The 115,343-nt window shown below is 42.1% G+C and carries 104 protein-coding genes (2 of these 104 running past the window's edge); 55 read left to right on the forward strand and 49 right to left on the reverse strand.

Annotation, left to right across the window (positions count from 1 at the left end; all coding sequences use genetic code 11):
* The 3 genes from H6614_01025 to H6614_01035 form a co-directional block, all read left to right on the forward strand.
* Window positions 1-56, forward strand: the 3' portion of a protein-coding gene (locus H6614_01025; GenBank protein MCB9242237.1) for an immune inhibitor A. 2,356 nt of this gene lie to the left of the window's left edge; only the last 56 of its 2,412 coding nucleotides appear in the window; its start codon lies beyond the left edge, outside the window; its stop codon occupies window positions 54-56.
* Window positions 57-150: 94 nt separating this feature from the next.
* A complete protein-coding gene (locus H6614_01030; protein MCB9242238.1) occupies window positions 151-1,767 on the forward strand; it encodes a T9SS type A sorting domain-containing protein in 1,617 nt (538 codons plus the stop codon).
* Window positions 1,768-2,115, forward strand: a complete 348-nt coding sequence (locus tag H6614_01035; GenBank protein ID MCB9242239.1) for a hypothetical protein — start codon at window positions 1,768-1,770, stop codon at window positions 2,113-2,115. It begins immediately after the preceding gene.
* A gap of 61 nt (window positions 2,116-2,176) precedes the next feature.
* On the opposite strand, the gene H6614_01040 is transcribed toward H6614_01035, so the two are convergent.
* Together H6614_01040 and H6614_01045 are read right to left on the reverse strand one after the other, a co-directional pair.
* Window positions 2,177-3,088 carry a VWA domain-containing protein gene (locus H6614_01040; protein MCB9242240.1) on the reverse strand — a complete coding sequence of 304 codons (912 nt, stop codon included), beginning with the start codon at window positions 3,086-3,088 and terminating at the stop codon, window positions 2,177-2,179.
* A gap of 290 nt (window positions 3,089-3,378) precedes the next feature.
* Window positions 3,379-4,365, reverse strand: a complete 987-nt coding sequence (locus H6614_01045) for a VWA domain-containing protein (protein ID MCB9242241.1) — start codon at window positions 4,363-4,365, stop codon at window positions 3,379-3,381.
* A gap of 436 nt (window positions 4,366-4,801) precedes the next feature.
* On the opposite strand from H6614_01045, the gene H6614_01050 reads away from it, so the two are divergent.
* From H6614_01050 to H6614_01065, 4 genes are read left to right on the forward strand one after another with little or no spacing between them, the layout of a single operon-like run.
* Window positions 4,802-5,251 carry a hypothetical protein gene (locus H6614_01050; protein MCB9242242.1) on the forward strand — a complete coding sequence of 150 codons (450 nt, stop codon included), beginning with the start codon at window positions 4,802-4,804 and terminating at the stop codon, window positions 5,249-5,251.
* A gap of 13 nt (window positions 5,252-5,264) precedes the next feature.
* On the forward strand, window positions 5,265-6,992 hold the full coding sequence (locus H6614_01055; protein MCB9242243.1) for a T9SS type A sorting domain-containing protein: 1,728 nt from the start codon (window positions 5,265-5,267) through the stop codon (window positions 6,990-6,992).
* 8 nt (window positions 6,993-7,000) lie between these two features.
* Window positions 7,001-7,438, forward strand: a complete 438-nt coding sequence (locus tag H6614_01060; GenBank protein ID MCB9242244.1) for a hypothetical protein — start codon at window positions 7,001-7,003, stop codon at window positions 7,436-7,438.
* 48 nt (window positions 7,439-7,486) lie between these two features.
* Window positions 7,487-8,632 (forward strand): hypothetical protein, encoded by a 1,146-nt coding sequence (locus tag H6614_01065; protein MCB9242245.1) that lies wholly within the window; start codon window positions 7,487-7,489, stop codon window positions 8,630-8,632.
* A gap of 82 nt (window positions 8,633-8,714) precedes the next feature.
* Here the strand turns inward: H6614_01065 and H6614_01070 are convergent, their stop codons facing one another.
* The 4 genes from H6614_01070 to H6614_01085 form a co-directional block, all read right to left on the reverse strand.
* The gene (locus H6614_01070; GenBank protein ID MCB9242246.1) at window positions 8,715-9,755 is read right to left on the reverse strand and encodes a hypothetical protein; all 1,041 of its coding nucleotides are present in this window, start codon (window positions 9,753-9,755) and stop codon (window positions 8,715-8,717) included.
* 282 nt (window positions 9,756-10,037) lie between these two features.
* Complete coding sequence (locus H6614_01075; GenBank protein ID MCB9242247.1) at window positions 10,038-11,072, reverse strand: hypothetical protein; 1,035 nt, start codon at window positions 11,070-11,072, stop codon at window positions 10,038-10,040.
* 103 nt (window positions 11,073-11,175) lie between these two features.
* Entirely contained in the window at window positions 11,176-11,430 is a 255-nt protein-coding gene (locus H6614_01080; GenBank protein MCB9242248.1) for a SemiSWEET transporter, read from the reverse strand.
* Window positions 11,430-12,818, reverse strand: a complete 1,389-nt coding sequence (locus H6614_01085) for a glycine--tRNA ligase (protein MCB9242249.1) — start codon at window positions 12,816-12,818, stop codon at window positions 11,430-11,432. The genes H6614_01080 and H6614_01085 overlap by 1 nt, the downstream gene beginning before the upstream one ends.
* 142 nt (window positions 12,819-12,960) lie before the next feature.
* Here H6614_01085 and H6614_01090 point away from each other — a divergent pair, with 142 nt between their 5' ends.
* The 3 genes from H6614_01090 to H6614_01100 are packed head-to-tail and all read left to right on the forward strand — an operon-like array spanning window position 12,961 to window position 14,785.
* On the forward strand, window positions 12,961-13,809 hold the full coding sequence (locus H6614_01090) for a nucleotidyltransferase domain-containing protein (protein ID MCB9242250.1): 849 nt from the start codon (window positions 12,961-12,963) through the stop codon (window positions 13,807-13,809).
* Between the two features lie 29 nt (window positions 13,810-13,838).
* Window positions 13,839-14,297, forward strand: a complete 459-nt coding sequence (locus H6614_01095; protein MCB9242251.1) for a DUF1311 domain-containing protein — start codon at window positions 13,839-13,841, stop codon at window positions 14,295-14,297.
* On the forward strand, window positions 14,297-14,785 hold the full coding sequence (locus H6614_01100) for an N-acetyltransferase (protein ID MCB9242252.1): 489 nt from the start codon (window positions 14,297-14,299) through the stop codon (window positions 14,783-14,785). Before H6614_01095 ends, H6614_01100 begins: the two co-directional genes overlap by 1 nt.
* Window positions 14,786-14,843: 58 nt before the next feature.
* Here H6614_01100 and H6614_01105 read toward each other — a convergent pair whose 3' ends face one another.
* Both H6614_01105 and H6614_01110 read right to left on the reverse strand, forming a co-directional pair.
* The gene (locus H6614_01105) at window positions 14,844-16,607 is read right to left on the reverse strand and encodes a T9SS type A sorting domain-containing protein (protein MCB9242253.1); all 1,764 of its coding nucleotides are present in this window, start codon (window positions 16,605-16,607) and stop codon (window positions 14,844-14,846) included.
* Between the two features lie 11 nt (window positions 16,608-16,618).
* Window positions 16,619-17,218 (reverse strand): hypothetical protein, encoded by a 600-nt coding sequence (locus H6614_01110; protein ID MCB9242254.1) that lies wholly within the window; start codon window positions 17,216-17,218, stop codon window positions 16,619-16,621.
* A 318-nt stretch (window positions 17,219-17,536) separates the two neighbouring features.
* On the opposite strand from H6614_01110, the gene H6614_01115 reads away from it, so the two are divergent.
* On the forward strand, window positions 17,537-19,093 hold the full coding sequence (locus tag H6614_01115; GenBank protein MCB9242255.1) for a hypothetical protein: 1,557 nt from the start codon (window positions 17,537-17,539) through the stop codon (window positions 19,091-19,093).
* On the opposite strand, the gene H6614_01120 is transcribed toward H6614_01115, so the two are convergent.
* The 3 genes from H6614_01120 to H6614_01130 form a co-directional block, all read right to left on the reverse strand.
* On the reverse strand, window positions 19,090-20,025 hold the full coding sequence (locus H6614_01120) for a GDP-L-fucose synthase (GenBank protein MCB9242256.1): 936 nt from the start codon (window positions 20,023-20,025) through the stop codon (window positions 19,090-19,092). The two genes, H6614_01115 and H6614_01120, sit on opposite strands and share 4 nt — an antisense overlap.
* Before the next feature lie 21 nt (window positions 20,026-20,046).
* Complete coding sequence (locus H6614_01125) at window positions 20,047-21,477, reverse strand: aldehyde dehydrogenase family protein (GenBank protein ID MCB9242257.1); 1,431 nt, start codon at window positions 21,475-21,477, stop codon at window positions 20,047-20,049.
* A gap of 159 nt (window positions 21,478-21,636) precedes the next feature.
* Window positions 21,637-21,795, reverse strand: coding sequence for a hypothetical protein (locus H6614_01130; protein ID MCB9242258.1), 159 nt, complete (start codon window positions 21,793-21,795; stop codon window positions 21,637-21,639).
* A gap of 221 nt (window positions 21,796-22,016) precedes the next feature.
* Here H6614_01130 and secG point away from each other — a divergent pair, with 221 nt between their 5' ends.
* Both secG and H6614_01140 read left to right on the forward strand, forming a co-directional pair.
* On the forward strand, window positions 22,017-22,412 hold the full coding sequence (gene secG / locus H6614_01135; protein ID MCB9242259.1) for a preprotein translocase subunit SecG: 396 nt from the start codon (window positions 22,017-22,019) through the stop codon (window positions 22,410-22,412).
* A 65-nt stretch (window positions 22,413-22,477) separates the two neighbouring features.
* The gene (locus H6614_01140; protein MCB9242260.1) at window positions 22,478-23,041 is read left to right on the forward strand and encodes a hypothetical protein; all 564 of its coding nucleotides are present in this window, start codon (window positions 22,478-22,480) and stop codon (window positions 23,039-23,041) included.
* 45 nt (window positions 23,042-23,086) lie between these two features.
* Here the strand turns inward: H6614_01140 and H6614_01145 are convergent, their stop codons facing one another.
* Window positions 23,087-26,008 (reverse strand): insulinase family protein, encoded by a 2,922-nt coding sequence (locus H6614_01145; GenBank protein MCB9242261.1) that lies wholly within the window; start codon window positions 26,006-26,008, stop codon window positions 23,087-23,089.
* Window positions 26,009-26,190: 182 nt separating this feature from the next.
* On the opposite strand from H6614_01145, the gene H6614_01150 reads away from it, so the two are divergent.
* The 3 genes from H6614_01150 to H6614_01160 all read left to right on the forward strand — a co-directional run bounded on the left by H6614_01150 (window position 26,191) and on the right by H6614_01160 (window position 29,157).
* The gene (locus H6614_01150; GenBank protein ID MCB9242262.1) at window positions 26,191-27,177 is read left to right on the forward strand and encodes a hypothetical protein; all 987 of its coding nucleotides are present in this window, start codon (window positions 26,191-26,193) and stop codon (window positions 27,175-27,177) included.
* Window positions 27,178-27,289: 112 nt separating this feature from the next.
* Window positions 27,290-27,841: a TRAP transporter small permease subunit gene (locus tag H6614_01155; protein MCB9242263.1), complete on the forward strand. Its 552-nt coding sequence runs from the start codon at window positions 27,290-27,292 to the stop codon at window positions 27,839-27,841.
* Window positions 27,838-29,157 (forward strand): TRAP transporter large permease subunit, encoded by a 1,320-nt coding sequence (locus H6614_01160; protein MCB9242264.1) that lies wholly within the window; start codon window positions 27,838-27,840, stop codon window positions 29,155-29,157. The genes H6614_01155 and H6614_01160 overlap by 4 nt, the downstream gene beginning before the upstream one ends.
* Here H6614_01160 and H6614_01165 read toward each other — a convergent pair whose 3' ends face one another.
* The 6 genes from H6614_01165 to H6614_01190 form a co-directional block, all read right to left on the reverse strand.
* A complete protein-coding gene (locus tag H6614_01165; GenBank protein ID MCB9242265.1) occupies window positions 29,158-30,318 on the reverse strand; it encodes a TRAP transporter substrate-binding protein in 1,161 nt (386 codons plus the stop codon).
* Between the two features lie 41 nt (window positions 30,319-30,359).
* Window positions 30,360-30,728 carry a GxxExxY protein gene (locus H6614_01170; GenBank protein ID MCB9242266.1) on the reverse strand — a complete coding sequence of 123 codons (369 nt, stop codon included), beginning with the start codon at window positions 30,726-30,728 and terminating at the stop codon, window positions 30,360-30,362.
* 147 nt (window positions 30,729-30,875) lie between these two features.
* Window positions 30,876-32,627: a FecR domain-containing protein gene (locus tag H6614_01175; protein MCB9242267.1), complete on the reverse strand. Its 1,752-nt coding sequence runs from the start codon at window positions 32,625-32,627 to the stop codon at window positions 30,876-30,878.
* On the reverse strand, window positions 32,624-33,205 hold the full coding sequence (locus tag H6614_01180) for a sigma-70 family RNA polymerase sigma factor (protein MCB9242268.1): 582 nt from the start codon (window positions 33,203-33,205) through the stop codon (window positions 32,624-32,626). The genes H6614_01175 and H6614_01180 overlap by 4 nt, the downstream gene beginning before the upstream one ends.
* Before the next feature lie 185 nt (window positions 33,206-33,390).
* A complete protein-coding gene (locus H6614_01185) occupies window positions 33,391-33,960 on the reverse strand; it encodes a hypothetical protein (protein MCB9242269.1) in 570 nt (189 codons plus the stop codon).
* A 141-nt stretch (window positions 33,961-34,101) separates the two neighbouring features.
* The gene (locus H6614_01190; protein ID MCB9242270.1) at window positions 34,102-35,853 is read right to left on the reverse strand and encodes a hypothetical protein; all 1,752 of its coding nucleotides are present in this window, start codon (window positions 35,851-35,853) and stop codon (window positions 34,102-34,104) included.
* A 180-nt stretch (window positions 35,854-36,033) separates the two neighbouring features.
* On the opposite strand from H6614_01190, the gene H6614_01195 reads away from it, so the two are divergent.
* The 10 genes from H6614_01195 to H6614_01240 all read left to right on the forward strand — a co-directional run bounded on the left by H6614_01195 (window position 36,034) and on the right by H6614_01240 (window position 44,184).
* The gene (locus H6614_01195) at window positions 36,034-36,423 is read left to right on the forward strand and encodes a VOC family protein (GenBank protein ID MCB9242271.1); all 390 of its coding nucleotides are present in this window, start codon (window positions 36,034-36,036) and stop codon (window positions 36,421-36,423) included.
* Between the two features lie 76 nt (window positions 36,424-36,499).
* The gene (gene asnS / locus H6614_01200) at window positions 36,500-37,837 is read left to right on the forward strand and encodes an asparagine--tRNA ligase (protein ID MCB9242272.1); all 1,338 of its coding nucleotides are present in this window, start codon (window positions 36,500-36,502) and stop codon (window positions 37,835-37,837) included.
* Window positions 37,838-37,852: 15 nt separating this feature from the next.
* Entirely contained in the window at window positions 37,853-38,290 is a 438-nt protein-coding gene (locus H6614_01205) for an NYN domain-containing protein (GenBank protein MCB9242273.1), read from the forward strand.
* Window positions 38,291-39,100: a sulfite exporter TauE/SafE family protein gene (locus H6614_01210; GenBank protein MCB9242274.1), complete on the forward strand. Its 810-nt coding sequence runs from the start codon at window positions 38,291-38,293 to the stop codon at window positions 39,098-39,100. It begins immediately after the preceding gene.
* Window positions 39,101-39,108: 8 nt separating this feature from the next.
* Window positions 39,109-39,429, forward strand: coding sequence for a rhodanese-like domain-containing protein (locus H6614_01215; protein MCB9242275.1), 321 nt, complete (start codon window positions 39,109-39,111; stop codon window positions 39,427-39,429).
* An 18-nt stretch (window positions 39,430-39,447) separates the two neighbouring features.
* Window positions 39,448-40,776 carry an MBL fold metallo-hydrolase gene (locus tag H6614_01220; protein ID MCB9242276.1) on the forward strand — a complete coding sequence of 443 codons (1,329 nt, stop codon included), beginning with the start codon at window positions 39,448-39,450 and terminating at the stop codon, window positions 40,774-40,776.
* 43 nt (window positions 40,777-40,819) lie between these two features.
* A complete protein-coding gene (locus tag H6614_01225) occupies window positions 40,820-41,356 on the forward strand; it encodes an HDIG domain-containing protein (GenBank protein ID MCB9242277.1) in 537 nt (178 codons plus the stop codon).
* 4 nt (window positions 41,357-41,360) lie between these two features.
* Window positions 41,361-42,296, forward strand: a complete 936-nt coding sequence (locus H6614_01230) for an ABC transporter ATP-binding protein (GenBank protein MCB9242278.1) — start codon at window positions 41,361-41,363, stop codon at window positions 42,294-42,296.
* A gap of 5 nt (window positions 42,297-42,301) precedes the next feature.
* The gene (locus tag H6614_01235) at window positions 42,302-43,096 is read left to right on the forward strand and encodes an ABC transporter permease subunit (GenBank protein MCB9242279.1); all 795 of its coding nucleotides are present in this window, start codon (window positions 42,302-42,304) and stop codon (window positions 43,094-43,096) included.
* Window positions 43,097-43,131: 35 nt separating this feature from the next.
* Window positions 43,132-44,184: a hypothetical protein gene (locus tag H6614_01240; GenBank protein MCB9242280.1), complete on the forward strand. Its 1,053-nt coding sequence runs from the start codon at window positions 43,132-43,134 to the stop codon at window positions 44,182-44,184.
* Here the strand turns inward: H6614_01240 and fbp are convergent.
* Complete coding sequence (gene fbp / locus H6614_01245) at window positions 44,181-45,215, reverse strand: class 1 fructose-bisphosphatase (protein MCB9242281.1); 1,035 nt, start codon at window positions 45,213-45,215, stop codon at window positions 44,181-44,183. The two genes, H6614_01240 and fbp, sit on opposite strands and share 4 nt — an antisense overlap.
* A 134-nt stretch (window positions 45,216-45,349) precedes the next feature.
* On the opposite strand from fbp, the gene H6614_01250 reads away from it, so the two are divergent.
* From H6614_01250 to H6614_01280, 7 genes are all read left to right on the forward strand, one after another.
* Window positions 45,350-46,252: a polysaccharide deacetylase family protein gene (locus H6614_01250; GenBank protein ID MCB9242282.1), complete on the forward strand. Its 903-nt coding sequence runs from the start codon at window positions 45,350-45,352 to the stop codon at window positions 46,250-46,252.
* On the forward strand, window positions 46,249-47,238 hold the full coding sequence (locus H6614_01255) for a phosphotransferase (GenBank protein ID MCB9242283.1): 990 nt from the start codon (window positions 46,249-46,251) through the stop codon (window positions 47,236-47,238). The genes H6614_01250 and H6614_01255 overlap by 4 nt, the downstream gene beginning before the upstream one ends.
* Before the next feature lie 2 nt (window positions 47,239-47,240).
* On the forward strand, window positions 47,241-47,708 hold the full coding sequence (locus tag H6614_01260; protein MCB9242284.1) for a hypothetical protein: 468 nt from the start codon (window positions 47,241-47,243) through the stop codon (window positions 47,706-47,708).
* A gap of 2 nt (window positions 47,709-47,710) precedes the next feature.
* On the forward strand, window positions 47,711-48,661 hold the full coding sequence (locus H6614_01265) for a threonylcarbamoyl-AMP synthase (GenBank protein ID MCB9242285.1): 951 nt from the start codon (window positions 47,711-47,713) through the stop codon (window positions 48,659-48,661).
* A gap of 4 nt (window positions 48,662-48,665) precedes the next feature.
* Complete coding sequence (locus tag H6614_01270; GenBank protein ID MCB9242286.1) at window positions 48,666-49,982, forward strand: hypothetical protein; 1,317 nt, start codon at window positions 48,666-48,668, stop codon at window positions 49,980-49,982.
* Window positions 49,982-51,619, forward strand: a complete 1,638-nt coding sequence (locus H6614_01275; GenBank protein MCB9242287.1) for a VWA domain-containing protein — start codon at window positions 49,982-49,984, stop codon at window positions 51,617-51,619. Before H6614_01270 ends, H6614_01275 begins: the two co-directional genes overlap by 1 nt.
* An 86-nt stretch (window positions 51,620-51,705) precedes the next feature.
* Window positions 51,706-55,251 carry a hypothetical protein gene (locus tag H6614_01280; protein ID MCB9242288.1) on the forward strand — a complete coding sequence of 1,182 codons (3,546 nt, stop codon included), beginning with the start codon at window positions 51,706-51,708 and terminating at the stop codon, window positions 55,249-55,251.
* On the opposite strand, the gene H6614_01285 is transcribed toward H6614_01280, so the two are convergent.
* Window positions 55,252-55,842 (reverse strand): redoxin domain-containing protein, encoded by a 591-nt coding sequence (locus H6614_01285; protein ID MCB9242289.1) that lies wholly within the window; start codon window positions 55,840-55,842, stop codon window positions 55,252-55,254.
* Window positions 55,843-56,146: 304 nt separating this feature from the next.
* On the opposite strand from H6614_01285, the gene H6614_01290 reads away from it, so the two are divergent.
* Complete coding sequence (locus H6614_01290; protein MCB9242290.1) at window positions 56,147-57,604, forward strand: hypothetical protein; 1,458 nt, start codon at window positions 56,147-56,149, stop codon at window positions 57,602-57,604.
* 56 nt (window positions 57,605-57,660) lie between these two features.
* Here the strand turns inward: H6614_01290 and ndk are convergent, their stop codons facing one another.
* The 7 genes from ndk to rpmG all read right to left on the reverse strand — a co-directional run bounded on the left by ndk (window position 57,661) and on the right by rpmG (window position 63,282).
* A complete protein-coding gene (gene ndk / locus H6614_01295) occupies window positions 57,661-58,065 on the reverse strand; it encodes a nucleoside-diphosphate kinase (protein ID MCB9242291.1) in 405 nt (134 codons plus the stop codon).
* A 51-nt stretch (window positions 58,066-58,116) separates the two neighbouring features.
* The gene (locus tag H6614_01300) at window positions 58,117-60,399 is read right to left on the reverse strand and encodes a PBP1A family penicillin-binding protein (GenBank protein ID MCB9242292.1); all 2,283 of its coding nucleotides are present in this window, start codon (window positions 60,397-60,399) and stop codon (window positions 58,117-58,119) included.
* On the reverse strand, window positions 60,321-61,166 hold the full coding sequence (locus H6614_01305; protein ID MCB9242293.1) for a UDP-2,3-diacylglucosamine diphosphatase: 846 nt from the start codon (window positions 61,164-61,166) through the stop codon (window positions 60,321-60,323). The genes H6614_01300 and H6614_01305 overlap by 79 nt, the downstream gene beginning before the upstream one ends.
* Window positions 61,167-61,183: 17 nt before the next feature.
* Entirely contained in the window at window positions 61,184-61,618 is a 435-nt protein-coding gene (locus H6614_01310) for a hypothetical protein (GenBank protein MCB9242294.1), read from the reverse strand.
* A gap of 146 nt (window positions 61,619-61,764) precedes the next feature.
* Entirely contained in the window at window positions 61,765-62,571 is an 807-nt protein-coding gene (locus tag H6614_01315) for a GTP cyclohydrolase I FolE2 (GenBank protein MCB9242295.1), read from the reverse strand.
* Between the two features lie 23 nt (window positions 62,572-62,594).
* Window positions 62,595-63,068, reverse strand: a complete 474-nt coding sequence (locus H6614_01320; GenBank protein MCB9242296.1) for an NUDIX domain-containing protein — start codon at window positions 63,066-63,068, stop codon at window positions 62,595-62,597.
* Between the two features lie 40 nt (window positions 63,069-63,108).
* On the reverse strand, window positions 63,109-63,282 hold the full coding sequence (rpmG, locus tag H6614_01325; protein MCB9242297.1) for a 50S ribosomal protein L33: 174 nt from the start codon (window positions 63,280-63,282) through the stop codon (window positions 63,109-63,111).
* Window positions 63,283-63,455: 173 nt separating this feature from the next.
* Here rpmG and thyX point away from each other — a divergent pair, with 173 nt between their 5' ends.
* Window positions 63,456-64,163 (forward strand): FAD-dependent thymidylate synthase, encoded by a 708-nt coding sequence (gene thyX / locus H6614_01330; protein ID MCB9242298.1) that lies wholly within the window; start codon window positions 63,456-63,458, stop codon window positions 64,161-64,163.
* Here thyX and H6614_01335 read toward each other — a convergent pair whose 3' ends face one another.
* The 14 genes from H6614_01335 to H6614_01400 form a co-directional block, all read right to left on the reverse strand.
* Window positions 64,164-65,066, reverse strand: a complete 903-nt coding sequence (locus H6614_01335; protein MCB9242299.1) for a proline dehydrogenase family protein — start codon at window positions 65,064-65,066, stop codon at window positions 64,164-64,166.
* A 140-nt stretch (window positions 65,067-65,206) separates the two neighbouring features.
* Window positions 65,207-66,898: a T9SS type A sorting domain-containing protein gene (locus H6614_01340; GenBank protein ID MCB9242300.1), complete on the reverse strand. Its 1,692-nt coding sequence runs from the start codon at window positions 66,896-66,898 to the stop codon at window positions 65,207-65,209.
* Between the two features lie 39 nt (window positions 66,899-66,937).
* A complete protein-coding gene (locus tag H6614_01345) occupies window positions 66,938-69,184 on the reverse strand; it encodes a T9SS type A sorting domain-containing protein (protein MCB9242301.1) in 2,247 nt (748 codons plus the stop codon).
* The gene (locus H6614_01350; GenBank protein MCB9242302.1) at window positions 69,171-70,037 is read right to left on the reverse strand and encodes a TrmB family transcriptional regulator; all 867 of its coding nucleotides are present in this window, start codon (window positions 70,035-70,037) and stop codon (window positions 69,171-69,173) included. The genes H6614_01345 and H6614_01350 overlap by 14 nt, the downstream gene beginning before the upstream one ends.
* A 227-nt stretch (window positions 70,038-70,264) precedes the next feature.
* Window positions 70,265-71,308 carry a PorV/PorQ family protein gene (locus tag H6614_01355; GenBank protein MCB9242303.1) on the reverse strand — a complete coding sequence of 348 codons (1,044 nt, stop codon included), beginning with the start codon at window positions 71,306-71,308 and terminating at the stop codon, window positions 70,265-70,267.
* A 60-nt stretch (window positions 71,309-71,368) separates the two neighbouring features.
* The gene (locus H6614_01360; GenBank protein ID MCB9242304.1) at window positions 71,369-74,830 is read right to left on the reverse strand and encodes a hypothetical protein; all 3,462 of its coding nucleotides are present in this window, start codon (window positions 74,828-74,830) and stop codon (window positions 71,369-71,371) included.
* Between the two features lie 20 nt (window positions 74,831-74,850).
* On the reverse strand, window positions 74,851-77,715 hold the full coding sequence (locus H6614_01365; protein ID MCB9242305.1) for a TonB-dependent receptor: 2,865 nt from the start codon (window positions 77,713-77,715) through the stop codon (window positions 74,851-74,853).
* A 159-nt stretch (window positions 77,716-77,874) separates the two neighbouring features.
* Window positions 77,875-78,591: a T9SS type A sorting domain-containing protein gene (locus H6614_01370; protein ID MCB9242306.1), complete on the reverse strand. Its 717-nt coding sequence runs from the start codon at window positions 78,589-78,591 to the stop codon at window positions 77,875-77,877.
* A 5-nt stretch (window positions 78,592-78,596) separates the two neighbouring features.
* Complete coding sequence (locus tag H6614_01375; GenBank protein MCB9242307.1) at window positions 78,597-79,490, reverse strand: TrmB family transcriptional regulator; 894 nt, start codon at window positions 79,488-79,490, stop codon at window positions 78,597-78,599.
* Window positions 79,491-79,623: 133 nt separating this feature from the next.
* Window positions 79,624-81,246 carry a T9SS type A sorting domain-containing protein gene (locus tag H6614_01380; GenBank protein MCB9242308.1) on the reverse strand — a complete coding sequence of 541 codons (1,623 nt, stop codon included), beginning with the start codon at window positions 81,244-81,246 and terminating at the stop codon, window positions 79,624-79,626.
* A gap of 44 nt (window positions 81,247-81,290) precedes the next feature.
* The gene (locus H6614_01385) at window positions 81,291-83,018 is read right to left on the reverse strand and encodes a T9SS type A sorting domain-containing protein (protein MCB9242309.1); all 1,728 of its coding nucleotides are present in this window, start codon (window positions 83,016-83,018) and stop codon (window positions 81,291-81,293) included.
* Between the two features lie 18 nt (window positions 83,019-83,036).
* A complete protein-coding gene (locus tag H6614_01390; protein MCB9242310.1) occupies window positions 83,037-84,725 on the reverse strand; it encodes a T9SS type A sorting domain-containing protein in 1,689 nt (562 codons plus the stop codon).
* Window positions 84,726-84,836: 111 nt separating this feature from the next.
* On the reverse strand, window positions 84,837-87,503 hold the full coding sequence (locus tag H6614_01395; protein MCB9242311.1) for a leucine--tRNA ligase: 2,667 nt from the start codon (window positions 87,501-87,503) through the stop codon (window positions 84,837-84,839).
* 68 nt (window positions 87,504-87,571) lie between these two features.
* A complete protein-coding gene (locus H6614_01400; protein ID MCB9242312.1) occupies window positions 87,572-88,024 on the reverse strand; it encodes an HIT family protein in 453 nt (150 codons plus the stop codon).
* A 314-nt stretch (window positions 88,025-88,338) separates the two neighbouring features.
* Here H6614_01400 and H6614_01405 point away from each other — a divergent pair, with 314 nt between their 5' ends.
* The 9 genes from H6614_01405 to H6614_01445 all read left to right on the forward strand — a co-directional run bounded on the left by H6614_01405 (window position 88,339) and on the right by H6614_01445 (window position 96,083).
* The gene (locus tag H6614_01405; GenBank protein MCB9242313.1) at window positions 88,339-90,486 is read left to right on the forward strand and encodes a T9SS type A sorting domain-containing protein; all 2,148 of its coding nucleotides are present in this window, start codon (window positions 88,339-88,341) and stop codon (window positions 90,484-90,486) included.
* Between the two features lie 65 nt (window positions 90,487-90,551).
* Window positions 90,552-91,703, forward strand: a complete 1,152-nt coding sequence (locus tag H6614_01410) for a T9SS type A sorting domain-containing protein (GenBank protein ID MCB9242314.1) — start codon at window positions 90,552-90,554, stop codon at window positions 91,701-91,703.
* 135 nt (window positions 91,704-91,838) lie between these two features.
* Window positions 91,839-92,555, forward strand: coding sequence for a bacillithiol biosynthesis deacetylase BshB1 (gene bshB1, locus H6614_01415; protein ID MCB9242315.1), 717 nt, complete (start codon window positions 91,839-91,841; stop codon window positions 92,553-92,555).
* Window positions 92,555-93,271 (forward strand): ribonuclease H-like domain-containing protein, encoded by a 717-nt coding sequence (locus tag H6614_01420; GenBank protein MCB9242316.1) that lies wholly within the window; start codon window positions 92,555-92,557, stop codon window positions 93,269-93,271. The genes bshB1 and H6614_01420 overlap by 1 nt, the downstream gene beginning before the upstream one ends.
* A 19-nt stretch (window positions 93,272-93,290) precedes the next feature.
* Window positions 93,291-93,623, forward strand: coding sequence for a YbaB/EbfC family nucleoid-associated protein (locus H6614_01425; protein ID MCB9242317.1), 333 nt, complete (start codon window positions 93,291-93,293; stop codon window positions 93,621-93,623).
* Between the two features lie 5 nt (window positions 93,624-93,628).
* Entirely contained in the window at window positions 93,629-94,237 is a 609-nt protein-coding gene (gene recR / locus H6614_01430; GenBank protein MCB9242318.1) for a recombination protein RecR, read from the forward strand.
* A 19-nt stretch (window positions 94,238-94,256) separates the two neighbouring features.
* Window positions 94,257-94,997: a class I SAM-dependent methyltransferase gene (locus H6614_01435; GenBank protein ID MCB9242319.1), complete on the forward strand. Its 741-nt coding sequence runs from the start codon at window positions 94,257-94,259 to the stop codon at window positions 94,995-94,997.
* Window positions 94,981-95,568, forward strand: a complete 588-nt coding sequence (locus H6614_01440; GenBank protein MCB9242320.1) for a hypothetical protein — start codon at window positions 94,981-94,983, stop codon at window positions 95,566-95,568. Before H6614_01435 ends, H6614_01440 begins: the two co-directional genes overlap by 17 nt.
* 44 nt (window positions 95,569-95,612) lie before the next feature.
* Entirely contained in the window at window positions 95,613-96,083 is a 471-nt protein-coding gene (locus tag H6614_01445; GenBank protein MCB9242321.1) for a hypothetical protein, read from the forward strand.
* Between the two features lie 3 nt (window positions 96,084-96,086).
* Here H6614_01445 and H6614_01450 read toward each other — a convergent pair whose 3' ends face one another.
* The 5 genes from H6614_01450 to H6614_01470 form a co-directional block, all read right to left on the reverse strand.
* Window positions 96,087-97,220 (reverse strand): L,D-transpeptidase family protein, encoded by a 1,134-nt coding sequence (locus H6614_01450; protein ID MCB9242322.1) that lies wholly within the window; start codon window positions 97,218-97,220, stop codon window positions 96,087-96,089.
* A 136-nt stretch (window positions 97,221-97,356) separates the two neighbouring features.
* On the reverse strand, window positions 97,357-98,199 hold the full coding sequence (locus H6614_01455) for a purine-nucleoside phosphorylase (protein ID MCB9242323.1): 843 nt from the start codon (window positions 98,197-98,199) through the stop codon (window positions 97,357-97,359).
* The gene (locus tag H6614_01460) at window positions 98,199-99,050 is read right to left on the reverse strand and encodes a purine-nucleoside phosphorylase (GenBank protein MCB9242324.1); all 852 of its coding nucleotides are present in this window, start codon (window positions 99,048-99,050) and stop codon (window positions 98,199-98,201) included. The genes H6614_01455 and H6614_01460 overlap by 1 nt, the downstream gene beginning before the upstream one ends.
* The gene (locus tag H6614_01465; protein ID MCB9242325.1) at window positions 99,050-99,667 is read right to left on the reverse strand and encodes a DivIVA domain-containing protein; all 618 of its coding nucleotides are present in this window, start codon (window positions 99,665-99,667) and stop codon (window positions 99,050-99,052) included. The genes H6614_01460 and H6614_01465 overlap by 1 nt, the downstream gene beginning before the upstream one ends.
* A gap of 7 nt (window positions 99,668-99,674) precedes the next feature.
* Window positions 99,675-100,376, reverse strand: a complete 702-nt coding sequence (locus tag H6614_01470; GenBank protein MCB9242326.1) for a YggS family pyridoxal phosphate-dependent enzyme — start codon at window positions 100,374-100,376, stop codon at window positions 99,675-99,677.
* Between the two features lie 193 nt (window positions 100,377-100,569).
* Here H6614_01470 and H6614_01475 point away from each other — a divergent pair, with 193 nt between their 5' ends.
* Both H6614_01475 and ligA read left to right on the forward strand, forming a co-directional pair.
* On the forward strand, window positions 100,570-101,703 hold the full coding sequence (locus H6614_01475) for a helix-turn-helix domain-containing protein (GenBank protein MCB9242327.1): 1,134 nt from the start codon (window positions 100,570-100,572) through the stop codon (window positions 101,701-101,703).
* Window positions 101,704-101,712: 9 nt separating this feature from the next.
* The gene (ligA, locus tag H6614_01480) at window positions 101,713-103,725 is read left to right on the forward strand and encodes an NAD-dependent DNA ligase LigA (protein ID MCB9242328.1); all 2,013 of its coding nucleotides are present in this window, start codon (window positions 101,713-101,715) and stop codon (window positions 103,723-103,725) included.
* Window position 103,726: 1 nt separating this feature from the next.
* Here the strand turns inward: ligA and H6614_01485 are convergent, their stop codons facing one another.
* Together H6614_01485 and H6614_01490 are read right to left on the reverse strand one after the other, a co-directional pair.
* Window positions 103,727-104,275 (reverse strand): NAD(P)H-dependent oxidoreductase, encoded by a 549-nt coding sequence (locus H6614_01485; GenBank protein MCB9242329.1) that lies wholly within the window; start codon window positions 104,273-104,275, stop codon window positions 103,727-103,729.
* 14 nt (window positions 104,276-104,289) lie between these two features.
* Window positions 104,290-104,976 carry a hypothetical protein gene (locus H6614_01490; protein MCB9242330.1) on the reverse strand — a complete coding sequence of 229 codons (687 nt, stop codon included), beginning with the start codon at window positions 104,974-104,976 and terminating at the stop codon, window positions 104,290-104,292.
* Between the two features lie 83 nt (window positions 104,977-105,059).
* Between H6614_01490 and H6614_01495 the strand changes: the two genes are divergently transcribed.
* From H6614_01495 to H6614_01520, 6 genes are all read left to right on the forward strand, one after another.
* Window positions 105,060-105,644 carry an RNA methyltransferase gene (locus H6614_01495; GenBank protein ID MCB9242331.1) on the forward strand — a complete coding sequence of 195 codons (585 nt, stop codon included), beginning with the start codon at window positions 105,060-105,062 and terminating at the stop codon, window positions 105,642-105,644.
* A 2-nt stretch (window positions 105,645-105,646) separates the two neighbouring features.
* Complete coding sequence (gene kdsA / locus H6614_01500) at window positions 105,647-106,468, forward strand: 3-deoxy-8-phosphooctulonate synthase (protein MCB9242332.1); 822 nt, start codon at window positions 105,647-105,649, stop codon at window positions 106,466-106,468.
* A gap of 6 nt (window positions 106,469-106,474) precedes the next feature.
* The gene (locus tag H6614_01505) at window positions 106,475-108,904 is read left to right on the forward strand and encodes a hypothetical protein (GenBank protein MCB9242333.1); all 2,430 of its coding nucleotides are present in this window, start codon (window positions 106,475-106,477) and stop codon (window positions 108,902-108,904) included.
* Window positions 108,901-109,935, forward strand: a complete 1,035-nt coding sequence (locus H6614_01510) for a 6-phosphofructokinase (GenBank protein MCB9242334.1) — start codon at window positions 108,901-108,903, stop codon at window positions 109,933-109,935. The genes H6614_01505 and H6614_01510 overlap by 4 nt, the downstream gene beginning before the upstream one ends.
* An 11-nt stretch (window positions 109,936-109,946) precedes the next feature.
* Window positions 109,947-111,386: an amino acid permease gene (locus tag H6614_01515; GenBank protein ID MCB9242335.1), complete on the forward strand. Its 1,440-nt coding sequence runs from the start codon at window positions 109,947-109,949 to the stop codon at window positions 111,384-111,386.
* A gap of 75 nt (window positions 111,387-111,461) precedes the next feature.
* Entirely contained in the window at window positions 111,462-112,352 is an 891-nt protein-coding gene (locus H6614_01520) for a cation transporter (protein MCB9242336.1), read from the forward strand.
* Here the strand turns inward: H6614_01520 and H6614_01525 are convergent.
* On the reverse strand, window positions 112,349-112,549 hold the full coding sequence (locus H6614_01525; protein MCB9242337.1) for a hypothetical protein: 201 nt from the start codon (window positions 112,547-112,549) through the stop codon (window positions 112,349-112,351). The genes H6614_01520 and H6614_01525 overlap by 4 nt on opposite strands.
* Before the next feature lie 143 nt (window positions 112,550-112,692).
* Between H6614_01525 and H6614_01530 the strand changes: the two genes are divergently transcribed.
* The 3 genes from H6614_01530 to H6614_01540 all read left to right on the forward strand — a co-directional run.
* Complete coding sequence (locus H6614_01530; GenBank protein MCB9242338.1) at window positions 112,693-113,214, forward strand: hypothetical protein; 522 nt, start codon at window positions 112,693-112,695, stop codon at window positions 113,212-113,214.
* Between the two features lie 76 nt (window positions 113,215-113,290).
* The gene (locus H6614_01535) at window positions 113,291-113,998 is read left to right on the forward strand and encodes a hypothetical protein (protein MCB9242339.1); all 708 of its coding nucleotides are present in this window, start codon (window positions 113,291-113,293) and stop codon (window positions 113,996-113,998) included.
* Between the two features lie 106 nt (window positions 113,999-114,104).
* A protein-coding gene (locus H6614_01540) for a S9 family peptidase (protein MCB9242340.1) crosses the window boundary here: on the forward strand, window positions 114,105-115,343 show its 5' portion. Its footprint extends 696 nt past the window's final position; 1,239 of the gene's 1,935 nt are visible here — the first part of the coding sequence; the start codon lies at window positions 114,105-114,107; its stop codon lies off the right edge, out of view.

Here is a 115,343-nt window from a genome sequence, read left to right on the forward strand (position 1 = left end):
ACAGGATAGACGCAGGTCAATTCAGCGAAGTAAGAAAATTGACGCTGGTAAAATAGTTTTTAAGATTTCTTCGACTTCAAAGCAATCCCAATCTTTGGGATTGCTTTTTTTATTCTATGATGAAATATTTAGGTATAATAAACTACTCTTATGATTAAAACATTTCTGATATTATTGGCATTTGGTGTTATTACACACCCTTTATATTCGCAGTATGAAGATAATTCGAACGAACCGCACGCAATATTTTTAAAGCCATTCCATTTTTCAGGCCAAAGCCTGCTGGACGCGTCGGTATTTACCAACCAGGACCTGTCGGGAAATTCGTTTCCGCAGAATGAGCCTTCGGTAAGAATCAGCACAAAGAACACTAATATAATAGTAGCGGCATGGAGAGATTTCAGGCTAGGTGTGAGCCCGGCAGAGAGAAGGATAGGGTACACCCGGTCCACGGACGGCGGTCTTACATGGGCAGTATCCCAGCTTTTGCCGGACCCTAACCCGGATCATGATTCTCAGAGCGACCCGGTAATAGCGTGCGACTCGGCAGGTGATTTTTATATTTCGAGTACGTCCCGCCAGCCGGTCTCGGGATTTAACCGCGAGATGCTGATATATAAATCTACCAATGACGGGCAGACGTTTTCTTATTTTTCTACGGCTGTGCCGGGAAGCGGAGGGGCAGGTGAGGATAAGGAATGGATATTCTGCGATCCAGTGCAAACAAATACGACATACAATAATATTTTTATTTCGTGGACGAGCTTTGGGCCGTCGAGGGGAATAAAGTTCAGGAAGTCGTCTAATGCGGGATTGAACTGGACATCGACAGTGAGTGTCTCGACGAGCACTTCAGCGCAGGGGTCCAATGTATGTTCGGGGACGAATGGTGAAATATACATAGTATGGTGGCAGAGCGGTATACGGTTTGACAAGTCCACGAACGGGGGGACTTCGTTTGGGACAGACCAGACGATAAGCTCGGTCAGCTCCAGCAGTAACGGATCATTTCCGTTTATATGTGTGGACTACAGCAACGGTGCGAGGAGAGGGGATGTGTATGTGGTCTTTGCGGATGAGCGGGGCGGTAACGAGGACGTGTGGTTTCAGAGGTCGACGGATGCTGGCGCTACATGGCTGGCTAGCCCGATCAGGGTGAACGACGTGACCACGGGAGACCAGTTTTGGCCGGTGGTGAGGTGCGACGTAAACGGGGATCTATATGTGGTGTACTACGATCAAAGGAGCGGATTTAATTCATATATAGCGCGGTCCACGGATGGCGGGAATACATGGCTGAATGACAGGCTGAGTGACGTGTCATTTTTTGGGAATGCGCCCAACTCAGACGTGCGGTATGGGGACTATATAAATATGGACGTATATAACGGGCGTGTAGTGCCAGTGTGGACAGACGACAGAGCAGGGGGTGACAACCAGGAGATATATTCCGCAATCGTGGATTTCCCTGTGGGCATAACCCATAATCCCAATGTAACTCCGGGAAGCTACAGGCTGTATCAAAATTATCCAAACCCGTTCAACCCGTCAACATTGATAAAGTTCGATATCCCGGAAAGGGCATTTGTCAGTCTTACGATCTATGACGCGGTAGGCAGGGAGATCGGATCACCAATAAGGAGCGTCCTATCGGCAGGCGGATATTCCATAGAGTGGAACGCAGGAGCCCTATCCAGTGGGGTATATTTTTACCGTATAAATGCTGGAAATTTTAGCGAAATTAAGAAAATGCTTCTTATAAAGTAGATGAAAAGATATCTTTTAGTTTTTTTGCTGGCTGTATTAATTTACGCGTGTGAGGATCCTGTCCAGGTGCAGGTTCAGGATGATATACTAGGTCTCTGGGCACTAAGGGAACAATCGGGAACAGCGACAGACGTATGCGATGGCGAGCTGGCACAATTTAACAATGACGGGACGGCGCTATTTCAATGTCCGGGATTTGATCCGGTAAGCACGACATACACTGCGTCGAATAACATTCTTACCTTTACGGAGACGGACGTGCAATATACCATCAGCAAGCCAGCCGATACGACGCTCGTGCTAACGGGTATAAATATAGATAAGACCTTAACGTATGGGAGCCAGTAAACAATCCGAAAAACAGTTTATAAAAAAGGCAGGTTTATACCTGCCTTTTTTGTTTTCATCTTTACGGCAATCTGAAAGTTTTTTCGAAGGAACTTATCAGACCTTTGTAATTAACCGAGATCGTAACCGTAACGGTCGTTCCCGACGGGGGCATTTCACTTATGGGCCATGTGATAGTATATGAATACGCGTTATTAACCTGCGTATTAATCTGTTCATATACGTTTTCAATAATCTCACAGCTGTCGGGTTCGACGGTGAACGCAAACCCACCGGTGGTATCCGAGATACCCTGCATGTCCTGAGGATCGGCTCCGCTATTGAGCAGAGTGACGGTGAAAATAGGAATGCCGTGTGTCAATGCTTCAGTGATCATGTCAGCCCGGCTAATCGTCGAATGGTTTTCCGCACCATCGGTAAAAGCTATAACGGTTCTCAGGCAGTTATTGCTTTGCCCAGAGACATCCATAGTGGCTTTGTAGATGGATTGGTAGAGAGCGGTTGTCCCTCCAGTAGGACTGTTTGAAGTGACTGCATTGAGCAGATCGGGCTTGCTGGTTGTAAAATTCTGGACAACAGCAACATCGGTTGAGAATTTAATTAGCTCCGCGAGATCACCGTGGTGCATACGGTTTATGTATGCAGTTACCCCGGTTTCCATACAAGGTATCAGCGTTGGGGGAGTGTGCATGCTTCCGCTATAGTCCATAGTGATAGCAGAAGCGATGTGCTGGTTTGAGGAGCTGGTGAGAGTCACAGTTCCATTAGAAGATGCGGAAGGATCATCCGATGCCCAGGTCATTACAGCGCTAACATCGCCGGTTGAAATGGTTACCGGATTTCCTTCCTGGTCCGTAACGAACAAACTCCCCTCGACGGAGGAATGCGAAGTCGGGGTGAGTGACCCGTTTGTTTCGATATTAGTAACATTACCCGGTGTTACTACTTCATCCGTCTGGTTACAGCCAGTCACAAAAAAAACTAATAAAACTACCAAAAAAGGCACAAATTTACTGCAAAAATAGGAACACAAATAATTGGAAGAGTGCATAATGTTTTCTCCTAATTAAATTAGTTATTTAATATTCCTATTTACCCTGACTTGAGAAAAAAATAGAGATGTAAAAAAATGTGGTGTTTGGTATCACTACCTGAACATTCTAATCATATAAAAATTTGTTCTAAATGTCCAGCTATATCAGAATGCCGTATAAACAAAAAAAGGCAGGATAGCCTGCCTTTTTTTAATTTTTAATCCAAGCTCTAAAGTAGTACATAGGATTTTGTGAACGACTTAGTAATACTACCATATGTAACTGAAACAGTTACTGTTACCAGAGTACCGGCAGCCGGCATTTCGAAATTTGGCCAGGTAATCGACATAGAGTAAGCATTATTAACCTGGTTATTAATCTGTGTGTAAATATTAGAAATATTATTACAGCTATCCGGTAAAACAGTAAACGCAAATCCCCCGGTAGTATCGGCAATATTTTTCATATCATCCGGACTTACACCGTTGAGCAGTGTTATTGTAAACACAGGGATCGCATAGTTAAGAGCCTGTGAGATCATTTGTGCTCTTGTAACAGATGACGCATTCTCACCCCCGTCTGTAAAAGCTATAACCGCACGAAGATAGTCAGCCGAATTCAACGCAGAGACATCGTTAGTAGCGTTGTATATCGATTCATAGAGCGCTGTGCTTCCAGCGGACGGATTATTAGCAGTAGATTGAACTGCAGTGAGAAGATCTGTTTTGTTATTTGTAAATGGTCTGACAAGAGACACACTTGTCGAGAATTTAATTATCTCCGCAAGGTCATTCGAACTCATTGCATTTATATACGCACTAACACCATCAACCATACATGGTATCAAGGTCGAGGGTGAGTACATACTTCCGCTATAATCCATAGTGATCGCGGCTGCAATATCCTGAGAGACTACACTATTTATAGTCACTGTACCGTTTGAAGTACCGGCAGGGTCATCCGACGTCCAGGTCATTACGGCTGAAACGTCATTGCTCGTAATGCTTAGCGGGTTTCCGTTTTGGTCGGTAACGAACAAATTGCCCTGGGCAGTTGTATGATTTGTGGGACTTAGCGATCCGTTGACGTTTACATCTGTAACATCGCCGGACACTATCATCTCATCGTCCTTGTTACAACCCGTAAGAACGTAAGAAGCGGTAAAGATCGAAATAAATAGAATAAGCGTGAGTGAACGGTAAAATGGAACTTTCATTAATTGTTTCCTCCATTATAATTAATGTAAATCCTTTTTAGGTAATACTTTTAAGATGAAACTTTTTTTAAAAAACAGAATACAACTTTCAGAAGGTCAAGTGTGCGGAATGATGAGTTTTGTATGTAAAGAATAAATATTTTCAGCTATAAAGTCTATATACAATGACTTTTCACAGTTTTGATTTTACAAGATTTGCAAAATTTTTGTTTGCAGTATTACCGCACATAACCATATATTTTCTGGGAAATCCTGCCATATACAAATTTACAGCGTTTTGGCAGAGATTTGCAATGATTTACATCACATTGCTGAAAAATAAGTATAAATTCCAGGTTCGAATAGAAAAATTTATAACCCAATATTAAAAAAAACTTAGTTTGTATCTGAGATGCAAATTAAGTATTTTTAAAAAACGTTTAAAAATTAACAATAAATGATGATTTCAAAGCTAAAAAGACGTCCTGCTCTGATAATCCTTTATATGTTCATTCTTTCGCTGGCATTTGTTGCAGGGGATTGTGAAGATATATTAAACTCCCTGGTACAGGGTGATGTAATAGGCACATGGTCTTTACAGAGGCAGGAAGGCTCGGGTCAGGATGTTTGCGAAGGCGAGGTGGTGGAGTTTCGTGACGACGGCACCGCGATACTGCAATGTCCGGGTCAAGGCTCGATAACGCGCGATTACACCGCCAACAATAACGTACTCACATATACGGCATCGAACGTACAGTACACGATACAAACAGCGAACGCGACCGAACTAGTGCTGGTCGGTATTAACGTCACAAGAACCCTCGAATATAGTAAAGTGTCGAGTGATAATAACAGGGTGAGCGGAGATAAGACCTCCGGTGACAACAGTAATTCATCAGAAAAATAAAAAGTATTATATCATGATAAAAATATTACGAACAGTATTTTTCATTACAGCGCCACTGAGTTTGCTTTTCCTGATCGGTTTTTCGGGAAAGGATACGCCTGTGACATTAACGCCGGAGAATACTCCCGTCAGAAAGCACGAAGTGGCAAATGAGATAAGTAAGATCAACAAGGCTGATCTTAGAGACATCAGCTTATTCACTTCATCGGGTGATGCGTCAAGTGACCCGAATCTCGCGAAGTTTTCCACAAACGTAACGACATTGACTATGGACCCTTCCGCGCTCTCTACACTTTACAGTGAAAAGCCGGATAATATTGTATTCAATATCCCGGTAGGAGACGGTAACGTCCAATTGGAATTAACAAAGGTGAACATATTCGATAAGGATTTTCGGTTTACATCAATAAACAACGGTGTCGTAAAGCGTGAAAATTACACCCCCGGTGTACATTACAGAGGAATTATAAAGGGTGACATAAACTCGCTTGCCTCTATCAGCATCTTCCCGGAATTTGTAATGGGAGTGGTATCGGATGATAACGGCAACTATAACCTGGGTTCAGTAAAGGATAATGACGGTAACAATACAGACCAGTATATATACTACAATGACAGGGACAGGGTAGAGAAGAGCGATTTTAAATGCGGAGTGGATGGTAAGGATAATAAGATGAGGATATTTAATCCAAATAATGAAAATATGCCACTCACTCCATCAGATGATCCAAACGGCTTCGATGATACAACAAGAGTTTACTTTTTGTGTGATTACCAGATGTACCAGGATAATGGCAGTAGTATAAATAACGTCGGGCAGTTCGTCGAGGGTATGTATAATAATGTTATAACTATTTACAGAAACGAAAGCATAAAGATCAATATTTCGGAAATAAGGGTGTATACCTCGATAGATCCTTATGCATTTAGCTCTAATTCCGAAACTATCCTAACGGATTTTGGACAGAACACTCAGGATAATTTTTATGGTGACCTTGCCCATTTGCTCTCTACGCGTAATGCGGGTCTCGGCGGAATTGCATGGATAAATGTATTATGCCTTCCATACCAGGCACAGTTTAGCGCGGGAAGATTTGCATTTAGCAATATCGAGGACAATTACTCCAGCTATCCGACCTGGTCGTGGACGGTAAATGTTGTAGCTCATGAGATGGGCCACAATTTTGGTTCTATGCATACTCATGCCTGCGCATGGCCAGTATTTGGAACCGGCGGACCTCTGGGAGCTATAGATTCCTGCTACAATGCAGAGGGAAATTGTTTCAGCACTATACGCCCGATCAATAACGGTACAATAATGAGCTACTGTCACCTTCAGGGAAGTGTAAATCTTGCCCTTGGATTTGGTCCATTACCGGGAGATACGATACGGCTGAGATACCAGCAGGCAGGATGTATCCAGAATACGACGAACTCATCGGAAGCACAGAACTTTACATTAGATCAGAATTTTCCTAATCCATTTAATCCGGGTACCACAATACGTTTTGAACTACCGGTCGATGCAAAGGTGAACCTATCTATTTACGATATATCCGGAAGGGAGATCGCGAGGCTTGTGGACGGGCAGTTTTACAATAAGGGAGCGTTTAGTTTTTATTTCGATGCGTCGTCGTTTAACCTGGCGAGCGGTGTATATTTTTACCGCTTTAATGCAGTTAGCGCAGAGGGCAACCAGGATTCGTATTCTTCCGTGAAAAAAATGATATTAATCAAATAGAAAAGAGCATGAGGGTAACAGTAGTAGTCATAGCCATTTTAGGTTTGTTCTATCTGACTTCATGTTCGAACACACCGGACCTCGAACAGCAGTATTTCGATAAGGGTGTTTACGCGTTTACGATCTATGATACCGGAGGTGATTCGATCGCTTCCGGTACATTCAATATACAGAATATCACAGGTAAAGATATAAGCGGGACATATATATTCGATAACGTATATCAGCCCAGCCAGATAATAAGCAAGGGTGAGACCAAAGAAATGAAGGGAAGTCTATCCGATGACAGGAAGCAGGTATTCATTAATGCTAATCCGCGTATGGCTGACGCGAATATTTTTCTTCGGATGACGGCGGGGCTATTGACCTATTCCGGTGAGTGGAGCTATTCCACGTTCGTCGGTGTGGTTTCCAAGGGTTCTATCAAGGCTACTAAAAGGGAATAAGTTTCAGGTTATGGGGTAAGGTTTTTTTTAATAAAAAAATTACCCCACATGAAGAAAAAAATTCTATTTAGGCTTTTTTCATTTGTTACTGCAGTATCGCTGTTCCTTTACCTTGTGGGTGAGCTGGAAAGCTATCCTCGTTTTTCGGCTTACACGGGTGAAAACTGCAACCTGTGCCATGTAAGTCCAACGGGAGGTTCCATGCGGAATCTTTACGGGACGAAATACGCACAGGATAATTTGCAGATGGAGGCTTTTAAAAAGCTGGTGAAGGATGCAAAGTTCTCACCGCGTATCAACGACTTCATAAACATCGGCGGTGACGTCCGTATAGCTCACATCGACAACCAGGTTCCCAACCAGGGAAATCAGAATACATTCCTTACTATGCAGGGTGATCTCTATGTGAACGCGGAGGTCAATAAGCTGCTCAGCGTGTTTGTTTCTTCGGGAATAGAGATCCCGAATTTTCCGACGAAATATGAGGCATACGGAATGATCTCCGGGCTACCAGCCGGATTTTATTTCAGGGCGGGGAGGTTTTCGCCGGATTACGGGATAAAGATCGTGGAGCACCGCGCATACCAGCGCCAGGATCTGCTCAATACACCATATTCACCCGATGCGGGGTTAGAAATGGGAATTCAGCCGGGAATCTTTACGCTGAATGCAGGGTTGTTTAACGGGTTAAACACGAATTTTTTCGATACGGATCAGAATAAGATGTTCGTAACAAAGGGAGACGCGACGATCAATTTCGCTGATTACAGGTATAATTTCAATTTCGGGATGTCGTTTTACAATAATCCATACCAGGCGTTTGTGTCGGGGAACACGTTAAACGCGAACCGCAAAGCATGGAACTGGTTCACAAAGATAGGTCTGGATAACAGGGTAGCTTTACTGGGTGAGGTGGATTTCGAAGAAAATACTATCGATAACTTTCTCAAAAGGAAGGCATTCACATACGGGGAATTGGATATACGCGTAATACAGGGGCTCGAGCTCAGGGGACAATATGAGTATTTCGATCCGGACAGGGATACAGACAATGACGAGATGAACAGGTACAGTTTTGGGGTGGCGGCATTTCCGGTTACCGGGATGGAGACTGAGCTAATGATAAGGATAGTGAGCGAAGAGGCTGATCTGGATAATGATGAATACCAGTTCAATTTTCACTTCTATTTTTAAAGGAGGATTTATCTATATATATGTAACAAGAAAGGGGCTTTTAGCCCCTTTCGTTTATATCTGCTCTTTGTAAAAAATTTTATTACTCGTACTTATAGTAGAATGTAAGTCTGGCTACCACATCGGTTGGTCTGTCGATGTTAGATGAGCTTTTATCTGTGTATGAATTTACCCATACGTTAGGCATAAAGTGAACATTTTTAACAGGCATGAAATCGAGCCCGCCGGTGATGAAATTCTGTTTGAACCCGGTATTACTGCTCTCGGTATCGGGATCATACATGTCGAACCTAGCGAATGCGTTTACGGTGAGATTCTTAGATGTAGCAAGAGGTGCCCACGCAAATACGGAAAACGCAAACGGCTTCATATCAGGACCTGATGAGAATGATTTAGTGAGCTGGTACACAACTGCACCAATATTGAACTGGGGTGAGTTGTAGCCGGCTGTTCCTTTAATAGTGCTTCCGTTTTGTCCTTCACCATTCGATTCATAATCACCGTAAGCGGCAATAACGAAGCCTTTCGCGGGGCGCGAGGTAAGCTGACCGTAAACTTTTTTATTCTTTGTGAAAATGGGCTTTTGACCTGTGCCGCCGCCGAACATCGCGAAATAGCTGAACATTCCTTTTTTGTCAAAATCTCCCTGTACGGAAACTCCCACATCGGAGGAGTTACCGAAATTTCTAAAATCACCGACTGTCTTTTCTATCGATCTATATGACCATATATCCTGCTCCAGATCATAAGTATTAGGAGAGATCAACCCGAGGTTTATCTGTCCCATCGGGATGAGATTTTTCCACGAGAGCTGTATTACCTTAAAGTACAATCCGTACTTTCCTCCAATTGTTGTACCCGAGTTACCTTCAAGTGTAACATTGGCAGAGAAATCCTTGCTGATGTTCTTCTTTAAAGTAACATAGATACGTCTGAAGTCAAATCCCTGGTAATCTTTTTTAAGGTTTGAATACTGGGTACCGGAGCCGGAGGAGTCTCCGTCAACTTTGTAAAAGTAATCGCCGAATGCATAACCGGATACTTTTACATCGTTGTCGTCCTGGCTGTAAACCGTAGAGGCGGTCAGCGCAAGAACAAAGACTAATGCGGTGAAAATTTTCATAATGTTGTTTGTTAATTAACAATTAAAAAATTTAAACTAATCTATTATATTATTGTTACCAAATTGTTAATAGAATATTACATAATTGTTACGAAACAGCATCAATTCCTATAAATATAGTAATTTATATATTTTATTGAAGTAAAGTAATTGTAAAGCTAAAAGGTTATTAAATTGGTAGTTACTTGTTTGAGAGATCGAAGGGAAGTAAAAGGGCAGTCATGATGACTGCCCCGGGGTTACTTATTTAAAGAATATGAGAGGGTTACTCTAATACTCTTTTTATTCATATTTATAATTAAATGTGAACCTGGCGACAACGTCCGTAGGTCTGTTTATATTTGAAGAGCTTTTGTCGGAGTACGAATCAATCCATACATTAGGCATGAGGTGGACGTTCTTTACCGGCATAAAATCAAGCCCGGCGGTAATGAAGTTCTGTTTAAATCCTGTGGTACTGCTCTCGGTGTCCGGGTCGTACATGTCAAATCTAGCAAAGGCATTTACGGAAAGATTCTTCAATACGGCAACCGGCGCCCATGCAAATACTGAAAACGCGAAAGGCTTCATATCCGGTCCCGAAGAGAATTTTTTAATCTGCTGGTTTATCGATCCGCCGATATTAAAATGAAGAGAATTATATCCTGCTACTCCGCGGAAGAGATTAGATTCCTGACCGTTGCCATCTGTCTGGTAATCTCCATACGCGGCAATAACGAATCCCTTTGCGGGGCGTGATGTAAGCATGCCATAAAACTTCTTATTTTTGCTAAAAACAGGCTTTTGCCCAGTGCCGCCGCCGAACATCCCGAAGTAGCTGAGGATGCCCTTTTTATCGAAGTTACCCTCGAATGAAATACCAACATCAGTGAACTCGCTCAATCCTCTAAAGTCGCCAACCGTCTTTTCTATGGACCTGTAATTCCAAAGATTCTGCTCGAGGTCAAAACTTTGTGTGGAGGTTAAGCCTATATTAATTCTGCCCATTGGTATGAGGTTGCTCCATGTCAGCTGGATGACCTTAAAATACAAACCGTACTTTCCGCCGGTTGTTGTTCCGGAATTTCCCTCCAGAGTGACATTTGCAGAGAAGTCTTTGCTGATGTTCTTTTTAAATATGATGTATATACGCCTGAACTCGAATCCCTGGTAATCCTTTTTAATATTTGAATACTGAGTACCGGAACCGGTAGAGTCTCCGTCAACTTTGTAAAAGTAATCACCGAACGCATAGCCGGATACTTTTACATCATTGTCCTGCGCAGTACAGACGGATGCAAAGATGAAGAAAATTAAAAAGAGTGCTGAAATTTTCATGATGAAGTTTTTGATAATGGAATAATTGAATAAATATATCCATTATATGCCCCAATATTAATAATACTAAGGGGCTTTACAAAAACTTAACATTAGAAGGAGGCTACTTATATTTTATTTTGAGCCAGAGTGTAGTGGTAACAAAAAATATTGAAACGGTATTGGCGGCAATGATAGGTACGTCATTGTCTAAAACCCCGTAGATGAGCCAGAAAATAACCCCGGCTTCCATCATTATCAACATGGCTAAGGAGAGGTCTTTTGTGTGGCGTGACTTTATTACTTTAATGGATTGAGGGAGGAAGGCAAAAGTTGTGCCAGCGGCACCAAGGAAACCGATTAACTGTATAGGATCCATTATATGTTTAATTTTTCTTTGAGGTAGCTAGTTAGGTTATCTTTGTTAATTCTTTCCTGGAGCATGGAGTCCCTGTCACGCACTGTAACAGTACCGTCCTCGGTCGTCTGTGTATCGACCGTGATGCAATAAGGGGTACCGCATTCATCCTGGCGTCTGTACCTTCTGCCGACAGCGCCGGAATCATCATAAAACACTTTGAAGCTCTTACGAAGCGAATTCGTAATTTCATGAGCAATTTCGGGCATTCCGTCTTTATTTACCAGCGGGAAGACAGCGGCTTTAACCGGAGCGAGTTCCGGGTGAAAATGCAGTACAGTTCTTGTCTCGGATTTGCCGTCTTCTTTTGGAATTTCCTCTTCATCATACGCGTCAATAAGAAACGCGAGAAAGCTGCGGGTTGCACCGACAGCAGTCTCAATGACGTAAGGTATATATTTTTGCTTTTCCTGTTCGTCGAAGTATTCTATCTTCTTGCCGGAGTATTCCGAGTGGCGTCTCAGGTCGAAATCCGTTCTATTATGGATACCCTCCAGCTCACCCCATCCAAAAGGAAATTCATATTCGATGTCGAAGGCTTCTTTCGCGTAGTGGGCGAGTTTTTCGTGCTTAAAGAATTTCAGTTTGTCTTTATTCAGTCCGTATTGTTCGAACCATTTCATTCTCAGCTCTTTCCAGTACTCGAACCATTTTTCATCGTCACCGGGTTTTACGAAATACTGCATCTCCATCTGCTCGAACTCACGCACACGGAAGAGGAAGTTCTTCGTATTTATCTCATTACGGAATGATTTACCGATCTGTGCTATCCCGAATGGTATCTTTTGGCGTGATGATTCTTTTACGTTAAGAAAGTTAACATAAATGCCCTGCGCTGTCTCCGGACGCAGATAAACTACACTAGCGGAGTCTTCAGAAGCGCCGATATGTGTCTTAAACATCAGGTTGAACTGCTTAGCGTCGGTAAATGTCTCTCTATTACCACAGTTAGGGCAGGGGATTATGTCGAGATTTTCTTTGATGACCTCTTCTACGGAAACACCGTCCTGTTTTTTCTCGTCGATCTCTTTGCGAGTTTTTTTGGAGACCATTTCGTACAGCACATCGAGGCGGTAACGGGATTTACAATTTTTGCAATCAACCATAGGGTCGGTGAAATTTTCCACGTGACCGGACGCTTCCCACACACGCGGATGCATTAGTATAGATGCATCGATGCCCTCAATGTCTTCGCGGTATGTCATTGCCTTCCACCATGCTTCCTTTATATTTCTGAGAAGCTCCACACCGAGCGGACCGTAGTCATAGCACCCGTTTAATCCGCCGTAGATCTCTGATGATTGAAACACAAAACCCCGCCTTTTCGCGAGGGAAACGATCACTTCCATTAGGTCTTTATTGCCCAAAATTTCCGTAGATTTATTAATAATTAAGCAATTTACAAAACTATTAGTAAAGTATTAATGCCATAAATCGTAATAACAATAATACCAATATTACGTAGAATTGAAAGAATTTAAAACTTAAATTATGAATGAAATCAGTAAACAACGCATGGAACTGGCTAGGCAAAACGCGGGTGAGCTAATGGATGACCCCAACGTTATAGCCATGCTGGTAACGGGTTCTGTAGCCAAAGGAATAGCCGATGATAACTCCGATATAGATACGATAGTGCTGTATGAAAAACCTCTCGACCAAAATGACTTTGACCGGATAAAGGAGGATGCGGTTTCGAGCGGAGGGGGACTTTACGGCGAAGATATAAACAGCGGGATAACGGTGTATAAGTTTGTAGATGGTATAAGGTATGACTACGGGCATACATTTATAGAGCCGTGGGAGAAGGAGCTGAATGAATATCTTAGCGAGCCGGATATTAATAATGCGGAATTTCAGATAATGCTGTCGGGATTTGTCGATGGCGCGCCGATAAAAGGCGATGAGTGGGCGGAGGAAAAGCGCAGGCATTTTATCGAGAGCTACCCGGATAAATACGCGGAAGACCTTGTGAAGAAGAATCTTGCTTTTCATCCGAAGTGGGTGCTGGTGAAGATGGGGTTGGAACGTAATGATACACTGTTTTTGTATGAAACATTTCTCGATATAGAGAAGCGCATCTTTGGGATACTTTGCGGGATCAATAGACTGTATCATCCGGGGAAGTTTAAGTCGGCGGATTTTACGATCGATAAGATGAAGATAAAGCCGGAAAATCTATATAAGAGATTCACTGATGTATTCCATTCAGGGGAAGAGGAGGCTATAGAGATACTTTCCGGGCTGATAATGGAAACGCTGGACATAGTGGATAAGTACATGCCGGGTATTTCAACGAAGCGGAACCGCGAGATATTTTCAATGGTATTAAGAAGGTAAAAGTAATCCAAACATAAACCTTACAACTAATGGGAAAAAAACTACTTTTTTTATTCGCATTAATCATCCTGCCTGCGCTCGCATATTCACAGGATGACACACGGGAAAAGCATCCGATCGACTTGTGGTATGAAAACTGCATAGACTCAAACGGGTCCACTATGGGTATGATAATGTGTGCCGACAGCGCGGCTGTGCTCTGGGATATCGAGCTGAATAAGAATTACAAGCTGTTAATGGACGTGCTGGGAGATAAGGCTAAGGAGGATCTGAGGGAAGCACAACGTGAATGGATAACCTTCCGTGATAAGGAAATGCAGGCTATCAGCAGTTACTATGAGTATGTGTATGAGATAATGGGGGGCGGTACGATGTATCCGATGCTGGCATCGGGAGCAAGGATGGAAGTTATAAGGAAGCGGGCATTGGAGCTAAAGGGAATGTATGATGAGTTAAGCTGGTATAAGGGAGAAGACGACGGGCGCTGATGGAGATCGTAAAGCTTTTACCGGAGCACTGGGATGAAGTAAAGCAGATATATGAGCAGGGGATCATGACGGGGAATGCCACGTTTGAGACGGAAGCGCCGTCATGGGAAGAGTGGGATAAAAAGCATCTCGATACATGCAGGTTCGTTGCTGTAGAAGATGGCATGGTAACAGGATGGATAGCATTAATCCCTACATCGACACGGAAAGTATATCTAGGGATAATGGAGGTCAGTATCTACATACATGAGGATCACCGCGGTAAAGGTGTCGGTAAGAAGTTATTTGATGTGTTGATACCGGAATCGGAGAAGAATGGGATATGGAGTCTGCTTTCGGTTTTATTCCCGGAGAATACAGCGAGCATAAAGCTTCATGAAAAAGTCGGTTTCAAAGTAATAGGAATTCGTGAGAAAATGGGAAAGATGGGCGACGTATGGCGGGATAATGTAATGATGGAAAGAAGAAGTAAAGTTGCGGGAGTATAATAAAGAGAAAGCCCTCCATCAGATGAAGGGCTTTCCCGGAGGAATGAAGTAATGAAATTTACTTCAGAAGAATCATCCGCTTTGTTTCCGTGAACCCGTTTGTCTCAAGTTTGTAAAAATAAACTCCGCTCGGAAGCGATTGCGCTTCAAAAGTGTACTGGTACGTTCCGGGAGTCAGGTCACCATTGACAAGGGTTCCGACCTCCTTACCAAGCATGTCATATACTGCCAATTTTACATATCCACTGCTTTTAATATTAAATTCAATTTTTGTAGAGGGGTTAAATGGATTCGGATAGTTCTGTTTTAACGAAAATCCATCCGGAATCTGTGAACTAATATTCTGTATCCCTATAAGACAGTTCTGTGCTTGCATAAATCTAAGTCTGATAGTATCACCGGGGAGGGGACCAAATCCATTGCCGAGGTACGTTGTATTACAGAAGTGGCAATAACTCATGACGGTTCCATTTGCCGGTGAATAGCATCCCTGCACGGGCTGGATAGGTACACATGCCTCAGGGAATCCCGAGAAAGTAGAATTCTCAGCATTAATTATACAGGTGTCAATTGGACCTACACCTCCACCCGGACGGGGCCATACACATGCATGAGTGTGTCTCGATCCGGTATTGTGTCCCATTTCGTGTGCTACTACCGTTACTGTCCATGAGTAGTTAGGGTACGGCTGGTAATTGCCTTCGATCACACAAACACAGTAGCTTCCCGATGAGTCCGCCGGGTTGTAAGGCTGACAGAGGCTTCTGATGTAAGCAAGTCCCCCAGATACATCGGTCCTGATGGAGAGGAGATTTGCGATGTCACCGCCCTGCATGTTATTCTGGATCTGCGCGCCGAATATTTGTCTCATTTCATACGTGCCAGGCGCATTTGCCATTGGGTCCTGCTGTGTATATGCGGCGATATATGCTATCTGGAATGGGATGCTTTCATTCTGATAGATCGCTGAGACCGAATTAAAGAACCCGGTTATATAATCGGCTAGTGTCTGTAGATTTCCGTTCGCGGCAACATAGAGAGAGTAATCAGCAACGAAATAGACTTTTAATGGAACGGTCGAAGGATTGTCTAAGCCATTTCCCAGCTGAGTATTTTCGGGATTTTCTTTTACAGGAAATGTAGATTCTTCTTCGATGCCTTCAATTCCGCATTTAAATTCATTCTTTTTCAGCATATCCACATCGTTATAGTATATATATTCATTTGTATTCTTGTTGTTTTTGTCCTTAACCGGTCCGAGATTCCAGTTTCCTCTCTCGTCCGATATTATTCCCATTACATGATCTTTGAAAATGCTTATAGCGGCGAGTGTGAAGAGTTCCTTACCGCGGACTACACCTTTGTAGTATAAACCCGGGGTGTACGAATGTATAGTACCGCCGGTTATATCGCTAATATTAAAACCTTCCGCAAGGATATCATTTTTGGTAAGATCGACCTGTATAGTGCTTCCATCATTAAGTGGGATATTCAAAGTCAGGTCTTCGGGCTTTGTCAAGTTGATTTGATCAAGTACTTCAGTCTTGATATCAAGGAAGCTGGCATCCGTAACGAATTCGTCCGCGCTTCGTGAATCCCTCGTTGGGGAGGAATTGAATAAATTTATTTCAGTGAAATTAACGGATAACTTTCTTTCTTTAATTGTCTGGTTAACGTTTTTAACCGTGTTTTTCAGATAACTGATCTGTGTTGTTTGAAAATCCAGCTTATCGCTGAGTTCCTTATCATGGGAGGTAAAGCTATACAGGCTTACCAATACCACCAAGGCTAATGCAGTAAGTATCGATGTTCTTGATTTCATTTCTTTTTATTTTAGTTGTTTGATTTTAATTTTTTTGCTGTGAATTTCCCTTTACCCATATCACCGGCAATAGTCGTATGTGTCCAGTTCCCATTCAATTCGTTACCGGCGGAAGTGAGGGTGATAAAGATGTTATCATCAGTACTGGACGGGTTCATATTTATGAATAAAGTTTTCTCATTCTTATTGTAATGAGTATAGTTTTTAGCGGACTTCATATTTCCATAGCTGTAGAAATCCGCGTACTTATTACTGATGGTGATATCCGACACGTACGTTGTGTCAGTTTTTCTGAGGGTGATCATGCCGTCAAGCAGTCTGCTGTCAGATGAATCGTACATTACGAATTCATATTTGCCTGCAGGCGAAGAACTTGTAACACTCTGATTTCCTCCGGAACATGCCTGCAATACCGGCAGTGACATAAAGAGCGGGAGCAGAATTAATGCTTTTACAAACATAACCGATTTTCTCCGGGCGTAGACATCACCGAAAAACTGAGTAAAAATAAAACGGTTCTGCTGGTTACTGCTACGCTTTTCGGGTTTGTCGCGTTTTCGGAGAGGAAACTTCAAAAAATGAGATTTTGGGTTTTGGTTCATTTCCTTCATTCCTTTTTTGGTTTTAGAATTAGATATATCTCTTTTTTAATAAAAGTGTTCTATTAAGCGGTCCGTTATTGATCTCGATGATCTTCGGATTTCTTCCGCGCGGTCTTTTCCTTCTTCGGTTGAGGTCTTTGAGTTTGTCCATCTTGATTATTTGCCCCGGCTTTTTCATTCACGGTATAAAAATATTTTTGTAAATGAATTTTATAAAACCGAATTTTCTCATAAATTAGTGTTCATTGAATGCAGTCTCGTTCAAAAACCTCAATATTTAGCCAGAATCGGCATTTAATAGGATTTTAAAATTAGCGTTTACCGGGCATGAAAAAGATCTCAGAAGACCTTTACAACCTTATTAAGTCTCTCTCAAAAACCGAAAAAAGCTATTTCAGAAAGCATTCCAAAACGTTCGGGTCAAGTGAGCGGTCATATATAAAGCTCTTCGATGCGGTAGATGCGCAGGTAAAAAAGGGAAAAGGATATGATGAGGAAAAGCTAAAGGAGGCGCTAAAAGGTGAGAAGTTTTTGAACCAGCTCTCGGTTGCGAAAAATTTTCTTTACAATTCAATTCTAAGAAACCTCGTTCATTTCATTCTGGATGAAACCGATAATGCGCGTCTCCATGATATGGTACAGGGGATACAGGTGCTATTCGATAAATCATTATTCGATCAGAGCGAGAAACTTCTATTGCGCGCAAAGAAGCTGGCCTATTCTACCGAGAATTATCATAAGCTCTACGAGCTACTTCAGTGGGAAAAGAATCATCTGCTGGAAAAGGGAGATGAAAATATGATGGAAAAGATGGATAAGATATATAAAGAGGAAAAGATGGTAATAACTGTACTGAACGAATCTACCGAGCTGAGGATCATATACGGCAAGGCGGCATCACTACTAATGTCAGCCGGGCACGCAAGAGAGGAACAAACGGCAGCACAGTTTAAAGAACTCCTTGATGCACCGGTAATGCAGGAACCCGATTTGCTCCATACTTTTTATAATAAGACATTCTTTTATGATATTTACATCGGTTATTTCTCTTTTGTGAGGGATTTCAAAAGCTATTATGATTATATACTCGACCTGGAGAATCTCTATGAAAGTAATCCTGCGGAGAGGAAGAGACGACACACGAACTATGTTCTAATGATACACAACCAGTTATCCGGTTGTTTGTACGTAAAAGAGTACCGTAAGTATGATGAGGTTATGAAAAAGTATAAGTCGTATGTAAAAACGCGGGGAAGGATGACGGATTATGATAGGATGCTGGATGTATTGATTCGCAAGCACCAGCTTTTGTATTATAATGCTCTGGGTAGTTATAACGAGGGAGTGAAATTTGCCAAACCATACATATTTGAAGTGGAGGAAATGAAGGATACGTATGATCCACGGGAGCTGACATTCGCATATTATTTCACAGCATTAATATATTTCGGGGCAGGGAAATATAAGGAGGCGCTTGAGTATGCAAACAGGATAATCAATGAAGGTGAGCCGGAGCAGAGAAAGGAGCTATACCTCTCGGCAAAACTGATAAGTATTATAATGCATTACGAACTGGGAAATACCGAACATCTGGATTTTCTGATACGGTCAACATACAGGTATCTTGTATCCAGGAAACTCGAGTATAGATTCGAGAAATTCCTACTAGATTTTTTTAAGAGGGTGTTGAACAATATTACTCAAAAGGAGCTAATGGAGCTATTCGATGAGAGTAAGTATCATATTACGAAATTTATGGATGATCCGTATGAGGTGTCCGGCGCTTTGTACTTTGATTACGTCTCATGGCTGGAGAGTAAGCTGGAGAATAAGAACTACGGTGATATAGTTCGTAAAAAAGCAGAGAAATATATAAAGGGCTAGACTTCCACTCCAAAATCGATCTTTAATACTTCCTTTAATCCTTCCTCGAATGGTCTCGGATCGAACTCAGGCATAATTGATTTCAGGCGGGAAATGTCCGTGCGTTTTTCGTACATACCGTCGGGTTTCGTCGTGTCCCACTCTATCTCACCATCATATTCAAAAACCTTTTTAGCGATATCTATATATTCTTTTATCGAGTGATCGAAATCTGTTCCGATATTTACAATTTCGGGATCGTTATAGTTTTCCATGAGGTAGATACATGCGTCCGCACAATCATCCACATATAATGCTTCACGGCGTGGTTTGCCTGTACCCCAGAAGACAAGTTTATCGCCTTTGGTTTTGGCATTAATGAATTTTTGTGTCATAGCGGCGATGAAGTGAGAATTTTGCAGGTCATAATTATCGCCCGGTCCGTATAGATTTGTCGGCATGGCGGCGACAGCATTTATATTGTATTGATTGCGGTAAAGCTCGCACGCTACAATGCCCATTCCTTTCGCGACAGCATATCCTTTATTAGTTTCTTCGAGCGGTCCCATCATAAAGCGGTTCTCGTTGATCGGCTGTGGATTTTCCTTTGGGTAGATGCACGTGGATCCGGTATAGAGAAGTTTGCATTCCGGCGCGTATTCTTTTAATGCTTCAAGGACATTGAGTATCATTATTGCATTCTGATAAAGAAAATCAGCCTGCCGTGTGTTATTGGCGAGAATCCCACCTACAAGTCCTGCCGTCATAAAAACATATTCAGGCTTTTCTTCCTTAAAGTATCGATCAACATTTTCTTTTATCAGGAGGTCTATGCCGGTTTTGCGCGAAGGTGTCTTGATATTAGTATAGCCCTTGTCTTTGAGGCGACGCACTACAGCGCCCCCAAGCATCCCCGTTCCGCCAAAAACCGTTATTTTGCTGTCTTTATTCATTGTACAAATTAACAATAATATTTATTTACTTAAAACCAAAATCCTTCTCTCAGTCATTTCTTCGATGGCGTATTTTATGCCTTCGCGGGCATTACCGGAATCCTTGGAACCTCCGTACGGCATAGAATCCATTCGATATGTAGGGACGTCGTTTATGACGACACCGCCCACCTCGATATTATCATATGCGTATAAAGCATTATGGAGATCATTGGTAAATGCTCCTGCCTGCAGTCCGTATTCCGAATCACCTACCATTTTTACGGCTTCTTTGAAATCGCTGAATCCTGTTAACGTGAGGAGGGGAGCAAATACCTCGTCCGCATTTATTTTTAGATCAGGTGATGCTTTTTCCACGATAGTAGGCTCGAAAACTGCTCCGTTTCGATTGCCTCCGGCGGAAATATTTGCGCCCGAATCTTTGGCTTCGTTTACCCATTCCTGTATGCGTTCGGCTTCTTTTTGCTCTATCATAGGACCGGAGAGGGTATTTTCATCGAATGGATCGCCGAATTTTATCTTTGCCGTTTCTTCCAATAATTTAGAGCGGAAGCTGTCCATTATGTCATTATGGACAAAAACCCGCTGTACGGAGATACAGCTTTGTCCAGCCTGACCGAATGCGCCGGTGATTATTTTCGCGACGGCGGTAGGGATATCAGCATCCTTATCCACGATAACTCCGGCGTTACCGCCGAGTTCGAGTGATACTTTTTGTTTCACGGCTTTTTTCCGTATACCCCAGCCGACAGATGAGCTTCCCGTGAAGCTGATAAGTTTAACACGGCTGTCATCCAGAAATTCGTTTATTTCACCACCCGATGCCGTGACGACATTTACCGGGCAGTAATCCAGTCCGAGCTCAGCGGAGGCTTCTTTTATTATTTTGACCAGCTCTATACCGCATGTCATAGATGTCGATGCGGGTTTTAACAGGATGGTATTGCCCGATGCGAGGGCAGGCGAGAGTTTGTGCGCAACGAGGTTGATGGGAAAATTCCACGGCGTGATGGCGAGTATAACACCGAGCGGGAATCTCTTAACGATGCCCATTTTTCCTTCGGAGCCTTTTAGCAGGTCGAGATCCAATACCTCACCCTCTATGCGTTTAGATTCTTCGGAACCGAGTTTAAAGGTTAGGATAGCACGGTCGATCTCGATACGTGAGAACCTTATGGGTTTACCCGTTTCAAGCGTTATCAGCATAGCGAGGTCTTCTCTGCGTTCGGAGATCTTTTTAGAGATACCCTCCAGCAAGGAAGCCTTTATATATGTAGGTGTATCCCTGTAGCGCGGGAAAATCCCCGTAAGGTAGTCCAGCGCGCGGTTTATGTCCTGCTTAGAGCTTTTATAAACTTTTCGTACGACCTGGTTTGTATAGGGATTGATTATATCTTTTGTTTCGGGAGAGGAAACTAATTCATTTCCTATTATAAACTTTTCTGCATCCATTATTCACTGGTTTATTTGTAGAAACACATGTGCTATGGATTAAATTAGAAACTAATATGTCAAATTGAAATTCAAAAAGTCCGGGAGTGAGGGGTATAAAATAATAACGCAACCCTGGGGTTGCGTTATCAAATATAAAACCATAAAGCTTAAGCTGCCTTATTTCTTCTTTGCAGCTTTTTTCTTAGGAGCAGCTTTCTTTTTAGGAGCTGCTTTCTTCTTTGCAGCTTTCTTTTTAGGAGCAGCTTTCTTCTTTGGTGCTGCTTTCTTTTTAGGAGCTGCTTTTTTCTTAGCTGCTTTCTTTGTTGCTTTAGCCATTGTCTTCCTTTTAATGGTTTAACTAAAATAATACCAGCAAAATTAATTCATTTATTGCATTAAATCAACATCTAGTTTTATGTATAAAGTATTTGTTAAATTTTTGTTTTTAGTTCAGTCTCCAGATGAAAAAATCTGAGTAAGAAGATGAGAAATTCTATGACTAAAACCGTGAGATATATGACTTGTATATTTTTAATAATAGCGGTACTTTGAAGGCTATGGTTACATTATTAATAATAGTTCTCGTATTAGTCTGTGTAGTGCTTATGGGTGTAGTACTGATGCAGGCTTCAAAAGGCGGAGGATTGGCAGGACTGGCAGGAGCCGGATCCAGCATGACCACAATGTTTGGTGCCCGAAGGACCTCCGATTTCTTACAAAGATTTACGATCATCCTGGCAACAATATTTCTGCTCGGAAGCTTATTGCTAAACATCTATATCAGTAATTCCTCATCAGGTGTAGAGGAAAGTATCATTCAGCAAAAAGCCGGACAAAATCAGGTACCTCCGGGACCACAATCAACACCTCCCCAAAACCAGGTGCCTCCGACAAACCAGCAGCAACAGCAGAATCCACAGGATCAAAGCAATCCTGAGAATAACCAGAAATAGGTTATCCATAAATAGTAATTTTAAAAGCATTCCAATTTTTGGAATGCTTTTTTATTTTCATTCGGATGAAAGTCTTAAAGATAATATTGGCTGTAGTTATTATTGGCATATCCGGCAAAGCATTCCCGCAGAATTCATTCCCCAAGCTCGAGCTCATCAACGCGCAGTATGATTCATTAAAAAGCGACACTGTTTCACCTCCGAAGAAGAAGCAGCCGAAGTCATTTAAAATGAAAAAGAATCCATGGGTTGCGGTGGGATTATCCGCGCTCGTTCCGGGAGCCGGTCAGCTGTATAATACATCATACTGGAAAATACCGATAATCCTCGGAGTTGGCGGATACCTGGGTTATGAGATATACAGATACAATGACAAGTATAATCAATACGAAGATCTATATGTTCAATCTCAGGCAAGCGATCCAAATGGTAACTCTACATATAAGGAACAAAGAGATGATTTCAAAGATAAGCGAGATGAGTTTATAATCTACTTTGCCTTATTTTATGTAATTAATATGGTGGACGCATATGTAGATGCTCACTTGTATGATTTCGACGTGAGTGAGGATATAAAGGTACAGATGCTAAAGGGGAGTAAACTACTTAATGTGAACTTCAACTTCTAAACAAAAAAGCCCCTGCAAAGAGGGGCTTTTTTCGTTATATGAGTTTTAATATCCGAATATATCTTCCAGTGTAAGGAACTCCACATCACCATATTTTTTCAGCGTTTCGATATCCAGTTTATCTTTGGCTCCGAGTACCAGTATGGTATAATCGCTATTTGCGATATAGCTGTCATGGAAATTTTTCAGATCGCTCATGGTCATATTTTTCACCTGGGAATAAACGTCCTTGCGAATGTCATAATCCAGTCCGAGTTTCTGTGCCGCCTGGTAATTAAATAAAATATCGGCTTTGGTAATACGCTCTGTTTGTATCTGGTTTAGTATTCCGCTCTTAGATGCATTAAAGGAATTCTCCGCAAGAGGCATATCTTTGATGAGTTCTGTCATGCCTGCCATTGCTTCGGGAAGCTTGTCCGCCTGTGTACCGATGTAAGAGTAAAAGTATTTAGAGTCTTCCAGATTACGCGGTGACGTAAGGAAAGCAAAGGCTGAGTATGCGAGCGCTTTTGATTCCCTGATCTCGGTAAATGTAAGCGTACCGAAGTAATTATTGAAAAGCTCATTGGCCGCTTCGATATTTTTGTCATATTTACCTTTCTTTGACATCATTACTATCTCAGCCTGCACCATGTCATAATTTACCACATAAACTTTGCGGCGGCTGGTCGGCTGTTCGGTGAATTTTGTCTCCGGCGGGTATTCTTTAAATTCCGAAGGCACTTTATGGTTCTCATTTAATATGTTCTTTACCTGTGCCTCACTTTCCGGGCCGTAGTAGAATATCTTATGTTTGTATGATAACAGATCTTTTATCTTATTAGTAAGTTCAGACGGTTTTAAAGCATTTAATTCATCTGCTGAGAGGATGTTCGTAGCGGGAGATTTTTTCCCGTATCTGCCGTAGCTGAACATTGCATTTCTGATAGAATTTTTCGAAAGCTTATTATCGTCTCTGGCTTTGAAAATATCCTGGATCATATTATCCAGGGCTTCTTTATTCGGTTTTGCATTTGCCAGCAGATCCTCGAATAAAGTCAATGCCGGAACGAAATTCTCATTCAAACCGCTGAGGCTCACGTACACCTGGTCAGTCGAGCTGAATACGCTGTATGAACAGCCGAGTTTAAAGAATTCCTGCTGAATTTCCGCAGGAGTATATTTGTCGGTACCTAGGAGCTCAAGATATGCGATCGCGACACCAAGTGACTTATCATTGTTGGTTCCCATATCGAGAATGTAGTATAGATTGAACAGATTGTTCTCGGTGTTTTTTAAGTAATAAACAGGAACGTCATTATCCACGTTAAATCTGCCGATGTCGTCTTTGTAGTCGAGAAATACGGGCTCGATATTTGCGGGTACATTTTGCTCGAAAGCTTCAACAAAAGGAGATTTTTCATCACGGTTGAGATTAATGGGTGTGATCTTTGGTTTATCCACCTGCTGTTTGTCAGGGTCTTCACCGGTCTTTTTATATACAGCAATATAATTATCACCAAATTTCTCATTCGCGAAATCAACCAGTTGTTGCTTTGTAATTTTCGATAGCCTGTTTAAAGTATTTACATAGTCTTCCCACTCCACGCCATTTTTGAATGCATCTACGAGTGCGTATCCTCTGTTCCTGTTGCTTTCATAACCCTGTGTCTGATCGAGTTTGAGGTTGTTTATTACCGCATCCAGCATCCAGTCCGGGAAGTCACCTTTTTTGATAAGGTCTACCTGTGACAGGATCTTGTCTTTTACGTCTTCGAGGGATTGACCTTCTCTTGGTGTTCCGGAAAGCTCGAATACACAGTAGTCTTTGAAATCCGAAACGCTCGATCCCGCAGAGAGTACCTTTTGCCCCTGTACGAGATTTAGATCTATAAGTCCGGCACTGCTATTGCTGAGTATCATATCTATCAGCGTGATATAATCGAAATCTGAGCTGTTCCTTCCACCGAACCTGTACCCCATGAATACCGTTTCAGCGTTGGGTCCGTAAACAGTGTACTCCCTGTGCTGGGTGATCGGATCTTCGACCGGTGGTGTGTAAACCGGAATATCTTTTGGCTGCATGTAGGAGAATTTTTCATCGACAATGCGGATCGCTTCGTCAGGATCAAAATCTCCCGCCAATACTATACCCATGTTGTTTGGTACATAGTAGGTATCGTAATATTCCAGCACTTTCTTGATAGACGGATTTTTTAAGTGGTCGATTGTACCAATTGTCGTTTGCGTGCCGTATTGGTGCTTTTTGAAGAGCTCTTCATACATCTTGTCATATGCTTTGTTGTAATCATTGTCCAGGCTTCTGTTCTTTTCTTCGTAAACTGCCTCAAGCTCCGTATGGAATAGTCTCATTACAGGCTCGCGGAAGCGTTCAGCTTCCATAGTGATGAAGTTATCCAGCTGGTTAGAGGGGACGTTATTCACGTAAACGGTCTCTTCCATCCATGTCCAGGCATTGGTGCCGGTAGCGCCTATGAATTCGCACATTTTATCGTATTCATTCGCAATCGCATAGCTCGATGCCAGCAATGAGACGCTGTCTATTTTATTATATATCATTTCCCTTTCACCGGGGTCTGTTGTGCTTCTATATTGTTCGTATAAGTCTATTATTTCGTCAACCAAAGGTTTCTCCACGGAAAAATCCCTTGTACCGATCCGGCTTGTACCTTTGAATAGCATATGTTCTAGGTAGTGAGCGAGCCCGGTTGCATCGGCAGGATCATTCTTACTGCCGGCTTTTACGGGGATATAGGTTTGTATGCGTGGTTCGTCTTTATATACTGTCATCATCACGGTCAGCCCGTTGCCGAGAGTGTATATCCTCGCATTTAGAGGGTCACCATCGACGACTTTGTAAGTGTATTTTCCCTCGGTAACGATTCTTGTTTGTCCGTTAACAATTACGGGAATAGTAAGTATTAGAAGCAGAATTAAACTTCTGTAAAAATTCCTTAGGTAATTCATTTTTGTGAATTAATATTTATGATTTGAAATCTTTATACCCTTTGCAGAGGATAAAATATACATATTATTAAAACAATTTAATAGAAAAATAGGTGTGTTTTGGTCGGATTTTGGTTATTAAACCAATCCTATGTTATGGTGTCAAACAAATGTGTTAAAAAATTATAATAAAGGGAGTAAAAATGAAAACACCGCGTAAACACATCGGGTTTTTTCTGATACTGAGCCTGATACTTGCCGGGCTGTACCTCTATGGGTGCCAGGATTCCTCTGTCAGTACAACGGAAATGACCGATGATGAATACCTCCAATCGACTGCAATAATGAGCGCATTCAGCAGTAACGAAGATGACGAGGATAACCTGATGTCTTCCGAGGTCACTGATTTTGAATCCGAGGGAGCAGAAGAAGATTATCCGGGTGCGGTCCCAATCGATTCTTTGATCAAATGGGGTCACATAGTAACGAATGTGAGCATCAATACGAGCATTTCGAGCAAGGGCGATACCGCTAAGCAGGTGGAGGTTACGAGAACGGTGACAGGAGAATTAATTTTGATCTACAGCACGGGAGGTGTTATCGATTCCGTGCGCAAACCTTTTACACGGGAGCAGAAAAGGTTTGTGAGCTTTAAGAAGATCGGCAATAGTCCAAACCCGAGGTTCAGGTGGAGAGTGTATGAAGTTTCTGCTATAGATGGTCAAACGACCTCGCCAATGACGGGCAAGGACAACATAGTGATGAACAAGGTAGAGATCTATAAGAACGGAAACCTTGAGATAACACTAAACGGACCGGACTTCACGACGAATAAGTATCTTACACGGCTTTTTGGCGGTGAGGGTATTTTTAAGGTCAGACCGGGGGACCAGGTAAATGTAAAAGTATACCTGACCAGCAACCAGGCTGATAAGGATATAGTACTTTTCCACTGGCCCAAAAACCCGCACAGATTTCACAGGGTAAGATTTGAAATGACATCCGAAGTACAGAACGGAAGCAACTGGGACAGGGTCTTTGAAAAAACATTCGATGTTTTTGGCGCGCACAGGCTGGGCGTATTTAATGGATTCATTAGCGCCAGCATAAGGAGCACGCTCTTTGACTCGGATCCAAGTAAGCTTTCGGCCACATACATGGGCATGGTTTACCGCGTAAAACAGTTCTGATTTTTTTCTTTACCCGCACCCAAGGCGGCGCCTGAGATTAACTCGGGAGCTGCCTTTTTTATTACCTTCTCAAATGCTTTAAATGTAATATTAATATCGTTATTTTTACGCTATGAAGTTCATCCGGGGATATATACGTCTTGCAGACAGCATAAGTGAGAAAACGGGGCACTTCTTTTCCTGGTTTACAGTAATTCTCGTTGCCGTAGTCTGCTTTGACGTTATCACACGGTATCTATTCAATGAAAGCAGTGTAGCGCTCCAGGAATCGGAATGGCATCTATTTGCGCTGATATTCCTCGGAGGTGCGGCATACACGCTAAAGCTCGACGAGCATGTCCGTATAGACCTTTTCTATTCCCGCTATTCTGAACGTGGGAAAGCAATCGTAAATTTCATTGGAAGTATTTTATTCCTCATTCCCTTTGTTTTGATAGTGATCATTTCCTCGCAAAACTTCGTAGAGATGTCATTCAATATGGGTGAAACTTCACCTGATGCAGGGGGGCTTCCCGCGCGGTACGTACTTAAAGCGTTCATACCGATCTCATTTTTCCTGATTCTCCTGCAGGGATTTGCAATGGCTTTAAAATCACTCCTTGAGATAGTCAAGCCCGGAGAATTTCCATCGAGCAAACCTGCTAACGAAACTCCCAAAGTATGAGCGAACTCCTCCCCGTATTATTCTTTCTTGTGGTTCTTATTTTGCTTTTAATGGGATACCCGGTTTCGTTTACACTCGGCGGGGTTTCGGTAATTTTCGGCGTTATCATCTTTGGTTTCGATTTCTTTAATTTATTACCGCTTCGTATATGGGGTGTAATGAGCAATTATGTTTTGATAGCAGTGCCGTTATTTATATTTATGGGGGTAATGCTGGAACGGTCGGGGATCGCGGAGGAATTGCTTGAGACGATGGCGCTTTTATTCGGCAAGATGAACGGCGGTCTGGCAATTTCGGTATTGCTTGTTGGAGCTTTACTTGGAGCATCCACCGGTATCGTCGGGGCAACGGTTGTGACGATGGGAGTCCTCAGCCTTCCCGTCATGCTAAAAAGAAAATACTCACCGGAAGCATCCACAGGGATAATAATGGCATCCGGTACACTAGGGCAGATCATTCCACCGAGCATAATCTTAGTATTGCTAGGAAGCGTGATGAATATCTCAGTGGGTGACCTCTTTGTTGGTGCCGTCATACCGGGCATACTGCTTGTATTACTTTACCTTTTATGGATAGTGTTTAAGAGCAGGCTGTCGCCAAACAGTATGCCTGCCATGCCGGATAATGAAGTAACAAAATTCAAAGAAAAGGGGATGGCTAGCAGGGTATTCAAGGCGTTCCTATTGCCGGGGATACTGATAATAGCAGTGCTGGGTTCGATATTTGCGGGAATAGCTTCCCCAACGGAAGCCGCGGGAGTAGGTGCATTAGGTGCCACAGTGCTTACGTTGGTAAGGAGGAAATTCAGCATGCCTGTACTGCAGCAGGTAATGAGAAGGACCACTTCTATAACAAGCATGGTATTTTTAATACTGGTGGGAGCATCGGCATTTTCACTTGTATTTAGGGGGATGCATGGTGATAGGTACCTTACGGAAATGATAGTTCACTCTAACCTGGAGCCGCATATCTTTCTCGCGATTGTGATGGTAGTTATATTCATTCTCGGATTTTTTATAGATTTCATCGAGATAACGTTTATAGTTATTCCGGTTATCACACCTATATTAGAGCATCTTGGGATAAATCTGATATGGATAGGAATTTTGATAGCGATGAATTTGCAGACGTCCTTTCTTACTCCGCCTTTTGGATTCGCGTTATTCTACCTAAAGGGTGTTGCGCCTCCTGAAATAAAGACTGCGCAGTTATACCGGGGAGTTATACCATACGTGGTTATACAGTTGGTGTGTGTTTTAACGATCGTGATATTTCCGGACCTGGCTCTCTGGCTTCCCTCTGCAATAGGTAAATAATTAAGCTGGTTTCTTCTCTTCCTCTTTCTTTTCGGGAGCAGTATTTTGCCCCGCAAGATAATTTCGGTCTACTAGCGATGACCACTGAGCAATATTATCATAAAACTGCTTATAGGAATCATAAACCCTCTTACAGTCTGCATTGGAATTAGTGATCTCGTTAATTACCTCAGCGGTGAGCTCCTGTAGTTTATCCAGAACTTCCTGTGGGAACTCCTTTAGCTCGACACCGCTCTCCTGTTTTATTTTAATAAGATATTCGGAGTTCTTTGTTTCAAAATCCGATAGCATCTCCACATTAAGAGCGGCGGCTCCTTCCGAAATCATGTCCTGAAGTTCAGCGGGAAGTTTATCGAACGTGGCTTTGTTTATGAATAGATCACAACAGGCAGATGGCTCATGCCAGCCGGGATAATAGTAATATTTTGCAATTTTATGAAAGCCCATCACATAGTCATGGTTAGGTCCGATCCACTCGGTAGCGTCGATCACTCCGCGCTCCAGATTTGTATAGATTTCCCCGCCGGGAGAGAGGATAGATGTTGCTCCGGCTTTTGTAACAACCTTACCGCCGAGACCGGGCATACGTATTTTTAGCCCGTTAAAGTCCGCAATTGTATTTATCTCTTTATTAAACCAGCCTCCCATCTGACCGCCGGTATTCCCGCCGGGAAATGTTGTAAGGTTATATTTAGCATATTCCTCGCGCCATAGGTCCAGTCCTCCGCCGTAATAAAGCCATGCGTTCGTCTGCTGTGCGTTCATTCCAAAGGGCACACTGGTAAAGAACTGCATCACCGGTGACTTTCCTGCCCAGTAGTAAGCCGCTCCGTGTCCCATCTCGGCTGTTCCTTGAGACACCGCCTCGAATGATTCAAAAGGCGGAACCAGTTCACCCCCGCCATAAACCTGTATCTTCATCCTGCCCGACGACATCTTTTCGACGGCTTTGGCAAACTCATTTAGACGGTCTGTAAATATGGGAAAATTAGGAGGCCACGTAGTTACCATTTTCCATTCATAGGTTTCATTCGTGTTAATATTTACGCTTACATTATGGTCGCCCTCTTTTTTACTGCAGGCGGCGGCAAGCAGTGAAGCGCTTCCAAGCGATGCAAGCGAAGCGGATTTTATGAATTTACGGCGGTTAAATTTATCCATGATAATATTGATTTGCCACAGAGACACAGAGGTCACTGAGTTTATAAAATGAATCTTTGTATTCCTTTTTTCAGAAGTGTCGTATTGAAATTTAGCAATAATCCTAATTTATATCCCCCCAATTTCATATAACTTAATATTTGTGCTTCAAATAAAGGGTCATGTTTCTCGACGCTTTTCAATTCGAGAATGATCGAATCCTCAACTAAAATATCGATTTTGAAATTGCCTAAAGTTTTTCCTTTATAAATTACAGGGAGTATCTTTTGACATTCAAACTTTAGCTTAGAATTCTCCAACTCAAAACATAAAGCATTTTCATAAACTGACTCCAGCAAACCTGGTCCCAGATTCTTATGAACTTCGATTGCACAACCAATAATCTTTTCAGTAATAATATTTTGATCCATCTCTGAGTACTCTGTGTCTCTGTGGCGAGTTTTTTAAAATAATAAATAACAAATAAAAAAGCCATCTCAAGTCGCATTAAGATGGCTATTTACTAATTCGGGATATTGCTATCCCGATTATCGGAGTGAGGAGTAAACTAAATTTAATTAATCGTCTTCATCGTTATTGTCAAAGTCAAAGTTTTCACCGTCATCGTCTTCATCTTCCGAATCCTTGTACTTGTATTTGTATTCCTGCTCTATCCTTTTCTGTTCTTTTTCGATATCTTTTTGTATCTCTTCATTGAGTTTCTCCTGAAATTCCTCGCTGTTGAGATATTCCAGGCTCTTCATGGATTCCTTGATACTGTTGTTCAATTCATTCTGCATCTGTTCCATTTCCTTCTGGAATTCCTGGCTGTCAAAGTACTCGCTGTTTTCTTTCATTTCCTGTTGCAATTCCTCCATATCCCGCTGAAATTCTTCGCTATTAAAGTACTCGTTATTCTTAAGGTTCTCTTTCAATTCCTTCTTCATTTCTTCCATGTCACGTTTGAACTCTTCCTGATCGAATTGAAACTCTTTCATGGATTCTTTGAGCTCCTTTTGCAGCTCCTTCATTTCAACTTCAAGCTCCTTCCTCATTTCGTCCGAGTATTTCAGGCTGTCGAAGTTGAAATTGAAATTATAATTCATATTGTATAATTCCTTGTTCATCTTTTCCATTTCCTTGTTGACTTCACGCGTAATATCATCTATCCACTCGTTCATCTTCTTATAATCGAAGTAGTATATGCTGTCCTTTGGAAGGTCTCCCGGAGTAGGAACGAGGGATGCAAGTTTTGCATATACTTTTTCCTTACTGTTCTTATCTACGAAAGGCATAAGGTTGAGCAGTGTAACAGCGTCCGTTTTTCTGGCTGTCTGCAGGATCTTATTTAGAGCCGCTGCTCCGCCGTTTTTAAAATCATAATCAAGTAAAGCGCGCTTGAATTCGATCGATGAATCGTCTCTGTAGGGAGTACCCGGTCCCATCCCGTTCTTTGTGAGACAGTATTTGCCGGCGCTTACAAGTGTATTACGTTTGTCGGATGTCAGCTCTACCATTCCTTCTTTTACGAATAGTATTCCGTCACCTTTCTTGTCCATAGAGAGTGAGTATGAACATCCAAGATCGACAGCTGTTACCGATTTTGTCTCGACGAAGAATGTCCTCGGAGCGGCGTTTATGTTTGCCGATATGGTACCATACTCAAGGATTATCCTGTGCTCACCCGCATCACTTTTTATAATGCGGACCTTTGAACCCGGATCGACTACGATCGTTCCTATGTCGGATACTTTTAATACTGCCTGTGAAGTATCGTCTGTTACAAGCCAGTCACCGATCTTTACGCTATCGACTCCCGCAACTAACTTGTCATCCACTGTCGGCGCGCCCTTTACGTTGGAGACGAGCCAGTATGTATCCAGAGCGGCAAGCTGTTGGCTTCCAAGCTGGTCATTTTGGTTTGAGATGAAGTCTTTTATTCCAAACATAAACGCAATGATCAATCCTGCCGCAATAAGTCCTGTTACTATATAGCGGGTAGGAAGCTGCTGCGTCCTTTGCTTATTTATCTCGGTATAGTTTATATCGGTTAATTCCGGCTGATTAAAGGTATAGAAGTTATCAGAGACTTTTATGAAAGAAGAGCTTTTGTCAACGAGACGGCTCTCGATATTATCCCACATGCCCGTTGGAGGGATGATTCCTGCCGGCATACTGCGTACCATATTGATCGTCTCGCCATATGCATCGAACTCTTTTTTGAACGCAGGGTCGCTATCTACAGCTTGCATCAGCCTGCTGAGACCCTCGTTTGACACGGTCCCATCCAGGTACTCGTTCAACAGTTTATAAAATTCATTCTTATTCATTTGACTAATTCCTCCCGGAGTAATTTTCTTGCTCTGTGTAAATGGGCTTTTGATGTTCCTATTTCGATGTTAATTAATTCTGAGATCTCATTGTGCTGGTATCCTTCGACGTCATGCAAAATGAAGACCGTTCTTGCCTGGCGGGGAAGTTTCGATATCGCCCGTTCTATATCGATTGTTTCCCCATGTGACCGCATTTCTGCTTCGTTCAATCTCTCGTATTGTATCACATCCTCGGTCTGTATGAACCTCTGGAAAAATCTCTTCTGGCTTCTTTTTAGCATCAGGAATTCGTTCATTGCTATCGAATGCAGCCATGTCGAAAATTTGCTTTGAAAACGGAAGCTGTCCAGCTTTTCCCAGGCTTTTATGAATGTATCCTGTGTAAGCTCCTGGGCAGTGTCGGGGTCGGCGCAAAGCCTGAGGCAAAACGCATAGACACGCGACGAATTCAGATCGAACAAAGCTTTAAAGGCGTATTTATCCCCTTCGTTTGCTTGTTTTACCAGATCAAATTCTGTATTGCTGTCAGCCACCTGAAATTTTGGGTTATCTGTTCTAATTGCTGAAGATAACATTTTACTAAGTTATTTTTAATGTAAGATGCTATGAGGATGGGAATGGTTTAGATGGATTAGTTATTTATTTTCAATGATTTGCAGAGCTGAATTGGGCTGTTTTTCAGGGCTGTAAATACAGGATTTAGGGCATAAAAAAGGCAGGTGAAAAAACCTGCCTTTTTAAAATCGTCTTACTTTCTCTCTTATTTGTGCGGATTCTTATACAGCTTTTGTGAAGATTCTTCCCGCTTGTAACTTCTGGGAGGAGTGTATGTATTGATGCTTGAGTTATAGCTCTTATTGTATGATGAGCTTCTTTTCTTTTTCGGCTTATAACTCTTTTTATACTTCTTTTTACTATTGTACTTTTTTGACTTCTTGTATTTTTTCTTGCTCTTATACTTCTTGGACTTCTTATATTTCTTTGACTTATACTTCCGGCTTTTTTTCTTGTAGCTCTTTTTCTTGTTGTTCTTACCTGCCGCAGTATATCTGTTTACCTTTTTGTTGAGTGTCTTATTTACGGCAGAGAGGTACTTGTTTTTGTCTTTGAGTGTCTTCTGCTCCTTGTTGAGCTTATTGTACTCTTTGTAAAGATTGTTGCTTACGTCCTGTTGTTTAATGTACTTGTCAGACATCACACCCAGCTCACGCTGACTGTCCTCGTAAAACGTTTTATAATTTTTGTAACTGTCATAGGATTTGTAAAATACAGCTCCCAGCACCAGGTTACAAAAAATAGAAAACGCTAAGATGATTTGGGTCTTTTTCATGGCTCCGTTTTTGATTTAGCGAATCATAAGTTAAGAATGGTTAAAATATATCTTTAAGTAAAGGCAGTTAGTTGTTTTCCATCAAATTATGCGTAAAAATACCACCATTCGGAAATTTGATGCCGGGTACTGGTAAATGGTTTAGTTACTGTTTTTTAAAAACTCCAGAGCTTTTTCCATTTGCTCATCACGCTTTTCGCTCACGCCCTTGATCGTTTTACGGACTTCTATGTCGGGAACTACTCCTATTCCGTGAAATCTCGAATCATTGTGATTTAGGACTTTCATTCCTGTAAAAGATATTTGATATCCACCCGGAAGTAAAAACCGATTTACATTTCCGTTAGTCCCGGCTGTGCGCTCTCCTATGATCGTCCCAAGATGGTAATTCTTTACTATTGCCATAAAGGATTCACCGTAGCTTATAGCCCGGGCATTTGTCAAAAAAACAACTTCTCCGTTAATTCGGGGCTCTAACTGAGAGAGGTCCCACACTCCGGATTCTCTGAAATCTACATTTTTAAAATCAGGTTCTGTTATTCTTGGAATTAACCACCTTGAAGAATGAATATTAGTATCGTATAAATGCTGAAATAAAATATACATCTTGTCTTGTGGCCGGCCGCGTACATCAAATATAATACCCTTTGCATTGGCAAGAGTGTCGAGCTTTTTTTCGAGAACTTCCCATTTGATCTTCGTTAGATTAACATAGTAAATCCCCGAATCGATCTGAAAAAAATCCTGGTAGTAAGGAAAATTTATAATAGGAAATAAGCCCTCTGTCCGTCTAAATGTTTTTGTGATCTCCTTTCCGTCCGGTTTGCGAACTTTTAATGTGATATTGCTTTCGTATTCACCTCTCAGCAGCTCCATTTCAATGGAGGATACTTTTTTTGAGCCATCTGTGGAAGCAGACACTTTCTCTTCGATTTCTTTTATTAGTTCCGAAACATCTCTGCCGTCAATTTCCGTTATAACGTCGCCTTCTGTAATATCTTTGTCATCATCATTAGATTTGACAACCACCGGGGAATTCTCTATCCATTCGATCTTCAAAGGTGGTCTGCTTCGGTCCTTTGATATATCATCATGTGAAACGAATCCATGACCATCTCTTAATGCTGAGACAATATGTTGTAGCGTGACAAAATGATCTTTTTTCGATTCGTTGTTATATGCTTCTTTCAATGCTTTCTTCAAAATGTTTCCCCAGTATTCATCACGGGTGGTTTGACCGGATGCAATTTCGTCGATCACGTCGAAATAGGGAAAGAAATGCTCAAAGATGTTCCATGTAATAATTACATTCGCTATAAAATATGCCTTATCGTCGATTACAAAATTGTTTTTTGATTCTTCGAAAAGCATCCTTTGAAATTCAGTTACTTTAGTTTCATTGCCTGTAGGAAAAGTCTTCCCATTTGAATAAAGTACGGAGGGGAATTTTGCTTTTATTCCATTCCCCAGATCCTTCTCGATAATTTTGATATCTTTTATATCGGCTGTATCTGAATTTGTAATGTAGCTATTATAGACATTCTCAACTTTATCCCGGTTTGTTTCAGTTCCGTGACCATCATGAATCCACATTACCAAACTATATCCTGTCGTATCTTTGGGGGTATACCTGTCTACCGGATATTCATCGTCCGCATCCCCGGAATAAATCAAAAGTGAGGGGGCTATAGGGCTGAAAAGTTCATTAAGAGTAGATATAACCTCCTTCCTTGAACCGGCTTCGAGTATCTTCCGGGTTCCATATTGGGCAAATGCATCCCAGCTAACACCTTTCGATTCGGATGAGGGGTGAAAATATTTGATATAACCGTAAAGCTTTGTGAATGCAATTAAGTCATTCAGCTTTTCTTCTGAAAGTTGATTTTCGTTCATATTGCACGATGTTGTAAAAATTATTATTAGAATAAAGAATTTCCGCATGTTTGAGGTAGTTTGTGTAGATATAATTTAATCATTTAAATTATATTTTCAAATATAAACTAGTACAAAAGTCCAATTACAGTTTAATAGCAAAATGAATGATGTATATTTATAAAACCAAATAATGAAACTATGGTAAAATTACAAACGCTGGACCATGTAGCGATAATCGCGAAAGATCCCGCCGTGTCGCTGAAATGGTATATGGATGTGCTTGGGCTGGATCATGTATTCAAAAGCCAGTGGGATGGCGTGCCGATTTTTGCAGTCACACTCGAAAATAATACAGGCATCGCGATATTTCCATCAAAAACAGACGATCCGAAAGGTAAGCCGGAAGGTGACTACCTGGTTGTGGATCATTTCGCATTCAGGGTGAGCGGTGAGGATTTCGTTAAAGCGCAGGAAGAGCTCAAAGCTAAAGGCGTGGGAATCAGGGTTGCTGACCACGGTGTCGCAAAGTCAATATACCTGCACGATCCGGACGGACATGAAGTGGAATTGACCACTTACGAGGTGTGATAGGCACTATTTGACTCATTTAAAATGAGCTCTGAAATGGCTATCTTTATGCTTTTACAAATTATGTAATTAATTAATGCAGAAAATACGAATTAAAGATATAAAGAATTACGTAGACCAGGAAGTGACCCTAAAAGGATGGCTCTACAATATGCGCTCATCCGGTAAGCTGATGTTTCCGCAGATACGCGACGGCTCGGGTATTATACAGGGTGTTGTGGTTAAGAGTGAAGTACCGGAGGAAGTATGGGAAAAGTTCGGCACGCTGACACAGGAGTCCTCCATCATCGTTAAAGGAAAAGTTGTCGTCCACCATAAGAAAGAAGACACATACGAGATACAGGTATCCGACGTCGAGATTATTCAAATAGCAGAACCCTATCCTATTTCTCACAAAGAGCACGGTATAGAATTTCTCATGGACGAAAGGCACCTATGGCTCAGATCGAGAAGGCAGGTTGCCATACTGCGAGTAAGGAATGAGATTATTCACGCCATTAGGGAATACATGTATGATAACGGCTTCGTGCTTTTCGATACACCGATATTCACTCCTAATGCATGCGAAGGGACGTCCACGCTCTTCTCGACCAAATATTTCGATATGGGCGATGCATATCTTGCGCAGTCCGGACAGCTTTATGCTGAAGCCGGAGCGATGGCGCTCGGTAAGGTTTACACACTCGGACCTACATTCCGCGCGGAAAACTCTATGACGAGAAGGCACATAACGGAATTCTGGATGATGGAGCCGGAGATGGCTTATTATGACTTAGAAGATGACATGGATCTGATTGAAGACTTCCTGGAATATGTGGTACAAAGAGTAATAAAGAACTGCGCGAAGGAACTAGAGGAGCTGGGCAGGGACGTTTCTAAATTAGAGAAAGTGAAGAAACCTTTCCCGAGAATTACATATGACGAAGCGATAGAGATATTAAGAAAGAGGGACATACCTCTTATAAGAAAGACAGATAAAGGCGAAGAAGAGATAAGACCATTCCCTTGGGGTGAAGATTTTGGCGCACCTCATGAGGAAGCGATCGTTGAAGAGTATGACAAGCCTGTTATGGTTCATCGCTGGCCCGCGGAAGCAAAGGCATTTTATATGAAGCGTGATCCGGAAAATCCAAAGCTTGTACTCGGTGTGGACGTGTTAGCGCCGGAAGGTTTCGGTGAGATCATCGGAGGCTCACAGCGTGAAGAAGATATTAATGTTTTACAGGAGAGAATAAAAGAGCACGAGCTTCCAATGGAAGCGTTTGAGTGGTATCTGGACCTCAGGAGGTTCGGAAGCGTGCCTCACTCCGGTTTCGGGCTCGGTATCGAGAGAATGGTCTCATGGATCTGCAACCTGGAACACATACGGGAAGCGATACCTTTCGCGAGAAGACCGAACAGGATAACACCGTAATTTGTTATAATTATTATGGAAAAGATAATAATAGACGGAAATAATCTAATGCACAAGATTCCTCACATCAAGGATTCGAGGGAGGCTGTGGTCGAAGCGGTGAGATCCCGTGTAAATAAAAATGTGATATTCGTCTTCGACGGGCATGGCGAGGATACTATCAACGTAAGATATTCGGGAAACAAGAGTGCCGATGACATAATAAGACAATACATTGAACTGAACGAAGGCAATACCGATCTGACCATTGTGAGCTCGGACAATGCGATCGCCGGGCTGGGAAAAGCCTGCGCTTGTAACGTGATTAAGTCCGAAGATTTCTGGAATTCCATCAGCGCAAATGACGGTGTAACTCGTGATAAGAACGTCAATCAATTGTACCATTACGATGATGAAAAGCCGGGCGGTATGAGCAGGAAAGACATGAAAGAGTTCAAAAAATACTTCACATAATTGCTCGAAGTTGTTGGATATATCTGCGCGATTGCAGTAGGATTAATACTGGGTTTGCTCGGCGCGGGAGGCGCGATACTCACTGTCCCGATACTCGTTTACATATTTGGGGTTAATCCCGTTACCGCAACTGGCTATTCGCTTTTTATTGTCGGCTCGACGACTTTCATAGGTTCTTTATCATATTTTAAAAAGGGGCTCGTAAATTTAAAGACCTCGATCGTTTTCGCAGTTCCTTCGCTTATCTCGATGTTCATCACACGCAAATTTATTATTCCTTCAGTACCTGATACATTACTAAGTATTAACGGCTTCGACCTCACAAAAGACCTGGCTGTGATGATAATTTTTGCGGTGTTTATGCTGGGGTCATCATATTCTATGATACGCGGAGGTGTTAAAGAAGAACATACACGCGAGGTGGTTCACAAAAAAGATCTTATTCTAATAGCCTTCTATGGATTTGGGATAGGATTTGTGACCGGGATTGTCGGAGCGGGTGGAGGATTTCTTATCGTACCGGCTCTGGTGCTTCTTGCGAAGATCCCCGTAAAATCAGCCATCGGCACGTCGCTTCTGATAATTACTATTAATTCTCTTTCCGGTTTTGCCGGCGACCTGCTGGGGCATTATGACGTGGAGTGGGGTTTCCTGCTGACTTTCCTTGCTTTTGCCATAGGAGGAATATTGATAGGAAGTTACCTGTCTCACAAAATATCGGCGGCAAGGTTAAAGACCTCGTTCGGCTGGTTCGTTCTGGCAATGGGGTCATATATATTAATTAGAGAAATTATAGCAACATTAAATTAAATTTATACATGAAACACGAACACATTAAAATCGATGAATTCAAAACGAAAATGGATGAGGGCGGATACCAGGTACTGGACCTAAGAACTCCGGCGGAATTCGAAGCCGGTCATATAGAAGGTTCTTATAACCTCGATTTCACGCATCCGGGTTTTCATGCACTGATAGAAGCTCTCGATAAAGATAAAAAGTACCTGCTTTATTGCCGTACGGGGAATAAGAGCGGGCAGACAATGGACATTATGAAGGAGAAGGGATTTGCCGAGTCATATAATATGCTCGGAGGAATAGTGGAATGGAATGACGAAGGTTACGACGTGGTAAAGTAAAATTTAAAATTTTATAAAATGGAAATAAAACAATTTTATGACGAATGCCTGGCGCACGCATCCTATGCAATTCTAAGTGAAGGAGAGGTAGCGCTGGTTGATCCTGCAAGGGATCCAAAACCATATTATGATTTTGCGAAGGATAATAATGCTAAGATAACAGCCGTAATTGAGACTCACCCGCACGCCGATTTTGTAAGTTCGCATCTGGAAATATCCAGGCATACGGGAGCGAAAGTATATACAAGTGATCTCTATGGACCAAAATATGATTATACGGCGTTCGATGACGGTGATGAGTTAAAGCTGGGTAACATCACTCTTCAATCCATTAATACTCCGGGGCATTCGCCTGATAGCATCAGTATCTTGATAAAAGATGAAGACGGAAAAGACTATGCTCTTGCAACGGGAGATACCTTGTTTGTTGGTGATGTAGGCAGACCTGATCTGCGTGAGTCAGCCGGGGCGATCAGCAAGAAGAGAGAAGAGCTTGCTCGAATGATGTACAATACCATACATGAGAAACTTCTCAATATATCAGACGATGTGCTGGTTTATCCGGCGCACGGTGCCGGGTCACTTTGCGGTAAAGCGCTCAGCAGTGACAGGTACAGCACTATGGGTAGAGAAAAGAAAACTAATTACGCTCTTCAGCCGATGGGTGAAGATGAATTCATTGATGTACTGCTTGAGGGACAGCCTTTCATTCCGAAATATTTCGGTTATGATGTGGAGACTAACAGGCAGGGCGCTCCTGATTTCGAAGAGAGCGTTGTAAATGTTCCGCGTATCAAAACAAAGGATATAAAGCCCGGTATCTTAATTATAGACGCTAGGATGGCTGATGAATACAGGAACGGACATTTAGAGGGAGCCATCAATATTGCTCCGGGCAGGGCATTCGAGACGTGGCTGGGTTCGATAGTAGCACCTGATGAAAAATATTATCTTGTGGCTTTGGATGATGAATCTGTCGAAAAGATGATCAGACGTACGGCAAAAATAGGTTACGAGTCAAAGATAGAGGGCGCGCTGGTAAATACGGGCACGGTTTCCTCTAACGCCGATACTATCGATTACGGTGATTTGAAACAAAATCCGCAAAACTACACTATCATTGATGTAAGGAATCCGGGCGAATTAGCCGACTTTACAATATTCGATAGCGCGGTAAATATTCCTCTGGCTGAATTGAGGGATAGAGTGAGCGAGATCGATACCGGTAAACCGGTTGTTGTTCATTGCGCCGGTGGGTCGAGAGGTTCGACGGGTGCAAGCATTATAAGTGAGAAAACTGGCAAGCAGGCGTTTGATCTGGGCAATAAGATAAGGCTTTTTATATAGTGCTTTAATTGTTAATTTTTGGAATGTAATTTCATCTGTTACCATGACAAATCCGCAGGAACTGCTTGAAAAGTACATTAAGAACGAGAACCTCAGGAAACACTGCTATGCAGTTGAAACCTGTATGAAGTTTTATGCGAATAAACTGGGTGAGGATGAGGATAAATGGGGGGCTGTTGGTCTGCTTCACGACCTCGACTGGGAAATGTATCCTGACACTCATCCTAATACCGCGGTGCCGATACTGGAGGAAGCCGGATTTGACAAAGAGTTCATCGATGCTGTACTGGGACATGCGTACCCAGAAAGAACGGATGTAGCAAGGGAAACCCCTATAGCTAAGTATTTATTCGCATGTGATGAAATAACAGGACTTGTGACTGCATATTCTTATATGAAACCCGGAGGCTTAAATGAAGTCCAAACAAAGGGCGTCATTAAGAAAATGAAAGATAAGGGATTTGCCAGGAATATAGAGAGAGAAGGCTTGACCAAGGGAGCTGAAGATATTGGGCTTGAGATAAGGGAGCATATAGATAATATTATCGAGGCGATGAGATCCGACGAAAGATTAAAATAAAACTATGTCCGTAATATCAACAAAAAATCTAAGAAAAGAATACAAAGGGAAGTCCTTCTCAAAGGCTAAGATCGTTGCTTTGAAAAATTTCTCCTTTGAGGTGAACCAGGGTGAGATCGTCGGACTGCTTGGACCGAATGGCGCCGGTAAAACCACACTGATAAAGATACTTCTCGGAATAGTTTTCGCAACTGAAGGAGATGCTACGGTATTCGACAAACCTCTTTCAGATATTTCGTATAAAATGAAAGTGGGTTACCTCCCGGAAAACCACAAATACCCGACTTATTTAAAAGGCGGACAGGTGATGGAGTATTTCGGAAGGCTCAGCGGATTGAATGATGCAACGATCAAGGCAAAGACAAAAGAACTGCTTACCTTATTTGGTATTGAAAAGTGGGAAAAGACAAGCATAAAGAAATATTCAAAGGGGATGCTTCAAAGGCTGGGACTTGCCCAGGCAATGGTAAATAATCCCGACCTGCTTTTCCTGGATGAACCCACCGACGGCGTGGATCCCATTGGCAGAAAACACATCCGCGACGTTCTGCTCCACCTAAAAGCACAGGGTAAAACGATTTTCCTTAATTCCCACTTGCTTAGCGAAGTGGAGCTCATATGCGATAGGGTTGCTATCCTTAATAAAGGTGAACTCCTGAGACAGGGAACCGTTGATGAGATCACAACAACAGGAAATAATTATAAATTTATCACATCGGATCTATCGGATGAACTCAGTAACAAGCTTCTAAGCGAATACAAAGTAACACTGCACGGCAAGACGGAATTTATTTATTCGACTGAATCCGTGGACGACCTTAATAAATTAATAGACTATCTGAGAGATCAGAAGATACTTCTGCATAATGTTTCGCTGGAGAAGAGTACGCTGGAAAGTATGTTCATAAACCTGGTCGGCGAAGACCAAAATCAAATTTAAGCAAAATGTTTGCGATCGTTAAAGGTACAATACACGAAGCTATAGCCAAGAAGATAATACTCGGATTTTTTGCGTTATCTACCTTGATAATATTCATTTTCCTGGTGCTTGTGAACATTGAGTCCATCGATAGCGTTGTCGAGGTATCCAAGCAAACGGATATTAAAGCTGCGGTTATTGGATTTGAGAGCATTATTATGGGTGTATCGTATCTGTTTATAATAACTATAAGCCTGATAGCAGTTTCGTCGATTATTCCATCGATGGTGGAAAAAGGTAACATTGACCTGCTTCTTTCAAAACCAATTGGCAGAACCAAAATAATCATCGGTAAATTCGTCGGCGGTGTCATACTGATCTTCCTGAACCTTGTTTATTTGATCGGTTGTGTCTGGCTGATATTATCACTCAAATCCGGCTTCTGGCACTTCCCGTTCCTTTATTCGATCATCTGGCTGACGGTATCTTTCGCTGTTATTTATTCGCTTGTGATATTACTGGGATTGACTACCCAGAGCACGATAATATCCTCTATAGTGACTCTTTTCCTTGTACTTATCGTTTTGCCTATACTGGGTGCCAGAGCAGACATCGCGGACGTTCTTAAAAATGATTTTGTAAAATTCGTCCTCGACTTTTTCTATTACATATTACCTAAACCCGGCGGTATCAACATGATCTCCGCCGCGCAGATTACGGAACAGCCCATCGAAAGCTGGCTTCCGCTCTGGACTTCATTACTTTTTATGGTTACTATGCTCGCGCTTTCCATATATTATTTCAAGAAAAAAGATTATTAATTCGGTTCGGTTCATAAATCTATCAGCTTGATATTATGAGAAGGAAAGGAAATCTAATTGCTGTAATTTTCTGCCTGGCATTCCTGCTCTCCGCGTGCGATAGAGCTCCCGTCCCCGAAAAATTATCTATATCCGTCCGGGATAATCTCAATCTCCTCATGAAAGATGCGCAATTCGTGATGTACATGAATTTCAAATCCATGCGCAATACCGATTTCTGGAAAAGAAACGTCTCCGATTCAATACTTACGGCGGAAAAAACATTCGGCAGTATCCTTAACCTTTTCGGCAAAGCCACAGGGGCGACGATCTCGAACGGGCTCGACGAACTGTATTACGCAAATTCATGGTTCGGAGAAAACTCCATCGTATTAAAAGGTGTATTCGATAAGTCTAAACTGGATGCTTACATAGAAAGCGATTCGAACTTTACAAAGATCAAATATTCCGACGGATTGGAAGTATATAAAAGCATAACCGACAATCTGTTTTTCTATCTAAAAGACGAGGTCACGATCTGCGCTAGTAACTACCAGACACAGCTCGACAGGATGATGCAGATGACAGACACATCAAAAAACGGTATGCTCTCTAACGAAACACTTATGAATGCGGTAGATGGTACACTTTATAAAAAGAACCTCATGATGGTTTCCACGGAAAAGATGTTCATACGGGGTGTATTCCTTAACTTCCTAGGAGGCGGTACCGGAGGTATGAATCCCGGCGAGGAAGAACAGCAGTCTCCGGATTCTCCGGCAGGCGATATAGGAACACTCTATGAGAATGTGAATTCGATCGGGTTCTCCGTGAATATGGAAACTGATCTAAAGCTTATTGTGCAGTGTGGATGCATAAACGACGAGTCGGCGAATAAGATCCGTAAACTTATAAACGGGCTTCTTACATTTTCAAAACTGGGTACGGCATTAAAAAGCGAGGAAGAGAAAAGCGCGACTGAGGAAATGCTGAACAGTATCGAAGTCAAAAACTATGGAAGTGACGTATTTCTTGAGATAAATGTGAACGATCAGAATATCGCCGATTTTCAGAAAAAGAAATTTATAGAAGAATCACCCTCTCCCTAAGCCTCGACCGAAGCTTTTTCTTCAGCCTTAAATTTCTCCAGTAGCTTCACGTCATCTTCACTGCCTATGAATAGAGGAACTCTCTGGTGAAGGCTTTCCGGTTGTATTTCGAGTATCCTGTTATGTCCGTCCGAACTCCTGCCTCCTGCCTGTTCGATTATGTAACTGAGAGGGTTTGCTTCATACATAAGACGGAGCTTGCCGTTCTTATTCTTGTTATCTGCCGGATAGAGAAAGATTCCTCCATAAAGCAGGTTACGGTGAAAGTCAGCTACCAGCGAACCTACATAACGTGATGAATAGGGGCGTCCGCTTTCCGGGTCGTTTTCTTTTAGGTAGGAAATATATTTCTGTACGCCCGGTGACCATTTATTCGTGTTTCCTTCGTTTACCGAAAAAGTACGGGATTTTTTAGGAGTCTGTATGTTTTCATGGGAAAGTAGGAATTCGCCTACGGAAGGATCGAGTGTGAACGCATGAACACCCTTTCCCGCGGTATAAACAAGAACCGTACTCGACCCGTAAATAACATACCCTGCCGCTAATTGCTCCACGCCTTTTTGAAGGCAGTCCTCGATAGTACCCAGACCGCATTCGGACACGCGTTTGTAGATCGAAAATATTGTCCCAATGGAAATGTTTGCTTCTATATTTGATGAACCGTCGAGCGGATCGAAGTGGCATACGTATTTATTTGTGACGAATTTATTTTCAGCGAACTTCTCATCGACGGGAATGAATGTCTCTTCCTCTTCCGTACATACGGCGCAAACATGACCTCCGGCTTTAAGCACGTTTGTTAGGATCTCGTTTGCATATACATCGAGCTTTTTAACCTCCTCATCCTGCACATTCTTCTGCCCGGTAAAGCCAAGTATATCGATTAGCCCGGCGCGGTTGACTTCCTGAGAGATGACCTTACAAGCAAGCGCTATATCCGCCAGCATATCGGACATTTGTCCGGTAGCCTCAGGGTATTTGCGCTCCTCGTCTATTATGTGTCTGTAGAATGTGTTAAATTTTGTGTCCATCTCGCGGAATTGATTATTAATTTAAAAGATATAGTATTTTTATACTAAAATTTCAACGAATATACTAAAAGCCGGTGCCTTTTATAGCAATTTAAGTTTAAATTTTACCAATAATAAGTTATTTTCGTTTACAAATGAAGGTATTGTTTATATACATATTAATGGTATTATTGCCGGGATTTGTGTTTTCCCAGCAGATTGCGCTTACTTTTGACGATGCGCCCAGAAAAGACGGTGCGCATTATACGGGAAAACAGCGCACGGAGATCCTTATACAAAAGCTAAGGGACAAAAATGTACCGGCAGTAGCATTTTTCTGCATCGGGAGGGATCTGGATGCCGTGGAGAGGGAAAGACTAATGATGTACGCAAACGCCGGGCATTTTATCGCAAATCATACCTATTCCCATAGAAGCATTAAAACGCTTGGGGTAGATGGTTATATTGATGACATTCGAAAGGCTGACGTAATACTAAAGGAATTTCCGAATTATAAATACTGGTTCAGGTATCCGTTTCTGGACGAAGGTAAGGATGTCGATTCCAGGGACAGGATCAGGACAGCGCTGACAGATATGGGTTATGTCAATGGTTATGTAACGGTTGATAATTACGACTGGTATCTGGAAAAATTATTCCAGGACGCGCTTATTGCTAGCAAGCCCGTTGATTATTACAAGCTCAAAAATATTTACATTCAGCATTTGTGGAATAGCATAAAATTTTATGATGACATGGCTAAGGAAGTAATAGGCAGGTCACCCAAACATGTACTTCTACTCCATGAAAACGATCTTGCCGCGATGTATATAGACGAGTTGATAGACTTTTTGCGGGAAAAGGGTTGGGAGATAATTTCTCCGGAGGAAGCGTACACTGACCCTATATCGCAGATTGTGCCCGACGTGCTTTTAAATGGACAGGGAAGGATCGGCGCGATCGCAAAAGAAAAGGGTTATACGGGACCCTTTGCGCAGGATACAGAGGATAGCGATTACCTCGATAAGTACATCGAAGAGACAGGAGTGTTTAAGTGATACCTGAAATAGAGAAAAGATTTAACGACGATGTTCTTTTGGAAGTACTAAGCAGGTATGGAGTAAAGAAAGAGGATATAAAAGACCTCGGAGGATTTGAAAGCCACGTTTATGAATTTGCCCGGAACGGAAAGGAATACATACTAAAAATAACTCATAGCATAAGGCGGACCGAAAATTACATTATGGGTGAGGTAGATTTTGTGAATTACCTGGCTGATAATGGAGTCCCCGTCGCGAGAGTTGTACCGTCGGTGAATAATAAACTTGTAGAGATAGTTCCGGAAAATGATGACCACTACTTTCTTGCTTATGCGTTCGAAAAGGTATATGGTGAAGACCCGGAGGGCAGAATAACCGATGAGGTAGTATTCAATATCGGTAAAGCGGTCGCAAAGATGCATGCGTTATCTATGAAATATGAACTGCCTGACAGTTCTTTTATAAGGGAAAGGTGGAATGAAACGGATCTTTTCACCAATTACGCCGAATATCTTCCGCCTGGTTCGGAGTTGCTTGAGCAGAGGATTGGCGAAACGCTTGAAATGATTGGTCAATATCCGGAAGCAAAAGATAGCTTTGGTTTGATCCACGGCGACGTGCATCATGGTAATTTTTTCGTTAGAGAGGACGACATAGTGTTGTTCGATTTTGACGACTTGGAAACCCATTATTTTGTAAGTGACCCGGCAGTGTCGTTGTATTACCAGCTTCCCCGTGATGTTGAAAAAAGGAAGGAGTATGCTGATTTCTTTCTAAAGAATTTTATAAAAGGGTACCGGACGCATAATGATTTCAAAAAGGAATGGCTTGAGGCAATGCCGGATTTCTTGAAGCTAAGAGACGTCTTGCTGGCTGTGGTGATATATCAGGCTTTCGATTTTAGCAAAATAAATGACGAAACTAGAGGACGGTATCTTAAAAGGATTGAAAATATAAACAATAGAGTTCCTGTAGTTGATATGGACTTTACAAAATATTATTAGTTATGAAGATCGTATATAACGTGTTTTACATATTTGCTTTAATTCTGCTTTTCGTAGCGCTAATGGGGGGCTCGATGACAAAGTCTGTCTTCGATTCCATATCTGAAGAGACGCTTGAGTTTGCAGGTATAAATAAAGCCGATATAGATTCAGCAGATGATAGGATCGACGACGTGTTTTATTCTGCTAAGAAAGTAGAATTGCAGATAGAGAAACTGAAGAATCTTTTTTCGCAGGATAAGATAGACGAGAGCAAATACCAGAGGGTAAAAAATAATTTCATCTACAAAACGTTTTATCAGCCTCTTGTGATAATGTTTAATTACGTGTACAGGATTTTCTTTTGTGTGGCAGCGGTGTTTTTCTTTCTATTCGGTGTAGTGTCCCATTTAATTTACAGGAATCTGGATTTACGAAGGCGCGTGAAGGAATTGGAGCGCATTGTCTTCTTAGAAAAAATGGCAGACTGATTTTGACAAAGATAATCAAAGATGTTGAGACAGCCGCGCGTGAGATTTCCGCCGGAAATCTGGTGGCTCTGCCTACGGAAACTGTTTATGGGCTTGGAGCAAACGCTTTGGATGCCGACGCTGTTTTAAAAATATATGAAGTAAAGGAACGCCCTAAATTCAATCCGCTAATAGTGCATGTTCATAGTGTAAATGATATTGAAAAATATGCATCAAATATACCCGAAGTTGTGTATAATCTAATGGAGGAGTTTTCTCCCGGTCCTATTACGTATATCCTTGAGCGTAAGGATATTATACCTGATATAGTGTGTGCGGGACTGGAAACAGTTGCGATAAGGATACCTTCACACGAGCTATTTCGTGAGGTGTTAGAGCTGACCGGTCTGCCGGTCTCTGCTCCCTCTGCCAATAGGTTTGGGCGTGTATCACCAACCAGCGCTGAGGACGTGTTAAAAGAACTGGATGGTAGGATAGAATATATCCTGGATGGAGGTAAATGCGAGATTGGAATAGAGTCGACGGTTGTGAGTTATGTAAATGACACTTTAGAAATACTGAGACCGGGATATATCTCAAAAGAAGACATAGAAAAGGTAGCTGGGAAGGTGGAGGAGAGAAGTACTTCCGGAAAGATCAATTCACCGGGAATGATAAAGTACCATTACTCTCCGCGCACACCCCTGTATATAACAGGCTATGAAAATATGGATAAGTATAGAGATATGGAAAACATAGGTATCCTTGACGTTAAAAGATACGATGACATCAAAGAGCTTGCGGTTAACTTGTTCTCGGAAATGAGGGAGCTTGATGAAAGAGGCTACAATTATATCGTTACGTCAAAAGTAAAAAATGAGGGAATAGGAAGAGCAGTAAACGACAGATTGTACAGAGCCGCGAGAGGTTTTATTCTGAATGTTAATAATGAAATGAAATTTATAGAGAAATAATATCATGCCCGACGACAGGATAGAAATATCATTCGAAAATAATGACGGTGACAATCAAGAAAAAGATTCTTCCTCTAATGAGGAAAGAATAGTTATTGATTTTGGTGAAAGTGAGAAACCCGAGGACAAAGTTGAGGAGAAGGTTCAGGAAAACCAAGAAGAGAAGGAAGAAGAAATCATCGAACCATCACTAACCGACGGGATATTAGCATCGAAAATAAATTCGTTTTACAAAGCTGGCAAAGAAGTGAACGGATTCTATCCTTCCGACATAAAATTTCCCGAAGGCATCGAGCATGGATTTAGGGAAGGAGCAAAGATAGAACTTAACGACTCATTCCTGAATTCCATTCTTGAAAACAATAAATTTATTATACTTGCCTCGGTAACCGGAGCGATATACTTTGTAGATAGATTCAAAAAACAATTGCATTCAAAGATTGTGATGCCGGGCGATTCATTTGAAAAGACCGGTCTGGTTCATAATAATATCCTGTATATAAATTCGGTCGGCTCGCTTCATAAGATCAACGAAGACCAGATGGAAAACGGTACGCCCGGCGAATTGCTCTATAAATGCGAGCTTGGATTCTACATCTGGAGTAGCCTCAACCGTGAAAATAATACCATCGCCTTCCTCGAATACAGCCCATCCGAGAGAAAGGGAAATATCGTCCTTTACGACATTATCACCTCACAGCTTACATTTAAAAACAGTTTCCCGGTAAATTCCTCACTGAATCAAATATTGTGCATCATCGACGGGAAAACATACTTTATTGCTGATAACTATCTGTATACATGCGATATAAATTCTAGTCACATTGACCGTACCCACACCGGTTTAGAGATCGGCGAGACCTGTTTTTTACTTGGAAATGGCAATAAACTTTACCTTACAAGCAAAGACGGTAAGGTATATTTTCTTGATAATAACAGCGGGGAGTTTAAGTATACAGGAATCTGTGAACATTATATAAACTCCATAGCGGGGTGCGCGGGGAATGTGTACACGGGCGCTAGTGAGGGGTGGAGATATTATGATGGGCGGGGGGTGCTGGTGTACTCGCATGAGGATGTGGAGGAGAACAGGATAGAGGCGGTGAGCGAGCATGTGCTGGTAGTATCGAGGCGGAACAAAATCGTGTTTCATAATCTGAGCCGACTGCAGGAGGCGGAGGGATTTGTGATAAAGACGAAGGACGATTCTGTTGTGCAGGAGATATTTTCCGCCATAATTTCGTTTAATGAGATATATACGCTGACAAAGCAGGGGGTATTAAGCTCCTTTACAAATGATAAACTGAACATTCACGTTTGATGAGGTATTTATTACGCATATCGGTCATATTTTTATTTACTGTCGTAACTACATACGCACAGAATAACTATGTATTCCTATTCGATAATTCCGGCAGTATGTCGGGATACTACAGGCAGAGTAACAGTTCATTCAGGCTGTTCTCTAAGGCGCTGATAAAGAACTCCGTAAAGCAGGGGGATCATGCCGACATAATGCTGTTTTCCAAGACGGAGCCGGACAGGGGTATGCAGTCACCCAAGGGTATCTTTAGCGGGGGCGCGAGTGAACTGAACCTCGAAGCAGTGATGAAAGAGTTCCAGATACAGCGAGCAGGTGACGGGAAGTTCGGAAGAACAGACCTCATCGAAGCGCTGGATAAAGGTATAGCTTCGCTGGATAACGAAAAGGGTATCATATGGCTCGTAACGGATAACATAAATGACAACAGCGGGAGCGGTGACATGTCGTACCAGAACACGCTGGATTTTTATCAGAGGCTAAGAACGGACGCAAACATCAGGAAGATCCTGCTCTACCCGATCCCTGAGTTCATAGTAGAGGACGGTGATACGGCTAAGGGCTACGTCGTTTACGGGATGGTGTATTCCCCTGAGCCATTGACACAGGCGCAACTGTCAGATTATGATAAGATACTGAGGGGCATTGGGATAAAACAAAAACCCATTACATTAAAACCGCTCGACATAGGCACAATTGTACTACAGCCACAAAAGACGCAGAGCCAAATTTCCAGAGGCAAACTTTATTTCGACGGCAAGACGCTGAGGGGATTCGATTTTGAGGAGGGAGAGCCGGTAAAGGAAATATTCAATGACCTCTCTTTAAAATCAAATCTCTACCCATATATTATTAAAAGCGCGAAGCTGAGCGTAAGGCTGGATAATTTTTCGTCGTCAGATTATTCCGTCAAGTCGATGGGTACACAGACAATCACCCCATCGACCGTAAGCAATGTATCGCCGGAAGGTGAAGTAACTGGATTTGCCATTACTTTTAATCTCCCTGAAATATCACCGAACTTTTCTTTTAACACGATATTCAAGGAAGATTTCACAGTGGGGGGAAACCTGATACTGGAGGTGTCTGACGTGGAGATAGAGCTGGATCAGGCGTACATGGACCAGTTCAGACAATTATTTGCGCTCCAGACCGTACCCGAAATATTTCAGCCAGTATTAAAGGATAAGAGGATAACGACTGATATTCCGCTGGAGATTCGTATATTATACGGACCGTGGAGGACATTTGTGCTCATAGGATTAATTGCCCTGCTGGTGGTAATTATTGGACTCCTGGCATTTCTATTGTTCAGAAAACGCTGTTTTGGGCTGAAAATCAATAATGAGGAAATGGGTGTTTGTGTTACTCCAATTTCCTCTTATTCCGTATCACATGGCTATTCTCCAGAACTGGGAAAAATCAAGAAATCTTTATTTGGAGATCTGCGTTTTCATTATTCAAAGCGTACATCTACACCGGGCAAAAGTGTTAGCCTGGTGGAAGGTTTGCCTATAGAAATAGATTATGAGGATGAAGACCTGAAGCCAGTAAAGATATTATTGAGCATAACAAATTCCGCCAAATCATCCGAGAGCGACGAGCATTTCGGGGAGGGGCTTTCTGAGTTTTATTAATCGTGCAATTTAATAATTATAAAATAAATTATATATTTGATGAATATTTACGATTTATGAAGTATTAACTGAATAGATCAGTTCTGTTGAGAATAACTCTAAATATAGTTCTGCTTTTTTTAACACTCCCTGCGGTAATCTCATTTGCGCAAGATAATCCCAATTCATTTTCGACCGATGCCACACTCTCATTCCGTGATACAACAATCAGGATAGGAAGTGAATTTATCATGCAGTACTCCGAAAAGATAACGCTGGACTCCGGTATTACCCTCAAGCCGTCGGATTACAAAATAGATTACAGGAACGGGGAGATCACATTTGACAAAAGCATATTCACCATATATAATCTAGACACTTCCAAGACGTATTCACTCAAGATCAATTACGATATATTCCCATATAAATTTCCCAACGAGTTTTCAAATTTCGATCTCACGCTCGAAAAGGACACCGTAACGGGAGATACAGTTCAGATCGCCACACAAAAAACGGACTTCATCGACAACATATTCGAAGGAACTGACCTGGAGAAATCGGGAAGCCTCTTCAGAGGTTTTACATTCGGTTCTAACCGGGACGTGACGCTTAATTCGGGATTCAGATTAAAGATGAACGGAAAAGTAACATCAGACATAGAGATCACCGCCGCGCTGACAGATGAAGACACACCAATACAGCCCGAAGGGAACACCCAGAAACTGCAGGAACTGGATAAAGTCTTTATCGAGCTGAGGAGCAATAATATTACATCCACGATAGGTGACATAGACATCAATATGCAGAAGAGCGAGTTCGTCAATTTCAGCAGGAAGATTCAGGGCGCGAAAGGATACGGCGATTTCGGGTTTGGCGACCTGTTCTTTGCGGGAGCGGTATCGCGCGGAAAGTACGCAACGAATTCCTTTAACGGACTTAATGGTGTGCAGGGACCATACAGACTAATCGGCAACGATAACGAGGTGGATATACTCGTGCTATCAGGAAGCGAGAAGGTTTACCTGGACGGCATCGTAATGACAAGGGGTGATAACGCAGACTATACAATAGATTACGGGATAGGGGAGATCACATTTACAAACAACAGGATCATCAACAGTAATTCCCGTATCGTGGTGGATTTTGAATATTCTGACAGGCGGTATTCCCGTACATTGCTGGCCGGTAACGGTTCCACAGCACTCATAGGGAAAGACCTTACGCTTGGGGTTTCGTATGTGAATGAATTCGACAGTAAGGATAACACAATAGATTTCGAACTCAGCGACCAGGATAAGCAGATACTGGAAAATGCAGGGAGTGACAGATTCAGCGCAACGAAATCGGGCGTAACGAACGTAGGTATCGATTCTGCTACTGGAGTAGGCAACGGATATTACATCTATGTACAGGACTCAGTACTTAGCAGTAATGACACGGTTTCGTTTTACAGGTTCTCACCGGGTACAGACAGCTCGATATACCAGGTAACTTTTTCCTTCGTCGGGCAGGGCAATGGCAGTTACATAAAGAGAAGCACTTTTGAATACGATTTCGCTGGCATAAACGGAGGAAATTATGATACGATAGTATTTATTCCAATACCAACGGCTTACCAGGTGGGTAATCTAAATCTCACTTACTCGCCGGGAAAGAATAAGGAATTTACACTCAACCTGGAGACCGCATATTCATACCTCGACGGGAATTTATACTCGACTGACCCAACGAGCAAGGTCGGGGGAGTTGCATTTAACGGGTCGGTAGGATATACCAAGAATAACTTTAAGCTGTTCGGATTCGAAATGAACAACGTTAAAGTTTCTTTTGAGAACAGGGTTATAAACAAAGATTTTAATTCGCTGGACAGGATCAACCCGGTGGAATTTAACAGGAATTTTAACGTTCAGGATTCAAGTAAGCTTACCGAAAATTTAAGATTGGGTACGCTGAGCTTCTCACCGTCCCAGCATTTCAGTCTTAGTTACAATTACGGTCAGCTACTTAGAGGCGATGAATTTAACTCACTGCGGAATATCGGTAAGGTAGAATTTCGAGGAGATTCACTTGGTCTGCCCTACGCTGAATATTCGATGGAGATACTTAACAGCGAATATACTCCGACGTCATTAAAGGGGGACTGGATAAAGCACTCAGCAGAGGTCGGTTACAAAAAGCCATTGGGTGAGAGCGTATTTAATTCACCCTACCTGGAAGTAAAAATGACATACTTTAATGAGGATAAAGAGGATAAGGTGAATAATGGCTCATTCGACAGTTTGCAGGCGAGCAGTTTCGCTGATTATATTCTGACTCCAAGCGTATCGCTTAATAATATACTCAATTTTGATATGTATGCAGAATATTCATACAGGAAAGATAAAGAGGATAACCTGGGACAGATGATAGACCTTTCAAATACATATACGCAGAGGTTCGGACTGGTATATAAGGGGCTTCAATGGTTGTCAATTGGTGCTGACGTGGGGATCCAGGATAAACAATACACACAGGAGGGCATACAGCTGGGCAACGCGGATAATCTTGCCGTGCTCGTAAATTCACAGGTGAGAATCGATCCTTTCGACGGAGGTGTGCGGACGGATCTGTACTATAAGGTTGCCAGCGAGAGAACTGCAAAGATAGAGAGACTTTTTGTGTTCGTCGGGATAGGGCAGGGAAACTATAAATACGTAGGTGATCTCAATAATAACGGGTTACAGGATGAGAATGAATTCGAGCTGACCAATTATGATGGTGATTATGTAAGGTTGAATATTCCGCTTGATGAATTTTTTCCAACGGTTGCTCTCAATTCGTCAGCACGTATAAACATTAAGCCGTGGAAATTCTTTAACGTAAAGACAGGAAGTATTTTCTGGGATATTTTTAATAACCTGAGTATGGAGACGTTCTTTAGGGTGGACGAAAAGAGCAAAGATCCCAATACTGATAACGTTTATTTTATACGGTTGAATACTTTTCTGAACGATTCAAATACCGTACAGGGGCTTCAATTATTTCAGCAAGACATAAACGTATTCGAGAATAACCCGGATTATTCCCTCCGCGCGAGATTTTTACAGCAAAGGGGAGCTAACCAGCTGAGCGTGGGTAATGAAAATTCGTTACACATCGAAAAGTCTGTGCGCCTAAAGCTGGCTCTCACCGAGGATATCGGCACACAGCTGGACTTTTCCAACATCACTGACAGGAATATAATCCCCGTTACATCTATAAGGAATAGGAACGTTAACACGGACAATACATCGGTAGATTTTTCATACACACCCGTTAAGGAGATCGAGAGCGGGTTTACATTCGGATTTGCGAGGGCAACGGACTTCTTCCCCACAGTGCCAACGGACGCCGATATCAATCAGCAGATTTTGAGATTTATTTATTCATTTATAGGTGCAGGCAGGATAAGGCTGGAACTAGAGAGGGATGAGGTGCTTCTAAGTAACAGCAATGTGGCGATACCATACGAACTGACAAACGGCAGGGTAGAGGGTAAAAGTTATTTTTGGAGAGCTATACTCGATTATTCCCTGACGAAAAACATACAGGCTTCGGTTAATTATAACGGAAGGATAGAAGGATCGAACAGGGTGATACACACGGGACAGGCACAGGTAACGGCTTTCTTTTAATTATTCTTCTGCCAGAAGCTCATTAATGACGGCTTCAGTCTTTTTGTAACCTTTTTCCCCAACCTTTTTGTATCTTTCGACACCATTTTTATCCAATACGAAGATAGTTGGCCATGCATGAACGTCGTAGTTGTACCAGTTCTTAAATTCATTGTCGATAAGCACAGGGTACTCAATACCGAGCTCTTTTACATTATCTCTTACATTGTCAGGGTTTCTCTCGTTATCGAATTCCGGGCAGTGGATGCCGATGATCTCGAGTCCTTTGTCTTTGTATTTGCCGTACCATTCGTTAAGGTGAGGAATGGTATTGGTGCAGTTGTAGCATCCGAAGGTCCAGAATTCTATTAGGACGACTTTACCTTTGAGTTTTTCGAGAGTAAGGTTTTCGTTCGTATTTATCCAGTCACCGGTAGTGGTGATCTCGTTTGCGGGATCGTCGGTAATATTAGAGGGTGTATTATTTGTGATGTTGTTGGTGAAAAATTCGGGTTCGTCATCGCGATCATCTGTAACGGCAACAGCGTTGTAGATACCGACGGATAATGCGCCGATGATTATTAGTCCTCCGAGAAGCAGTCCGGTCTTCATGTTATGGTATTTGATTTGCTTTAGTAATAACTAAAATAGGTATTTACCGATAAAAGTTCAAAATGAGCAGGAAGTAAATATGGGAAAATGTTTGTTATGATGGTGTAGGAACTCAGCCGTTTTTCAGCATTTAAAATAATGAATAAAAATCGCATTTTATGGTTCTGTATCGAGAGTATGGAAATGCGTATTTTCCGTATAAATAGCCGCTTAAGTAGCTATATTTTTAGAATCTTACGGAACAATATAGATGGATATTCGCTATAATAGATATAGTTACAATAAGGTGAATTAAAAACATTAGATGCCCGATAAGAAAGTAAATAACGACGAGAATTTAAACCCGGATAACGAATCGGATAAACCGCAGGACCAGGATCCGGCTGTAAAGAAGGAGAAGGTCCAATCCGGGAAGAAAAAACCATCGGAAAAGACGGCCAAAGATAAGCAAGAGTCGAAAGATGAGTCGAAAGATGAGTCGAAAGATGAGCAGGATTCGTCGGAGACTCCTATAAAAAAATCAAAGAAACAAACCGATAAAACCGCAGACAGCAATTACCAGGTGAGTCTGGTAGATGAGAATACGCTCAAGATAAAGATAAAAACGGATAAAGGAGTATCTCTTAATTCCAAGGTAGGCGGGAAGGATGTACTGCCAGAGGGTGTGGATGACCTGCTTAAGAGGCTGGGGTCGGGAAAAGAGGGTGAAATCGAAATCGAGATATCGATAAACCCGGAAAAGAAAACACCTGTCACAGAGGACAAGGGAGATTCCGAAAAGAAAGAAGAAGTCTCAGGTAAAGAACAATCCGACGAAACATCTTCAGATGTACTCACGCCAAATCCCGAAGTACAGGAGATAGTGGACAAAACCGTACCACTCGAAGAGGAGCTTTCCGAAGAAGATATATTGCGTGAGAAAATTGGAAAGAAAAGCCCGTATAATATTGCACGGATCATTTACGCCCGCAATTTCCAGATCGGATTGATCGGGGGGGTGATCATTTATCTTATACTGATATTCTCGTTTTATGCGGTAGCGTCAAAGGATGAGATAGTGGAAGAAGCTCCTCAACAAAGGCTTATAGTAATACAGGATCTTCCCGATCCTAAGATAAAACTCGAAAACATCGAAGATCCGAATGCTCCTCCAGAAGAAGAAAAGACGGAAGAGGACGGGACTATACCGAAAAGGATACCTACAATAAGAAGGAATTTTAACCGTCCACCTATTACGAAAAACCCGGTAAAAGATACCAATACAGTAAAGGATACAACAGGCTTAGCGGATACGAATACGGTAAGGGACACGTCGACGGCATCAGGTAATTCAATCCCAGACTCGCTGATGCAGCCATATTCGGGTAATGATATAGGATTGATCATGAATTATCCTAACAATTGGAAACTGGTCGATTCGAGGGAAATAAATGTAAATGTCGAAAAATTTGAAGGTGTGGTAATGGCAGATACGACAGTTAAAGAAGGTACATTCAATATGTTTGTAAGATTGGACCCACAGGGGAAACCCTTCGATAGGAACCGCTATAAAAATCCTTTTGACATGAATGACTCTACAATAACCGCCTTTAGTGCGGATCCGGAGGAATCTGCCGGAAAGATAGAGTATCATTTTTATCTTCTGGGGAATAAAAATCTTGAGGCTTATGCTGTAGTAGACGCGGATAAATTCGAGGAGTATAAAGCCGCGGTAGAGGCAGTAGTGAGGACAATATCATTTGCTCCGCCTCCTCCACAATAAAGAGTGTAATAAAAAAGCCCGCTAGATGCGGGCTTTTTTATTGTCCAAAACTATTCTTATAAGTTAGGGAAGAAGAAGCTAACCTCTCTAACCCCATTTTCAACCGAATCCGATCCGTGAACCGCATTTTCGGCTTTAGAGTCGGCGAATTTCTTTCTAATCGTACCTTCTTCCGCTTCGGCTGGATCGGTAGCACCTATGAGCTTTCTCCAGTCTGCGACAGCGTTGTCTTTTTGGAGAGCGATCGGGATACAGGGTCCCGATGTCATAAAATCTACCAGGTCGTTATAAAACGGTCTTTCTTTGTGAACTTCGTAAAACTCCTGAGCTTGCTCTTTGCTAAGGTTCATAAACTCCATACCAAGAATGTCAAATCCATTGTCTAATATCATCTGAATAATACTTCCCTCTACCCTTTTCTTTACGGCATCGGGTTTAATAATACATAAAGTTTTTTCCATCTGGATGCACTAATCCTTTCTTTTTATTATTTAAAGATGTTTAATTATGATCTATTCATTTGGCGGAGGAGAATCACCGTTCGGAGAAGAAGCGGTTTCCTCAAAATCAATTGGAGCGTGACTGATATTACACTTTTTCGGCAGATATTTCTTAAGTACAAGCTCCGTAACCGACGGACATGAGCCATTGCTTACGAGACCTGTTACCGTACAAATATTCGCCTCCTCGACATCATCCGGCATCAAGAAATATGCTATCGGGAATTCCATTTCGTCATAAAGATACTTCATGAATCTTCCCCAGATAGGCGCGGCGGCAACACCACCCTGTCCAAACGAACCCATCTTTATTCTAGCATCATCAAATCCAACCCATACACCTGCTACATACTGTGGAGTGAATCCAATGAACCAGGCATCTGTATGATTTTGTGAGGTTCCTGTCTTACCAGCGGCAGGTCTGTGGAAATAGTTTCTAACACTTGTTGCAGTTCCTTCGTTAATAACGTCTTCCATCATATCGCTCATTATGTATGCAACACCTTCGCTAAGAACTTCTTTTGTGTCAGGAAGAAACTCTTCTATCAGGTTTCCGTGTCTGTCTTCGATTCGTTTTATTGCGATAGGTTCTACCCATATACCGTCATTGGCAAATGTAGCATACGCATTCGTCATTTCGAGCGGTGTTACTTCGCCTGCTCCGAGAGACAACGAAAGGAAGTTGGGCAGTTCGGATTTAATACCCATATCGTGCGCCAGCGGTATCACCTCATCGATCGGCGCCAGCTCCATTGCCGTTCTAACAGCTATTACGTTGATTGATTTAGTAAGACCAAGTCTCATCGAGATCATTCCGCCGGTACCGCCTCCCTTGGGAGACCATATAGTACCACCCATATTGACACGGATCGGGTCGTTTGATATCATATAACCGGGTGAATAACCTTTATTAACCGCATCAGCATAAACGAACGGTTTAAAGGATGATCCGGGCTGTCTCTTCATTTGTGTAACCCTGTTAAGACCGTATTTGAAACGCCTGTCCGGATTCGATCCTACCATAGCTTTTATTTCACCGGTCTTTGGATCTATGCAGACAAAGGCTACCTGAACGGTCAGGGTCGTAGTTTTTACCGAATCAATGAAAGATTCTCTTTTGCGCATAGCATCGGAGACGGTTTTCCTTTGCTCTTCGGTAGTACATGCTTTATACTCTTCACTGTATTTAATAGACCGCTCTATAGCGTCCTTTAGAATTTCAGAATTTCTTCCCCAGCTCCAGTAATTATTAAACGATTTCTGGAATCCTCTTAATTGCTCAGTAATTGCTTTTTCGCCGGCTTTCTGAAACCGCGTATCGAGCGTAGTATAAACTTTGAGACCATCTCTATACAGGTCGTACCCGTATGTCTCGGCCTTTCTTTGAAGTATCTGCCTTACATATTCGGAAAACTGCGGTGCTATGGATTCGGATACGGATTCCTGCTTCTTATAGTTAACTTTTATCGGGTCATTCTTTACAAGCTCATACTGCGCATCGTCTATATAACCTTCCTCACGCATTGCATTGAGCACGATGTTCCTTCTCGTTAGACTGTTCTCAGGATTTTCTATCGGATCATACCGGGTAGGGGATTTCAAGAGTCCAACCAGGATAGCGCTCTCGTTTAAAGTCAGGTCCTTGGCGCTTTTGTCAAAATATGTTCTTGCGGCGGCTTCAATGCCGTGCGCACCTTTGCCGAAATATACTGTGTTAAAATAATATGCTAATATCTCTTTTTTTGTGTATGTCCGTTCCATCTGGATAGCCGTCATAGCTTCCCGGATCTTCCTGTTAAGTGTTACCTCCCTGCCTACATAGAGGTTTCCAGCCAGCTGTTGTGTAATAGTCGATGCTCCTTCGTTAGTGAGGTCACCGCTCAGGATATTTTTTACAAATGCCTGGAATATTCTTTGTACGTCTACTCCCCAGTGGTCGTAAAACTTCCTGTCCTCAATAGCTACCAATGCGTCGATAAGGTACGGCGGGAGACTGTCTATCGAGACGATCGTCCTATTTTGAAGATAAAATCTGTCTATTAGTACCCCGTCATCTGAATATATCTTAGTTGCTTCCTGCAGTTCCGGGTTTTCGAGTTCAGATAACGAAGGGAGTGTCTGAGAAAGGTAAAGTAAATACGCGAGTAACACGAAAAAGATAATGAATATGGAAAATAAGACTACCCTTATAGAGTATCTTTCTGCCGTGACCTTCTTTACTTTCTTTTTTCTGTAGTCTCTGTCTGATAAATATCTGTCGAGCTCTTCTCTTTTATTTCGCTTTCTTTTTGCCAATCTGATTTAATTACTTCGTTTGTTGTTTCGTGCTTCTCAATGTCGTAATATCTTTTAAGGCTGAAACTGCCGTCCGCAAAAACCCCAAAGGTGAAATTATCCATCCAGTCTCCAAGATTAATGTACCACCCGCTGCCTTCACTAAGCATCTCGGGATTATGCCTGTGTCCCATCAATACGTAATTGTATCCTTCGCGGATCTTTTCTTTCGCAAAGTCACGGAGTCCGTCTTTCTGAGAATAATCTTTTTTGCTGGTATGAACACGGGATTTGGACGATGTCCCTTTAGCAAGTCCTATCCCGATAGTGGGGTGCAGAAGCGAGTATAGAAATTGGCAAACTTTATTTCTAAGAATGGCGCGGGCTATTTTGTAACCCGTGTCGTTATATGCCAGTCCATCCCCGTGATGAATGAAAAACCTCTTCCCCTCTATAACTCTCTCAAAGGGTTCATCCAGGATATCTATCCCAAACTCATCCTTAAAATAATTACCTCGCCAGAAGTCATGGTTTCCGGCGAGGTAATAAACCTTGAGCCCGTTATCCATAAGCTCGGATAACTTAGCAAAAAATCTGTAAAACCCTTTTGGTACTACGTACTTATATTCTATCCAAAAATCGAATAGGTCACCAACTATGTAAAGCTCTTTTGCATCCTCTTTTATATCATCTAGAAATGAAACGAGAATGCTTTCTTTAAACTTTTCTTCTGTTTTATCGCCAAGTCCTAAATGCGCATCGGAAATAAAATAATAAGCATGTTTCATTTAAATGGATAAATATCCTATTTTATGGATATGTTCCTCGAAAAAGTGCTCTTTCCTATCTTACAAACACCATCCACAGAACTGCAGTAACCGAATTTGACCGAACCGGATATTGTAACTTTTCCGCTGGCGTTACTTGGTACCGTAAAATTATACTTTACAGTATTGTTCCCGAGATATTCGCCCGATCCGTTTCCGGAATAATCCTGCATACCGGCACCTTCGACTCCACCGCTTATGTTTACGGTAATGTTTGGAGTTTTAGGGATCTTTACACCTGACCCGGTTTTAAATTTAATGTATAATACACCGCTTTCTCCGGGATTGTATGATTTCTTATTTGTCCATACAGATAGATTAGGCTTTTTCTGACTGTAAGCATCAACTGTGGAAAATAGTGATATGGAGAAAGCCAAAACAAGTAATGAAAGTAAGGTCTTTTTGCTAAACATTGTTATCCTCATTTTTACTTAAGTTAATGTAATATAATTAAATTAGAAAATTTTGCAAAGACAAAATACATATAGTATTTATAGTGTTTTAATAATAATTTGTTCCTTTATGTAAGACAAATTTTTGTCCTAAAAAGTTTAGTCTATCACTTATTATTATGCGATTCTATCATCGCATAGGCATTATGGTTGTGAATACTCTCGAAATTTTCCGCTTCTACCCTAAACCAGTCGATTTTGCCGTTTTTCTTAAATTCCTGGACCACATTTCTGACCAGATCTTCGACAAATACCGGATTTTCATATGCTCTTTCAGTGACGTATTTCTCATCCTCACGCTTTAATAGCGAATACAATTCACTGCTGGCTGATCTTTCTATGACTTCTATCAGATCCTCTATCCAGACAGTATCATTCGATCTCACCGAAACACGCACTTCACCGCGCTGATTATGCGCTCCGTATTGGGCAATTTCCTTAGAGCACGGACATAGCGTTGTTACAGGAACGTCGACCGATAAAATAAAATCTTCTTTGTCCTTTGTTTTCACCGCGTTGAATGTGACATTATAGCTCATCAGAGACGACTTGCCGGTAACAGGCGCTTTCTTTTCTTTGAAGTAGGGGAATTTTATCTCGAGGTGAGAAATATTGGAATTTAATCTCTCCTGCATTCTCTCGAGAGTAGGGAATATTGCGTTTACGTGGAATTCTTTTGTCGAGCATTCGAGTATTTCGACGAACCTGCTCATATGTGTGCCTTTGAATTCCATAGGCAGATCTACCGTCATTGAAATGGTCGCGATCGTATGCTGCATGTCTTTATCTCTATCCTTGACCGCAATAGGGTATTTCAAATTCGTTACCCCGACCCTATCAATAGGTATCTTACGCTGGTCTTCCTGGTTTTGCATGTCGGGTAGAATTTCCTGAACCGGTTGATTTGTGTCCATAAACGTAAATTAGTTTAAAATTGTCATGTTGTTTCGATAGTGCAAGTATAGGGATTGGTATTACAGTCAATTTTTAAGGAAAAATAGCCGTTCTCAGTATATAACACATTTTTCCATATAAAAAGTTTATCTGTTTCGGGGATATTCATTTTGTCCAGATCTGCCGGATCTACAAATACGAACCTGCCTTCACGGGAATCCAGCGGAAGTTCATTAACCGGGGTTTTTAGTTTAAATAAGAATATTAATATATGTCCGATATTCGGATAGTTATTCTCTGTGACCGTTCCTATTAGTTCCCAATCTTTGGTTTGTGTCTTGATACCGCACTCTTCCTCAAATTCACGTACCGCGCATTCAGCAGGGGATTCAGCTCTATCTGTAAGGAGTTTACCGCCGGGAGGCGAGATAAGATCCTTATTGGGATCTTTCGCTCTCTCCATCAAAAGGTATTCACCTTTTGGATTCGTCACATATAATAATGTGGCTAATTTCACAACAGAGTGATTTATTGTATGGGGGGATAGTAAATAATACTTACTTCGCTTCTCTGTGAAGCACGTGAGCTTTTGTGAACTTACAATATTTCTTAAGTTCTAATCTCTCTTTAGTATTATTTCTATTCTTTTTAGTAACGTAAACGGATTTTCCTTTATTAGGACCTTCCACACTTACTAATCTTATGTTTACTCTTGCGCCTTCTTTTGCCATGACAATAGCTTTAAAATTATTATAAAGGAACTACAAATATATAGACTTATGAGTTAATAAAAAACTCCAATTTAATTCTCAACACCTATTTTAAAGTTATAAGTTTATTTAATTTTTTGTATATTGATTCAATTGAATCATGCCTAATAAAACCTACAAAAACATTAATTTAAATGGGAGAAAAACTTCATAAGCAGGTCCTCGATAAGGGGTTCCTGGAAGTAATAGATCACCTCGGTTCCGACCTCACGGTAGTAAACTCAGCCCGCGTATCATTTGGTAAAAGAAAGGAAGAATTCGACGATAAGGATGCTAAACTGGTAAAATTCCTTGCCAGGAATAAGCACTGGTCGCCATTTCGCCATATGGTGGTGCAGTTTCATCTAAAAGCCCCGGAATTTGTAATGAGACAGTGGTATAAGCATGTTGTCGGCATAGAGACTACGTCCGGCTCGGCGGCAAAAGACCACGCATGGAATGAGATCAGCGGAAGATATGTCCCGGTAACGGATTTTTATAAACCGGAAGTCTGGCGCAGGCAGTCGGAAGATAATAAGCAGGCGTCCGAAGGAAGTATAGATGACCAGACTGGAGCGAACGAGGTATTCGATGATTGTATGGATTACATTATGAAGGCTTATGATAAACTTCTCGAGCTGGGTGTCGCAAAGGAGCAGGCGAGGATGCTTCTTCCTTTGAATCAATATACTGAAGTTTACTGGACGGCGTCATTCCAGGCGATCATGAATTTCATCGAACTTCGTGATGAAGACACTGCTCAATGGGAGATAAGACAGTATGCGATTGCCATGAAGGAGTTTATGATGGAATTGTATCCTAATACAACCCGTATATGGTTTGAAGTGAAGGAAAGCGCTTAATTACTTTCCGCCAGTAAATATGCTTTTCATTACCTGCCCGGCGACGTGCGGGTTTTCTTTGAATCTTCTTATGGAGTATTCGTACCATCTTTTTCCAAATGGTACATAGATCCTTACTTTATGTCCCGAGGCAAGTATCTGATCTCTTAATTGTTCCCTTACACCGAGGAGCATCTGGAATTCATATTTGTCCTTACCAAGCCCCAGCTCCGTTATTATCTTCTCGCATTTGTGAACAAGGTGGTCATCGTGAGTTGCAATCCCGACATAGGAGCCGTTTTCCAGCGCCAGCCTTATCAATTTTTCGTAATTATTTCTTATTTCATCTTTATCTTTGAAAGCTATCTCCTCCGGTTCGACATAAATTCCTTTGCATATCCTAAAGCTTGCCCCGATCTTTATTAATCGCTTCACATCATCCTCACTTCTTCGGAGGTATGCCTGTATCACTATGCCGACATTGTCATACTTAGCTTTAGCTTTCTCAAAGATCGTTATAGTTTTTTCTGTTACCGACGAGTCTTCCATGTCTATCCTGACGAAGACCCCTTTCTCATGAGCATACGCAAGCGTCTCTTCGAAGAGACTGTAGCAGAAATCATAATCTATGTCAAGACCAAGCATTGTGAGTTTAACGGACAGGTAAGCGGGGAGCTTATTCTCGACGATTGCGTCTATTACCTGGAGATTCTCATCTTTACAGTGTATGGCAGTCTGTTTTTCCGTAACACTCTCGCCTAAAACATCGACTGTGGATACATATCCCTGCTTTTGCAGGTCGAGCACGGTTTTAACGGCATCCTCGAGCTTATCGCCGGCAATATATTTATTGGCAAAAACCTTTACTAATTTTTTCGGGAATATCGGGATTATGGAAACTACTGCTTTGTTGAAAAGATTCATACTAGCGAGATCAGGCTGTTTATTCAAAAATATAATATTATCCTAAATTAGAAAAGGTTAATAAAAAAGGCATCAGCCGGAGAGACTGATGCCTTTAAAATACCTGTCATGCTAGTGGTGAGACAGGCATATTTATCCTATTATTTGAGGAGAATCATTTTCCTGGTTTCTCTGAATCCGGATGTTTCAAGAGAATAAAAATAAATTCCACTTGCAAGGCCTGATCCGTCAAAATCCACCCTGTACGAACCAGCATTTAGATTACTGTTAACAAGGGTGGCGATCTCCTTCCCCGTGATGTCATATACTGCTACTTTTACAAGATCCGTTTTCGGAATCTCGAATTCTATCTTTGTAGACGGATTGAAAGGGTTAGGATAGTTCTGCGATAAGGAATAATTCTTTGGTATAATAGTCGATATCGGCGTTACTCCTACATTGACAAATCCGGAGTGATATAATCCATCCGATATCAGTGCAAGGTTTTTCAATAATGTCACAGAGTTTTTATTGTCAGTGCCTCTGGCGATTAGTTGAGCCATAACTATTTCCATTGTATCATTTTGCGACATTGATAACATATTTGACCCGGTGCTCATTACAAGCCTTCTGTCTCCCGCGGGACTGGATACGATAGAACCGGTTGTATCTCCTCCGCAATTGCTTACTTTGCCTGTGTATTCAGTCCAGCCGGTATTTGTTTCCGGGTCTCCCGGATAACAAAATTTTGTTATTGTTGGGGGAGTAAATTCCGCATTGAGCCATGGTGTGCCGTCCTTTTTAAATCCCTTAAGATAATTATAGGCTTCAATAGGCTGCTGTGGATCCTGTTCGCACACTGCTTGTCCGGATCCTGTATTTGTAAAATAATTTAATGATGTTAGCTTTAGTTCTGTAAGACCTATTACAGGTGATTTAAGAAATTGGAACCCTGCGGCAGGAGGATTTGCCCCATAGCTCGTTCCACTCCCGGTTCCATCCATATTATCCGAATTATATGTATAAGCCAGATTCTTTGATGTATCACATCCTATATAGTCATCCGTAGGGTCACCTACGTCCGGATCTGAAATCAAACCAACATACACACTGTCCCATGGCATGGTATTCTTATTGATTACATTAAATTTCATGAAGTGCATGTCACTTACTGCATAGCCCTGGTATCCCCATATTGTGAAAGACATTTCTGCGAATAAGGGATCGGTTCCTCCTCCAAAGCCCTCCGAACCTGTATGCTGTGCAGGAAATGCGTCCGTTAGATACACAAATACTGTTTGTTTTGAATCTTTCACACCGGGAATATCAATACAAGGATCATATTGACTATTACTATTTACATCAGTGTAAGGTGCTCCGTAAGGCACCATTAGTCCCCAGTTTGCCCAATCAGGATTATTGGAGCAGTTATCACCTTCGGATACTCGATATAGCTTAAAAGTACTGTCTGTATATCCCTCGGGATTACTGCCATTATAGAGGACTTTACCGGGTAGATACTCTCCGGTGTATGAAGCGGCAGCCATCCTTAGTTGCCCGTCTACATATCCTGCAATCGTTAAGCCTGCTGTGAAGATAGCAAACTTACCGCTTCCTGCCGGCCACTGGAAGCCGGGAGTGTTATTTGTCCTTAGATCCTGGTCAAATACCCCGGTATTGAATATAAATGTATTTATGCTATTTGGTGTAAAAGGTACCTGTAAGGATATTCCATCCGTAGGGTAGACCTTAAAACCGGGTTTTACGTTTGAGTAAACTGAGCTAGTGATCAAAAGTAAAACTACAGAAAAAAGTATTAATACGCTGGAAGTGCATTTTGTTGGGTTTCTCATTTCCCACCTCCGTTCTAGTTTTTAAGTTTTAAAAAGGATTTATTTTAATAAAACCATTTTCTTTGTCTCATGATAGTTTTTGGTAGTTAAAGAATAAAAGTAAACGCCGCTTGGTAGATTATCGGCAATAAAGTCAAAGGCATATTCACCTCTGCTTAGAGTTCCATTCACTAATATTCTTATTTCCCTTCCAGTTATATCATAGATAACAAGCCTAACCAATCCGCCTTCCGGTATCTGGAATTTTATTTTTGTCGACGGATTAAAAGGATTAGGATAGTTCTGGAAAAGGGAATAGCCGTCCGGCAGATTGCCAGGATTATTAATAATACCAACATACTGTTGATGAAGATTAAAGTTTACTTCATAGACCGAATCAAGGCTTTGTATATTAACCAGTATCGAATCCGATGAAAACCCTAACCTGTCCACAAAAACCTGGTATGTTCCCAGAGCAGGTGGCTGTATTATGTATTTGCCGGAATCATTTGAAATGTTATATGAGTAATAATCGCTGCCCATTTTAAGATAAGCAATCGCATCACCGAGTATATTTAATGTTGAGTCTCCCGAAACTTTTCCTTTAATGAATGCTTTGACAGGGGAAAGAGACGGAGGTGCAGTCCTGATCACATTCACATCTACTCCGGTCATGTTGCTATCCGGTGTGAGACTTATTGCTTCCTGCCACCTGGTAGTGCTGGGATAATATGTAGGTACAAAGTCTTCTATCTCACTGCTGGGATAAGCCATAATATCGAGTTCCATGTAAGGAACTTTAGTCAGTGTGTAAGTACCGTTTGTATTTATAGACGCCGAATCGAGTGTTAACACCTGTCCCGTATTACCATCCACTCTTAAGGCTTTTACGTAACCGCCTGTAACAGGTGTATTATTGTCTGAATACCTGATCGTGCCGGAGACTGTAAAATCAAAATCGTTATCAAATAAATATTTATAAGACTGAGAAGAGGACAGCAGCTTTGTTACTGAGTTTAAATTACTTGTCCCGCGGGAAATGTGCTGTGCTATTATAACGGTTTGTGTGTCCCCGGGGTTAATCGTTAGCTGTGAGGAACCTGATGACATAATGATCCTTCTGTCTCCGCCGGGGCTAGATACTAATGTTCCTGTTGTATCACCTCCACAGTTATCAATTCTTCCCATTGATTCATTCCATCCCGGTCCTCCCGGCAATCCGGGGTAACAAAACTTGGTTTTAAAAGCAGGTGTTGTTTCAGGATTAAGCCATGGTGTGCCGTCTCTTTTTAATCCATTAAGATAATTGTATGCTTCCAGGGGTTGTTGAGGATCCTGTTCGCATACCGATTGCCCGGAACCCGGATTTGTGAAATATGAAAAGGAAGTCATACCGAGCTGAAAAGAATTCAACAAGGGTGTTCTCAGGTATTGAATACCAACTGCCGGAGGATTTGCACCGTAGGTGGCTCCGGAACCGGTGCCGTCCTGATTGTCTGAGTTATAGCAGTATGCTAAGTTTTTATTTGTGTCACAGCCTATGTAGTCATCGGTAGCATCACCAAGGTCAACGTCGGATACAATAGCAAAAAATGCGCTGTCCCATTTTATATTATTCTGATTAATGATCTCCCACTTAACGAATTGACCGTCCTCTAAACCGGAAAAATTATTATAACACCATGCCGTCATACGAAAATCGGCATTAATTGGCGCAGTTCCTCCCCCAAATCCTTCCGATGAAGTATGATTTGCAGGGAATCCGTCGGTCATTGCTACAAATATTGTTTGTCTTGCAAATCTAATACCGGGTTTGTCTATGCAGTCATCATACGCTCCATTATGATTTATATCATAATACGGAGCTCCATAAGGTACCATTAAGCCCCAGTTTGCGTAGTCAGGATTGCTCTGGCAGTTATCCCATTCGTTAATTCTATAAATTTTGAAATCAGGGCTTGTGGTAGGAACCCCGCCGTTAATAAAGCCCGGACCTAGCTCGCCCGTGTATGAGTTTGCAGCCATTCTGAGTTCGCCGTTTATATATGTGGTGACGGTCAACCCCGCTGTGAAGATCGCAAACTTTCCGCTCCCTTTCGGCCATTCAAATCCGGGAGTATTGTTTGTAGTTGGATCCTGGTCGATTACACCGGTATCCCAGATGTGAGCTCTAATATTGTTTCCATCAAGAAGAACCCACTGAGGCTGTCCCCTGAATAGTACATTCCCATTCCCATTTCTTACCCCCAATCCCGATAACACAACAACTAAAAGGATTGGAATTACTTTTGTGTTAATTAACTTCATTTATCCCTTTGGTTTTTATTGCTTCAAATTCGTTTATTGTATAAGAATCTTTCCGTACCCGTTCGAAATAATCAATCATGTTTTCTGCATATGCTTTATTATGAATTATAATATCTGCTTCATTATGCCTGGGTATTGTTTTGTCCTGCACATTAAGGAAGACCGTTTCCCTGTCGAATATGGTCATGTTAGGTAAGCGGGTTTCGGATATCCTCAGGTCTTCTCCGTATGATTCGAACTTCCTGCAGATGCTGATCAGATCACCAATGTCTACATTTGACCACTGTCCGTCCTTTTTCACTCTGAAATTATAGCTGGCTTCGTACAACGAATGTATCTTGCCTCCGTTTTTAAAGAACTTCTTTGCTATCGCGTCTATTTCGTCCGAGACATAACCTTCTAACCGTATCATAAAGTGTATTTCTTTTTTCGCCTTTTTAAAAAGTTCAATAAACTTTGTATGCCTGTGTTGATTAAATCCTCGTACGACTTCGATGTTTGTAATTTTGCTTTCGTCATCCTCTTCAGTTTTATATAAAGGTTTTAGCTCTTCAAAAGAATCTTTTATTCCTTCGAGATTCTTTTTGTAGTTCGAGTGGAGTTCCTTTTCCATTTTATCGGCAATGATCACAGGATCGATCAGCTGAAACATCATAATGGAATTGGTCTCGATCTCGTTGCAATAGCCGCGCTCGACAAAGCTTCTCAGTACTTCATACACCTTGGGCCTCGGAACATTGGATTTCTTTGCAATCTCCGATGCACTCATTAGCGACCCTTTTAGAAGTACCAGAAAAACTTTCGATTCGTATTCTTTTAAACCTAGAGTTCTTAATTTGGTGAGAATATCCATCAAAATTGTTGTAACTGGTAGTTAGTACAATATTACATATTCTAATTAATTTGTCAAGAGAATTTTTTGGTGTGCATTATGTTGTTGAAAATCAATTATATAATTTAGTAAAATAAAGAAGGCGGGCTCGGTACCCGCCTTGAGAGAGTGAGATGAAAGGAGTTAATAAATTAAAGGAGTAATATATATCCCGGGTGATTAACCCGGGATTGGTGCCGCTTCAAGTTTTAGAAACCAACATTCAAAGTGAAGTATTGGTTTGTTGAATTAAATCCGTCTTCGTTCACTATTCTATATGCATAATCGAATCCTAATGAAATTCTTCCGAACGGATATTTTAGTCCTGCTCCAAAAGAAGGACCGAAAAGTGCTTCATCGCCTTCCTTTTGAGGGTAGTAAACGCCTGCCCCGCGCAGAAAGAAATTATTATTATAGTTGTATTCCAATCCTAACTTATACTCATCACTAGTGAATGTCGAGTTTTGGAAAGTGCTGGAGACTGATATATTATTATTTTTGCCGAATTGGGTCGAGTATGATAGTCCGATCTCAAGGTTTGTCGGAAGTTCGAATTCCTGCAGAGTAACCCTTCGTACAACAGTTACCCCATTTTCGATAAAAGTCCTATCCAGTCCCGGTCCGTCAAATTTCATTCTCGGTCCGAGGTTCTTAAGAGCAATTCCAAATCTTAATCCACTGCTTCCGGCTATGTATTGAATACCAAAGTCGAATGCTACTCCGGTAGCGCTTACGTCAGCTATGCTTTCATTTATCAGCTTTACATTGGTACCAAGCATGATCTTATCGGTCATTGCTCTTGCAAAGCTTAAATTTCCTACAATATAAGTAGGGGAGTATGTTGCTCCGGTTCCTTCCGGACTTTGTTCTGTCGTAATTTCAATAGGGTCGCCAAAATTCAATGCCCTGACAGATGCCCCTATAAAACCAAGATTTCCAACCTTTACAACGCCTGCAAAATATTCCATATTAATATCTGCTATGTAATTCATGTGGGAGAACATTACTTCTCCGGTCTCTGAATTCAGCTGAGTCAGTCCGGCTGGATTCCAGTACATCGCTTCTATTCCTGAAACGCTCGCAAGGTTTGATCCTTGAAGGGAAGTACCTATAGAACCGACCGGAATAAGCAACTCGGGTGCAGCCAAGGTACCAAGTTTTGTCCTTGGTCCTGCATCAGCTTCTTTCCCGGCAGTCTGTATTATTATTACGACTGCTATTAGTAGTATGTATTTAATATATGCGATTTTCATTTTTCTATTCCTTTTAAGTTTTGGGAATGTCCACTAAACGGACATTCCCGGTTTACTTATTTAAAAGTCGATTCTCTCTTGAGCCGTCATCACAGCGAATTTCAATACACGGTTACCTATGCCGGGTGCCTCCACAAGCGCTATATACATTCCTGACGATATTGGTACGTTATCAAAATTCTTTAGGTCATATTGCATCGTTGAACTCTGATCGTCCTTATTAAGCGTTCTTATCAGATCGCCGTTAAGGGTATATATCTTTATTGTACATTGTTCCGGAAGCCTTCTAAACGTTACAAACCTGTTAATTAAATTTGTCTGTAATGAATTGAAAGCGTAGAACGGATTCGGAACTATATTTATCTTTTCGAGATCATTCCTTGTCGAGGCAAGCTCGTTGTTTCCTACGACAGGCTTGATTGTTGAAAATTCGTAATACAGCGGATACCCCGGATCGATATTCGGTTCCGTTATTGTATATGGGTAGATGGTGAATTTATCACCGGTTACGTATGCAGAACCACCTGCATTGATCAACTTCGGCGCCCAGACAAACATAATGTCGATCTGTTGCTGCTGCAGATAAAGATTTTTCGTTGTGTAGAATGGATCCGGAGTCGAGCTGTAATCGGATTTCATAATGTATGTTACAAGCTTGCCGCCCAGTGTATCGGCAGAAGGTTCCCATCCTGCCGGTGCAGGACTTACGTCATTAGATACGACGAATGCAACGTTTACCTGTCTTCTGCCGGTTCCGGAGCTGTCAGTTGGATCTACTTCATAGACTTTGAAAGGAACATCCACAAAATCCTGATAAATAAGGAAAATGTTCTGAGTTGCAGAGGTATCCAGGTACCTGTAAGCTTTTTGTCCGTTACCGGGTCCTGTAAATTCTATCTCTATATTCCTGGTTTGGTTAGCCTTTATTGTAGAGGGCTGACCGTTAAATGTAGTTTGTGTCGGCCAGGACAGGCTCATCATTCGTGACTGGAACGGTCTGTCCGGGCTATATATAAATTTACTTCCTTCGAGGTTTCTGTTTGCCGAAGGTGAGTAATCCCATCCATTCCTTCGGGTCTGGATACTGTCCGGTGAAAGCATTGTACCTGTCTCATCGACTAGGTCTCTGATGACGCCGGTATTGTAGCTCTTTATCTTTTTAGCTTCGATCAATACACCGTCAAATATCCTTGCTGAATCCTGCGCTGAACCTGATGTGTATTTAAGATTGGTTTTCAGCGTATCGTATGATGTACCATTATTGACGCTTCTAAGGACATTATAGGTCGTATCAGGCGCTCTGTACAGAACCTTATACTGTGCTGTGATCAATTGCTGTTGATTTACGACAACAGGTATTACACCAAGGTCGCGTCTGTTCGTATTTATTGTGTCGGAGTTTTGAAGTGTATATTCCGTTCCCGCAACAGGGGCTTCCGGTGTTATCGTGATTATTGCGCTTAGGATCGAGTTTGTTATTATCGTCCTCTGGCTCGAATTTGTCGGATGAGTTCTGTTTGCATATGCTATAACTGCAAATTTATATGTGTTTCCATATATCAGATCAGATCTTCCTCCATTCTCATCAGGGAAGTTGGTCTTTGAAATAGTTATTGACCGGTTGATACCGCCATTTGGGAATCCATCCGGCGCCGCAAAACCATACGGAGGGACTACAGGTATAATACTCTTTATTGTAGTGTCGCCGGCAGTTACTTCAATAGTATCCAGAATAGTACCAATATTATCGGTCTTATCATAGATAGCAAGTAGTGAAACATTGTCCGTAAACAATGTACTTGGATCCGTAAAATCCGGATAGCTTGTTGCCGATCTATTCACTTCATAGATCTCATATCCCTGGAAAACGAGATAACTGCTGTCAGCTGCCGGTTGTAACAAGGTGTCAAGTATTCTATACATCTCGGAAGTATCTCCCCATGAAAGCGTAATATTGCATGTACCGATGTCACTTGCCTGTTGAATACTGTAATCTACAACCGGTAATGGTGGAGGAGGATTAACTTTGAAGTTAGCATTAAAAAGATTCTGAGCCACCTGATCCAGTTCTCTCAATTTAGTTACTGCGTTCAGGTTGTTGGAGCCTTTTTGAACGAACTGGGCTAATACAATTCTCTGTGTATCGTTTGGGTTTATTGTAAAGTTTGCATCGCCGGAGTTAAAGATAAATCTTCTATCTCCGGGAGGACTTACCGATACCGTACCGGTTGTACCGCCGCAGTTGTTTACATATGCTTGCGATGGTGTATTGTTTACGCCTGTTATTTCTGTCCAGCCTGCTCCTGTTTCGGGATCTCCCGCATAGCAGTATTTTGTTGCCTGTAAATTAGACGGGTACAGGTAAGGACTTCCGTCCTTTTTAATACCGGTCATATAGTTATATGCTTCGATCGGTTGTTGAGGATCCTGCTCACATGTAGCTCCTCCTGAGCCGGTATTTGTAAAGTACATAAATGATGTTAGCCCTAGAAGTCTCCAGCCTGTTTTAACCCTTTTGTTGGGTGATCCCGGAGGATCGTAAAACACAACTGAGTCTGATGGATTCCCTGTGAATATTTCAGGACTTTTAAAGAAATCCATGCCTGAAGCAGGAGGATTTTGTCCATAGGTAGGCGGTGCTCCGGTACCATCAACATTATCCGAATTGTAGCAATATGCAAAGTCGTTTACTTTCCTTTGAACAATTGCAGTATCGCATCCAATGTAGTCATCCTGGGCATCACCAAGGTCAGGATCTACTACAACACTAAAATGTGTTTGATTCCATGCCTTACTGCCTTTATTAATAACTACCCAATTGACGAACTGCAGGTTTTCAAGCCCCTGAGTATTATATGCCCAGAGAGTCAATTGTACCTGTGCGTTTATAGGAGTAGTACCGCCGGAAAATCCTTCACTTTGAGAATGATTTTCTGGAAATGCATCTGTCAAACAGACAAACATAGTTTGGGTTGCATCTTTGATCCCCGGTCTGTCTGTTCCCGGGTCGTAGGTACCATTCTGATTTACATCTACATACGGTGCTCCGAAAGGAACCATTAGTCCCCAGTTGTCATAATCCGGGTTTACACCTGGTACATCAGTATCATAGACCCTGTATATTTTGAAAATGTCAGATGAAACCGGGGTACCGTTATCAATATATCCCGGCTGGTACTCACCGTTATATGAGGCTGTTGCAAGTCTAAGTGAACCTTCAATGTAAGTTCCTATAGATAGCCCTGCTGTAAATATCGCAAATCGATTAGAACCTTTGGGATACATAAATCCCGGTGTATTATTTGTCCTTATATCCTGATCAAAAGTACCCGAGTTTTGAATCCACGTATCTACATTATTGGGATCGAAACGCGTTTGTGACTTAATGAACGAGTTCGGATTATCACCTTGTGTCAGTTTATAAGGATCATCCGCGCCGATGATCCTTACGCGGGGTTTTGATTCGATCACCCCCGCGCTCAGGAGCATTAGCAATATTATTATTATAATTCTGTGTCTCATTTTTCGTGATGTTTTGTGTTTTAGAAACTGACTTTCAATCCGAACCTGATCTGTCTTGGCGTTCCCCAGTTAGTCACTGTCTTTATCCTTTCATAGAAATTCTCTTTGTAAACTTCGCTTTGAATACTTCCTGTTGGTGTTTGCAGGTATCCGTTATCATAGGGACTTCCTGTTGCACCATAGACGCTGTTAACTAATTCGCTGTTAAGTACGTTCAAAGCGTAGATATAGAAATTCCAGGATGTTTTCCAAATGTTCACAGTCTTATCCAGTCTCATGTCGAGTCTTAGATTCCATCCGGTATACACTTCATTCTTTGTTGATACTGCATTGCCGTCATCGAGGAAAGCTCCCTTTGGAAGGTCCCTTGAAGTATATGGTCTTCCGCTATTAAAGCTAAATAGTGTGTTTAGACCCAGGTTTGAAAGAACTCCTCCCCAGAATCCTTTAGGTACGTCATCCGATCCAAATCTGTAATCAGCATTAATGATTCCGGTATGTCTTTGGTCATAATCGAGCGGGAATTCAAATACCGGAAGTTCACCTGTCTGGTTATTTGCGAGTGCGAACTTAGTATTTGGATCTGATCCTACACCTGATGCATAAAGAAGTGTATAAGCAATATCTACTGAGAGCCTGTTAGTTCTTCTCATACTTAGATAAAAATCGATACCTCTTGAAATACTAAAGTCGGAATTGTAGTAAAGAGCATAACCGGAAGGTACGGTTGCCGATCCGGCTATTCTTGTTATTCCGATCTGGTCGGTTGTTTCTCTATAATAAACCGTTGCGCCGAAATTTACTATGTCACCTACCTGCTGTTTAAAACCGACTTCATAAGATGTCAGTTTTTCAGGTTGCAGTGATGAGTTTTCAACAACGTTCTGTACTGAGTTTGAGAAGAATTTCTGGAATGCAAGTTTATTAATGTATAAGAAATCTAAAGGTGGCATTTGAACGAATTTGCCATAATTTGCTATAAATACTGTCTTATCGGTGATCGGGAATGAGAATCCAAGCCTTGGGCTGATATTAATGTCCGCAGAGCTTTGTTCATAGTCGTCTGAGCTTAGGAGCTGACCGTCTGCTCCTATAAGATCATAAGGATCCTTTATTACATCTGTATTAACGTCTAGGTAATCCATACGTAAGCCAACATTAACCAGGAAGTCACCGAAATCTATTTTATCTCTTAGGTAAGCAGCTCCAATGATTGGATGCTTTGAGTTAATATCTTCATCAGATACAATCTGGTTGCCGTATTGATCGCGAATGTCATATCCATATGAGTTTAGCAGTACGTTTCGTCCGAACCATAGATCTTCCGGCTTTACTGCAAGCTGTCCTGTATTCGGGTCTATCGGGTTGTTTGCTACACCGGCTGGATTTAAAAATACTTTCTTAAGTGTGTGGTATCTGTACTCACCGCCAAACTTAAGTTCATGCTTACCGGTCTTTTTGGTTAAGAGGTTTAACGAAGCATCTAGCTTTCCGCCAAGGTAATTAAGTTCCTTCTTGTCGTATTGATTGAATACTCGTCCATATTTCCTGAATACGTTTCCTGTCGATTCATCGTCACCAAGTACGTTACCCTGTACTGTCAAACCCGGGTTGCTTAAAGTGTCACCGTATGCAAACCAATCTGAGAGGAACCATGCATCACCGGTTTCGTCTATTGAATTGTAATAATTTCCCTGTAGTTCATAGAAGAAATTATCCGATATTTGGTGTGAGATCCTAGCGTAATACTGGTTATCCCTAATAAGCTGTAATGGATTCCTGCTTGAATTTTTCTTAAGATAACTTTGTACAAAATTTCTCTGGTGGTTATCGGTTACCAGTGCTCCCATCTTTAATGTGATGGGCGGACCGTTCTTTAATGAAAGAAGGTCGAATGTAAGTCTTCCGCTGTAGTTCCAGATTTGCTGGCTGTAGTTAGGAATGATACCGTCTTCGAATAACTGATCGGCTATCCAGCTTGGTCCCCTGACTTTAAGATACTGCCGCTCTACAGAAGTGTAAAAGTTTATTACCGATGCCAGGTTCTTTGAAGGAATTAACGGACCGCCAAAAGACACATTATAAAGATTGTATCCCTGTGCGGTGGTGTTATCCCAGCTTCCGTTAAATTCATCTGTTATTGCTTCGATCGATCCTGAATAACTGCTTGACCCGCTCCTCGTCGTAACGTTTATCTGTCCGCCGAGAGCATTTCCGTATTCAGCACCAAATCCACCGGTCAATACCGCGATCTCCTGCAAAAGGCTGTTGGGTACATAACCTGTTGAATTACCATTTACGGGGTTCGTCGTAGAAACACCGTCTATGATAACCTGGTTTTCGTTTGAACGCAGACCTCTGACATTGATGTTCTGACCTCTTTCATCGGTTACAACACCTGATGTCTGGGCTGCAATATTCTGGATACCTCTCGTTCCTCTATTCTCTATCTGTTCACCGGTTACGATCGAACCTGTCTGGGTGACGTCGAGGGCGCTTCGCTGGGCGATAATATCGCCTCCTTCAATGACTAAACCGCCTACTTCACCCATTCTGAAGTCGACATTCGCGACCTTATCAACAGAGACCTTTATATTTTGCACGATTATACTATCGTACCCAATATAATCGGCCTGAACGCTGTAAGTTCCGACATCTACGTTAATTATTCTATATTCGCCATTTTCGTTGGTCTGGGTAGCCTTATTGGTCCCGACTATCCTGACTATGGCGCCTTCCAAAGGTGTGTTATCATTGGCGTCAATTACAGTTCCTCCTATACTTCCCGTAGTTTGAGCATAAGAAGATGAATTGACAAATAGATAGGAAATTATTACAATAATAACTGACAAAAATCCTTTGGAGAGAATTTTTGGGTGTCTCATTTTTGTCTCTCCTATTTTAAGAGGCTGTAAGTTAGGCAAGATTTTTAAGTTTGGTCTAGTATTGAGGGCGCAATTTCTAGACTTTTAGATAACCAAATCTCTGCTTTTATCCTTACAGCCTTCTTTTTTTGGTAAAAAAAAGGTTTATAAGTTTAAAGTTTATTTTACTAAGATCATTTTCTTTATATCAGAGAACTCACTCGTTATTATCGAGTAAAAATATATTCCGCTTGCCAGATTTGAGCCATCAAATTCGACCCTCCTTAAGCCTTCGGATAAAAATTCATTATTAAACAGTGTCGCTATTTCCTTTCCGCTCATATCATACACTTTGAGCGTTACATTCGTAGCAACCGGGATACCAAAGCTTATTACAGTCTTTGGATTGAATGGATTCGGAAAATTTTGCTGAAGTTCAAACGACTTAGCCTTTTCGATCCAGTCTACGAATATATCCAGCGTGTATATATTATCTATTACCTGGGCTTCCTGGATATTTACCGGTCCGTTCGATCCGGGATTATTGCCGGGGGGAGGGGGCGTACTTCCACCGTCGAGATTACTAAATTTATCCCATGATATATCGCTCGGATAAGCCATTATCCTTATCCCGTCCAATTCGTTAAATGTTAAATTCGTTAAACTGTATGTACCATAAGTAGAGATCGCGCCTAAGTAAAGAACTTGAGGCGGATTCATGTTAAAATCCAGTATTTCTACATGCCCGCTGCGTACCGGCTGATTTGTCTGGGAACTGTAGATTGTTCCTTCCAGCAGTGGAATGTCAACCGACGAGTACGCTGTGGTCACGGATATTAGCGCAATTAATACGCCTAATGTGATATTTTGTTTTATTTTAGCCATTGCACCCTCCATGTGGCTTATTTAACTGTAAAGGATTTTGAATCTTTGTTATTGTAGATCTTTTTCAATTCGCTTGTCGTAAATGCCTTTTCCCAGTAGCTGTCGAACAGGTCTATCATCCTGTGAGCGAACTCTTCGTTCTTTATTATTATGTCAGAACGGTTATGACGGGGTACGTTTTTATCCTCTATGTTTATAAATACTATCTCACGGTCGAATATGGTCATGTTGGGAATTTCCATCGTCGAGATCTTTACGTTCTCACCGCCTTTTTCATATCCTTCACATAGTTCTATTAGGTCATCTAGTGTGACCTCGCTTTTAAAATTATTGTCGTTTCTTATGATCTTAAACTTAAGGCTTGCTTCGTAGATGGATTTTACGACTCCGCCTTTTTCAAAGAACTTTATTGCCATCTCATCCATTTCATCCGTGATCTGTCCTTCTAATCGTATCATAAAAAATATTTCCTTCTTTGCCTGCTTAAACAGCTCTATAAACTTTGTGTGTCGCTGTCTGTTAAAACCTCGTATTAACTCGATGTTTACACTGGTATCGGCATCTTTGTCATGATCCGATTTGAAAAGGGGCTGGAGATCCTTAAAGGTATCTTTGAGTTTAGATATTTTTTCCCTGTTTTCATTTTGAAAATCCTCCTCTATCTTATAGAGAATTATCTTCGGATCTATGATCTCGTACTTTAATATTGTGTTTGTCTCTATTTCGTTGCAGTAACCTTTTTGAGCAAACTTTTTTAATATGTCATATACTGCCGTTCTGTGTATCTTAGCTTTCTTTGCGATCTCTGTTGCACTAAGACAAGAACCCTTTAAAAGAACGAGAAATATTCGTGATTCGTATTCCTTAAAGCCAAGCTCCTGGAGTTTTTGTAAGATTTCCGATTCTTGCAATTTTGTCGTCCTTTGTCTTTATGACAATATTACTTCTATCTAAGATATTGTCAATACCAAAAATTATCATCGCTTAATTATTATTTTAACATTCCTACTTTTACTCTGAAGAACCGGAAATCTATCGCTCCATTCACTTCAAAAGCATCATTTTGCGCGTGACAATAAAGGCCCCTGACTTCATTTTTAGAAAATATATGCCTGATGCGAGGTTTTTGCCATTAAATTCTAATGTATAATTCCCGGCTTTTTGCACCCCATCGAATAATTTTGCAACTTCATTGCCAGCAATGTCATATACCGTTATCTCCAGCTTAAAATCAATTGGGAGACCGTAATTAATTCTTGTGGCCGGATTAAACGGGTTAGGATAGTTATCCGACAGATAAAATCCTGTCGGCGGAATTGAGATAATATTGCTGGCTTCACAGTAATCTTCATTATAAAAGTAATCAAAAACTCTTTGAGACTGGTCACTCAACTGTTTTAGTTTTGTTACGGCGTTAAAATTGTTTGATCCTTTGGCAACCATCTGTGACATATAAATTGTTAATGTATCCATTGGGTTCATGTTAAATCCAAAGGGACCGATTCCCATTACATATCTTTTATTAGCCGGAATACCCGGTGCAACCTGTCCGGTCAAATTACCGTTGCAGTTTAATACATTCCCAATAGAAGAATCTCCGTCAGTGCCTCTCTCTGACCAGCCTGTAAAAAGATCGGGGTCCCCCGGGTAGATTAACTTTACCGGCTGAAATGTTGTCGGATTAAGAAATGGAGTACTGTCATTTTTTAATCCGTTCATGAAGTTAACCGCTTCAATAAGGTTGGCTGGTTCCCTTTCACATGTGATCTGTCCGCTTCCTGTATTGTTCATCCTTATAAACGAAGTAAGTAATTTAGAATAATTCACATCATTGAGTTTGGCTTTAAGGATCCTTTGTCCGGAAGATGGAGGATTCAGTCCATACGAAATTATACCTCCAAAGCCATCATAGTTATCGGAATTATAAGAAATTCCAAGATTCATTAAAGTATCGCATCCTATAAAATCATCCGAAGCATCACCAAGATCGGTATCGGACATTAGGGCAATTCTCGTTTTTGTCCAGGGTGTATCATTTTTATTAATAATTGTAAACTTAAAATATTGCACGTCTCGCAGCTCCCAATATGTCCAAGCAGTGATAATCATTTCAGCGAAAACAGGCGAAGTCCCTCCGCCAAACCCTTCGCTTGCGGTATGACTCTCGATAAATCCGTCGGTGAGGTGTACAAAGACGGTTTGATAAGAGTGTTCTACACCGGGTATATCTATGCATGGTTCGTAACTACAGTTATTATTTCTGTCTGTGTAGGGCGCACCAAAAGGGATCATTTTTTCCCACTCGATCCAGTCTGTACTATTATTACAATTATCATTTTTAGTAATTTTATATATTCTGAATCGTTCATCGGTGAATGGAGTTGGTGTACCGTTTTCATGCTGAATATACCCCGGTCTGTATTCACCTGTCCATGAATTACTTGCCATTTTCAGGCTATTGTTGATATATGTTGCTATTGTAATTCCGGAAGTAAATAATGCATATTTCATACCCCCTTTAGGCCATTCTAGCCCGGGAAAATTATTCATAGTAATATCCTGATTAAAAATTCCCCGGTTTGATATAAGTGTGCTGATATTCAAACCATCTAGTTTCATCTGTTTTGATTCGAAGACTCCCTGATACTGTCCAAAAGCTGTATTCATCCCGGACAATGTTATAAAAATGCTGATGTATATTCCTATATTCTTCACTTTAGTAACATCAATTTTCTGGTTACAATAAATGCGCCCGACTTCATCTTCAAAAAATAAACCCCCGACGCAAGATTATTCCCGTTAAATTCTAATGTATAATTCCCGGCTTGTTGCATCCCATCGAATAATTTTGCAACCTCGTTGCCTACGGCATCATACACCGTTATCTCCAGCTTAAAATCAATTGGGAGACCGTAATTGATTCTTGTAGCCGGATTAAACGGGTTAGGATAATTGTCCGACAGATAAAATCCGGTTGGTAAGGGATTGGAATTAATCGGGTAATGGCTTATAACAGGGTTGTCATCATTGTAAAATACAGTGAAAAGATTTCTCACCAGATCACTGTTAGATTTTAATTTTTTTACCGCGTCGAAGTTATCATTACCTTTTGTTATAAGCTGTGTCATTATGATCTCCATAGTATCGAGCTTGTTAATTGTGAGATTTGGTCTGCCTGTTGAGATTATAAACCGCCTGTCGCCTGGGGGAGATACTGATACATCACCAGCATAACTTTCACAGTTGTTTACTTTTGCTAAAGAGTCGATCCCGTCTGTCCCTCTTTCGGACCATCCTGTAAAGGTTTCCGGATTTCCCGGGTACACGAATTTAGTTGGTTGTAATGTTGTGGGTACCAGGTACGATGAGCCGTCTTTCTTTAATCCTTTCATAAAGTCGTAAGCTTCCAAAGGTTGCTGTGGATCCTGTTCACATATGACACCTCCTGAGCCGGTGCCGGTAAAAAATACAAAACTGCTCATACCAAAATTCTCTGCATTATTGGATCGCTTATTTCTTACACTCCGTAAGATTCTCATACCAACTGCAGGTGGATTTAATCCATAAGATCCATAGAACATGCCACCATCATCATCATCCGAATTATAACAGTATCCCATCTGCCTTATTGTATCACAACCTATATAATCATCCTGCACATCTCCCAGATCTACATCACACACGAGGCTGAATATTGTGCTGTCCCACTTTACATCGTTCTTATTAATTATCTGCCACCGGAAAAATTGAGTATCTCTGAATAAGTTAGTACATTCATTATTAAATGCCCACGCCGTCAATCTTACCTCTGCGTTTATAGGACGTGTACCGCCGGATAGTCCCTCTGATTGAGAGTGGTTTTCCGGGAAGCCGTCCGTAAGACATACAAAGAGTGTCTGTCCTGCCCCCGCCACACCGGGCGTATCTATACATGCATCATACTGGTAATTCAGGTTTGCGTCTATATAGGGGGCACCGTATGGAATCATCGAACCCCAGTTTGCCCAGTCCGGGTTATTTATGCAGTTGTCACCGGTCGTTACCTTATATATTTTGAATGTGCTGTCGGAATAGGCTCTTAGTTTTTTAAGACCGGTCGGAAGTCTGATATAACCTGGTTGGTATTCACCGTTATACGAAGCGGTAGCAAGCCTTAAAGCTCCGTCTATATATGTGCCTATGCTTAGCCCGGTAGTAAAAACAGCGAATCTATTTGAGCCTTTTTTCCACATAAATCCGGGTGTGTTGTTAGTTCTAATGTCCTGGTTAAATGTACCCGAGTTCTGGATCCATGTGGAAATGTTATTATAATCGAACAGAGTTTGGGATTTGATAAAATAAAAGTCGCTCCCGGCTGTGATACTCTTTTGGGCATAGGTAGGGAATACTAAAAACAACATGTAAAACAGTAATAGAATATTTAATGTTTTATTTCTCATTCTTTTTTTTGAATCAGTTTACTTTAGTAACATCAATTTTCTGGTTACAATAAATGCACCCGACTTCATCTTCAAAAAATAAACCCCCGACGCAAGATTATTCCCGTTAAATTCTAATGTATAATTCCCGGCTTGTTGCATCCCATCGAATAATTTTGCAACCTCGTTGCCTACGGCATCATACACCGTTATCTCCAGCTTAAAATCAATTGGGAGACCGTAATTGATTCTTGTAGCCGGATTAAACGGGTTCGGGTAATTATCCGACAGGTAAAATCCGGAGGGAATACTGGGATTCACTACTGGCTCGATGCCCAGTGCTGGGTTATCGTCGATATACAAATAATCGAACAATTGCTTTGTCGCATCACTATATAAGAATAATTTTGTTACAGCATTAAGATTGTTCGCCCCCTTAGCTATTATTTGTGTCATTATGACATCCATCGTATCGCCCGGTTCCAAAGTCAGATTGTCCTTTCCTGTTGTTATGACAAATCTTTTGTCATCTCCGGGAGAAGGTACAAAAGCTCCGCTGTCTGACCCACAGTTATCCACCTTTCCGGTAAATTCTGTCCAGCCTGATCCCAGAGGATTTCCCGGATATGTAAATTTCGTTTGCTGGTATGTCAAAGGATTTACCCAGTGTGAACCGTCCTTTTTAAGACCATCCATATAATTATATGCGTCAAGCGGTTCTTGGGGGTCCTGTTCACATATGGGCCATCCCGCCGCACTGCTTACAAAATAACACATTGATGTGCATCCGTAGATCTCAGCGCCAAGAGACTTTTTGTTCTTTACGCTTCGTAGAAGTCGCATTCCAACTGCCGGCGGGTTTTGTCCATAGCTGGGAGGAGTTCCAATACCGTCAACGTTATCGGAATTATATGCATAAGCCATCTGGCGTACAGTATCACAACCGATATAATCATCAGTTCCGTCTCCAATATCCGGGTCGCATACAATACTAAACCGGGTTTTATTCCACGCCGTGTCGTTCTTATTAATTATCTGCCATCTGAGGTATTGGTCATTTGTTAGGACAGGAGCAACTTTACCGCCGAAACTCCATGCTGTCAGTCGCACTTCGGAATTCATTGGTTTTGTTCCTCCGGAGAATCCTGTTGACTGACTGTGATTTTCAGGAAATCCGTCTGTTAGACAAATAAAGATCGTCTGCCCCGCGCCGTGTATGCCCGGAGTGTCGATACAGGGATCGTATTGGAGATTTCCGTTGACATCTGTGTATGGTGCGCCGTAAGGAACCATCAACCCCCAGTTTGCCCAGTCCGGGTTTGTCTGACAGTTGTCCTCTTCACTGACCTTATATAGTTTAAATGTATTGTCTGTATATGGAGTGGGGACACCGTTTATATTTATTATGATGCCGGGTTGAAATTCGCTCTCCCAGGATGCGGTTGCTAATCGCAATCTACCGTTTATAAAAGCCCCGATGCTCATACCCGTCGTGAAAATAGCAAACCTGTGGGATCCTCTTGGGAACATGAATCCGGGCGTATTGTTTGTCCTGATGTCCTGGTTAAACGTACCCGTATTCTGGACCCATGTCGAGACCGCATTGTAATCGAGCATTATCTGCTCTCTAACAAATGATACGTCGTGCTGTGGAATTGATTTTTGTGAAAATACTGATGTGGAAAGAAAAAACAGCAGGGCGCCGATGATACTGATCCTGCGTTTCATGATAGGTTTCTCCGTTTCCTTAGCTCCAATATAAACTTATAATATTATGAGCTATTTGTCAAGTATCAACAGAGGGAGGTAAACAAAAAAGACGGCGGATGCCGGCTGTTATTAGTTAACAACGATATTGACCATCCGGTTTTTCACAACGATTATCTTGAGGATATTCTTACCGTAGATGTGCTTTTTTATTTTTTCGTTATCGAGAGCTGCCTGTTCCAGAGCCTTTTCGTCGGTGTCCGCATCCATTTCGAGCTTATCTCTTACCTTGCCATTTACAGAGAGAGCTATTACCACGCTGTCTGCTTTTGCAAGAGCTTCGTCATACTTTGGCCACGGCTGTGTGGAGATAGAATTTTCATTTCCCAGTCTCATCCATAGTTCCTCACATATATGCGGAGCGAAAGGAGCTAACAGCAACACGAAATTTTCTACAACCGACTTGTTTAGTGATTTCATCTTGTTCAGCTCATTAACGAATATCATCATCTGCGCGATAGATGTGTTAAATTTCATGTCACCGTCCTCTATATCAGTAGTAACTTTCTTTATAGTACGATGCAGTATCTTTAACTGCTTCTCGTCCGGCTCATCGTTTGTAATGCTTGCTTTTATATCGCCCGTATTCTCATCTACTATGAGTCTCCACACCCTGTTCAAAAACCTGTTTATCCCCGCAATGCCCTCCATGCTCCACGGTTTCGCTGTCTCCAGCGGTCCCATGAACATCTCGAACAGCCTCATCGAATCCGCGCCGTAGTCTCTCACTATATCATCCGGATTTAAAACGTTTCCGCGCGACTTGCTCATCTTTGCGCCGTCCTCGCCCAGCACCATCCCCTGGTTAAATAGCTTCTTGAACGGCTCCTCGTGCGTTACATAGCCCAGGTCATATAAAAACTTCTGCCAGAACCTCGAATACAATAAATGCCCTACCGCATGCTCAGAACCGCCGATGTACACGTCAACCGGCATCCAGTACTTCTCCCTGTCGATATCGACAAATTCCTTCTCGTCATTCGGGTCCAGGTATCTCAGGAAATACCAGCTCGATCCCGCTAACTGCGGCATTGTGTTGGTCTCCCTCCGCATCTTCTTGCCGTCTATCTCCACGTTCACCCAGTCCGGTATCGCCGCGAGAGGTGACTCGCCCGTTCCCGTCGGCTGATACGATTCCACGTCCGGCAGATCTAGAGGCAGATCGCTCTCTTTCAGCCCGTAATACTTTCCGTCTTCCGAATGCACCACCGGGAAAGGTTCCCCCCAGTATCTCTGCCGTGAGAACAGCCAGTCCCTCAACTTATAATTCACACTTCCTTTGCCCAGCCCGTTCTCTTCCAGCCATGATATTATCTTCTTCTTTGCCTCATCAGTTGGAAGCCCCGTCAAAAATCCCGAATTGATCGAATAACCTTCTCCCGTAAAACACACTTCCCCCTGGCGCTCCTTCTCCAGGTACTCTTCCAGCTCCTCCGCATTTCCTTCAGTAATATTCTTCACACCCCTGCCCGAAATTATCAGCTCGCCAACACCTTCCGCCTTTATCTTCTTGAAAGCGCTTTCCTTCAAATTCTCCGGCACCACCACCGGAACTATCTCGAGATTGAACTTCTTCGCAAACTCCATGTCTCTCTCATCATGCGCCGGAACGCTCATTATAGCTCCCGTTCCGTAGCTGATCAGTACATAATCCGAGATCAGCACTGGTATCTCCGCCCCGTTAGCCGGATTCACCGCAGTCGCTCCCGTAAATACTCCCGTCTTATCCTTTGAAAGCTCCGTCCTCTCTATATCCGATTTTTTTGAAGCGTCTTCTATGTACTTATCCACTTCCGTCTTATGCGCGCCGGTCGTTATCTTTTCCACAAGCGGATGCTCCGGAGCAAGCACCATATACGTAGCCCCGAATACCGTGTCCGGGCGTGTTGTGAATACCTCCACCTCCGCCGGCTCATTAAGATTCTCACTTTTAATTGTGAATCTTATCGTCGCGCCTTCGCTTCTTCCGATCCAGTTACGTTGTATCTCTTTTATATTCTCCGGCCAGTCTATTTTGTCGAGGTCGCGAAGCAGCCTGTCGGCATATTTTGTGATACGAAGTTTCCACTGTTTCATATACCTCTTTACAACCGTATAGCCTTTCTCAGTCTGCTCGGCAACTTCTTCATTGGCGAGTACCGTTCCCAGCTCCTGGCACCAGTTGACAGGTCCGTCCGCAAGATATGCAAGCCTCTGTGAATTTACATATTCGTATTTTTCATCTTCGCTAAGACCGTCCGGTATCTTAAGCTCCGATATCGGTTTTGCTTTGTTCTCTTTGGTATCGTAATATGAATTATACAGTTTTAAAAAAATCCATTGTGTCCACTTATAAAAATCCCTGTCAGAGGTATTTACCTGCCTGTCCCAGTCATACGCAAATCCAAGCGACTTAAGCTGTGCTTTAAATCTTGCGATACACTCTTCCGTCCTTATTCTCGGATGTATTCCCGTTTTTAGAGCGAACTGTTCCGTCGGGAGTCCGAATGCGTCCCACCCCATTGGGTGCATTACGTTAAACCCGTTCATCTTCTTATAGCGAGCGATAATGTCCGTCGCCGTATATCCCTCAGGGTGTCCTACGTGCAGTCCGTCACCGCTGGGATAGGGAAACATGTCAAGCGCGTAATATTTGGGCTTGTCTTTGTCCAGTTCATCGAAGGATGGGGTACGGAAAGTTTTGTTTTCGTCCCAGTACTTTTGCCACCTCTGCTCTATTTCAATATGATTATACCTCAATATATTTTCAGTTTAAATTATGATCTGTCTAAATGGATTAAAAAAGGAAAAATAAGTGAAATGAAATTTTATAGAAATAGCTTTTGGAGCTCCTTCAATTCCTCTTCTTCAGCCTTGGGTCCCATCAGGGTGCTAAGGTAGCCTTCGTATTTATCGGAATATTTTCTCTCTTCTGCGACTATCTCTGCAAAATCTTCATCCAGTCCGTGAAGCGGGTACAGCTTAATGTGGGCGTGATTTACTCCCATACCTTCCATTACCATTGCTGTTCTTTGGACACCGAGTACTTTATCTATTTTCTTTCCGAGTTCTTTTGCCTTCAATAAAAAATCAACATACACGTCATCGGGCATCTCAAATATATAAGAGTCATAATGTTCCTTCGGTATTAGTAGGGTCATGCCCCGCATACCGGGAAAAAGATCCAGTATGCCCAAGAATTTCTCGTCCTCATAAACCTTATAGGAAGGTACTTCTCCCGATACGATCTTACAAAAAATACAGTCTTCTTTTTTTGTCATGTTGATTTGCTTACATAATTTATTATAAAATAAGGATTTTTGAACTTTTTTTCAGTAGAAAAAAATTCCAACGGTTTTTTGTAAATAAATAGTATTAGAGCTATGGCATTGCAGTGTAGTTAGTTAGCTAAGTTTAGAGTTTTTACATAGTTCCGCGTTTTACCTCTTGACAAAGCTATTTTTTTTATTCAAATTCATGTCAAAGTAATTTTACTAATAAATAGAATTTGAAATAAGTAAAATTACTAATTTATCTCCCTACTCTCTCATTAGCTCTGGCAAAAGCTAAATACTAAATAAAAGTGGGGTAAACCATGAACTCAAAATACTTTCTATCACTTCTAGCCGCGCTGGTGATTACTATTCTGCTATGCGCGTTAGTAACTGAGTCTTTTTCGCAGACTCCTCCTTACGGGTGGATGACTCAATCCAGCGGTACAAATAATAATCTTAATGCTGTTTACATGATCAACGATAATACTGGTATTATTGTTGGGCATGCCGGTACGATCCTAAAAACTACCGACGGAGGAGCTAGCTGGGTTTCTAAAAACAGCAATACTTTCTTTGACCTTTATGCCGTTTATTTCACCAGTTCAAATACGGGTTTTGCATCCGGTGACGGTGGTGTGGTTTTAAAAACAACGAATGGGGGAAACTCCTGGAGTACGATCAATACCGGTATCAATGCTTCGGTTTTGAACGGTATCTATTTTGTGAGTTCTAGTACGGGTATTATTTCAGGTTGGTACGGGATTATAATGAGAACCACGAACGGAGGAAATTCGTGGACGCAAATTTCCAGCGGAACCAACATCAACCTGATGGGACTTGGTTTTAAAAATGCTAATACGGGTTTAATAGTCGGTCTGTCAGGTAAAACTCTCAGAACGACTAATGGCGGTGCTTCCTGGTCGAGCGTAACAAGCGGTACCAGCAGTGACCTCTTTGCGGTATTTGTTGTGAGCAATGATAAAGGTCTCTCTGCTGGGGAACTTGGAGCAATGAGAAAATCGACGAATGCAGGGTCATCGTGGTCCAGCCAATCGAGCGGTACATCCAGGTGGCTTAGCGGGATCCATTTTGTAGATATGAACACAGGCACCATCGTTGGTGATAATGGTACAATCAGAAGGTCATCCGATAACGGAGCAAACTTTAAGAATCAGGTCAGCAATACATCCGATTGGCTTAGAGGTGTGCACTTTACGAGTATTACTCATGGGGTAGTCGTGGGTGACTTTGGTACTATCAGACGTACAACCACAGGCGGATGGCTTCTGCCGACACAGCCGGGACAAACTGCGCCGGGAAACAACTCTACATGCCAATCATTGACTGTCAGGCTGGATTGGAATTCCGTTCCCGACCCGATAGCATTCTATAGAGTACAGTTGTCGCTAAGCTCTAACTTTTCGACAACCTTGATAGATGTAAATAACATTAACGATACATATTATGACGTTCCAAATGGAACGCTTGCACTAAATACAAAATATTACTGGCGTGTTATGGCGACCAATGAAGTTGGGACAGGTCAGTGGTCTTCGACCAGGAACTTTACTACTCTTGTGCCGTCGCCCGGAAATACTGCTCTGACTGCTCCGGCTAATAATGCTACTAATATTACATTAACTCCTTTGCTTGACTGGAACACCGCTCAAAATTCGATTGAGTATCAGTTACAGCTGGCAGACGATTCTACTTTCTCAAACATTGTATTAAGTACTGATACGATCTCTGGTACTAGCTACCCGGTTCCTCCGGGAATGCTTGATAACTCTACTACATACTATTGGAGGGTCAGGGGAAGAAGTCTCTGTGAAAGCGGAGAATGGTCACCCGTTTGGCACTTCCGTACGGCTGTTGAGCTTCCTTCTGCACCGGTGCTTGTATCACCGCCGAGCGGAACGCTGGGTCTTAATCTGGTTTTCGATACCGATTGGCTCGATATAGCTTCAGCGGAGTCATTCAGAATAGAGATCTCCAGCGATAGCTCATTTGCGTCACCTGAACTCGATTCGGCGGGGCTTCTCGCTTCTAATTTTACTATTCCTGCGGGTCTTCTCTCACACTCTACCTGGTATTACTGGAGAGTAAGAGCTAAGAATGAAGCAGGTGAAGGACCCTATTCACCGGTTTGGAACTTCCAGACCTCGATCGTAACCGGACTAAATGTAAACACCTCGATAATTCCGGACAGGTTTGGCTTAATGCAGAATTATCCTAACCCGTTCAATCCTTCTACAAGCATTAGCTTTGATCTTCCCGAAAGGTCAGATGTAAATCTAACGGTTTACAATACACTCGGACAGTCGGTAGCGGTACTTGTTAATTCATCTCTGCAGGCAGGAAGATACAATTATGTATTCGATGCTTCTTCAGTACCGAGCGGGATATACTTCTACAGGATAAAAGCCGGGGAGTTTGTAGAAACTAAGAGAATGGTTCTTATCAAATAATTTTAATCAGAAATTGCTCAGCCGGGACAGGCTTTCTGTCCCGGTCACTTTAATCTAATTGTAAAATGAGAAAAAGCAAATTTGCTTTATGTCTCAGCTTAATATTTCTTTTGTATTCACAGTCGCTGATGTCGATGCCGGGTGACAGTTCAAAAGTGTACGGTGTGACAGTTGACGCAGTAAATGGTCTTAATAATATCGTCAACTCGCTACACCAGCTTTCTCGCAGACCTACAGTTAGAATTGTATTTGATGAATGGATACCGGCTGCTGAATATACCGCACCCGTTAATAGAATAGATACTGTCGCGGATATAATGGGTGAGATTCTTGATAGCTATTATATGAACCAGTACAGTCAAAACCAGTTTAAGAATAGGGTGAATGAATATCTTAATGAATTGGGTGATAAAGTTGATATTTGGGAAATAGGCAATGAGGTTAACGGCGAATGGCTCGGCTCTATAAACAGCGTCCTTGGCAAGATCGGAAATGCTTACTCTATTATAAAGAATGCCGGTAAGAAAACCGCGCTCACCCTGTACTATAATCATGAATGCTGGGATAATGCCGGCAATGAAATGTTCCGCTGGGTGAACGAGAGCCTTCCTGATAGTATCAGGATGGGAGTTGATTACCTCCTCGTGTCATATTATGAGGACGATTGTAATAATTACCAGCCTAACTGGCAGGAGGTGTTTGACAGCCTGAGTGTACTTTTCCCGAATTCAAAGCTTGGTATCGGTGAATGCGGTACTCACCATAATAATAGAAAAGCCGATTACATCAGAAGATACTACAGCATGGACATAACTACGCCTAATTATATCGGCGGATATTTTTGGTGGTATTATAAACAGGATTGCGTACCCGTGTCTAACTATCTCTGGTACGTACTCGATAGCACGATAAATCCGCCTGTTCTTACAAATATTGGAAATGGATTTAATGGCGTTGCGGATTATAAACTCTGGAACTACCCCAACCCTTTTAATCCTTCAACAAAAATAAATTTTACACTTGCCGAAAGCGATGATGTTAAGCTCACCGTCTTTAATTCGCTCGGTCAGGTGATAAGAGTATTGGAAAATAACCGCTTGAGCAAAGGAGAGTATTCCCGCGAGTTTGATGCTTCGGGTCTCCCGAGCGGTGTATATTACTACGTCTTGAAAACTACTAATAATTCACTGGTAAATCGTATGGTTCTTATAAAATAGAGCAGCAATTAACTTCTCCTTATATTACCATTTTTACCGCTAGCCCTTGCTTCTTGACCGGAAAGCAAGGGCTTTTCATTTATCATTTAATTTAATATATATCTCAATATCTTTATATAAATCTATAATTAACGTTTGACCGAAAAACTTGACGTATTATTCTTTGGCGCTCATCCTGACGATGTAGAGCTAACCTGCGGCGGTACTGCCGCAAAGCTCGTAAAAGCAGGCAAAAAGATCGGCATCATCGACCTCACTAAAGCCGAGCTTAGCTCTCGCGGAAATCCTGAATTAAGAGAAAAAGAGACCGCCGCCGCAACGGAAATACTCGGCGCGTCCATCCGCGAAAATCTCGCCCTCAGCGACGGAAACATCACCAACGATCCCGACTCGCGCCTAAAGGTAATCTCGGTAATAAGAAAATATAAACCCGCGCTCGTCTTCGCGCCCTATCCCGGTGACCGTCACCCGGATCATATTCACGCGAGCGAGCTCATACGTGAAGCCGCATTCTACTCCGGCCTCGCAAAGATCGCCGATGGAAATGACCCGCACCGCCCGCACAAAGTCTATTACTACCCGCAGGCGTATGATATACCCGTGAGCTTCGTGTTCGATATATCCGACACCTTCGACATAAAAATGCACGCAATAAAATCCTATGGCTCGCAATTCTTTAATCCCGGCTACGAACAAAACGAACCCGTTACATTGATAAGCAGTGAATTATTCTATAAAGAGATCGAAGCCCGCGCCCGCCACTATGGCTTTAAGATCGGCGTGGAGTTCGGTGAACCGTTCTTTTCCTATGAATCCGTCAAAGCCGACGCTGAAACAATTTTCGAGATTTGATGATAGAGATAGATAGAAGAAAAATACTTGTCTTTGACATAGAAGTTGCCGCGCACGATTTCGAAACCTTCTTTGACGAGGAGACGAAGACATACCTCCTCCAGTATGCAAAAGATGACGACATGCGCGTCAGGATAATCGAGGAGCTTGTCTTTAATTCCTTCACATCAAAGCTCGTCGCCGTATCAATGTGGGATGTCAACGACGAAAAAGGTTGTGTGTTGATTAACTGCGACAAAGATCCCGCGCTTTTACCCGAACGTGACTCCATGACCTATGTGCAGGGCACGGAAAAAGAGATCGTTGAGCAGTTCTGGAAGATCATCGCTGCAAAGAATTATAACCTGTTCGTTACCTTTAACGGCAGAGAGTTTGATTGCCCGTACATGATGCTAAAATCCTTCGAGATGGGTGTTCGCCCTACGTTCAATTTCATGCAGGGTAGTGACTTCACTTTCCGCGATTATCATATCGACCTGCTAAAAGAATTTACTTTCAACAGGCATTCACCGCACGGCGCGAGAAGGAAGTTCTCTCTGGATTTTTACTGTAAAAGGCTCGGTGTAAGGAGCCCTAAGGATGGGGGAGTAAAGGGCGATAAGGTGACCGAACTATATAATAGCGGGGAATACAAAAAAATAGCTGATTATGCTGCTGAGGATGCGATAGCGGAGGCGGAGCTTTTCAAAATTTGGAATAAATTTTTAAATATTTAATATAACTAAGGAGATTAAAATGAATCCGAAACAAATGCAGGGAATGATGAAGCAGATGAAAAAGATGCAGGAAGAGATGGATAAGATTCAGCAGGAGCTTGAAAACAAGACTGTTACCGAGGAATCCGGAGGCGGTATGGTAAAGGTCACTGCTAACGGCAAGAACCAGATCATGAAAATAGAGATCGAAAAAGAGATCGTTAATCCCGACGAGCCCGAAATGCTGGAAGACCTCGTGATCGCCGCTGTGAATAAGGCTCTCGAAAGCGCCCAGAAAATGGCGAATGAAGAAATGTCTAAAGTAACGGGAATGCTCCCGAATATACCGGGCTTGAATCTTCCCGGATTTTAATTATTATGATAAACTCGTCTGACTCCCTTGAGGAACTGATACAGGAACTTTCAAAGCTCCCTCAGATCGGCAGAAAGACCGCACAGCGTCTGGCTATGTATATTATCAAACAGCCTAAAAGCGAAGTGGAAAAATTTGCCAATGCCCTCGTGAATACAAAAAGACTTATTAAGTTTTGCAATGTCTGCTGTAATATCACCGAGGATGAACGATGCCGTATATGCTCATCCGACCGCAGGGACAGGACGACGATATGTATTGTCGAGGAGCCTCATGATGTTTATGCGATAGAAAAGACCAACGAGTACAAAGGACTTTATCACGTCCTTCACGGCAGGATCTCTCCGCTTGAAGGTATCGGTCCGGCAGACATCCGCATCAAAGAACTTTTGCATAGAATGGGGGGAGACGGTGTGCCGGATGTGGAAGAGGTTATCCTTGCCCTCAATCCAAACGTAGAGGGCGAGACAACCGTGCTATACATTACCAAGCTCCTTAAACCCCTCGGCATCAGGGTAACCAGGATTGCCAGGGGTATTCCGATAGGAGCTGACCTTGAGTTTGCCGACGAAGTAACGCTTGCGAAAGCTATCGAAGGAAGAGTGAACGCTTAACGTTTACAAAAAACTTTTTATGTGGTATAAAAATTGGTTCTCAAGTAAGTTCTATCTTAAACTATACAAACACCGCAACGATGAAGATGCGCGTCATCTCATCAATCTCATTCAAAGAACTATCCCCATAAAAAAAGACGACAAAGTGCTGGATATTGCCTGTGGAGCAGGGAGGCATTCGCTTGAACTTGCCCGCCGTGGCTACAGAGTGACCGGTCTCGACCTTTCAGAATTCCTGCTTAAAGAGGCGCGTATTGCTTGCAAAAAAGCTAATGAAAAACCTCTTCACGTCAGCTTTGTAAAAAAGGATATGAGACATTATAATTTTAAAGGCAGGTTCGATCTCGCTGTCAACCTTTTTACCAGCTTCGGCTATTTCGATAATGATGAAGAAAATTTTCTTGTCATAAAAAATGCTTCTGATTCGATCCGAAAGAAGGGTTGGTTCGTCCTCGATTTTCTTAATAAGGACTACCTCATAAATAATATTGTTCATTATAACCGGACGAAGATAGATGACGAGATACTGCACCAAAGAAGGCGCATAGTTGATGATTTTGTGATAAAAAATATCAGGATAGTGTCGGCTAAAAAAGAACTTAAATATAAAGAACAGCTTAAATTATACACTTTTTCTGAACTCAAAAGGGCGTTTGAAAGTTTTAATTTAAGGATAATCAAAAAATACGGTGATTATTTCGGAAATCCTTATAATTTAAAGGAATCGAAGAGGATAATACTTTTTGCTCAGAAACTATAAAATACTAATATTACTTGCTTTTGTTTTTCTGGCAGGCTGTGATATTTTCAGCACACGCGCCGTCGAACCTCCGGAAGATCCGAGGTCTAATTTTACTCCTCCAACGTCATACGATATTGTCATTCAAAACCTCCAGTTTGCCATCGCTGAAAAGAATCTCAATAATTACATGAGCTGTTTCGTCGATACGAGTTACGCGCCGGCTGAATTTAAGTTCAATGCTGACATCGAATCTCTTATACAATATCCGACCTTGAATAACTGGGACATTCACAAAGAAAGAACCTATTATACTAACTTGCTTTCGCTGACAGATGCCGGGGCTACATCTACGTTGTTCCTGTCTAATGAACAGGTTTTCAATACGCTCGATAGCGCAGTTTATGATGCGGACTATCTTATGGTGTTCGACCATACCAGGGAGACCGTTGCAAAGCAGGTTAAAGGAAAACTCCGTTTTATACTCGTACCCAATGCGAATAATTTCTGGGCTATTCAGGAATGGTACGACTTCAAAAATAATTCAACCGATACAACATGGAGCGTTTTAAAAGCAGGATTTGCTAATTAATGAATAAAAGGAACGGCATAATATGGTTTGTGCTGTTTATTATTATGGTTGGGGGCATCTCATCCTGTGATAATTTGTTTTCGCCTAAACTCGATACTTCATCCCCTTCGAGCATTTTAACCGACCAAAAAACTATCGAGGGAGTCTTTCAGAATTTCCAGTATTCATACACTTTTAAGGACACGACTGTTTACGGCAACCTGCTTGCCGAAAACTTTATCTTTACGTACCGTGATTATGAGACGGGTTTCGATGTGAGCTGGGACAGACCTACCGAAATGAAAACCACAAACGGATTATTCAATAATACACAGCGGCTCGAAGTAATATGGAATAATATAATCTACCAGTCGGGAGATTCTTTAAACTACGTTGTAAAGAGGGGATTTAGTCTTACTGTCACCTTTAATGCCAATGACATTATAAGCCTTGCGGGGTTTGCCGATTTCACGCTTGCCCGTCCGACTGCCGACGATAAATGGAAGATAGTTAAATGGCGCGACGAGAGCTTCTAAAAATTACTGCTTTAAATACTTTTCCTTTAGATCTGCAAAATAATACTTTTCGTAGTATTTCTTGTTCGGCAAAAGTTTGTCTATAACTAAGCTTAGCTCCTCGACCGTTAAACCTTTATTGAATTCCTTTTTGAATTCCTCGATGATGTTCTCTTTTGAAGTGAGTATTATCATTGATGGGTCGTTCAGCCTTGTGTCGATCTTTCCTGATTCGTAGTTATAGATATCTTTATAAAATTCTATGTATGGTCCAAAACTATCGGAGTTTATATCGAAGGTCTTGTAGTATATCTCGACCGGGAATTTATCTGGGTCGTTCATCATGTATATCATGGACTTTTTGCTGTCCAGCCATCCGCTCAGGTCGTCGGTTTTTACGACACGCTTGATGATAAACTCCTTCATCTTCGCGATGTTGTCGTTGTCATTCCTTACACAGCCGTGAGAGAGGTTTCTCATCTCGCTATATACGAGTTTGTTCTTGTTCGTCCCGTGAAAGTACCTCAGTGAGTTCTCATCGTAGTGAACTACGAATAGACCCAGCGGGTTGTTCGGTCCCGGGGGGGTCGCGTTCAAATGAGCTTTCTTTGGATCGGGATCTTTCCATGAGGGCCAATTCCTCAGTTTATATGCCTCGAAATGACCGGCGTATGTCTTGTCGGTTATTTTGCCAACTACGTTATTCCACGTATCTATCAATACCGTATCGCCATTATAAAATTGGTAGATCCTCGAACGAAATTCCGGGATGTTGAGCTCCCACATTATCTTTGCCGTATCCACCAGGTAATTTTTCCCTACTTCATAGAAATATTTATAATGGTAAATGGTATCATGCCTTACTGTGTCTATTGCTTCGATCTGTCTTTCGACTTTGTATTCACGTGAGTTTATTATGTCGGAAACCGCTTCGTCCGATATTATCGGGAATTGGTCGCGGAGATACGTCTCCATGCTTTCATCCGCTTCGGTAATGCTCTCTGTCTCTACCTCGAATTTTTGCGTACCGACCTTCGGGTCGCTTGTTTTTGGTGCGGTATCCGATGCAAGGTTCTGCGCGTTAGCGCGCAACCCGGCGATCATAAATATCATTAAGCCCAAATAAAATATCCTGTTTTTTAGTAGCATTTTTACCATTGGTTTGAGAAATTGTTACCGTTTATACTAATTTGTGTAGAATTCGTTCCTTTTAATGGTTTTGCCAGCACTATTGGAACGATGAGGTTGAGTTCGTACAAATTATAAAATACTTGGCTTTATTGAAATGAAATTCCTATATAGCCTCAAGTATGTTTTTTAATGCTTTAGTAAGAATTTTCTGTGCTTTTGACAGACTTTTATCTCTGTCCCGTCGCTTTTGTTCGAGTATGCGCGTATCATCCAGCATTACATCTGCTACGAGGTTTCTTGTAATTAAACCTATTCCTGCGAATTGTATTCCGGCATGCACCGCCGTTATATTTTCTGGAACTAGAGAGTACCCTAGCACATCACCTAGTATCTGTCTGTAAAATCTTGCCTCGGCATCAGTCTCGCTTGCCGGTCCTGTTATACCTACATATATCGATTCGTGAAATGGTACTTCACCCTTTACTAATATTGCTTTGATCTTATTAAAGAGCTTTTCATCGTAAGCGTTGCTCATGTCCGGAAAACGAATTCCGAGCTCATCATCATTCTCCCCGATAAGAGGATTGCTTCCCATGAGGTTAATGTGATCCAGCACAAGCGCTATCTCACCGCAGTCGAATCTCGGATGCAGATGTCCCGTCTCATCTATCGAGACTATCTTCTTTATTCCCAGCTCTTTCAAAATATAGATTACGTGCCCGATGTCTTCCATCGAGATTCCGTCATAGTAATGGTACCTTCCGTTCAGCACCAATACGTCCGCTTTCCCTGCTTTGCAAAACATCATCTTTCCCTTACCGCTTTCCCAGCTTGTTTCCAGTAGCGGAGGAATATCCGAATAATTAATACTGTCCTTTACTTTTATATCGTTACCCAACTTGAAATTCTCTTCCGTTATCAGCGCGGTCTTTGGACTGAAATTTGCCGGGTACATTTTCTTAATGTGTTTCGCCGCAGAGACTGCGTGTTTTCTTTGTTCGCTCATTATAGTACGAGTTGTTCTATGAATTTTAATGTGAGTAATGTTAGCTTTGGCTCGCCGATAGCCGCCGCTTCGAGTATCTCTTTCAGAAAAGCGGGCTTCAGCGTATCGGGATATCCCTCGTCCGTGATGATGGATATTCCTACGACCATCATCCCCAGCCTCCCCGCAATTAATATTTCCGGCACTGTCGACATTCCCACCACGTCTCCTCCGATCATTCTCAGCATTCTGTATTCTGCTTTTGTCTCGAGATTTGGTCCCGTTACCGTTACATATGTCCCGCGCTTTAGCTCGATGTTGTTTATCAGCGCGATCTTTGCCAGCAGGTTCACCATCTCCTGCGAGTACGGATTCTCATTCACTGTGTTCACCGGCAGTGGTAATCCTCTTAGTGGCGTATTGAGATGGAGATTTATATGCGATGTGATTGCCATGAGCTCGGACTTCCGGTAGCTCGGATTCAGCGATCCGCTCACATTCGACACAATTAATACCTTCACCCCGAGCTCCTTCATCACGTGCACCGGAAACGTTATCTTTGCGTGATCATATCCCTCATAGTGATGAAATCTACCCGACATTACGACGACATTTTTGTTGGCGATCTTACCAAAGATTAATTTTCCGCCGTGAAACTCCAATGTAGGGACGGGAAAGGACGGGATGGACGAGTAGTCGATCGAGTGTTCGATGTCGATGTGGTCGACCAGGCGGCCGAGGCCGGTGCCGAGTATGATCCCGACCGGGTAATCATCGGTTACAGCGGCGCGTATGTGAGCAAGCGCAAGGGCGTATTCAGGGCCGAGTGCCGGAGCAGGGGAGTGACCTTGTACAGGAGGTGATTCCGTCATTATTTAGCTTCGAAATTATCATCAAACGGCTTTGTCTGGTTTTCGGGGGGTCCGCTAACCGGATTACCGGGGCTAAGCTTTATCTTACTGCCCATATCTTCTCCTTCCTCTTCTCTCTCGGTATCGTCGAATTTAAAGTCGGAGGTAAGCTCCATTTTGTAGATCTTGTGGCTTTTGAAGAAGTCTTCGAAGTCGGAAAGTTTTTCTTCGATGAAGTTTCTCACTTCTTCGATAAGCCTTTCGTTGCGGAGCTTTATTTCTTCGAGCTCCTGCTTTTTGCCTATTATTTCTTCTTCGAGGCTCTGTTTATAGTTTTTTACATTCAGCTCGGCTTCCTTATTAAGGAGTTCGGCTTTTTTCTTTGCGTTAGAGACTATCTCGTCGGCAAGGTCCTGTGATTTGACGATAGCTTTTTGCAGGGTTTGTTCATTTTCGCGATAGACCTCGACATCAGATTCGAGCGCTTTTATCCTTTCCTGATAATTTTTATTCTCAATCATCATCTTCTCAAAATGCGAGCTGATAGTATCCAGAAAGGCATCCACCTCGTTTGGGTCGTACCCGCGCAGGGTCTTTTTAAAATCTCTTTTCCGTATGTCTTTTGATGTAATGTTCATTATAATTTTATTGGTTACTGTAATCTCTTTCTCCAAAAATAGCGCTCCCAATACGGAGCATATTAGAGCCCTCTTCTATGGCGATACGGTAATCCGAGGTCATTCCCATAGAGAGGTATTTAAAATCTTTATTCAAGGGCTTCAATTCGCTGAAGAGGTTTTTCAAGGTGCGGAAATTTTCCCGTATTTCTTTTTCGTCGTCGGTTAATTTTCCAATTGTCATCAAGCCTCTCAGTCTCACATTCTCAAGTTTTCCGATTTCAGCACAGAGGACTTTTACTTCACCCGGTTCTATTCCGAATTTGGATTCCTCGTCGCTGGTATTAACCTGGACAAGTATATCTATCAGCTTGCTTGCTTTAGAAGCGCGTCTTTGTATTTCATCGGCAAGCCTGATGCTGTCCACTGAATGTATAAGGCTAACGTAATCTACGATGAACTTTACTTTATTAGACTGAAGATGTCCGACCAGGTGCCAGTAAATATCTTTTTCCCTTAACTCTTTTTCTTTTTCACCAAGCTCCTGAACTTTATTTTCACCGAAGTCCCTGTGACCGAGTTCATACAGATCGGCTATGTCGCTAGCGGGAAATGTCTTGCTGATCGCAACAAGTTTTATCTCATCCTCGTGTCTCCCGCATTTTTCACACGTGTCTTTAATACTTTTCTTTAAACGGGAATAATTATCTTTTATGTTTTCAAAGGACATAAATTTGTGGAAATATAAGGTGATTATTGACGATTTTCAATTTACAAATAATATAAACAGTGTAGAGTAAATTGTAAACAGCTAATTTTTATGCAAAAATTTACAATTTTTTAACTTTCTACCGAAAATCTTACTTTAAAGTTAATAAAAAATGAGATAATTTACGAAAAATTATAATAATAGACCTGATCAAATGCTCAAAGATTTTGCAAACGATCTAAAGCTACAACGAGAAAAACTTAAAATCTCCCTTCCCGAAATATCTGCACAAACAAGAATTAACGAAGTTTTCCTAAGGAACCTTGAAAACGGCGATTTTTCATTTCAGCAGGAAATATACATACGCGCCTTTATCAAGGAATACGCAAACGCAGTGGAACTAGATCCCGCTGAAGTGATTAAAGATTATGACCTGGCAAAAAGAGGAGAATATAAATCCAAGTTTGCCACCGAAGAAAAGAAGGAACCGGAGAAAGAGAAAAAGGAAGACAAAGCAGATGAAAAGAAATCGGTTGCAGAAAAAGAAACGAAGAGTGAAGATAAAAAGGAAACGGAAAAAGAAGTAAAGAAGGAAGATAAAAAAGAGCCGGAGGAGAAAGAAGTTCAAAAGAAAACAGAAGAACCACCGGTAGAAAAATCAAACAGGAAAAAGCGAGTACGAATCACTCCCGATAAACCACCGGAACCCGACCCAATAACAACTTCAAAAGAAATTAAACCTGAAACCGAACCTGTTCCTCCGTCTGTAAAAAAATTAAAGTCGATAGATAACGGAGGCGATAAAGTTCAGCCGTCTGTGCTAAAGGGTATAGGTTTATTTTTTCTTTCAGTATTAATCCTCATCGGTCTATATTATATGGTAAAGGCAGTGTTTCTGGATGGCGGAAATGAAAACGGGTCCGAAATAGTGAGACAAAAATTTGATGACGTGGTAAAGGAAAACGAAAGAAAGATACTCGGTAAAAGGACAGAGGAAGAGATAAGGGATTCTATCAGGAAAGCGGAAGAAGAACAGCAAAGACTTATTCAGCAGAATCTGGATACAATGGTTTTGAAAATAGTAAGTATCAGGTCAGGATCGGTTATTGTAGTGGAAGATTCCACGAATATCGAAAATCCCGAGAAGATCTCATTTACTGGTAACCAGGAAGGAGAATGGAGAGCCACAAGGTCATTCCTTATTACATCTCCCAACACCTCGGCTTTTACAGTTGAACTAAACGGGCAGAAAATTGATATTAAGGAGAAAACTGTAAAGAACTATCTGATCTCCAGAGAGAATCTAAAAGATACGACTAAAACGGGAGATCAAACCAATAACAAGTAATTTAGAGCAATGCCCAACCCTCCGGCTGATATAGTCAAAAAGGTAAAAACCCTACGTAAAAAGATACAGGATGCAGATCATAAGTATTATGTCCTCGCCGAGCCGGACATAGACGACTATACATATGACATGCTACTCAAAGAACTCGAGAAGTATGAGAAAAAGTATCCAAGCCTTGTAACCCCGGATTCGCCGACGCAGAGAGTCTCAGGTGAGCCAATGAACAAGTTCGACGTGGTTTATCACAAAGTACCGATGCTGTCGCTTCAGAACTCCTACAACTTCAAAGAACTGGAAGATTTTGATAAAAGAGTCAAGAACATTGTCGGGTCGGATAAATTTGAGTATGAGTGTGAGATGAAATTCGACGGAGTAGCAATCTCTCTTACTTACAAAGACGGTATATTAGTGGAAGGAGCCACAAGAGGGGACGGGACAAAGGGTGATAATATTACCAAGAACGTTAAGACAATTAAGGTAATCCCTTTGACAGTAGACACCAAAGAGCTTAAGAATTTCGAAGTCAGGGGGGAAGTATTTTTCCGCAAGCATGATTTTATAAGGATAAACGAAGAACAGGAAGAGAAAGGGGAGAAGATATTTGCGAACGCGAGGAATACCGCAGCGGGCACGCTAAAGGTGAAAGACAGCAGGATAGTGGCAAAGCGTCCGCTTAATTTCTACGCATACGCACTGATGAGCGATGAGGTGAATCTGAAAACCCAGTATGAAACGATGAAGTTACTGGAAAAATTAAAATTCCCAGTCAATGAACATTTCGAAACAGCAAAAGACATTCACCAGGTAAAGGATTACTGTGAGAGGATAGAGAAGCTCCGTGAAGACCTTCATTATGAAATAGACGGCGTCGTAATAAAAGTAAATTCTTTTGCACTCCAGGAAGAAATAGGGACTGTCTCACGCTCACCGAGATGGGCAATAGCATACAAGTTCAAAGCCAAAGAGCAAATTACAAAATTGAAGGATATTACATGCCAGGTTGGAAGAGTAGGAACGATCACACCGGTAGCGGAACTCGAACCGGTCTTTCTCGCAGGTTCGACGGTAAAACGCGCCACGTTACATAACTTCGACGAGATAAAACGCCTGGATATCCGTATAGGAGACTTTGTAAAGATAGAAAAAGGGGGTGACGTAATACCAAAGGTAATCGAAGTGGTCAAAGATGAAAGACCTAAGGGAACGAAGGTGTATCATCCTCCGGAGAGATGTCCCGTATGCAACACGAAGCTTATAAAACCTGAAGACGAAGTAAACTATTATTGTCCTAACTTTTCATGTGAGGCGCAGGTGCAAGGCAGGATGGAGCATTTTGTTTCCAGGAACGCGATGGAGATAGACGGATTGGGAACGAGCATACTGGAGATATTCCGCGACCAGGGTTTTCTGAAGAACTTCGCGGATATATATGATCTTTATAAACATAAGGAAGATATTTTAAAGATAGAGCGCTTTGGCAAGAAAAGCGTGGATAACCTGCTGGACTCGGTCGAAAAATCAAAGGAAAAGCCATTCGACAAGGTATTGTACGCGATAGGAATTAGACATGTAGGTGAGAGAACAGCCAAGCTACTTGCCGATCATTTCGGTTCGATGGAGGCGCTGGAGAAGGCTTCCGAAGACGACATAAACAATGTTTATGAGATCGGACCTACAATCGCGAAGAGCGTAACGGATTATTTTAAGGTTAAGGATAACGTTAATCTTCTCAATAAGCTTAAAAAAGCCGGACTGAATTTTGAATCTGCCAGGAAAGACCCGTCCAAGATAAACAAAGATATCGAAGGCAAGACCTTTGTGCTTACCGGAACGCTGGAAAAGTATAAGAGGGAGGATGCAAAGCAACTGATCGAAGATGCGGGCGGAAAAGTTTCAGGCTCCGTGAGCAAAAAGACGGACTTTGTGCTTGCCGGCGCCGAAGCAGGCAGTAAGCTGGATAAGGCAAACTCCCTAGGTGTAAAGGTGATCAATGAGAAGGAATTTGAGAAGCTGATAAAGTAGGCTATTTGTTCCAACGAGTTATTACTTCCACTAATTCTTTACCGAGGTCTAATAGTCTTTCTTTAATTGTCTCGTTTTTAATATCACCGTTTTCATCGAATACGTCACCTGCATTAGGAATGTATAACTGAGTAGGGAGAAGGAACATCCGGAGTGATCTTAGTACAGGGAGCATCGCAATTTGCGATCGTGTAGTCCCCCACGATCCGTTAGAAGCCCCGGCTATGGCAACGAATTTGTCTCTGAATGAATTTCCCCTTCTGGATGCCCAGTCTATGGCGTTTTTTAAACCACCGGGTATTCCGTGGTTGTATTCGGGTGTTACAACTATCAGTCCGTCAGCTTCCTCGATCTTTGTTTTAAACTCAACTACTTTTTCCGGAAGACCCTGCGCTTCGACATCGCCATCAAAAATCGGGAAGTCATATTCTTTGAGGTCGAGGACTTCGACATCAGCACCCGCGTCTCTAGCGCCATCGACTATGTAACGCATAGCCATTTTGTTATAGGAGCCTCTTCTGAGGCTCCCTGCAATTGCAACAATCTTCAATGTAGATCCTGTTTTTAGTGGAGAAGGTTTATACCAACTGTAAATTGAACGCCACCTACATTATCGATGGGTTTATTCTGCAAACTCATCACTTCCTTTCCGATAACGGGCAGGTAGTAGTAATTAATATTAAAGCTGTACGCTACACTTTTGTTTTGAGTGAAGTTCAGGCCGATCCCCGCATACGGACCGAATGCAAACGCGGCATTAAATTTACCAAGCGCCGGGAAAAAGTTTGTGCTGTACGGGTTAGTTAATATAAGAGTCGGAGCAACGCCGGCTGAAACCGTCGGCTTGAGGCTTCCATCAATATCATCCTGGAACAGAGCATGTTTAATTCCAATGGAAAGGGGAGCCATAAAAACGCGGTTCACTTTATCCGGTGTATAGCTATTCCCGAAATAATCGAACTCCTGAAATTCCCTGTCGTCGGAAACGCTGGAGAATCCAAGCCCGGCAACCAGGTCAGTATTTTTCCAGATATTAACAAAATACTCGCTGGAAATACCGAAACCCTTTTCACTGTACATAGCATTAAATCCCCACTGAGAGCGCTGGGGTTTGTCGAGATTAGGATAATCATAGCCCTTGGAGGGATCTCCACCATAAGGGTCGTTATCCAGAGAAAAAGAAATGTTTGAGACTAAAAAAACTGAAAGAATTGCGCCCATAAATACCATCATTCGAATGTGCATAGTCATTGACCTCGTTTTTGGATTTGTTAATTGTTTAATCTGCCTGAATTAAGTAACTTAAAATTAATGTAGTAAAAATTTAACAAAATTTGACGGAAAAAAGATTCAATAAAATAAAAAATGTTGTTCTAAAACGTCAAAAATATCTAACAATTATTCTCGAGAATATTCATGACCCACATAATGCTGCGGCGATATTCAGGACGGCAGACGCGGTGGGAATCGATAAGATATATCTGGTCTATAATACGAATGAATTCCCAAAAATAGGGAGAATTACGTCGGGTAGCGCTGTAAAATGGATCGAGAGGATGAAATTTAACAATGCGAAGGAGTGCATAGGGGAGTTGAAGGGCGACGGGTATAGTGTATATTCGACGCATATGGATGAAAACGAGGCAAATATGTCACTGTATGATCTGGATCTGACGGGAAGGACGGCGCTGATATTCGGGAATGAGAAGGAAGGGGTATCAGACGAGGCTCGGGAGTTGTCGGATGGGAATTTTCTGATCCCGATGAACGGGATGGTGCAGTCGTTGAATGTGTCGGTAGCGGCGGCAGTATGTTTGTATGAGGCTATGCGGCAGAGGCAGTGCAAGGGAATGTACGATACATCCGAATATTCACCGGAAGAGCTTAAAATCAAAGAAGAAATCTATCTTAACAAGTAGGCATGCTTTCCAAAAGTATAATCTCATCGCTAAAATTAAGGAATACGGACAATTTTCTATTGATATCGGGTCCGTGTGTGGTAGAGAACCGCGACGTTGTTTTTAAGACGTGCGGGAAGCTAAAGGAAATAACGGATAAGCTAAAGATCCCGTTCATATTTAAGGCGTCGTATCAGAAGGCGAACAGGACTTCGGGAAAGTCATTCCGGGGGATCGGGATGGATGAAGCGCTATCTATATTAGCGGCGGTGAGAAAGAAGTTCGACGTGCCTGTGCTGACGGACGTTCATTCGGAGATAGAGGTAGAGATAGCGGCGGAATTTGTGGATATACTGCAGATACCGGCTTTTCTTTCACGACAGACTGAGCTGCTGGAAACTGCAGGAGCATCGGGAAAGGTTATCAATATAAAGAAGGGGCAGTTCATGGCTCCGGGTGATATGAAGTACCAGGCTGATAAGGTCGCTTCGGCGGGTAATAAAAAGATAATGCTGACCGAGCGGGGAACAACCTTCGGATATAATAATCTCGTCGTGGATATGAGGTCGCTCGCGATAATGAAAGAAAGCGGATACCCGGTTATATTCGACGCGACGCACTCGGTGCAGATGCCGTCGGGAGGCAAGGGTGTGAGCGCGGGAGCGCCGGAATTCATCCCGGTACTCAGCAGGGCGGCGGCGGCGGCAGGTGTGGACGGGTTCTTTATGGAGACGCACCCTAATCCTGCAAAGGCATTAAGCGACGGCAGTAACATGATGAAGCTCGCTAATATGGAAAAACTGCTGGTATCACTGCTGGCTATTCATAAACTTGTTAACAAATAATTTTTAATGTCTGCAAAGAAAGTCTCACTCAATTCCGAAAGCGTTCACGGTTCATATTACGCAGGAATTTTCCTCGTTTCCCTATCAACACTTTTACTGGAATTCACATACACAAGGATACTCTCCGTATCGCTCTGGTATCACTTTGCATTTATGATAATAAGTGTGGCACTGCTGGGATTCGGCGTAAGCGGTGTCGTACTATCCCTCAATAAAAAGCTGAAGCAGATCAAGACCGATAAACTGCTTACATTCCTTTCGATGTTCTTCGGGATATCGGTTATACTATCATTCATTATAATGAACCAGATCCCGTTCGATCCGTTCAGTTTATTAACGGATCCGGTACAGTTCATATTCTTACCAATATATTATTTGCTTATTACTGTTCCATTTTTCTTTTCGGGACTTATCATATCTGTTCTTCTGACAAAATTCAAAGCTGAGGTTTCGCGGTTATACTTCTTCGATCTCATCGGGGCAGGATTGTCATGTTTCGCATTTGTGCTTTTTATGCCAATGGTAGGCGGTAACGGAACTATTGTCTTTATTGCAATGCTAGGTTTTATATGCGCGATAATATTCGGGGTAAGGAATTATAAGAACTGGGCTTTCGCGGCATTTGTGCTGATACTTATAAGCAGTTCATTCCTTATTAATAAGGACGAAAGGTTCGCGATAAATTCGACTCCTAACAAGGTATTCGGGAATTACATTAAGGAGCGCCCGGACCTGAAGGTATTAACTGAATGGAACACGATCTCCAAGATAGACGTCATGCGCGACGAGCAGGAATCGCCGGACGGGTATAACGTTTATCTTGCGATAATAGACAACGGCAACGCAAGCACAAATATCCCGAATGTAAAGACCCTTCCCCCGGAAACCAGACCGGCAGACGCTTCGAACCTTGCGTTTGCTCCACTGGACTCGGTGGATAAGACATTCATAATAGGATCAGCGGGAGGCGGAGAGATACTTTCCTCTTTATATAACGGGTCGAATCTAGTAATAGGCGTAGAGATAAACGGGATATTGAACGATCTAATAAAGAGAGACCTTGTAAGCTGGACTGGCCCGCTCGTAAAAGACAACGATAAGGTTAAACTCATCACGGACGATGCGCGTTCGGTGATACGGAGCAAACGAATCGCATACGATGTAATTATATCAGCTCACACTATCTCCGCATCGGCGGTATCCAGCGGGGCTATGAGCATGGTGGAAAATTACATTCTAACACAGGAAGCGGTAGAGGAGTATCTCGAGCATTTGTCTCCGGGGGGAGTGCTGTACATTTCACGTCCGGAAACACAGCTTCCAAAGCTGATCGCAACACTTAAGAAAGCCCGTCTGAATACAAGTAAAGGACTGGAGCAGAGCAAGGATAACTTTATTGTGTTCCGCCGTCCGCCGAATGATTTCGAGAGTGACAAGAGCTTCATGGCAGGAATAATCTATAAAAAGGATGGCTTTGATTACGACGAAATTGTTAAAGTGAAGAACGAAGCGGCGCTCCTCTCTATTAATATAGAGTATGACCCATTATCAGACCAGGAAGGTATATACAGGGATCTGATAAAATCCGATAACATCGATGCAATTATAGAGAACTACAGCACGAACATAGAACCCGCGACGGACAACAAACCTTACTTTGATAATAACATAGGATTTTCGCATCTGACACTTGAAGGAATAAAAGAAACTTTTGCTCAGGATGAGAAGGGCATACTGGCGTTAAAAGACAGACCGGTTGCGGAATCGACACTCATTGCCATATTATTACAGACGATCATTATAGCCGGACTTTTGATACTTCTCCCGTTGAGGAGGCTCACTAAAGAGGACAAGGGAAAGTTTAGCAGGAAATTCCTTATTTACTTCGGATGCCTGGGCGCGGGATACATCATGTTGCAGGTTTGTATGATACAAAAGTTCACACTATTCCTGGGGCAGCCGGTTTACACACTTCTCACAGTAGTCGCGACTATGCTGGTATCATCGGGACTCGGGAGTATGTTTTCGATGAAGTTCTTCAATTTCACAAGGTCTAAGCTAATAATCATATTTGGTATAATCGCTGCTCTGTCTATTGCTATCGGGCTATTGAATCCATTAATCTTCGATGCAATGGTGAGGGTAGATCTAACGTGGAGAGTCGTTATCTCGGCACTGATAATAGCGCCGCTTGGATTTTTTATGGGTATGCCTTTCCCGATAGGGCTTTCATTAATAGAGGACGACGAACGAAACTTCGCGGCGTTTGCGTGGGGAATAAACGGATTCTTTTCGGTGATTGGAACGGTGATAACGGTGATGCTGTCAATGATGACCGGGTTTGTGTTTATTTTTATTCTTGTTGCAGTCATTTACCTGATCGCGTTATATTTTGTTAATGCTAAATTTTCATCTTTAAAGAAAAGCACGGTATGAATATAGGGATTCTTACAAGCGGAGGCGACTGCCCCGGTTTAAATGCAGTTATAAGGGGGGCTGTGAGGAAAGCTCTCACGATTGGTTTTAAACCATACGGCATATACGCCGGGTGGAAGGGAATCATAGATGGAAATTACAAGGAGCTTACATTAAATGACGTGAGCGGTATTGTAAACAGGGGCGGTACTATAATAGGTTCTTCCAGATACAGCCCGTTCGAGCAGGTTAACGGTGAGGAGCTACTCATCGAGAAGATGAAGGAGTCGCCGCTGGATGCAATTATATGTGTAGGCGGAGAGGGTTCGATGCACGTTGCGCAGATGGCGTATGAAGCAGGAATTAATGTAGTCGGTGTTCCGAAGACGATAGATAATGATATTTACGGAACGGATTATACATTTGGATTCGATACGGCGGTTAATATTGCGACGGAAGCGGTGGACAGGCTTCACACGACTGCGGAATCACATCACAGGGTAATGATACTGGAAGTAATGGGCAGGCACGCCGGATGGATAGCGCTCTACTCGGGTATTGCGGGAGGAGCGGATGCAATCGTTATTCCGGAAAAGAAGATCACAATAGACGATATATTAGAAGTCGTTCAAAGCAGAGCAGAAAGAGGTAAGCTCTTCTCTATAATAGTAATAGCAGAAGGCGCTGAATATATAATGGATGAGATAAAGGACATTTATATTGCGGAGAACAAGTTCGATGACTTTGGTAGGAAGCGTCTCGGCGGAATTGCAAATTACCTGGCGGAAGAGATAGAGAAAAGGTCGGGTTTTGAATCGAGGGCAACGATACTTGGTTACGTACAGCGGGGAGGTATGCCAACGGCTTTTGACAGGATGCTGGGTACGAGGTTTGGTGTTTATTCGGTGCGTATGGCGCAGGAGGGAAAGTTTGGCCGCATGGCGGCGCTAAAGGGGAGTTCGATAGACGACATCACTATAAAGGAAGCGATCAGCAAGCTGAAGACGGTAGATCTGAGCATTTATCAAACAGCAGAAGTATTTTTTAAATAAAATACAAACCGATGTCAAAAGCAATCCTGGAAGAAGAAATTCATCATAGCGGGCTTCTTCGTAAACTCGGACTGTGGACTGCGTTCCTTGTTGTAATGAGTTCAATGATAGGATCAGGAATTTTTAAGAAGACCGCTCCAATGGCGGTCGAGCTTGATTCCGGCGGCATCCTTCTAATATGCTGGCTTATAGCGGGCTTTATTACACTGATGGGGGCGGCGACAAATGCCGAAATAGCCGGACTGATCGCGGAGCCAGGCGGACAGTACGTTTATTTTAAAGAGATGTACGGCAGACCTTTCGCATTCATTTACGGGTGGTCATGTTTTTCGGTAATACAGTCCGCATCGATCGCTTCGATAGGATATGTTTTCGCGGAATCGGTTAATGCAATAATACACCTTCCTACTCTAAGCGACAGTCTCTCCGGTTTTACTATATTTGGCTTATTTCAGCCGTTCGATAATTTTGGAGTGAAAGGTCTCACGATACTTACCATAATATTTCTAACCACTGCAAATTACCTCGGTGTTGTTTTCGGGGGTTATATTAATAATACATTTACAATTCTGAAAGTTACGGGAATACTCGTTATTATCGTTCTCGGACTTGCTATAAGCGGTGGAAGTACAGAAAATATTGCACCTATCCTCGAAAATCCAAACGCGCAGTACGGCACTTCACTGGGATTGTTTGGCGCAATGTTCGCGGCGATGCTGGGAGCATTCTGGGCTTACGACGGGTGGAATAACATCGGGTATCTCGGCGGTGAAGTGAAAAACGCAAAGCGGAATATACCGATAGCGCTATTCGGGGGTGTGAGCGCGGTGATAATTATTTACATGCTAACCAATTTTGTGTTTCTATATGTGATGCCGGTGGATGAAATAGTACAGATTGCCGGAGTAAAGAACAGTATTATAGGTGTCGAGGTAATGAGGAAGTTCCTCGGCAACGGCGGGGCATTCTTTATCTCGGTGCTGATCATGATTTCGACATTCGGGACGACAAACGGGACGATACTGGCTTCATCGAGGGTTTATTTCGCGATGGCACGCGACAAATTATTTTTTAAGTCAGCGGCATACACCCATCCTAAATTCAGAACTCCATACGTTTCGCTTTTGATTCAGGGAGTATGGGCTTGTCTACTGGTGCTGTCGGGAACGTTCGACCAGTTGACGGACATGCTGATATTTGCTTCATTTATATTTTACGGAGCGGGGGCGTTCGGCGTGTTTGTTCTCCGCAAGAAAATGAAAGACGCACACCGTCCTTATAAGGTGTGGGGTTATCCATGGATACCGGCTATCTTTGTGCTGTTTTGCATAACACTTGTAGCAGTAACAATAATTCAGAATCCGCGTGACGCAGGTATAGGACTTCTCCTTGTACTGCTGGGCATCCCGTTCTATATATTCTGGAGAAAAGGCGCGAAGGAAGTCAAGTAAGCGCAAATCATTTGCAATTAATAGTTTATGTTGATTTCACTGTAAAAAGTAATTGCAAATTGCTACCTTATTTTGATGGCGCATAACCATTCACATAATCACTCATCCGGAGGAATTAAGTACGGTAAGGCGTTTGCAATCGGCATCGCACTTAATCTTATATTTATCGTTGTAGAGGTCATTTATGGTTTGGCGGCTAACTCGTCCGCTCTGCTGGCTGACGCAGGGCATAACGCCAGCGACGTGCTGAGCTTGTTTTTTGCGTGGGGCGCGGCATGGATCGCTCTCAGAAAACCCTCCGGTAAGTACACGTATGGTCTGCGCAGGATAACGATACTTGTTTCTCTGCTTAACGCGGTCATATTGCTGATTGGTGTAGCGCTGATATTGATAGAGGCGATAGAGAAGATACAGAATCCTTCAGAGATAGCGGGCGGTACGGTGATGATCGTTGCGGGTGTGGGTGTGATAATAAATGGTATTACGGCGATGATGTTTATGAAAGGGCAGAAGGAGGACCTTAATATTAAGGGCGCGTTCCTTCACATGGCGGCTGACGCAGGAGTGTCGCTGGGCGTAGTGATAGCGGGACTGTTAATTATGCTGTTTAATATATTGTGGATAGACCCGGTGATGAGCTTTGTGATCGTTGCGGTGATATTGTACAGCACGTGGGGGCTATTGGTGGATTCGCTTAATCTCGCGCTGGATGCGGTGCCAAAGGATATCGACGTGCAGAAGGTGAGGAGCTACCTGGATTCGGTGAAGGGTGTAGAGGATGTGCACGACCTGCATATCTGGGCTATGAGCACTACACAGATCGCGCTGACGGCGCACCTTGTTGTGCCGGAGGGATATAGTGATAATTTTATTGTCGATATAAGGGAGGAACTGGAGAAGAAGTTTGGGATAATACATACCACTCTCCAGGTAGAAAAGTCCGGCGCTAACTGCGACTGCTGTTAGGTGTTTTGGGATTCTACTTCTTTTACTGCTTTTTCTGCCGCATTCTTTGAAACTACCTTTAGCAGTACTGGTAATTGTACAAGGAAACTCAATACAATGGCAACCCATCCCCACGTCATCCAATCAACGCTTTTGATGTAAACTCCAAACAATAATCCAATCCCGAATCCGCCGAGGGTCTTGCCGAAGATGTGCATTATTATAATGTAGGTGGGGAGAGTCCTATAAGTTTTGAATATTGAAAACATAATGCTCCTTTTTTATAATATAAAAATATTGGTTGAGTATTGATAGGGGGATTGGTAGATTTAATCATACCAATAAATTTATTATAACATATATGAAAATATTATTTATCATAATCTTTCTTTTTGAATACTCTTTGGTTATGGCGAATGATTCTTTAAAGTATAGAAATGCTTACGAGTATATTATAAATGAGCAGGAATTCAAATCATACTTCCCTCATTACAAGAATTCTGACGGATCAGTAAATGTGAAAGTGTCCCCCGAAAGGGTAAAGGATTATAAAAGTGTATCATTTAAAGATAAATGGTGTGACTTCCAAGTTGGCCTACTAGGTGATGATACTCTAAAGTATTTAGAATCAATGTCGGATGTAGGGTATGACAGTTGTCGGTATATAATTTATTTTTCCAAAATCGAAGAAGGAGTGATGGCAGCGGAGGTTGGATGGTATCAAGGAGAAATATTCTTAGTACACGATGATAAAATTATTACAAAAATTTATTCCTATGCGTATAAAGACAATTGCCTTCTAGGCAATGTGATACAATATTATTTTAAATTTGATGGCGACGAGATAATAGACAAATGCAGTGTGCTCAAGGTGCGCGATTAACCCATTAAATATTCTCTTTATTATGTCGGAACTTTTAGATATGATTGGGCTATAAAAAGAAATAAACCAACAGCTTATGAGGGCAATTAAGTTACTATTTTTACTTAGCGTATTTACACTTCCCGTTTTAGTATTCTATTCGTGCGAAAGCGATCCTATAACAAGTGTTAACCAGGATAACATTTACCAGATATATGATTGCAGGTATAATGCAGACTCGAACTGGACATATGCAAGAGCAACTTTCAGGTTGAACAATGCAAACGGATCTTATATTACACTAACAGGAGCTACCTCTGGCGTTACATTTAACGGAAATTCTATGACCGAGATATCCATCTTTGGCGTTGTTTATTATCAGTATGGAGTAGGCGGGTTTCAGAATCCATACCAGTATGTGTACACGGATGCAAACAGCAATACCTTTAGTAACTCGACAAGTCTGAGCAGTATGGCGATAAGTTTTCAGAGTCCGCCTACGGTTGTAATGCAATCATCAGGCACAACTTTTAATTTTACAAGTTCGGTTAATTCAGGTGAAAAGGTTACGCTCAACATATATAATGCAAGCAACGACTCCCTTGTTATACAAAGAGCTAACCAAACCAACGGCAGTAATTCATTTTCGATAACATCGAGCGATCTGAGCCCTCTCACGACGGGCAATTACTATGCGCAACTATTGAGACAGGACCAGACAGGATTATCGCAACAGAATAGCGTTGGCGGAGTAATGAACCGGACATACGTTTCCGCAAAAGCGGCTTTTACTCTCACACCGTAAGTTTATTGCAAAAGAATATCGAGCCCCGGTGGATATCCATTTCGGGGCTTTTTTTATTTCAATTTTCACCGTATGGGGTTATCTTAGTTAAATTTAAACATCAAGTATGAAAATCTTTTCCGTCATCATCTTTTCGCTTTTAGTAACTTTTCCGTTGATATCACAGGACAGGCGTGAGGTTGGGAATCTCGTAATGGAAGGTATCCCGGAGCAGATCCCGTCCGATATCGAAGAGAGGTATAACCGCTATTCCAATATGCGCAGTGCGGCATTTGAGGATTGGGATTATTACGGAGAGGGTGTTTATATTACGACGCGTTTTGGTGACGTTACGCAGGTACATTATGTCTCTCAGCCGACGAAATACAGACAGCAATTAACTTTTTTTCCGGAGCCTGTCACTACAGCGATCGGGTCACCCAATCCGGAATACGACGGATTTGTGTATTATAAAGATGAAGGCGGGAATGAAAATTACCAGATATATTTCTACAACTGGAAGACGGGAAACAGTAAGATACTCACCGATGGTGTATCGCGTAACTCAGGTTTTACATGGAATAAGGATGGTACAAAGTATATCTACCGCAGTAATAAGAAGGATAAAAAGACATTCGATTTTTACGTAGCAGACATGGGGAATGTCTCAAGCGAGCGTCTCCTGCTCGACGTGAATGAAAGCGGGTGGGGAATAATGGATTGGAGCGATGATGGGGATAGGCTATTAATGCGCAAATATATTGCGCGAACGGAATCCGAACTGTATATATATACTATCTCCACCGGTTTATTGAACCCGGTATTTAATTATGATAATATAAAGAAAGTCTCATACGGCGATGCGTATTTCGCGCATAATGGAAATATATTTCTGGTTTCAGACGAGGACTCTGAATTCAGGACACTTAAAAATTATAATCCTGCAACGGGCGAGATGAAAGTTCTCACGCCGGACCTTAAGTGGGACGTCGATAATGTTGCTATCTCTGATGAGGGCAGATTGCTTTGCTTTACTACAAATGAGAACGGGTTTTCAAAGATGTATCTCATGGATGTGCTTACATTCGAATACAGTGAGGTGACGGAGATCCCGCAGGGGAATGTCTCGGGGGTTAGGTTTAGCAAGGATAATAAGACTCTTGGATTCTCAATGATAACTCCTACTTCAGTTAGAGACGTTTATACATACGATATAGATGAGTATAAACTTACACGCTGGACATTTAGCGAGATGGGCGGACTGAACCCGGATATTTTCGTTTCACCTGAACCGATATATTATCCATCATTCGATGATAGAAATATACCGGCATTAGTCTATAAGCCAAAAGTTGCTACAGGTAAG

This window comes from Ignavibacteriales bacterium, from assembly GCA_020635255.1.
GTDB lineage: Bacteria > Bacteroidota > Ignavibacteria > Tepidaquicellales > Tepidaquicellaceae > JAEYVS01.

What these genes read in the sequence shown, in the direction of transcription:
- H6614_01030 (MCB9242238.1), top strand. Translation starts at nt 151, where the DNA reads ATGATTAAAACATTTCTGATATTATTGGCATTTGGTGTTATTACACAC.
- H6614_01035 (MCB9242239.1), top strand. Translation starts at nt 1,768, where the DNA reads ATGAAAAGATATCTTTTAGTTTTTTTGCTGGCTGTATTAATTTACGCG.
- H6614_01045 (MCB9242241.1), bottom strand. Translation starts at nt 4,365, where the DNA reads ATGAAAGTTCCATTTTACCGTTCACTCACGCTTATTCTATTTATTTCG.
- H6614_01050 (MCB9242242.1), top strand. Translation starts at nt 4,802, where the DNA reads ATGATGATTTCAAAGCTAAAAAGACGTCCTGCTCTGATAATCCTTTAT.
- H6614_01055 (MCB9242243.1), top strand. Translation starts at nt 5,265, where the DNA reads ATGATAAAAATATTACGAACAGTATTTTTCATTACAGCGCCACTGAGT.
- H6614_01060 (MCB9242244.1), top strand. Translation starts at nt 7,001, where the DNA reads ATGAGGGTAACAGTAGTAGTCATAGCCATTTTAGGTTTGTTCTATCTG.
- H6614_01065 (MCB9242245.1), top strand. Translation starts at nt 7,487, where the DNA reads ATGAAGAAAAAAATTCTATTTAGGCTTTTTTCATTTGTTACTGCAGTA.
- H6614_01070 (MCB9242246.1), bottom strand. Translation starts at nt 9,755, where the DNA reads ATGAAAATTTTCACCGCATTAGTCTTTGTTCTTGCGCTGACCGCCTCT.
- H6614_01075 (MCB9242247.1), bottom strand. Translation starts at nt 11,072, where the DNA reads ATGAAAATTTCAGCACTCTTTTTAATTTTCTTCATCTTTGCATCCGTC.
- H6614_01080 (MCB9242248.1), bottom strand. Translation starts at nt 11,430, where the DNA reads ATGGATCCTATACAGTTAATCGGTTTCCTTGGTGCCGCTGGCACAACT.
- H6614_01085 (MCB9242249.1), bottom strand. Translation starts at nt 12,818, where the DNA reads ATGGAAGTGATCGTTTCCCTCGCGAAAAGGCGGGGTTTTGTGTTTCAA.
- H6614_01090 (MCB9242250.1), top strand. Translation starts at nt 12,961, where the DNA reads ATGAATGAAATCAGTAAACAACGCATGGAACTGGCTAGGCAAAACGCG.
- H6614_01095 (MCB9242251.1), top strand. Translation starts at nt 13,839, where the DNA reads ATGGGAAAAAAACTACTTTTTTTATTCGCATTAATCATCCTGCCTGCG.
- H6614_01100 (MCB9242252.1), top strand. Translation starts at nt 14,297, where the DNA reads ATGGAGATCGTAAAGCTTTTACCGGAGCACTGGGATGAAGTAAAGCAG.
- H6614_01105 (MCB9242253.1), bottom strand. Translation starts at nt 16,607, where the DNA reads ATGAAATCAAGAACATCGATACTTACTGCATTAGCCTTGGTGGTATTG.
- H6614_01110 (MCB9242254.1), bottom strand. Translation starts at nt 17,218, where the DNA reads ATGAAGGAAATGAACCAAAACCCAAAATCTCATTTTTTGAAGTTTCCT.
- H6614_01115 (MCB9242255.1), top strand. Translation starts at nt 17,537, where the DNA reads ATGAAAAAGATCTCAGAAGACCTTTACAACCTTATTAAGTCTCTCTCA.
- H6614_01120 (MCB9242256.1), bottom strand. Translation starts at nt 20,025, where the DNA reads ATGAATAAAGACAGCAAAATAACGGTTTTTGGCGGAACGGGGATGCTT.
- H6614_01125 (MCB9242257.1), bottom strand. Translation starts at nt 21,477, where the DNA reads ATGGATGCAGAAAAGTTTATAATAGGAAATGAATTAGTTTCCTCTCCC.
- H6614_01130 (MCB9242258.1), bottom strand. Translation starts at nt 21,795, where the DNA reads ATGGCTAAAGCAACAAAGAAAGCAGCTAAGAAAAAAGCAGCTCCTAAA.
- secG (MCB9242259.1), top strand. Translation starts at nt 22,017, where the DNA reads ATGGTTACATTATTAATAATAGTTCTCGTATTAGTCTGTGTAGTGCTT.
- H6614_01140 (MCB9242260.1), top strand. Translation starts at nt 22,478, where the DNA reads ATGAAAGTCTTAAAGATAATATTGGCTGTAGTTATTATTGGCATATCC.
- H6614_01145 (MCB9242261.1), bottom strand. Translation starts at nt 26,008, where the DNA reads ATGAATTACCTAAGGAATTTTTACAGAAGTTTAATTCTGCTTCTAATA.
- H6614_01150 (MCB9242262.1), top strand. Translation starts at nt 26,191, where the DNA reads ATGAAAACACCGCGTAAACACATCGGGTTTTTTCTGATACTGAGCCTG.
- H6614_01155 (MCB9242263.1), top strand. Translation starts at nt 27,290, where the DNA reads ATGAAGTTCATCCGGGGATATATACGTCTTGCAGACAGCATAAGTGAG.
- H6614_01160 (MCB9242264.1), top strand. Translation starts at nt 27,838, where the DNA reads ATGAGCGAACTCCTCCCCGTATTATTCTTTCTTGTGGTTCTTATTTTG.
- H6614_01165 (MCB9242265.1), bottom strand. Translation starts at nt 30,318, where the DNA reads ATGGATAAATTTAACCGCCGTAAATTCATAAAATCCGCTTCGCTTGCA.
- H6614_01170 (MCB9242266.1), bottom strand. Translation starts at nt 30,728, where the DNA reads ATGGATCAAAATATTATTACTGAAAAGATTATTGGTTGTGCAATCGAA.
- H6614_01175 (MCB9242267.1), bottom strand. Translation starts at nt 32,627, where the DNA reads ATGAATAAGAATGAATTTTATAAACTGTTGAACGAGTACCTGGATGGG.
- H6614_01180 (MCB9242268.1), bottom strand. Translation starts at nt 33,205, where the DNA reads ATGTTATCTTCAGCAATTAGAACAGATAACCCAAAATTTCAGGTGGCT.
- H6614_01185 (MCB9242269.1), bottom strand. Translation starts at nt 33,960, where the DNA reads ATGAAAAAGACCCAAATCATCTTAGCGTTTTCTATTTTTTGTAACCTG.
- H6614_01190 (MCB9242270.1), bottom strand. Translation starts at nt 35,853, where the DNA reads ATGAACGAAAATCAACTTTCAGAAGAAAAGCTGAATGACTTAATTGCA.
- H6614_01195 (MCB9242271.1), top strand. Translation starts at nt 36,034, where the DNA reads ATGGTAAAATTACAAACGCTGGACCATGTAGCGATAATCGCGAAAGAT.
- asnS (MCB9242272.1), top strand. Translation starts at nt 36,500, where the DNA reads ATGCAGAAAATACGAATTAAAGATATAAAGAATTACGTAGACCAGGAA.
- H6614_01205 (MCB9242273.1), top strand. Translation starts at nt 37,853, where the DNA reads ATGGAAAAGATAATAATAGACGGAAATAATCTAATGCACAAGATTCCT.
- H6614_01215 (MCB9242275.1), top strand. Translation starts at nt 39,109, where the DNA reads ATGAAACACGAACACATTAAAATCGATGAATTCAAAACGAAAATGGAT.
- H6614_01220 (MCB9242276.1), top strand. Translation starts at nt 39,448, where the DNA reads ATGGAAATAAAACAATTTTATGACGAATGCCTGGCGCACGCATCCTAT.
- H6614_01225 (MCB9242277.1), top strand. Translation starts at nt 40,820, where the DNA reads ATGACAAATCCGCAGGAACTGCTTGAAAAGTACATTAAGAACGAGAAC.
- H6614_01230 (MCB9242278.1), top strand. Translation starts at nt 41,361, where the DNA reads ATGTCCGTAATATCAACAAAAAATCTAAGAAAAGAATACAAAGGGAAG.
- H6614_01235 (MCB9242279.1), top strand. Translation starts at nt 42,302, where the DNA reads ATGTTTGCGATCGTTAAAGGTACAATACACGAAGCTATAGCCAAGAAG.
- H6614_01240 (MCB9242280.1), top strand. Translation starts at nt 43,132, where the DNA reads ATGAGAAGGAAAGGAAATCTAATTGCTGTAATTTTCTGCCTGGCATTC.
- fbp (MCB9242281.1), bottom strand. Translation starts at nt 45,215, where the DNA reads ATGGACACAAAATTTAACACATTCTACAGACACATAATAGACGAGGAG.
- H6614_01250 (MCB9242282.1), top strand. Translation starts at nt 45,350, where the DNA reads ATGAAGGTATTGTTTATATACATATTAATGGTATTATTGCCGGGATTT.
- H6614_01260 (MCB9242284.1), top strand. Translation starts at nt 47,241, where the DNA reads ATGAAGATCGTATATAACGTGTTTTACATATTTGCTTTAATTCTGCTT.
- H6614_01270 (MCB9242286.1), top strand. Translation starts at nt 48,666, where the DNA reads ATGCCCGACGACAGGATAGAAATATCATTCGAAAATAATGACGGTGAC.
- H6614_01275 (MCB9242287.1), top strand. Translation starts at nt 49,982, where the DNA reads ATGAGGTATTTATTACGCATATCGGTCATATTTTTATTTACTGTCGTA.
- H6614_01285 (MCB9242289.1), bottom strand. Translation starts at nt 55,842, where the DNA reads ATGAAGACCGGACTGCTTCTCGGAGGACTAATAATCATCGGCGCATTA.
- H6614_01290 (MCB9242290.1), top strand. Translation starts at nt 56,147, where the DNA reads ATGCCCGATAAGAAAGTAAATAACGACGAGAATTTAAACCCGGATAAC.
- ndk (MCB9242291.1), bottom strand. Translation starts at nt 58,065, where the DNA reads ATGGAAAAAACTTTATGTATTATTAAACCCGATGCCGTAAAGAAAAGG.
- H6614_01305 (MCB9242293.1), bottom strand. Translation starts at nt 61,166, where the DNA reads ATGAAACATGCTTATTATTTTATTTCCGATGCGCATTTAGGACTTGGC.
- H6614_01310 (MCB9242294.1), bottom strand. Translation starts at nt 61,618, where the DNA reads ATGTTTAGCAAAAAGACCTTACTTTCATTACTTGTTTTGGCTTTCTCC.
- H6614_01315 (MCB9242295.1), bottom strand. Translation starts at nt 62,571, where the DNA reads ATGGACACAAATCAACCGGTTCAGGAAATTCTACCCGACATGCAAAAC.
- rpmG (MCB9242297.1), bottom strand. Translation starts at nt 63,282, where the DNA reads ATGGCAAAAGAAGGCGCAAGAGTAAACATAAGATTAGTAAGTGTGGAA.
- thyX (MCB9242298.1), top strand. Translation starts at nt 63,456, where the DNA reads ATGGGAGAAAAACTTCATAAGCAGGTCCTCGATAAGGGGTTCCTGGAA.
- H6614_01335 (MCB9242299.1), bottom strand. Translation starts at nt 65,066, where the DNA reads ATGAATCTTTTCAACAAAGCAGTAGTTTCCATAATCCCGATATTCCCG.
- H6614_01340 (MCB9242300.1), bottom strand. Translation starts at nt 66,898, where the DNA reads ATGAGAAACCCAACAAAATGCACTTCCAGCGTATTAATACTTTTTTCT.
- H6614_01345 (MCB9242301.1), bottom strand. Translation starts at nt 69,184, where the DNA reads ATGAAGTTAATTAACACAAAAGTAATTCCAATCCTTTTAGTTGTTGTG.
- H6614_01350 (MCB9242302.1), bottom strand. Translation starts at nt 70,037, where the DNA reads ATGGATATTCTCACCAAATTAAGAACTCTAGGTTTAAAAGAATACGAA.
- H6614_01355 (MCB9242303.1), bottom strand. Translation starts at nt 71,308, where the DNA reads ATGAAAATCGCATATATTAAATACATACTACTAATAGCAGTCGTAATA.
- H6614_01360 (MCB9242304.1), bottom strand. Translation starts at nt 74,830, where the DNA reads ATGAGACACAGAATTATAATAATAATATTGCTAATGCTCCTGAGCGCG.
- H6614_01365 (MCB9242305.1), bottom strand. Translation starts at nt 77,715, where the DNA reads ATGAGACACCCAAAAATTCTCTCCAAAGGATTTTTGTCAGTTATTATT.
- H6614_01370 (MCB9242306.1), bottom strand. Translation starts at nt 78,591, where the DNA reads ATGGAGGGTGCAATGGCTAAAATAAAACAAAATATCACATTAGGCGTA.
- H6614_01380 (MCB9242308.1), bottom strand. Translation starts at nt 81,246, where the DNA reads ATGAATACAGCTTTTGGACAGTATCAGGGAGTCTTCGAATCAAAACAG.
- H6614_01385 (MCB9242309.1), bottom strand. Translation starts at nt 83,018, where the DNA reads ATGAGAAATAAAACATTAAATATTCTATTACTGTTTTACATGTTGTTT.
- H6614_01390 (MCB9242310.1), bottom strand. Translation starts at nt 84,725, where the DNA reads ATGAAACGCAGGATCAGTATCATCGGCGCCCTGCTGTTTTTTCTTTCC.
- H6614_01400 (MCB9242312.1), bottom strand. Translation starts at nt 88,024, where the DNA reads ATGACAAAAAAAGAAGACTGTATTTTTTGTAAGATCGTATCGGGAGAA.
- H6614_01405 (MCB9242313.1), top strand. Translation starts at nt 88,339, where the DNA reads ATGAACTCAAAATACTTTCTATCACTTCTAGCCGCGCTGGTGATTACT.
- H6614_01410 (MCB9242314.1), top strand. Translation starts at nt 90,552, where the DNA reads ATGAGAAAAAGCAAATTTGCTTTATGTCTCAGCTTAATATTTCTTTTG.
- H6614_01420 (MCB9242316.1), top strand. Translation starts at nt 92,555, where the DNA reads ATGATAGAGATAGATAGAAGAAAAATACTTGTCTTTGACATAGAAGTT.
- H6614_01425 (MCB9242317.1), top strand. Translation starts at nt 93,291, where the DNA reads ATGAATCCGAAACAAATGCAGGGAATGATGAAGCAGATGAAAAAGATG.
- recR (MCB9242318.1), top strand. Translation starts at nt 93,629, where the DNA reads ATGATAAACTCGTCTGACTCCCTTGAGGAACTGATACAGGAACTTTCA.
- H6614_01435 (MCB9242319.1), top strand. Translation starts at nt 94,257, where the DNA reads ATGTGGTATAAAAATTGGTTCTCAAGTAAGTTCTATCTTAAACTATAC.
- H6614_01445 (MCB9242321.1), top strand. Translation starts at nt 95,613, where the DNA reads ATGGTTGGGGGCATCTCATCCTGTGATAATTTGTTTTCGCCTAAACTC.
- H6614_01450 (MCB9242322.1), bottom strand. Translation starts at nt 97,220, where the DNA reads ATGGTAAAAATGCTACTAAAAAACAGGATATTTTATTTGGGCTTAATG.
- H6614_01455 (MCB9242323.1), bottom strand. Translation starts at nt 98,199, where the DNA reads ATGAGCGAACAAAGAAAACACGCAGTCTCTGCGGCGAAACACATTAAG.
- H6614_01460 (MCB9242324.1), bottom strand. Translation starts at nt 99,050, where the DNA reads ATGACGGAATCACCTCCTGTACAAGGTCACTCCCCTGCTCCGGCACTC.
- H6614_01465 (MCB9242325.1), bottom strand. Translation starts at nt 99,667, where the DNA reads ATGAACATTACATCAAAAGACATACGGAAAAGAGATTTTAAAAAGACC.
- H6614_01470 (MCB9242326.1), bottom strand. Translation starts at nt 100,376, where the DNA reads ATGTCCTTTGAAAACATAAAAGATAATTATTCCCGTTTAAAGAAAAGT.
- H6614_01475 (MCB9242327.1), top strand. Translation starts at nt 100,570, where the DNA reads ATGCTCAAAGATTTTGCAAACGATCTAAAGCTACAACGAGAAAAACTT.
- ligA (MCB9242328.1), top strand. Translation starts at nt 101,713, where the DNA reads ATGCCCAACCCTCCGGCTGATATAGTCAAAAAGGTAAAAACCCTACGT.
- H6614_01490 (MCB9242330.1), bottom strand. Translation starts at nt 104,976, where the DNA reads ATGACTATGCACATTCGAATGATGGTATTTATGGGCGCAATTCTTTCA.
- kdsA (MCB9242332.1), top strand. Translation starts at nt 105,647, where the DNA reads ATGCTTTCCAAAAGTATAATCTCATCGCTAAAATTAAGGAATACGGAC.
- H6614_01505 (MCB9242333.1), top strand. Translation starts at nt 106,475, where the DNA reads ATGTCTGCAAAGAAAGTCTCACTCAATTCCGAAAGCGTTCACGGTTCA.
- H6614_01510 (MCB9242334.1), top strand. Translation starts at nt 108,901, where the DNA reads ATGAATATAGGGATTCTTACAAGCGGAGGCGACTGCCCCGGTTTAAAT.
- H6614_01515 (MCB9242335.1), top strand. Translation starts at nt 109,947, where the DNA reads ATGTCAAAAGCAATCCTGGAAGAAGAAATTCATCATAGCGGGCTTCTT.
- H6614_01520 (MCB9242336.1), top strand. Translation starts at nt 111,462, where the DNA reads ATGGCGCATAACCATTCACATAATCACTCATCCGGAGGAATTAAGTAC.
- H6614_01525 (MCB9242337.1), bottom strand. Translation starts at nt 112,549, where the DNA reads ATGCACATCTTCGGCAAGACCCTCGGCGGATTCGGGATTGGATTATTG.
- H6614_01530 (MCB9242338.1), top strand. Translation starts at nt 112,693, where the DNA reads ATGAAAATATTATTTATCATAATCTTTCTTTTTGAATACTCTTTGGTT.
- H6614_01535 (MCB9242339.1), top strand. Translation starts at nt 113,291, where the DNA reads ATGAGGGCAATTAAGTTACTATTTTTACTTAGCGTATTTACACTTCCC.